Genomic DNA, 109,902 nt, shown 5'->3' with positions numbered 1-109,902 from the left:
GGTGGGTGCGTCGGGAGCCCATGGCACCGACGTAGCCGACCGGGAGGCGCAGGGCGCGTTCGAGCAGCGGGACGTCGAACTTGGCGTCGTGGGTGCCCGCTCGCCCTGCCCTTCCCGGTCGACAGGAACGCGGACGTCAAGGTGGTCGCCTGCTCCGGCCCGGACGCCGACGCCCGCGTCGTGGGCCGGGCGGACGACAGCAACGACGGTGAGACGGAGTGCCGCAAGTACCCCGATGCCGACAGCTACTTCACCTACAAGCGGGGCAGCGACAAGTACCTGCTCTGCCTGAAGTCCCTGAAGCCTCGGCCGCAGCTGACCTTCAACCCGTAGCGGGGTGCCCGGGCCGGCCGTTGGGCGGGCGGCGGTGGGCGAGGCCGTTCCTCAGCGGGCCAGGTCCAGCGCCCGGTTCAGGTTGTACTCGGCGATGCTCGCCATCGCCGCCCGGTGGGGGAAGTCGCCGTCCAGCAGCCGCAGCGGGCCCGCCGTCAGGGAGAGCCGCTGGGCCAACAGGTAGAGGGCCAGCCGGTGTTCGTCCAGGTCGGCGGGCTCCAACGGCCGGTAGTCGTCGTGCAGCCGGATGCGCAGGAAGACGTGCTCCCACTCGGCGTCGAAGTACATCGCGCCTTCGACGTCGATCACCACCGGCCGCCCGGCCGGGTCCACCAGCACGTGGTCGGGCCCCAACTCCCCGTGCACGAGGGCGTACTGGGTGCGCGGCCGGACCGCCTCGGCCAGCTCCGACAGCCGCTCTGCCAGACGGTCGCGGGCTTCCGCCACCCGGGGATCGCGCGCCGCCGCCTCGGCGAGGTCCCGCCGGGCCCGGTCCAGGACGACCTGCTCGCAGGAACTCCCATGCGAGCGGGCGCCCGCGTCGACCACCACGACCTTGCCGTAGCCGGGCGCGCGGTGCTCGCGCATCGCCGCCAGCGTCCCGCCGAGCCGCTCCAGCACCGGGGTCGCGGCCCGCCGGTCGCGGGCCAGCAGGGTCTCCAGGCTCTCGCCCCGGACGTCCTCGACGATCGCCAGCTCGGCCGGACCGCGGGCGCCGTCGCGGTCGACCAGCCGGACCGCCGGGACGCGGACGCCGAGCCCGTCCAGCCGTGCGTGCGCGGCCTCGAACACGTCGAGCCCGAGACCGGGGGAGAACGGGTCGGCGAGGTCGTCGTCGCCCTCGGCCACCGGCCAGAAGTTCTCGGTGGCGCACCAGCGGTAGGCGATCGCCGTCGCGGCGTCGTCCATCACCAGGCGGTACACGCCCTTCTTGCTGCCGCCCGCCAACCGCCGTACGGCCGCGAGCCGTCGCCCGCCGCCCAGGGCGGCCCGCGCCGCGGCCGCCAACTCCGCCTGCACCGCAGCTGTTTCGGCTGCCATCTTCGCGCCTCGCCTCCCCGTTGCCTGGCACCGCGACCCGGCACTGTGACTGGGGCACCCTATCCGGAACTCCGTCGTCCAGATCAGGTGTGGGAGTTGACGCTCAGGAAGTATGAGAGAACACTCTCATACCATGGAGAACGGGAATCGCCTGGGCGATATCGAGATCACCGACCCGAAGGCCATGCGAGCGCTGGCGCATCCGGTGCGCCTGGCGATCCTGGAACGGCTGACCCGGGACGGGCCGTCGACGGCGACGCAGCTGTCACCGGAGGTCGGGGCCACGCCGTCGGTGACCAGCTGGCACCTCCGGCACCTGGCGGGCTACGGGCTGGTCCGGGATGCCGAGACCGGGGCAGACCGTCAGGACCGCCGGGAGCGGCGGTGGGAGGCGGTGGCGCGGGGGTTCCGGTTCGGCGCACCGGAGGACGAGGCGGGGCGGGCGGCCGCTCGGGTGCTCTCCCGGGAACTGTTCGCGCGCGCCGCCGACCTTCCGCAACGGTGGGTGGCCGAGACCGAACCCGGGCTCGACCCGGAGTGGCGCGAGCCCGCCGGGCTGGCGAACACCCGCATCGTGGTGTCCCCCGAGGAACTCGCCGCCATCGAGGACGCGATCGAGGGTGTCCTGGCGCCGTATGTGACGCGCGACCCGGCGGAGCGGCCGGGCGGTAGCCGGGGCGTCCGGCTGCTGCGCTACGTCCTGCCCGAGGCCGGCACGGGCCGGGAAGCTGCGGACGGGGTGGGTGGTTCGGAATGAACTCCCCTCAGGACACGGCCACTTCGGCATCGCTGTGGCGGGACCGGCGCTTCGTCCGGTTCTGGGCCGGGCAGTCGGTGTCGCAGTTCGGCGACCGGATCTCCGAACTCGCGTTACCCCTGATCGCCGTGGCGGCGCTGAACGCCTCGGCCGGCCAGGTCGCCTGGCTGACCGCGCTCGCCTGGGCCCCGAACCTCCTCGCCGTCGTGCTGGGCGCCTGGGTCGACCAGCACGTCGGCAGGCGTCGGCTGATGATCATCTCCGACCTGGTCCGCGCGGGCGTGCTGCTCACGCTGCCCGCCGCCCACCTGTTCGGCAGCGTGACGTTCCTCCAGCTGTACGCGGTGGCGCTGCTGACCGGTGCCGCGGCGGTGCTGTTCAACACCGCGTACCCGCCCTTCTTCGCCCACCTGGTGCCGCGCTCGTCCTATGTCGACGCGAACAGCAAGCTCAGCGCCAGCCGGTCCGCCTCGTTCGTCGTCGGCCCCGCCGTGGGCGGTGCCCTCGTCCAACTCCTCACCGCGCCCGTCGCGGTGATCGCCGACGCGCTGTCCTTCCTGGCCTCGGCCTTGCTGCTGCGGCCGATCCGGGTCGAGGAACCGGCGGCCGGCACCGACGGACCGGCCGGACCGCCGCTGCTGGGGCGGGTCAGGGAAGGGCTGGCCTTCGTCGTCCGCCACCCGGTGCTGGCGGCCGGCCTCGGCTGTGCGACGACCCTCAACTTCTTCACCTTCGCGGCGGGCACCAACCTGATCGTGCTGTTCGCGGTCCGGGACCTCGGACTCTCGGCGGGGATCGTCGGGCTGGCGTTCGGCATCGGATCGACCGGAGCCCTGGTGGGGGCGGTCATCGCGCCGAAGGTCTCGCGTCGGATCGGGGTCGGGCGCAGCATCGCGGTGGGCGCCGTCCTGTTCCCGGCCCCCATCGCCCTCGTGGCCGCCGCGAGCGGCCCCGGCTGGGCAGGTGCGGCCGTCCTGGGAGCGGCCGAGTTCCTCTCCGGTGTCGGGGTGATGCTCTTCGACGTCAACCTCAACTCGTTGCAGGCCGCCGTCATACCGGACGGCATGCGCAGCCGGGTGGCCGGCACCTACGGCACGGTGAACTACGGGATGCGGCCGATCGGCGCCCTCGTCGGGGGCGGGCTCGCCACGGTCATCGGGCTCAGGGCCACGCTGATCACGGCCGCCGTCGGCGGGGCACTGTCGCTGCTGTGGCTGCTGCCCTCGCCGGTGCTGCGGATCCGGTCCCTGGCGTCGGCTCAGGCTCAGGCCCCGGCCGCTGCTCCGGCCCCGGCACCGGTCTCCGACCCGGCCCCGGTTCGGGCTGGGACTTCGGACGATCCGGCTCCGGCGGAGCTCCAAGTGCCGTGACCTCAAGCGTGGGTGAGGCTCGACGAGCGGGCGGGCCGACCGGGCTCGACGAGCGCGGCTGCTTCGTCGAGCAGGAGAGCGGCGACCGCCTGCGGGGCCTCGCGCATCACGTTGTGGCCGGTCGGCAGGTCGTGGACGGTCCATCCCGGGTCGGCGAGCAGCCGGGTGCGCTGGTCGGCGAACGGGGTGCGGTCCTCCCAGCCCGAGCAGTAGACGAACTCGCGGCGGGGGACGTCGGCGTGGGCGCCCGTCAGGCGGACCGCCTGTAGGAAGGCGGCGAGCGGATGGGGGCGGCGGCGCGGGTCGCCGTCCGGCCGCCACGGGGGTCGGACGGCGTAGCCGGTGGTCGCGGCGCCCGCGACGAACGACTGCCGGTAGCCCCCGTTCATGAGGGACCAGCAGGACTCGCCGTCGCGCGGCACGCAGGCGTCCAGGTACACCAAGCGGGAGACCCGGTCGCCGGCGCGGTCGGCGGCGGCGGTGATCACCATCCCGCCGTAGCTGTGGCCGACCAGTGTCACGTCGGTGAGGTCGGCGCGCTCGAACACGCGCAGCACGTCCTCGGCGTGGGTGTCGAGGTTGGTGGCGGCGACCGTGGCGGGGTCGTCGTGGGGGCCCAGGCCGGTCAGGGTCAGGGCGTGGACGGTGTGGCCGGCCCGCTCCAGCAGCGGAACCACCGCCTCGAACGCCCAGGAGCCGTGCCAACCGCCGGGTACCAGAACGAACGTCGCCATGGGATTCCCCTGTTCCTGCTCGGCGGTGGCACCGGGGGCCACCGCTCATGACGGAAAGTCTCCTCGGCGCGGGTCGTGGCGTGCTACCGATAGGATGCCAAGCGATGCCCGTATCCCGCCACGTCCGCCCCGACGCCGACGCCGGCGCCACGTCCCTGACCTGGCCCTCCGGCGGGCGTCATCGGTGGCCGTCGGGCGGCAGCAGCGGCGAGTCGGTGCACGAGCGGGGCCACCTGGTGTACGCGGCCAGCGGGGTGCTGGTGCTGCACACCGAGGGCGGGACCTCGGTCGTGCCGGCCAACCGGGTCGCCTGGACGCCGGCCGGGTTCACACACCGTCACCGCGCCCACGGGGAGACGGACATGCGGATCGTCTTCCTGCCGCCGTCCCTGGCCCGGTTGGTGCCGGGGCGTCCGGCGGTGTTCTGCGTCTCCGGCCTGGCGCGGGAGGTCCTGCTCGCCCTGACCGGCCCGCGCGGCGACGGCACCGGGGGTGGCGGTGGATCGTCACCTCCCGGATACGGCCGCGCCGCCCGTGGGCGGCTGCTGCGGGTGCTGGTCGAGGAGCTGCGGGAGGCCGACGAACAGCCGTTGCACCTGCCGCACCCGCGCGACGACCGGCTGCGGGCGGTCGAGCGGATCCTGACCCGGACACCCGCCGACACCAGCACGCTGGAAGGGCTCGGCCGGCAGGTCGGGGCCAGTGCCCGCACCCTGAGCCGGCTGTTTCGCGACGAACTCGGCATGACGTTCTACGAGTGGCGCACGCAGCTGCGGGTGCACCACGCGCTGGTGCTGCTGGCCGAGGGCCACGACACCACCCACACCGCCCACGCCTGCGGCTGGGCGAACCCCAGCGGCTTCATCGCTGCGTTCACCGACCTCGTCGGCACGACCCCGGGCCGCTACCGGGCCGGTGGGTGACGCGGCCCGGAGGGCGGGGGCGGGGGCGGGCCCGGGGTCGGGGTCAGCGCTGAGTGCGCCGCACCCAGTAGCGCCAGCCGGCCTCGATCTGACTGGGCGGCCAGACGGTCGCGTCCTTCTCCAGGCTCCCCTCGCGGTCGGTCCAGTGGCGTGGCCCGCCCGCCGCGCGGGCGGTCAGCTGGAGGCCGCAGGCCCGTTCCAGCAGGACGGCGTACATCACGGCGTGGGCGATGTCCCGGCCGACCGTCAGCAGGCCGTGCTGCGGCATCAGGCAGGCCCGGGCCGCGCCGAGGTCGGCGGCCAGGGCCCGGCCCAGCTCCCCGCTGCGGACCAGGCCGGCGGTCGCCTCGAAGCTCGGCAGGCCGTGCTCGGTGAAGACCACCGCGTCGTGGCTCAGCGGGCGCAGCGGCTCGCCGAGGGAGGAGAAGGCGTTCACGGTGCCCGAGTGGGTGTGCAGGGAGACGTGGACGTCCGGGCGGGCCCGCATCACCTCGGTGTGGATCGGGTACTCCAGGTGCACCCGTCCGCCGCCGTCGAGCTCCTCGCCGCCCGCGAGCCGTTCACCGTCCCAGGAGACCAGCAGGACGCGGCCGGGGCCGATCTCCTCCAGGCCCCAGCCCGAGGCCTTCATCCACACCCCGCGCCCTTCCGGATCGCGGACCGCCAGGTGCCCCCAGACCATGTCGCCGTGCCCGGCCTCGGCGAGCACCCGACTGCCCAGCGCGGCCAGGGCGGCCGCCTCCTCGCCGGTTCGAGGGTTGTCCATCGGCTGCTCCCTGGTCTCGCGGGTCTGTTGTGGTACGAACCTACGGGACGGCGGTAGTTGACGGACAGTCGGGGTGGGGGGTCAGCGGCAGGGCGGGTCCCACGGGGTGCTGGGGAAGTACTGGCGCCACTGCTCGCGGGTGATGGTGGCACCCACGGAGTCGCAGAGACGGCGGGTGAGGCGGTCGATGTCGGGGTCGAGGAGGACGACCTGGCTCGGTTGGTCACTCCCGCCGGCCTCGCTGACCAGCACGCTGTTCCCATCGGGGCTGAAGCCCGTGGCGTAGACGATGTCAGGGAGTGCCACCATGCCGAGCTCGACCGGCCGACGGGGGTCGGCCACCCGCCACAGGTGGGTCTGGCCGGCGTCGGGGTCGGATAGCCGCAAGGGCCTGACGTGGCTCAGGAGCATCCGGTTGTCGGGGCTGAACACGAGGCCGCCCTGCCGCTCGGCGGCGAGGGAGGCGACCTGAGCCGGGTGGTGGATGTCGGTGACGTCCCACAGGTCGATGGTCTTGTCGGTGGCCACCGCGAGGGTGCGCCGGTCGTGGCTGAGGGCGAAGGAGTTGACGACCCTCAGGGGGAGTTCGCCGTGGTCGGGGTGCCGGGGGTCGCCGAGGTCCCACAGCTGTATGGTCTTCGGGTTCGATTCCTTGAGCTTGGCCACGGCGACTGCGAGCAGACTCGACACGTCGTCCTCCGAAGCGATGCTGTCGCTGAGGTCGATCGGCGCAAGGGCGGCCGGATGCCGGGGGTCGCCGAGGTCCCACATGCTCATCCGGTGCGCCCCGACCCGGGCGAGGGAGACCAGCGTCCGGCCGGCGAGGTGCAGCCCGCCCGGCGGTTTCGGGGACTCGAAGGACGAGAGCTCCGTCGGGGCGTGCGCGTCGCCGACGTCCCAGATGTGGGTCCGGCCGTCCCGGCCGTTGGTGACGACCAGTCCGTCCCCGATGGCCACGTCGGTGGTGAACGTGGAGAACTCCCCGCCGTGCTCGACGTACTCCGCGAGCTCGTTGAGCGTGCCGCCCTGCCGGGGGTGGTCGGGATCGGCGACGTCCCACAGCTGTGGGAGGCCGACGTCGCTGTATGCGATCAGGGTGCGGGCGTCGACCGCGCGGACGATGCCGCCGTGGAGGACCGGGAACGTCCCGGCCGGGCGCGCGTCGTAGGGGCCGGTGGTCCGCCACAGCCGGTACTGCTGGATGTCCGGGTCGGTCCGGCGGGATGACGGGGAGAGGCCCCAGGCGAGGGTGCGGCTGTCCCTGGTGAACGCCCCGTCGGCGCCCGTGCCGGCCAGGAGGGTGGCCGGTGCCGGATGCCAGCTTCGGACCGGCGACTCCGCGCCCGCATCCAGCAGGGTCGACCCGCCGTCGGCGGCCACGACCGAGTAGACGGCCCCGGGGGTGGGGTAGCGAAGGGTGCGGACCGCGTTCGCCGGATCGCCGATGTCCACGGCCTCGACGTGGCTGCCCGGGCCGTCACTGTCGTCGGAGGCACCCAGGGCCAGGGTTCGGCCGTCCGGCGAGAAGCCGAGGGCTGCCACGATCTGGATCGAGTCGATCACCACCGGCTCCGGTCCGCTGTGGCCCGGCCCGGTGACCTGGACCGGTTTTGCCGGATCACCCGTGTCCCAGAGCCCTGCGCCCCGGCCGTTCGTGCCGATCGCCAGGAGGGGCCTGTTGGGGCTGAAGGCCACGGCGAGCGCGTGGGTGTCGGCGAGCGTGGCGGCGAGCCGGGGTGCGGCCGGGTTCGTGACGTTCCAGAGCTGGACGGACGTGGAGTCCTCGGACTCGGCGTGCGCGAGGGCGAGCAGGCGTCCGTCGGAGCTGAACGCGCCGGACTGGAGCGGGGCGATGGCGGAGGGAAGCGCACCGGCCCTCACCGGGTGACGCGGGTCGGTGAGGTCCCAGAGCACGGAGCCGGTCGTTCCGAAGGCGGCCAGCCGGTGCCCGTCCGGGCTGAGGGCCAGGGCGCCGGAGGTGTCGGGCAGGGTGGCGACGGCCTCCGGGCGGGCCGGGTCGGCCACATTCCACAGCCGCACCGAGGAGTCGGTGTCCTGGGTCGCGAGCAGTCGGCCGTCCCGGTCGAGCGCCAGAGTGGAACCGGCGCTCGCGGTGCTGGACACGAGTCGCTCCCGGAACGGGTCCGAGAGGTCCCAGAGCCGGACGGTGTGATCGGTGCTCGCGCCGGCCAGCAGGTGCCGTTCGGGGCGGTAGGCCAGCTGCCTGACCGTGCGGGTGCGCTCGTCGACCGGCGTGTAGTACGGCGTCAGCGCCGAGTCGAGCAGGCTGCTCCGGGCCTCCGGAGTGTCCGCGACCCGCCGTGCCGCCAGCGCGATCTGCAGCGCCAGGGTCGGATCGGTCGGCCGTACGCGCGCGACGGCCTGGGCAGCCACCTTGGACGCCAGGACGTCCCGCTGCTCGTCGGCGACCCGTTTCTGCCAGGCCGCCGCACCGACCCCGGCGACCGCCACCAGCAGCAGCACGGCCAGGGTCCCGGCCAGGGCCCGCAGCCGGGTGGTGCGCCGCCGTTCGGCGCGTCGCTCGGCGGCCTGGCGGGTCTGGCCGGCGGTGATGAAAGCGCGGGCCGTCGGGGTGGTGCCGTGCCGCTGCGCGGCCTCCTCGACCCACTGGGCGGCGGTGGCCAGCCGGGCACCCCGGTAGAGCGCCCCTTCGTCGCGGCCGTCGCGCTCCCAGGCCTCGGCCGCGTCGTGCAGTCGCTGGCGGACCAGCAGGCCGGCCCGGTCGTGCTCGATCCAGTCCCGCAGCTGCTGCCAGGCGCGCAGCACCGCCTCGTGGGCGAGTTCGGCGTGGCCGTCGCCGACGACGACCAGCCGGGCCCCGACGAGCGCGTCGAGCGCCGTCCGCGCGGCCGGGTCCGTGTCGAGGCCCAGCTCGTCGAGCGGGACCCGGCGGCGGGTGTCCTCGGCGCCGTCGAGCACGTGCACCATGCGCAGCAGCATCTGCCGGGCGGCCCGCTGTGCGTCGCCGTCCAGTCCGTCGTAGGTGGCCTGCGCGGTCTGGGCGACCGCACCCCAGATGCCGCCGGAGGCCTGGTAGCCCGCCATGGTGAGAAGCCGTCCCGCGCGCTTCTGCCAGGTGGCCAGCAGTGCGTACGACAGCAGGGGCAGCGCCGCCCCGGGCCCGTGCTGCCGGTCGCCGCCGGTGCGCAGGTCGCGCAGGAGGAGGTCGACCAGGCCGGGTTCCAGGGCCAGCCCGGCGAGCAGGGCGGGCTTCTCGACGGCGTCGCGCAGTTCCCCGGTCCGCATCGGGCCGACCAGCAGCTGGCCGTCCTGCAGCGCGTCCGCGAGCACCGGGTACGCGGCGCAGTGGCCGTAGAAGTCGGCGCGCAGCCCCAGCACCACCGCCGCGTGGGGGAAGGCGTCGGGCGCCGAGCCCCGGTCGCCGGCGGCGGCCAGCGCCGCGACGAAGACCTCCCGCTCCCGTTCGTCGGTGCAGGCGGTGAACAGCTCCTCGAACTGGTCGACGACCAGGACGGGGCGCGAACCGTCCGCGGGCAGCCGGGTGAGGATCGACTCCGGTGCCGCCATCAGCTCGGCCCGGATCGTCTCGGGATCGGTGCGGTTCAGCCCGGTCTGTCCGGGCAGCTCGGCCAGGGCGCGGGCGAGTCGGGCCACCGGTCGTTCCCCCGGGGTGATCACCACGCGCGGGCGGCGCCCGGCCCGGAGCGCCTCGGGGAGTCCGTGGTCGAGCGCGGGCAGCAGTCCGGCGCGCAGCAGCGAGGACTTGCCCGCGCCGGACGGGCCGACGACGACGAGCAGCCCGCCCTCGGCGAGCCGGGCGGCGACGCGGGCGACCAGCTTCGCGGTCAGCTCCTCGCGGCCGAAGAAGTACCGGGCGTCCTCCGCGGCGTACGCGGCCAGGCCCCGGTAGGGGCAGGGGCCGGGGTGCGGGCGGGGGTGGCCGCCGGGGCCGGGATCAGGAGGCCGGTAGGCCGGGTTGGGCGCCAGGACCAGCTCCCCGGCCCGCCCGTCGGACTGGCGGCGCGGCGCCGGGAAGCCCCGGTCCCGCAGGGTGCGCGACAGGGCCCGGTGGAGGTCGTCCAGGGTCAGCTGCGGCGGTTCCGTCGGGTCGCCCTCGCTCAGCAGGCGCAGCAGCTCGCCGCTGAACGCGGTGTACGGGGCGCCGATCGGTGCGAGGGCGAGTTCCTCGGGGGCGGCGGAGGCCAGGACGAACCCGCCGCCCGGGTAGGAGGCTTCGAAGGCACGGCTCGCACCGCCGAGGGGCGCCGCCCGGCCGGAGAAGCAGCAGTCCAGGACCACCACGACCGAGCGGGCCCGGGAGCCCGCCAGGGTCTCGCGCAGGGTGGTGTAGCGCAGGCCCTTGTAGGCGAGGCCGCGGGTGAGCTGGTCGGTGACGCGGGTCGCCAGGTAGAGCTCGTTGTCGTCGCCGACCAGGCCGTGGCCGACGTAGTACACCAGCAGCACGGAGTCCGCGGACTCGGCGGCGGCAGTGAGTTCCTCGCCGAGCACGACCGGGTTCTCCGGGTCGACCACGGTTCGCACGTGCTCCGGGGCGAGGCCGCAGCGGGCGACCAGCTCCTGGGCGAGGGCGCGCACGGTGGCGGCCGCGGCCGGGACGTCGGGCAGGACGGAGCCGGGGACGTGGGTGCCGGTCCCGATGATCAGCGCCCGGGCGCCGGGAAGGCCCAGCGGCAGCCCGGCGGCACCGATCGCCGGGTCACTCATCGGCGTCCGCAGGCAGGGCGGCCGGGCCGGTGGGCTCCGCGGGCAGGGCGGCCGGGCCGGTGGGCTCCGCGGGCAGGGCGGCCGGCCCGGGGCGGTTGGCGAGCGACTCGCCCACCTCGCGGACGAGGGCGGCGACACCGTCCGCGTTCAGGCCGTGCACGGCCGTCGCCCGCAGCTCGACCGAGCTGCCGTCCGCGCGGGTCACCTGGACCACCGTCTCGCCGGCCCGGCGCCGGATCCACGCGATCAGCGCGCTGGTCAGGCCGGACACGGCCCCGCCGGTGCCGACGGCGACGGTGAGGACGTCGGCGAGGGTGCCCAGCGAGCCGGGCTGTGGCGGGGCGGCCGCCAGCTCGACCCGGCCGCGCAGCTCGTCCTCCGCCCGCAGCCAGGCCAGCAGGGAGGCGGTGGCGCCGCGGTCGGCGTCGGTCACACGGATTCGGAGCGGTTCGTCCACGGTCCCCCCAGGAGCCAACGGTGCACGCTGTGCTGACCTAGCGTCACAACAATGGGCGGTCGCGGTCAAACCCGGTGGTCGGGGGCCCGCCGGGCTGTTCGTGAGCCCTCGTTGCACCGAACGGGTGAGTGGGGGTGGGGGTGGGAGTCCGGCGCGGTTCGGGGCGGTGGCGTGTCGGGTGGCGGATCCCGGGGAGGGACGGGAGGGTGACTGGCGGGGGACCTCACCAGGAAGAGGAAAGAGCGAGCATGCCCGAAGTCACCACCCCGTACGTGACCGGCACCCCGTGCTGGGTCGATCTGATGGCGAAGGACCAGCAGGCCGCGCTGGACTTCTACCGCGATCTGCTCGGCTGGCAGGGGCAGCCCGGCCCGGCCGAGTTCGGCGGCTACGCCGTCTGCGAGCTCAACGGCAAGGCCGCGGCCGGCATCGGCCCGGCGATGGCCCCCGAGGGCGCGCCGGAGCCGCCCACCGTGTGGACCAGCTACCTGGCCACCACGGACGCCCAGGCCACCCAGGACGCCATCGTCGGCGCGGGCGGCACCCTGCTGGTCCCGGTGATGGACGTCGGCCCGCTGGGCCGGATGCTGATCGCCGCCGACCCCCAGGGCGCGGTGTTCGGCGTCTGGCAGCCCGGCGAGTTCTCCGGTGCCCAGGTGGTCAACGAGCCCGGCGCGCTGACCTGGAACGAGCTGCACACCAGCGACGTCCCCGGTGCCACCGCCTTCTACGGCGAAGCCTTCGGCATCGAGATCGAGCCGATGGAGGGCAACGAGCAGTACTGGGAGCAGAAGGTCGGCGGCCGCTCCGTCGGCGGGGTCTCGCTGCTCGCCAACGACCCGCCCGGCACGCCCGCGCACTGGCTGACCTATTTCTCGGTCGACGACGTGGACTCCTGCGCCGACGTCGTGGTCAAGCGCGGCGGCACCGTCCTCGCTCCGCCCTTCGACATGATGGCCGGCCGGATGACGGTGGTCGCCGACCCGCAGGGCGCCCCGTTCGCGATGATCAAGGTCCGCCCGATGTAGTCACCCGGGCCGCGTTCCCCGAACGCCCGCCCGAACGCCCCGCCCGCCCGGACCCTTTCGGGCGGGCGGGGCGCGTCGCGGTTCGGGCGACACTGCCGGAGACACCACGACAGAACGGAGCGCCGTTGTGGCCGGACGCCACCGCCGCCCGCCGGAGCCGGAACTCCCGGCCGACGCCGACCACCGGCTCAGGGCCATCGCCGAACAGCGGCAGCTGGTCGAGGAGGGCGTCGTGCTGCTCCCCGGCTCGGACCGCCCGTACCTGTACCGCACGGTCTACCAGCCGGACGGGACGGTGCAGCGCTCGCTGCTCAGGATCGACCCGGGCCCGTCGGCCACCGGCTGAGTGCTCAGCCGCGTTTCCGGTCGTGCCGCGACCAGGCCCGGAGGGCGGCGGCCGGTGCGGCGGGAACTCGGCGTGCCCGCCCCGCTCAGGCGGCGGCCCCGAACCACCGGGTCAGCGCCTCGTCCAGCGTGCGCTGGTCCGTGCCGACCCAGGCCACGTACCCGTCGGGCCGCAGCAGCACGGCGGGGACGTCCAACTCCTCGACGGGCTCGGCGACATGGTCGACCCGTTCCGCCCAGCCGGCCGCCGAGAGGCCGCCACCGGTGGTGTCGAGCAGCAGCGCCCGGCCGCCGTGCATCCGCTCGTACAGGCGGCCCCGCTTCAACCGCACGTCCCGCAGGCGTCGGCCGAGCAACTCCGGGCCCTCGCCGAAGTCGTAGCGGACCCCGACCCCGAAGACCATCTCGGTCATGTAGCGGTTCACCTCCTCGAAGTCCATCAGCGTGGAGAGCAGGTCCCGCAGCGCCACCGCGCCGGGCTCCGAGCCCAGCAGCGTCGTCTGGGCGCGGGTGTTGGCCAGCACCCGGGCGCCGACCGGGTGGCGCTCGGCGTGGTAGCTGTCCAGCAGGTCGGCGGGGGCCCGGCCGTGCACGGCGGCCGCGAGCTTCCAGCCGAGGTTGTAGGCGTCCTGGATGCCGAGGTTGAGGCCCTGGCCGCCGGTGGGCGGGTGGATGTGCGCCGCGTCGCCGGCCAGGAAGGCCCGGCCGACCCGGTACCGCTCGGCCTGCCGGGTGGCGTCGCCGAAGCGGGAGAGCCAGCGGGGCGAGTGGGCGCCGAAGTCGGTTCCGGCGACGGTGCGCAGCTGCCGACGGAACTCCTCCAGGGTGGGGCCCCCGGTACGGTCCTCGGCGACGTCCGGGGCTGGCACGATCACCCGGTAGAGCCCCTCGCCCCGGGGGACGGCACCGAAGTGCAGTTCGGTCCGGCGGACCTCGGCGACGACGGCCTCGACCGTCGCCGGGTCCTCGGCGAGCGACAGCTCCGCGAGCAGGGTGTCGGCCCGGGACGGCTCACCGGGGAAGGCGACGCCGAGCAGGCGGCGCACCGTGCTGCGGCCGCCGTCGCAGCCGACCAGGTAGCGCGAGCGCAGCCGGGTGCCGTCCGCCAGCTCGACCGTCACCCCGTCCTGGTCCTGTTCGAGCCCGGCCACCTCCTGGCCGCGCCTGAGCTCGGCGCCCACTTCGCGGGCGTACTCGCCGAGCAGCCGCTCGGTGACCGGCTGTTCGATGGACAGGCCGTACTCGTGGGCGGTGTCCATGGTCTCCGGCCACGGCTTGTGGATGTGGCCGAAGAAGCCGCCGATCCGGAACTTCCGGCCCTCGGCGAGGAACCGGTCCAGCAGCCCGCGCTGGTCCATCATCTCCACGCTGCGCACGTGCAGGCCCTGGCCGCGGGACTCCTGGGTCGGCTCGGTCAGCCGCTCCAGGACGACCGCCCGCACGCCCTGCAGCCGCAGTTCGATCGCCAGCATGAGGCCGGTCGGCCCGCCGCCGACCACGATCACGTCGATCATCGGAACTTCCCCCAGTGAGTGTCGTACGAGGCCGGTGGATCGGGGCACCGGTGCACATTCGGTGTGAACCGCGCATAGCGCCCGGATCCGGCCTCGGTCGACGATTGTGCGCCCTGAGGGGGGCCTTGCCGCAAGGCCCCCCGGGCGCGGTACCTTGATAGTGGCGGGGAGGCTCTGACCTCCTCGCCTTTGCTGTCCGCACCTGCCGGCCGACCATGGCCGGCCGGACCACTGACCGTCCGGGGCGGCGCCGGGCGCTCGGGTCTCACATCCGGGACCGCAGCACGTCGACCTCGCAGCCCGGCGCGGACGGGTCGAAGCCGTGCTCGACCAGCCAGCGGACCGCCACCAGGCTCCGCAGCGACCACCATGCGCGGATCACGTCGCGGTCGACGTCCGCCCCGTAGCCGGTGAGGACGTCGTCGAGGTGCCGCTCGTGACCGAGGGTCAGGATGGCGAGGTCGAACAGGGCGTCGCCGGGGGCGCCTTCGGACCAGTCGATGATGCCGGTGACCTCGTCGCCGTCGATGAACACATGGTCGGGCTGGAGGTCGCCGTGGATGAACACCGGGGTCCACGGCCGCAGCGCGGCCTCCGCGATCCGGCGGTTGCGGGTGACCAGGTCGGCGGGCAGGACGCCGTTCGTCAGCAGCCACTCGCACTCGGCGTCGAGACGCTCCGCCAACTCGGCCGGGCCCCGGCCGGGCCAGGGTGGCAGCGGTGCGTCGTGCAGGGCCCGGATGGCGGCCCCCGCAGCGGCCCACGCCGCCGGAGAGGCGGTCGAGGGCTCGCCGAGACGGCCGAGCGCCGCCCCCGGGAGCGCGGCGAGCGCGAGTACGGGCGGCTTGTGCCAGCGGACCTCCGGGGTCGGGACCGGTGCCAGGGCCATCGCCTCGACCTCGACGTCCATCCGGGCCTGATCGCCGTCCACCTTCAGGAACACGTCACCGACGCGCAGGGTCGCACGTTCGGAGTGGGCGACGACGACCTGGACCTCATCCATGGGGAGGAGTATCCCGGGGCGGCCGGTCGGTGTCGCCGGAATTGTTGCGCGGGAGGGGGGCTCGGTCCACGCGCTGCGGGCGCCTGCTCGGCGGCAGGCGGGCCGTGACCACGGTGGGCGGTCACGGCCCGGGCGGTGCAGCTGGTGCGGGTCGTGCAGGTCACGCAGGCGGCATGGGCGGCATGGGTGGTGCAGGTGGTCAGGCGAAGGCGGTGCAGGTGTAGGCGCCGCCGTGGTTGGTGCAGGCGCGCATCATGACGTCGGCGTCGTCGTACTCGATCGTGTAGGTGTTGCCCTGTACGGTGCCGAGCGGGCCGTCCCAGGTGGAACCGCCGTCGTAGGAGCGGTCGACCCAGACGGAGTCGGAGCTGTACGCGCGGTTGAGGCGGCCCCACGCGCAGCGGGCGGACGGGCTGTAGCGCAGTTCGAGCAGGGCGCCGCGGGCGAAGGCGCTGCGCAGGGTGGTCGGGTCGCTGTGGCCGGACGGGTCGCGGCCGTCGCACCAGCCGAAGGAGGCCGGGGAGGACGTGCCGGTGGTGGCGGCGGAGGCGGCGCCGACCGGGCCCAGGGCACTGAGGGTGCCGGCCGCGAGGGTGGCGGCGAACGCGGCGAGGAGCTTCTTGCCGATCATGATTCCCCTTCATGACTCGACGTGCCGTCCCGGGTGGGCGCGGGTCCGCGCCCGTTCCCCCGGGACGGACACGAAGCTATGACCGTGCATCGTCAAACGTCAAGGAGCTTGCGCGGAACCGCTGTTGGGGGAATCCCCCGGCTGTGCGGTGCCGTGCCAGGGGCGGTCGCGCACGGCCGGTCGTGGGTGGCCGGTCACGGGTGGCCGTCGTTCGGAGGCGGAGGGTGGCGGCGGTCTCCTCGGGGGCCGCTGTTAGCCTGACTGGCATGATCATGAGGAATTCCGGGCGAGGGGTGGACGGCGGTTCGGCTTCCGGGGCGCAACGGGCTCTGATCACCGCCGGTTTCGTCAGCCGGGTGGGCAACGGGCTGTTCAACACCGCGGCCGTCCTGTACTTCACGCTCGTGGTGCACCTGCCCGCCGCCCAGGTCGGGGTGGGGCTGACGGTCGCCGGGCTCTGCGGGCTCGCGGCCGGGATACCCGCGGGCAATCTGGCCGACCGCCACGGGCCGCGCACGGTATGGCTGGTGGGGCTCGGGCTGCAGGCCGTCACCATGGCGTCCTTCGTGCTCATCGACGGCTGGCTCGCGTTCACGCTCGTCGCCACGGTGGACCGGCTGGCCGCCACGGCGAGCGGTGCCGCGGGCGGTGCGCTGATCGCGCGCGCGGGCGGTGACCGGCCGGCCGCGTTCCGGGCCAGGCTGCGCACCTTCGTCAACCTCGGTGTGGTCGCGGGCACCCTGGGGGCGGCCGTCGCCATCCAGGTCGACACCCGCGCCGCCTACACCGTGCTGATCCTCGCCAACGCCGCCAGCTTCGCCGGCGCCGGACTGATCGCCCTCCTGGGCGTCCCGGACTACCCGCCGCTGCCCCGGCCCGCGGAGCACCGCCGGTGGTCCGTCCTGGCGGACCGGCCGTACGCGTCCTTCGTCGCGCTCTACAGCGCCATGGGCCTGCAGTACCAGACCGTCTCCCTGCTGCTGCCGATCTGGCTCAGCGCCCACACCGACGCGCCGCGCTGGACCGTCGCGGCGGTCTACGCCGTCAACAGCGGCGTCTGCGCGCTGCTGCAGAGCAGGCTCGGCGCCACGGTGGAGACCCCGCGGCAGGGCGGGCGGGCCTTCCGGCTGGCCGGGCTGCTGTTCCTGGTGAGCTGCCCGCTGATGGCGCTGACGGCCGACGTCCCCGCGTGGGTCGCCCCGGTGCCGGCCGTCCTCGCGGTGTGCGTCCACAGCGTCGGAGAGGTGTGGGAGTCCTCGGGCGGCTACGCGCTGGGCTTCGGCCTCGCGCCCGACCACGCCCAGGGGCAGTACCAGGGCCTGTTCGGGATCGGCTTCGACGCGGGCCAGGCCCTCGCCCCGGTGGTCCTGACCGGGGCCGTCCTCGCGCTCGGACACGCGGGCTGGCTGCTGCTGGGCGTGTTCTTCGCCGCCCTGGGCGCGGCCGGACCGCCGGTGGCCGCCTGGGCCGAGCGCACCCGCCCCGGGGCGCCGGAGGCAGCTCGGCGGCAGGGCGGCCCCGAGCTGCTGGAGGAGCCCCTGGCGGGTGCGTGACCCCGGAGCAGGTCGAGCCGCTCTGAGTACGGGCGGCGTCAGTCCTTCCCGCCCGCCTTCAGCACCTGGGCGGCCGCGACGCCGGCGGCGCTGTTGCCGTGGCCGCCGCCCTCGACCTCGGCCGCGACGGCGAGGTCGTTGCGGTAGGCGATGAACCAGCTGTTGGTGGCCTGGCTCGAACCGGCCTCGACGGTACCGGTCTTGGCGCCGATCTGGCCGCCGAGCCCGGACATCGGGGTGCGGGCGGTGCCCTGGGTCGCCGTCCTGGCCATCATCGAGCGCAGCCCCTGGGCGACGTCGCCGGGCAGCTTCCCGGGGGCCGTCACGCGCTTGGCGTCCTCGCGCAGCACGGGCTGACGGAACGTGCCGCTCTGCACGGTGGCCGCGACCGAGGCCATCGCCAGCGAGTTCACCTGGATCTGGCCCTGGCCGATGTACTCGGCCGCCGCCTCGTCCTTGTTCCCCGGTGCCGGGATGGTGGCGTCGCGGCTCGGGATGCCGATCCGCCACTGCAGGCCCAGGCCGAACTGGTCACGGGCGACCGAGGTGAGGGTGTTCAGCTGGAGCTTCTCCAGGCCCTTGTCGATGAAGCCGGTGTTGCAGGAGTGGCTGAAGTCGTCGCTGAGGGTGTAGTCGAGGTGGTTGCCGGGCTCGTCGTTGTGCCAGCTCCTGGGGGAGTTGGTGGTCTCCTTGCAGGGCGCGGCGGTGTCCGGGGTGACGCCGGTCTCCAGCAGCGCGGCCGCGGTGATCACCTTCATGGTCGAGCCGGGCGGCTGCCCGCCGCCGACGGCGCGGTTGAAGCCGTCCTGCGGGGCGTAGGCCATCGCCAGGATGTTGCCGGTGCTCGGCTGGATCGCCACCAGGGAGGCGGGCTTGCCGCCGGCCGACTGCTGCTTCACCGCGTCCTCGGCGACCTGCTGGAGGTCGGCGTCCAGGGTGAGCTTCACCTGGGGCGCGGTCGGCGGGGTGAGGACGAACAGCTGCTCCGCCTCCTGCCCGCCGCCGGAGAGCACCACGGCCTGCCCGGTGACGACCTTCGCGCCGTCCGGCGGGGCGATCTGGGGCAGGACGGACCTCAGCGACGGGAACGCCTCCAGCGACCGACCCTTGCGGTCGGCCGGCTTCGACACCGGGTTGGGCAGCGCCTTCACGGCGATGGTCCGACCGCTGCCGAGCTTGGGGTGGACCACGGTCGGCGCCCAGCGCACCAGCACGCGCCCGTCGGAGGCCCGGACGACGCCCAGCGCGCTCTCGTACTCCCAGGCCTCGGTGGTGCCGTCGAACTCGGCCCGCACCCGGTAGCCGACGGCGGGCTCGGCGGGGCTGCCGGCGGGCGCGGGGCCCGTCCCGGTCAGGGTGAGCGAGCGGGCGGACACGCCGTCGTGGAAGGAGGTGAGCGCCATCCGGGCGGCCTCGGGGCGGTCGGTGAGTCCGGCCGCGACCGTGAGGTCGCCGCGGCCCCAGGCCGCCAGGAAGTCCCTGGCGACGGCGTCGGCCTGCTCGGGGCTCGGCGGCGTCTGCGGAGCCTTGGACGCCGTCGGATCGGAGCCGCCCCCGCCGGCGGAGGACCCGCCGGTCACGGCGGTCATCATGTTGTAGGCGCCGTAGCCGCCGACCACCAGCAGCGTGGTGAACACCCCGCCGACCGCCACCAGCCAGATCCGGCGCGAGCGTTGACGGCCGCGGTCCTCCTGGTGGCCGTCGGCGGAGACGTGGTCGTCGTAGCCGTGGTCCTCGTACGGTTCGTACTCTTCGTGGTCGTGGTGCATGGCTCTGTGTCCCCCCTGGGTACTTCCTCTGCTTGCGGGCCCGTCCCGGTGCCGGCCGGTCCGGTCGTGCGGTCGTGCGGCCGTCGGCCCGGTCGTTCGGGCGCGGACCAGCCTAAGCGTCGTCGATCGGACGTTCGACGGCGGGGTCTTTGCCAACGCTTGACCCGAGGATCGGGCGGGCCGCCGACCGGTCAGCGGCCGGTGGTGACGACCATGCGGAACCGGGCCCGCCCGCTGCTCATCTTCGCGACGGCGGCGGCGGTCTCCGCCAGCGGCAGCTCCTCGATCCAGGCCCGCACGCCGGTCCGCTCGGCGAAGCGCAGGGTGTGCTGGGTGTCGAGGGCGGAGCCGGAGGAGTGGGCGTAGACCCTGCGGTCCGCGGCGATCAGCTGCAGCGGGCTGACGGCGAGCGGGTCGGGGGACACCCCGACGATGACGAGTTCGCCGCGGCGGCCCAGGCCGTCGACGGTGGCGGACATGGCGCCGGAGTCGGTGACGGTGGCCAGCACGACCTTGACGCCGCCGAGTGCCTGCAGCGCCTCGGCGACGTTCCCGGCGGTGCTGTCGACGTAGTGGTCGGCGCCGAGCTCGTGCGCCAGCGGCCCCTTCTCCGCGCCGCGGGCGATCGCCACCGTGCGCAGACCCATGGCGCGGGCGAACTGGACGCCCAGGTGGCCGAGGCCGCCGAGGCCCAGGACCGCCACGGTGTCGCCCGGACGGGCGGCGGATCGGCGCAGGGCGTTGAAGACGGTCACCCCGGCGCAGGCCAGCGGTGCGGCCTCGGCGGCGGTCAGGCCGTCGGGCACGGCCGCGAGTGCGTCGGCGGGCACGATGACGGAATCGGCGTAGCCGCCCGGGTAGGCGGCGCCGGGGACCTTCAGGTGAGGGCAGAGGATGGCGTCGCCGTCCCGGCAGGCCTCGCAGCGCCCGCAGCTGCCGCCGAACCAGCCCACCGCGACCCGGTCACCGACCTGCCAGTCCTCGACGCCCTCGCCGAGGGCGTCGATCCGGCCCGCGATCTCGTGACCGGGGGTGACCGGGAAGGTGGTGCCGGGCAGCAGGCCGCCCGCGATCAGCAGGTCCGAGTGGCAGACGCCGCAGGCCTCGACGGTGATGCGGACGGCACCCGGGCCGGGCGTGCGGAGGGGGACCTCGACCAGTTCGGGCGTCCCGCCCGGGGCGGCGACGTGGACGGCGCGCACGACGCCGTCGCCGGAAGCGGAGGCGGAGGTGGAAGCGGGGGTGGTGGCAGCCATGGCGATCCTTCTCGCGGAGGTCGGCGCGGGACGGGCCCGCACACGCTGACCACACCAGCTTGCTGCCGTCTCCCGGGGTCGGCCATGCGTTGACGGCCACGGACCGCCGGCCCTGGGCTGACGGCCCCGGCGCGGCCGGGGAGCCGGGCGTCAGGCCGGGCCGTCGAGCAGCTCGCGGATCCGGTCGGCGACCAGGGCGGGCTGTTCGGCCTGGATGAAGTGGCCGGAGTCGACGGTCTCGTAGCGGCCGTCCGGCAGGGTGTCGGCCCAGCGGCGCTGGTGGGCCTGGAGTGCGGGGTGGCCGCGTTCGCCGCCCCGGCGCGGGCGGTCGGCGGACAGCAGTACGGTGCGGCAGGTCGGCGGAGCGGGCGGGTCGGCGCGGAACCCGGGGATCGCGCCGGCGACGGCGCGGAACTCGCGGCGGGTCTGGGCCAGGCCGGCCGGGACGAAGTCCTCGGCGAGCATGGCGGCGTAGGTGTCGGCGGGGAAGACCCGGCGGACGTTGCCGCTGGCCAGCCGGGCGAAGGCCCGGAACCGGGTGAGCGGCTGGGCGACGGCGAGGGTGCGGTCGACCCGGCGGGCGATCGCGTCGATGGCGTCGTAGGCGGGGGCCGTCTCGGGCGTGGGGTCGATCAGGAGCAGGCCGCGCAACCGGGGTGCGAGCCGCTCGGCGGCCCGCCGGGCGACCAGGCCGCCCATGCTGTGGGCGACCAGGACGAACCGGCCGGGCACGACGGCCTCGGCGAGGGCGACGAGGTCGTCGGCCAGCTGGTCGAGGCTGAGGGGCGCGGTACTACGGGGGCTGCGGCCGAAGCCGTCGCGGTCGTAGCCGATCAGCCGGGCGCGGTCCGGGAGCAGGGGCAGCACCGGATCCCAGGAGGTGCGGCCGAGGCCCTGGCCGGCCTCGAAGAGCACGTGGCCGGGGCCGGTGCCCGACTCCTCGACGTAGAGCTGGTGCCCGTTGACGGTCACCGGTCGGCCGGTCGCCTGACGCATCCGCTTCCCCCGCTTCTTTCCGCCCGGGGCGGAGCCACCGCCCCCGGGCTACTTTTTCATCTTTGATAATGGTAGCGACTGTGAAATCGTGGGGCAATGGACCACGACGTCGCCGACCTCCTCCTCCACCCGGTGCGCCTGCGGGTGGTGCACGCCCTCGCCGGGGGCCGGGTGCTCACCACCTCGCAGTTGTGCGCCCGGCTCTCGGGCGTGTCGAAGGTGACGGTCTACCGGCATGTCGCGCTGCTCGCCGAGGCCGGGTTCCTGGAGGTGGCGGAGGAGCACCGGGTGCGCGGCGCCGTCGAGCGGCACTACCGGCTGCGCGAGGACCGGCCGGTGGTCGACGCCGAGACGGCCGCCGCGATGTCGATCGAGGACCACCGGCGGGGCTTCGCCGCCGCGATGGCCGTCCTGATCGCCGAGTTCAACGCCTACCTGGACCGGCCGGACGCCGACCCGGTGGCGCAGGGGGTGGCCTACCGGCAGGGCACGCTCTGGCTCAGCCCGGAGGAACTCGCCGAACTGGGCGGTGAGTTGCTCACCGTACTGGCGCCCCGGCTGGCCAACGGCCCGGCAGTCGGGCGGGAGCCGTACCTGCTCAGCCCGATCCTCTTCCCGACCACGCCGCCGCCGGACGGGTCGGAAGGGCCGGACGGCCAGGAATAGCGGATAACGGTGCCGGCCCGTACGAGCACGCGCTCGTACGGGCCGGCGGAGGTCGGACCGGGCCGGTCTCAGGCCTTCTTCACCACGCTGGACTTGAGCTGCATCGCGCCGAAGCCCTCGATCCGGCAGTCGATGTCGTGGCCGTCCACGCCGTCGACCAGCCGGATGTTGCGGACCTTGGTGCCCGCCTTGATGCCCGAGGCGCTGCCCTTGACCTTGAGGGCCTTGACGACGGTGACGGTGTCGCCGTCGCTCAGCACGTTGCCGACCGAGTCGCGGATCACCCGCTCACCTGCGCCGGCCTCGGCCTCGGAGTCGGCGGGCGCCCACTCGTGGCCGCACTCCGGGCAGACCAGCAGGGCGTTCATCTCATAGGTGTACTCGCTGGAGCACGAGGGGCACGGGGGCAGGGTGTCGCTCATGGGTGCGGGCTGTCCTGTTCTGTCCGGTCGGCACGGGGTCGGCGGCACGCCAGCCTGTATGAACTTGAAGAATTTTTCAAATCGACATCCCGGCACCCCACGCCCTCCGGCCGCTCCCGCGCCCCCAACCGGCGCGCGCCCGCTCCGTCCGCGCCGTGGACGCGCAGGCTCCGGCCTGATATCCAAACCCTGGCAACCGGGCCGGGCGGGCGGCCCGGGCCGGACGGACCATCAGGAGAGCAGGGGCGATGCGCAGGATTCTGATCGTCGGCGCCGGACAGGCCGGCCTCCAACTGGCCCTCGGGTTGCAGTCCCACGGCTACGACGTCACGCTGCTGACCGACCGGGACGCCCAGGAGGTGCGGGACGGCCGGGTGCTGTCCAGCCAGTGCATGTTCGACTCCGCGCTGCGCACCGAGCGCGCGCTCGGCCTGGACCTGTGGGCCGAGCGGGCGCCCCGGATCGAGGGCATCGGCCTGTCGATCAGCGGCCCGGACGCGACCCGGGTGATCGACTGGACCGGACGGCTCGACGCCTACGCCCAGTCCGTCGACCAGCGGCTGAAGATGTCCACCTGGCTGGAGCTCTATGCGGCCCGGGGCGGCCGGGTCGAGGTGCGCCAGGTGAGCGCGGCCGACGTCGAACACCTCGCCGGCTCCTACGACCTGGTGCTGATCGCCTCCGGCAAGGGCAGGCTGGCCGCGCTGTTCGAGCGCGACGAGGAGCGCTCCCCGTACCAGCGGCCGCAGCGCGCGCTCGCCGTGAGCTACGTGTACGGGCTCGCGCCGCGCCCCGACCAGGAGTTCCCGGCGGTGCGCTGCAACCTGGTGCCCGGGATCGGCGAGTTCTTCAGCATGCCGGCCCTGACGGCCGCCGGGCCCTGCGACATCCTGCTCTGGGAGGCCCAGCCGGGCGGTCCGGCGGACGCCTTCGACGGGCTCCGCGACCCGGGCGAACACCTGCGGGTGATGCTGGAGTTGATGAAGGCCTTCACCCCTTGGGAGTACGAGCGGACCCGCTCCGGCGTCGAACTCACCGACGCCGGCGCCACTCTGGCCGGCCGCTTCGCCCCGGTGGTCCGCCGACCGGTCGGCGAACTGCCCGGCGGCGGCGCGGTGTTGGGGGTGGCCGACGTGGTGGTCACCAACGACCCGATCACCGGGCAGGGCGCCAACGCCGCCGCCAAGTGCGCCGCCGGCTACCTGGACGCGATCCTTGCGCACGGCGACAAGCCCTTCGACCGGGACTTCCAGCAGGCCGCCTTCGACCGCTTCTGGGCGGGCACCGCCCGGGCCGTCACCGACTGGTCGAACGCGATGCTCCGCCCGGCGCCCGCGCACGCCGTGGAGCTGTTCGGCGCGGCCGGCCGGTTCCAGGCGGTGGCGGACCGGTTCGCCAACTCCTTCGACGACCCGGCGGACGTCGAGCGGTGGCTGCTCGACCCGGAGAAGGCCGCCGCCTACCTGACGTCGCTGGCGCCCCGGGGCTGAGCACCCCGACGCTCAGCCCCGGGGCCCGGTGTCGAAGCCGTCACGACAGGGTCAAGCTCTCGCCAAGTGCCGTGCGGGAAAGCCCTGATGATGGTGGGTTCGTGTCGGCCCCGGTCCGCCGGGGGACAACGAGGCACAGAACGCGAACAACAGGAGACACGTGGTGGCGGTCGACGGCAGCAACATGGCGCACGCTGTGATCGAAACGGCGGTGAAGGAGCGCACGCGACTGCACACCGGCCGCAGCCGGACGACGGCCGTGGTGGTGCTGGTCCTGCTGGCCGGCCTCGGGCTCTTCCTGGCGCTGGTCGTCGGCAAGGCCGACCCGACCAGCGCCCCGGACTGCGACGGCAAGACGATGACCCGGAACAACGTGTGCCAGATCATCTCCAACCGCGGCGGCGGGGGCACGTTCGGCTACGACGAGATGATCGACCGCCGTGAGTCCGGCAAGGGCGTGTGGCAGGTGGTCGGCTTCGTCACCACCGGTCTGTCCGTGGTCCTGATCGGGGTCGCGATCACCAAGCTCAACCCCAACCGCCCCTGGGGCAAGCAGGTCGACGCCGCGTGCCCGCGCTGCCACCAGCTCACCCTGCGGGAGAAGTTGACGGTGCACACCATCTCGCGGGGGCGCACCAACTACCGCTACAGCGGCATCGTCACGCTCTGCACGCCGGTCTGCGGGTTCACCGCCGTCCGCCAGCGCTGACCGCAGGCCGTGCGGTCGGGGCCCGGGTGCTTCGGTGTCCGGGCCCTTCGCACGAGGCGTTCCGTACCTCGTCGGCCATGGCGTCGGCTCAGCGGGAGTGGGAGGCGAGGCTGAGCAGCAGGTGGGCGGACTCCGGGTGGTGGAAGTCGGAGTGCGCGCCGGAGGGGTGCAGCCGGCGGGCGGCGAGGCTGCCCCGGTAGCGGTGGCCGGCGTCGATGTTGACGATCGGGTGGTCGAGGTCGCTGTGCGGGTAGGGCGAGTCGGTCGGGCGCAGCCGGGTGGTGAACTGGGCGACCGGGGCGGCGCCGGTGCCGGAGTGGCCGATACCAGGGTGGCCCTCGGCGCGCAGGTGCCAGAAGCCGGTGGCGCGGTCCCAACGGGAGTGGGTCAGCACCAGTGGGCCGCGCAGCGGGGCGCCGGCCCGGCCGGGGCCGAGGAAGAGCCGTGGGAAGAGCCGGCTGAAGGCGTCCCGGGGCGCGGCCATCTGGAAGACCAGGGCGCTGTCCACGGTGAACGGGCGGCTCGGGTCGCCCGGCCGGGAGGACCAGCTGAGCACCGGGGGCCCGGCCGGGCGGTCGGCCGCGTACTGGACGGCCTCGCAGAGGAAACGGCCGCCGAAGGAGTGCCCGAGCAGGTGGAGGTACTGGCCGTGCCGGTTGGCCAGCACGCGCGGGGCGTCCGGGCGTCCCCGGCCGGTGTCGAGGTAGCCCAGCAGGTGGCCGAGGACGCGCCCGGCCTGGCCGCGGGCGCTCATCGCGTGCGCCCGATCGCGGATCCGCCGGTAGCCGGGCAGGGTCGGCAGGCTGGAGGAGGGCCAGCGCACCACCACGCACCAGGGGCGGAACCCGGTGGCGAGCCCCGGGTAGCCGGCCGGGGCGGCGCGGTGCAGGGCGGCCGCCCGCTCGACCAGGGCGGCGGCCGAGCGGTCGGCGGCGGCCGGGCTGGTCTGCCAGCCGTGCACGTAGACGTACAGGTCGGTGGCCCACTCGGGGATCCGCAGGTGGCGGGCCAGGTGGTCGGCGACCCGGGTCTCGGGGACGGGTGTCGTCGTCCCGGGGACGAGCAGTCGGCCGTGCTCGTCCAGGTCGACCGTCGCGGGCCGTGTGGCGGTCGGTCGTACAGCGGCCGGTCGTGCGGTGGCGGTCACGGGTGGAGCTCCAGGATGCTGTCGATGCCGCAGTGCAGGGAGTAGGCGAGCGCCAGCGGGTTGCGGTACTCGCGGGCGAACCACCGCACCAGCTGCTGGGTGATCTCGCCGGCCGTGAACTCGCCGGTCAGGTAGTGGTCGAGGAAGGCGAAGGCGTACTCGGCGGCGAACTCCTGCGGGATCTGGAGCTGCGGCCCGAGCACGCCGTCCGCGCCCAGGTCGACCAACGCCCTTCCCAGGTGGTCGAGTTCGGCGGCCGCGGACTGACCGGTGTGGCAGGCGTTCAGCAGTACGAACGGTCGGAAGACGGCGTCCGGCCGGTCGAGGTGGCGGCGGCGGTGGCGGCGCACCAGCTCGGCGTCGATGTGCCGGTCGTCGGAGAGTCGGACGGCGAGCTGCTCGTACGGGGAGTCGTTGGCGATGAACTGGCCGTGGCACCAGAAGTACATGACGTCCTCGTCCAGCACGGCCGCGGACAGCGCCTCCAGCAGCCGGTCCGACTCGGTGCGCACGGTCAGCTGGGAGCGGTCCTCCAGCAGCTTGCGGACCTCGGGCGCCCGGCCGATGGCGGTGAGCTGGTCGTCGGTGTTGAGGCTGGTGACGGGCTTGGTGCGGGGCGAGGAGGGCGGCTGGATCGGCGGGTAGGCGGCGCCGGTCTGCTCGACCTGGTGGCGGTGGCCGAGGAAGTCGGCCCACGGGTCCGGCTGGTGGCCCTCGACGGCGAGCATCGGCCACGGGAGGTGGAGGTCGGAGTCGAAGCTGATCCGCAGGGAGCCGTGCTCGGTGAGGGTGCGGTTCAGGTAGTCGCGGAAGAGGGCCAGGCTGCGGTCGGCCCCCTCGAACATCGTCTCCAGGAAGTACCGCCCCTCCTCGGCGAGTTCGGCGACCTTGCGCTCGGCGACCTCGGCGAGCGGGGTGAAGTCGACCGCGGTCGCGAAGGGGTACGGGTGGTACGGGTCGGGGTCGTAGCCGATCAGTCGGTCGCGCCAGACGGTGCGCAGCCGGGCGGCCTTGGCGAGGAGTTCGGGCGCGGAGACGGCGAGCCGGGCCCGGTGGCTGCGGTTCCCGGGGGTGCGCTCGCCCGGTCGGAAGGCGCTGACGTGGAGCTCGTCGCCGTGGCGGCGGAGCGAGACGATCAGATCCAACGGGGCCGGTCCCTTGAGCGGGGGGCCGTCGGCGGGGCCGAGCTGCCGGGGCAGCCGGGTGTAGTCCGCCGAGGGGTTCTGGCGGACGGCGACTTGGAGGTCCCGGGGCACGTCGATCTACTCCTGCTCCTGGTCTTCGGATTCCGTGGGGACGTCGGTGCGGACATCGCCGGGCACGTCCAGGACGGCGGAGAGGTCCTGGAGGACGGCGCCGTGACCCCGGTCGAAGACGGTGATCCGGACGGTGTGCGGGCCGGCCACGGCCGGGGTGAGCGCGAACCGGGCGGGCGCACCGGTGGGGACGTGGTCGGCGACGGGCGGGTCGAGCAGGGCCTCGGGGGACACGGCGGCGACCAGGCGCAGCTCGGGGAGGACGGCGGGCACGGAGCCGTCCACGGGTTCGAGGTGGAACTCCACGTGGGCGGTGACGCCCACGGCGGGGACCTCGACCAGGGTGAGGCGGGGCCGCCAGGCGGGCCGGGGTGCCGGCGGTTCGACGGCGCGGTGCACCGAGCCGCGGGTACGGCGGGGGAGCAGCCCCGGCTCACCCCGGCTGGTCCCGGCCTGGGCGGGTGCGCCGGGGTCGGGTGCCGGCCGGGCCTGGGCGAGTGCGCCGACGGGCGCCGGCTCCGCGCGGTCGAGCCGGGTCAGTGCGGTACGGGCCTCGGCCGCCAGCGGGTGCCCGGGGCCCATCAGGGCCTCCCGCCCGACGCGGACCGCCGCCAGCAGCACCCGGGCGGTGTCGTGGCGCCCGTCCGCGGCGAGGGCCCGGGCCAGTCCGACGGCGAGGCTGGGGGCGATGGGGACCGGCCCGGTGCGCAGGGCGCCGACGCTGACGGCGACGTCCTCGGCCTCCCGGTGCCCGGCCAGCAGTGCGGTGGTGGGCGAGGCGCTCCCGGCCGGGATCCGGTCGGCGATGATCCGCTCGTAGACCCGGACCGCCCCGTCGGCGTCCCCGGCGCGCAGCCGGGCGTGGGCCAGGCCCTGGCGGACCTCGAGGGTGAGCGGGCTGCGCACGCCCCGGGTCTGGGCGCAGGCCTCCGCGAGCTCCTCCAGCCGGACCACGGCCCGCAGCGGGCGGGGGCCGTCGGCCAGCAGCAGGGCCTCGGTCAACCGGGCGGTGACCGTCGCGTCGTCCGGGCCGCCGAGGGCGGCGGTGGCGGCGGCGACCAGGTGGCCGGCCAGTCGCAGGGCCGCCTCGGGCCGTCCGTCAAGGTGGTGGGCGAGGGCGAGGACGCAGCCGGCCTCGACCAGCCCGGGCAGACCGGGACCGGTGAGCCGGGCCCAGTCCTCCGCCAGCGGGGCGAGCTCGGCGACGGCGGCGTCGGCCTCGCCGGCCGCGACCAGGGCCTTGGCGAGGTCGCGCCGGAGTTCCCGGACGACGGAGTGCGCGGGCCCGTGCGCCGCGAGGGCGAGGGCCAGCGCGTCGCGGTAGGCGGCGGCCGACTCGGCGTGGCGGCCGGCCGTGGAGAGGTTCCGGGCGAGGCTGTCCCGCACGTCGAGGGTGTCCGGGTGGTCGGTGCCCAGGAGCCGGGCACGGTCGGCCAGGAGGTCCCGGTAGAGCGCGTCGGCGCGGTCGTGCTGCCAGCCGTGGCGCAGCGCGTGGGCCAGGTTGTCACGGACGGTCAGAGTGGCGGGGTGGTCGGGGCCGAGGAGGCGCTCGTGGTCGCTGACGAGCGCCTGGTAGCCGGCGGCCTCCTGGTGGTGGCGTCCGGCGAAGCGGTGACCGTGGGCGAGTTCGCCCCGCTCCTCGAGGGTGTCCGGATGGTCCGGGCCCTGGCTCCCGGTCCGGTCGGCGACCAGCTCGGTCAGGTGCGCGATGGCGCGGTCGACCTCGCCGGTCCGGCGGACCGCCTGGGCGAGCAGGGAGCGTACGGCGAAGGTCTCGGGATGCCCGGGCCCGGAGACGCGGGCGCGGTGGGTGAGCAACTCCTCCCAGGCGGCGACGGCCTGCCGGAGCTGTCCGGTGTGCTCCAGGCCGGAGGCGAGGACGCTCCGGGCGGTCAGCACGGCCGCGTGGTCGGCTCCCTGGAGCCGGATCCGGTCGTGCAGCAGGGCCTCGTTGAGCCGGATGCTGAGCAGGCGGTCGCCGGCGGTCCGGTGGACCCAGGCGAGGAGGAAGCGGGCGTCGAGCGTCTCCGGATGGTCCGGGCCGTCGACCCGCAGGCGGTCGGCGACCAAGCCCTCGCACAGCCGGCGGGCCCGGTCGAGGTCACCGTCCGTGCGGTACGAGGCCGCCTCCCACCAGCGGGCGTTGAGGGTGTCCGAGTGGTCGGCCCCGAGCACCCGGGCCCGGTCGGCGGCCAGGGCGCCGAACAGCGCGCCCGCCCTGCGCGACTCGCCGGCCTGGCTGTGGGCGAGGGCCTGCCACCAGCGGGTGTCGAGGGTGTCCTGGTGGTCCGGGCCCATGATCCGGGCGCGGTCGGCGACCAGGGCCGCGAACGACTCCGCGGCGCGGCGGTGGTCGCCGGCCTCCGCGTACGAGCGGGCCAGGTCCTTGCGGATCTCCAGGGTGTGCGGGTGCTCGGGCCCGTTGACCCGGGTGAGGTCGGCCATCAGGGCGGCGAACTCGGCGAGGGCGCGGGGGGGTTCGCCGGAGCCCAGCCAGGCCGAGGCGCGCTCGCGGCGGCAGCGGGTGGTGCCGGGGTGGTCCGGCCCGAGCGCCCGGATGTGGTCGGCGACGAGCTCCTCGAACAGGGCGGCCGCCCGCTGGTGGTCGCCGGCCTCGTGGCAGCCGACGGCGTGTCCGATGCGGATGTCGAGGGTGTCGGGGTGGTCGCCGCCGAGCACCCGGACGCAGTCGTCGACCAGCGTCGCGTACAGCGAAACCGCCCGCTGCGGTTCGCCGGCGCGTTGGAAGGCGGCGGCGTGGGCGTAACGGGCCAGCAGCGTCTCGGGGTGGTCGGCGCCCTGGACCCGGGTCCGGTCCGCGACCACGGAGGCGAACAGGTGGTCCGCCCGGCGGTGGGCGCCCGAGTTGACGTGCGCGGTCGCCAGCCAGTGGCGGGCGGTCAGGGTGTCGGGGTGGTCGGCACCCTGGACCCGGGTCCGGTCCTGCACCAGGGATTCGTGGAGTTCGACCGCGCGGCGGTGGTGACCGGTGTTCAGGCAGAGGGCGAAGCAGCTGAACCGGGCGTCGAGGGTGTCGGGGTGGTCCGGTCCGAGGATCCGGACGTGGTCGGCCACCAGGGCCTCGTACAGCGCCAGGGCGCGGCGGTGGTCGCCCAGGGCCTGGTGGCTGTGGCCCAGCCAGAAGCGGGTGTTGAGGACGTCCGGGTGGTCGGGGCCCTGGGTGCGGGTGCGGTCGGCGAGCAGCGCCTCGTACTGGGCCAGGGCCTCGCGGTGCCGGCCGAGGTTGCGGTGGGTGGTCGCCAGCCACCACCGGGTGTTGAGCACGGCTGGGTGGTCGGGGCCCTGGATGCGGGTGCGGTCGGCGAGCAGCGCCTCGAACAGGGGCAGGGCCTTGTGGTAGTCGCAGGTGTTGGAGTGGATCGACGCCTGCCACCAGCGGGTGGTGAGCACATCGGGGTGGTCCGGGCCCAGCACCCGCCGGCGGTCGGCGACCAGTCGGTCGCACAGCGCTGCCGCCTGGCGGTGCTGTCCGGCCTCGTCGTAGGAGCGGGCCAGCCGCAGCCGGGCGTCGAAGGTCTCGAAGTGTTCCGCGCCGTGCACCCGTTCGCGGTCGGCGACGAGCTGCCGCCGTACCGCGAGCGCCTCGTGCGGGCGGCCGGCGGCGTGCAGGGCCCGGGCGAGGCCGGAGCGCTCGTCCAGGGTCCCGGGGTGGTCGGGGCCCTGGAACCGGGCCCGGTCGGCCACCAGGCGCTCCAGCTCCTCCACTTCGAGGGCGGGCAGGCCGGCGATCCGCAGCGCGAAGCCGAGGAAGCTGCGCTCCTCCAGGGTGTCGGGGTGCCCCTCGCCCTGGATGCGGGTGCGGTCGCGGACCAGGGCGCGGTGCTGCTCGACCGCGAGGCCCGGCGTGCCCGCCTCCCGGTGGGCGCGGGCCAGTCCGCTGCGCGCGTTCAGGGTGTGCGGGTGGTCGGGGCCCAGTACCCGGGTGTAGTCGGGGACGACCTCCTCGAACTGGGCCACGGCGAGGGCGGGTCGGCCGGACTTGCGGTGGACGGAGGCCAGCCGCTTGCGGGCGTAGAGGGTCTGCGGGTGGTCGGGGCCCTGCACCCGGGTGCAGTCCGCGACGAGGGCCCGGTAGGCGGCCAGCGCCGCGAGGTGGTCGCCCGCGTCGGAGTGGGCGGTCGCGAGCCAGCGGCGGCCGCTCAGGGTGTCGGGGTGGTCGGCGCCGAGCAGCCGGGTGCGGTCGGCGACCACCTGCTCGTACCGGGCGATCGCCAATCCGTGCTGGCCTGCGGCGAGTTGGGCGAAGGCCAGGCCGCTGCGCCGGGTCACCGCGTCCGGGTGGTCCGGGCCGAGCACCCGCTCCGCGTCCGCCACCAGCCGCTCGTATTCGGCCACCGAGTCCCGGTGCTGTCCCGCCACCTGGAGGGCGTACGCCAGGCTCGCCCGGCTGTGCATGGTGTCGGCGTGGTCCGGCCCGAGCACCCGCGCCCGCTCGGCGACGACGGCGCGGTACTCCGCGACGGAGTGTTCGTGCCGGCCGGCCTTGCGGTAGGCCTGGGCGAGGGTGTGGCGGTCGGCGAGGGTGGCCGGGTGGTCGGCGCCCTGGACCCTGGTCCGCCGGGCGACGACGTCCTGGCACAGCTCGACGGCCCGGGCCGGGTCGCCGGTCTTGGCCTGGAGCCGCCCGAGCCGTCCGAGGGCGGTGAGCGTGTCCGGGTGGTCCTCGCCGAGCAGCCGCCGCTGCCCGTCCGCCATCGCCTCGACCAGTCGTACGGCGTACACCCGCTGGGCCCGGTCGGTGAGTTCGGCCGCCGCCAGCCCGTACAGCGCCACGGTGTCGGCCGTCGGCTCGTCGGACGGGCCGCTGTCGGCCAGCTCCCGGACGTGCGGCAGCAGGGCCCGGCGCAGTCCGGGACCGGCCGTGGGCCAGAGCCGGGCGGCGGCTGCCGCGAGGTGCCGCTCCGCCCGCTGCCGGAAGGTGCGGGCGCCGTCGGCCTTGCGCAGCACCGCCTGGAGCAGCCGGTGCACGGCGACGGTCTCGCCCAGGGTGATCAGATGGTAGTCGGCGAGCAGTCGCAGTGCCCGGTCGGTCTCGTCGGGCCGGCGCGAGCCGAACGGGGTGAGCACCTCGCGGGGCAGTGCCTCGGGGGCGTACCAGGCGAGGGTGCGCAGCAGCTCGACGGCGAACGGCGCGGTGTGCTGGACGGTGCGCAGCGTGGTCCGCCAGAGCCGGGCGACGGTGGACTCGGCGCCCGGCCCCACCGGGCCGGTGGCGCACAGCAGTTCGCGGTAGGCGGCGAAGGTGGTGCCGGTCTGCTGGACGTAGGCGCCGGCCTGGGCGAGGGCGATCGGCAGGTGGCCGAGTTCGTCGGCGAGCGCCTGGGCCTCGTCCTGCTCGGCGGCGTCCAGGGCGCCGCCCGGGTCCGCCGAGGCGCACAGCAGCCGGGCGGCCTCCGGGGCGTCGAGGACGTCGATGCGGACCGGGCGGATGCCGGGGTGCCAGCCGCCCGCGCGGCGGCTGGTGACCAACTGGTGGCCGCAGCCGAGGAGTCGGCCGACGTAGGGGGTGAGGTGGGCCGGGTCCTCGGCGTTGTCGTAGACGAGCAGCCAGCGGTCGTGGGCGCGCAGCCAGGCGAGGGCCCACTCGACCTGCTGGCCGGGCGGGGCGGTCAGGGCCCAGGCGGGGTGGAGGTGGACGGCGAGCCCGGCGAAGGCCTCGGCGAGCTGCCCCTCGGACTCGGCGGTGATCCACCAGATCAGCCGGTAGTCCCCGGCCCTGGCGTAGGCGTGGTGCAGGGCGAGGCTGGTCTTCCCGACGCCGCCGAGGCCGTGCAGGGTGGTGGCCTGGGTGACCAGCCCGCCGCCGTCCGCGTGCCCGAGCGCGTCGGCGACGGCGCGCAACTCGCCCTCCCGGCCGATGAGTCGGCCGGCGGCGCGAGGCGGGAGGTTGGGGGCCGGGGTGGTCGGCTCGACGGTCAGCGCGGCCCGGGCGGCCTCGGGCGGGAGGACTGCGGCGTGCGGGTCGCCGCCGGCGGCGGAGGGCGAGCCGGGGCGGCGGCGCTGCTCGTAGGGCTCCGGGTCGGGCATGCCGCGCTCGGGACGGACGTGTGCCGTCATGGACATCAACACCGCGTCGCCCCCGCCCCGCCCGCATGACCGGCCTGCTGTTCTGCCCGCCTACCGTAGTGCAGGTCAGACGCGCTGTCAGCGGAAAGCGGGCGGGCGGCGGTCAGTCGGCGAGCCCGAGCGGGTCCGGGGCGGCGGCGAGCAGCTCGGGGCCGTTGTTGCGGACGCTGTTGACGGTGGGTGGGACGGCGCGGACCCGCAGGGCGCCGTCGGCGGGACGGCGCAGCAGGTGGTGGAGCCCGGCCGGGTCGGTGTGGGCCGGGGAGAGCCAGTCGGGGAGGTCGTCGGGGGCGATGGTGAGCGGCATCCGGTCGTGCACGCGCCCGGCCGAGTCGGTGGCGTCGGTGGTGATGACGGTGGCGGTGGAGAGCCAGGCGAGCGGGTCGTCCTCGGGGCGGGTGGGGTCGCGCCAGAACTCGTACAGGCCGGCCATCAGCATGGTGGCGCCGGTGCTGAGGAAGTACGGCTGCTTGTACTTCTTGCGCTCGGCGGTGGCGGCGACCTCGCGCCACTCGTAGTAGCCGTCGGCGGGGATGACGCAGCGGCGGGCCTTGAAGGCCTTGCGGAAGGCGGGCTTGGAGTCGACGGTCTCCGAGCGGGCGTTGATCATCCGGGCCCCGCCGGACGGGTCCTTGGACCAGGACGGCACGAGGCCCCAGCGCAGCGGGCGGAACTGGCGCAGCAGTTCGCCGGTTTCGCGGTCCACGCGTTCCAGGACGGCCGGGACGGGGTCGGTGGGGGCGATGTTCCAGCTCGGCGCGAGGGTCTCGGCCGGGTCCCACCGGAGCTCTCCGAGCAGCGAGACGAGGTCCTGGGGCGTGGTGGTGGAGACGAAGCGGCCGCACATGCCTCCCAGCCTGCCACCCGGCACCGACAACCGTGGGGTTCCGGCGCGCTGCCAGGGCTTTCAGCGTGGCGGGCGGCCGTTGGGCGGGTGGCCCGGGGTGTGGCCGAAGACGCGGCGGAAGACGTCGATGAAGGCGCTGGCGGAGGACCAGCCGCACCGGTGGGCGACGGCGGTGACCGGCCGGCCCTCGGCGAGCAGCACCAGGGCGCGGTGCAGCCGCAGCTGGGTGCGCCACTGGGGGAAGGTCATGCCGAGCTCGGCGCGGAACAGCCGGGACAGCGTCCGGTCGCTGGCGCCGACGGCCCGGCCGAGTTCGGCGAGGGTGCGGCGGTCGGCGGGGTCGGCGTACAGCAGTGCGCACACGGCCCGGAGCAGCGGGGTGGCGGGGGTCGGCAGGTGCAGCGGCTGCTGGGGCGAGGCGCGCAGTTGGTCGAGCAGGACGGCGCGCAGCCGGGAGCGCTCGGGGCTGTCCTGCGCCGGGGCGCGGGTGTAGGCGACGATCAGTTCGCGCAGCAGCGGGCCGACGGCGAGGACGGTGGGCCGGTCCAGGCCGAGCGGGTTCTCGGTGGCGGGCAGGCCGATCAGGTGGAGCTCGAGTTCGCCGTGCGCCTGGTGGGCGTGCACGGTGCCGGCCGGGATCCAGAGCGCGCGCGTGCCGGGGGCGACCCAGGAGCCCGCGTCGGTGGTGATGGCGACCACGCCCCTGGCGGCGTAGGCGATCTGGTGGTCGTCGTGGCGGTGGGCGTCGATCCCGGTGCCGGGGGCGAGCAGCTGGGCCCGGGTGGGGGCGACGGGATCGTGGCGGATTTGCGGCATTGCCTGGCAGATTATCGGATGTCCGACAGGGGGTTGCGGGCTCCAGCATGTCCGGGTGAGCACTCAAACCACTCGAACGAAACGGGCAGCCGGACCGACGAGAGGGCTGTCGGCGCGGAGGTCGATCACCCTGCTGTCCCTCGGGCACTCCTGTGTGGACGTCTACCAGGGCGCGGTGGCGGCCCTGGTGCCCTTCCTGGTCGCCGAGCGGGGCTACGGCTACGCCGCCGTCTCGGGCGTGGTGCTGGCCGCCTCGCTGCTGTCCTCGGTGGCCCAGCCGCTGTTCGGGGCGGTCACCGACCGGTGGCCGCTGCCCTGGCTGCTGCCGGTCAGCACGCTGCTGGGCGGCGCGGGCATCGCGCTCTGCGGGCTGGGCGACTCGTACCGGCTGACGCTTGCCTGGGTGGCGCTGTCCGGCGTCGGCGTGGCGGCCTACCATCCGGAGTCGGCGCGGGTGGCGAGGGCCGTGGCCCTGGGGTCCGGGCACCGGGGGATGGCCTGGTTCTCCCTGGGCGGCAACCTGGGCTTCGCGGCGGCCCCGCTGCTGGTCGCCGCCGTGGTCGGGCTCGGCGGACTGCGGCTGACCCCGCTGCTCCTGCTGCCGGCCCTCGCCGGGGCGGCGCTGTGCCTGCCGGTGCTGCGCGAGTTGGCCCGGCAACGGGCCGCCGGGGCGGGCCCGGTCCGCCGGCCGGGCCGGGACGACCGCGCGGCCTTCGTCCGGCTGTCGCTGGCCGTGGTGTGCCGCTCGATCGTCTTCACCGGGCTGAGCACTTTCCTGTCGCTGTACGTCACCCAGCGGCTCGGTGGCGGCTCGGCGGCGGGCACGGCGGCGCTGGTGGTGCTGTACGCGGGCGGCGCGGTGGGCTCGGTGCTGGGCGGGGCGCTGGCGGAACGGTGGGGGCGGGTGGCGGTGGCGGGCTGGTCGTACCTGGTCGCGGCGGTGGCGGTGGCCGGGGTGCTGGTGGTGCCCGGGCCGGCGCTGTACGTCTGCGTGGCACTGACCTCGGCGGGCCTGTACGTGCCGTTCTCGCTCCAGGTCACGCTGGGGCAGGACTACCTGCCCTCGCGGATCGGCACGGCGAGCGGGATCACCCTCGGGCTGACCGTGAGCATCGGCGGCCTGGCAAGCCCGCTGATCGGCGGCCTCGCGGACGCGACCTCGCTGCGGACGGCGCTGGTGCCGCTGGTGGCGATGCCGCTGCTGAGCTGGGCGCTGTTCCGCACCCTGCCGGAGCCGGCGCAGCCGCCGGTGAAGCCGGGCGTCTGACGAAAGGGGACGGTCCCTGCCCCCCCGGGGGGTGGGCAGGGACCGTCCGGCCCGGGCGGCGGAGGCGGTCACGTCCGGGGGCTCGCGCTCGGCGCCGCTCAGGGTCGAAGCTCAGCGACCGAGCGCGGCGAGGGCGTCGTCGAGCGTCGGCGTGCCCGGGCGGGGCCGGTTGTACGGGAGCTTGCCCAGCGCCGTGCCCAGCGCGCAGCTGTTGGTGAGTGCGGAGGAGACCAGCCCGCCGCCGACCGCGGCGGACAGCCAGCGGGCGCCCGGCCGGGCCCGGTCGGCGAGCAGGCCGAGCAGGACGATCGAGCCGGCCACCAGCCGGACCTGGCGGTCCATCGCCCATGCCGGGCGGGCACCGGCCACCCGGTCGACGGGGTGGCCCGCGTCGGTCCAGGCGTTGGTGCCACCGGTCACGAGGAGCGTGGTGATTCCGGCCGCGGCGAGCCGCTCGCAGGCGGTCCTGGCGCGCTGCCCGGCGGCGCAGACGACGGCCAGCTCGCTGCGTCCGGCGGCGGCGCGCAGCACGTCCAGCGCGCCGTCGAGCTGGTCGAGCGGGATGTTCAGGGCGCCCGGGATGTGGCCGCCGGCGTACTCGCCGGGGGAGCGGACGTCGATGAGCATGAGTCGGCCGAGGCGCGGCCGCAGCTGGTCGACGGTGAGCGGGGTGGTCATGGGAAGCGGTTTCCTCTCGGGAGGGGTGAGGTGGGGCCGGCGCGTCCGGGGTCGGCGGCCGGGGCGGGGGTCGGCGCGTCGGGGTCGGCGGCCGGGGCGGGAGGGCCGGGTCAGGCCAGGGTGGTGACCAGCATCAGGACGGCGACGCCGAGCAGGGCGATCGCGAAGGCCCGCTGGAGGGCGCGTCCGCTGAGTTTGTCGGCGAGCCGTTTGCCGTCCCAGGCGCCGAGGATCGCGGCACCGGTGAAGGGCGCGGCGACGGCCCAGTCGATCGAGCCGGCGGCGCCGAGCCGGGGCAGCAGGGCGGCGAGCGAGTTGGCGGTGATGACCAGCAGGCTGGTGCCGACCGCCTCGGCCATGGTGAAGGCGAGCACCGAGACCAGGGCGGGGACGGCGAGGAAGCCGCCGCCGACGCCGAGCAGTCCGGTGACGGCGCCGAGTCCGGCGCCCGCCGCGGTCGAGCGGCCCGAGCCGGCGGCGGAACGTTCCTGCTTGTCGGGCTTGGAGGGCAGCAGCATCCGCCAGGCGGCCAGCGCCGCCAGCACCGCGAAGGCGCCGGTCAGCAGCGCGCCCGGCAGGTGGGCCGAGAGCGCCCCGGCCGCCGCCGCGGCGGGCAGCCCGGCGGCGGCGAACAGGGCGCCGGTGCGCCAACGCACCCGTCCGGCCCGGGCGTGGGCGAGCAGGCCGGTCAGCGAGGTCGCGGCGACGATCACCAGGCTCGCGGTGGTGGCCAGCACAGGGGTGAAGCCGAGCAGGTAGACCAGGGCGGGCACGGCGAGCATGCTGCCGCCGCCACCGAGGCCGCCGAGGGCCAGCCCGACCACCGCGCCGCCGGCCAGCGCCAGGAGCAGCGTGGTCATATCACGTGCCCCGTGCCGCCGTCGGGCGTGGTGACCGGCAGGCCGGCCCGGGCCCAGGCGCCCATGCCCCCGGTGACGTTCGACACCTCGACGCCGCGCGCGGCGAGCAACTCGGCGGCGCGCTGGGAGCGGTGGCCGGAGCGGCAGATCGCGAGCACCGTACGCCCGACGGCGGCGGGCGGCAGCCCGACCCCGGCGACCAGGCCGATCAGTGGCAGGTGCAGGGCGCCGGGGGCGTGACCGGCGGCGAACTCGGCGGCCTCGCGGACGTCGAGCAGCACGGCGGTGCCGGCGCGGAGCAACTCGTGGGCCCGGTCGGGGGTGAGCTGACCGGGGGTGCTCGGTCCGGGGGCGGCCGGTCCGTGGACTGTCGGCGGCTTGGGCATGGGCTTCTCCAGTGGTGCGGGCCGGGCCGCAGCGGTCCGGCGGGTCGGGGGTGCCGCAGGCGCACGGCGCCGCCGCCCGGTGCGGGCGGTGGCGGTGGTGCGCAAGGTGGTGCGGGTCTCTCAACGGCCCGGCCGGCCCCGGGCGCTGCCCGGTCCGGCGGCGGGTCGGTTCCCCCGTCGACGTCCACCATAGTACCCCGGGGGGTATTATCGAAGCTGTTCGGCGATACCCCCGCCCGTATCGGACCCTGGAGGCCGTATGCTGGAAAACATACCTAGGGGGGTATCAGCGAGACCGCGACCGCACAGCGGCGCCCGGCGCCGCCCAGGAGGGTTCCCCGTGTACTTCGCCCAGTACTACCTTGACTGCCTCTCCCAGGCGTCCTACCTGATCGCCGACGAGACCAGCGGCCAGGCAGTGATCGTCGACCCCCGTCGGGACGTCGACGAGTACCTCGCCGACGCCGCGGCCCGCGGCCTGACCGTCATCGGGGTCATCAACACCCACTTCCACGCCGACTTCCTGGCCGGCCACCTCGAACTGGCCGACCGCACCGGCGCCTGGATCGGCTACGGGCACCGGGCCGAGACCGAGTACCCGATCCGCAAGCTCGCCGACGGCGAGCGGATCGAACTCGGCGACGTCACCCTGCAGATCATGGAGACCCCCGGGCACACCCCCGAGTCGATCAGCGTGGTGGTCTACGAGCAGCCCGACGACGCCGTCCCGTACGGGGTCCTCACCGGCGACGCCCTGTTCATCGGCGACGTCGGCCGCCCCGACCTGCTCGCCTCGGCCGGCGTCACCGCCGCCGAACTCGGCGCCATGCTCTACGACAGCGTCCACCGCAAGCTGCTGGCCCTGCCCGACGAGACCCTGGTCTTCCCCGCCCACGGCGCGGGCTCCGCCTGCGGCAAGAACCTCTCCACCGAGAAGCGGTCCACCATCGGCACCCAGCGGCGGACCAACTACGCCTGCCGGCCCATGGACCAGGACACCTTCGTCCGCATCGTCACCGCCGGCCAGGCCGCCGCCCCCGCCTACTTCGGCCACGACGCCGCCCTCAACCGGCAGGACCACCCGCTGCTCGATCGCGCGAACGCCGCCCGTCCGCTGTGCCCCGAAGGCCTCCGGGAGGCCCGCGCCGCGGGCGCCGTCGTCCTCGACGCCCGCAGCCCCCAGGACTTCGGCGCGGGACACCTGCGCGGCGCCGTCAACGTCCCCCTCGACGGCCGCTTCGCCGAACAGGCCGGCACTGTCCTCACCCCGGACAGCATCCTCGCGATCATCGCCCCGCAGGACCGCGAGGACGAGGTCGTCACCCGCCTCGCCCGCATCGGCTTCGACCGGATCGCGGGCTACCTGCGCAACCCCGACAACGCCCTGCCCGCCCTCGCCGACGAGCTCGCCCCCGCCAGCCGGGTCACCGCCGACCAGCTCCGCACCGCACTGGCCGGGGACCAGCCCCCGGCCGTCCTGGACGTGCGCACCTGCGGCGAACGCGAAGCGGGCTCCATCGAGGGCTCCCTGCATATCGCCCTGGCCGAACTCCCCGCCCGCCTGGACGAGATCCCCGTCGACCGCCCGGTGGTCGTCCACTGCGCCGGCGGCCACCGCTCCTCCATCGCCGCCAGCCTGCTCCGCCACCACGGCCACCCCGATGTCTCCGACCTCCTCGGCGGCTACGCCGCCTGGCACACCCTCACCCACCCTGCCCGACCCTGATCCCGGCACCCTCCAGCCAGGTTTCGGGCCCTCCCGAAGACGACGCCCCGGCCTCGGAGGCACGTATCGATCGAGCGTCGTTCACCACGTCGGAGGGGGCTGGCAGGAGAGCTCCCCGGTCTGCTCTGGCAACCCCCGCTCGGAGTGGGACCCTGGCGGCTTCTTCGACGGCGAGCGCACCGGGCGCTGCCCGGTCGCCCGCCGGAGGCAGGGGCCTGATGAGCGGGCGACGGGCAGCTGCTGGGTATCAGCGGGCGAGGGCCTCCTCGTCCGCACCATTGGCCGATGGCCGCCCCCGGACCTCCCGCCCCCGGACCGCCGAGCCGGACCGCAGTCGCCGAACCGCTGCCCCGGACCGTCCGTCAGCGCGAGGCCTACCGGCCGCCCTCCCACAGGGCGCGCTCGACGGTCCGCAGGGCGGTGGCCGACTGCTCCCAGCCGTGCCACCAGAACAGCCCGCCGTCCCGGCTCGCCTCCGCGGCGAGCGCGGTCAGCTGAGCCCACGGGGCGGCCGGGATGCCGAACCGGGGCCGCTCGGCGAGCCGTTGGGCCGCCTCGGCGTCGACCGGGACCATGCCGACCAGCGGGAACGGTTCGCCGTCCGCCGTGCGGCCGGTGCCGTGGAGCATCGGGTGCAGGGTGATCGGGTCGAGCAGCAGGGTGAGGTCGGCGGTCGGTACGGCGTCCGGGCCGTCCTGCCAGCCGAGGCGTCGGCCGCTCGCCTCGGCCTTGGGCACCGGCTGTCCGTCGAGGGCGACACCCTCCGCCGACACCCGTAGTTCCGCGCCGCCGTCCGGGCGCGAGGGCAGTCGCAGCCGGTAGTCCCCGTACAGGCACGGCGGGACGTCCGGTACCGCCCGGGCGAAGGGGACGGTGACGCCGTCCACGTCGAAACCCGTCGGCCCGATCAGCACCGCCGCCGTGACGGGCTCGCCGTCGATACTGACCCGCAGGCGCGGGTCCGTGCCGGGGGCGCCGGGGGCCACGTCCACGCGGACGCCGCCCTCGCCGCCCTCGCCGGTTTCGGATCGGTACCCGCCGACCAGGTCGGCGAGCGGCGGTGTCTCCGGCAGCGGGTACTCCGTCAGGCACACGGCGCGCCCGGCGGCACCGAGAGCGCCGACGATACCGACCAGGCGTCGCCGCCCGTCGCGGCCGAACTCGGTGCGCAGTTCGCCGCCGCTGCCGTCCGGCTCGCGCCAGCGCAGTACGCCGCGCTCGTAGCGCGGGTCGGCGATCCGGCGGCCGTCGACGTGGACCCGGTGCCGGGGAGGGTCGCCCGCGCGGCCCAGGACGTAGACGGACAGGTCGCCGTCCGGCGTGCCGTACAGGCCCGTCCACGGGTAGAGCGCGCCGGCGAGGACGGAGTCCAGGTCCTGGCGGATCGACGGCCAGCCCGCGGAGCCGTCCCGCAGCAGCCTGCGCGCCGCGGACTTGCGGGTGAGCAGGGTGCGCAGCCGCCGGGCCGCCTCCGGTGCGGGCCGCTGTCGTACGCCCCGGGCGGCGGCCTGGAGGGCGAGGTCCTCGCGCCGGGCCAGCAGGGCGCGTTCGGCCGTGCCGAGCTCGGGCGGCGCCCAGTCGGCGACGGCGGCCTCGGGCTCCCGGACGTAGCGTTCGCGCAGGGCGCTGTCCTCGCCGAGGGCGAGGACGAAGCGGGCGCCGGGCGTGTCCTCCTGCCAGTGGTACGCGGCCGGGACGCGGAAGTCGGCGAAGCCGTCCAAGGCGGCGAGTTCCCGCGGGCCGTACTCGTCGATGGTCCGCAGCGGCCCGTCGGGCGGGCGGACGGTCTGACCGGGCTTGAGCAGCCCGAGGCGGCGAAGCACCTGCGGGTCGGCCGGGGCGGCTGCGGTGGGCGCCAGGTACCAGGTGGAGGCGCTGGTGACGGTGCGCTGCACGGCGGGGTCGCGCAGGGCGGCGACGGTGTGCTCGGCGGTGACGGGGTCGAGGCCGCGGTAGCGGGCGCCGACGTAGTTGACCACGGTGTGGTCCGGCCCGTAGACCTCCTCCAGCCGGTCCAGCAGGACGGGCAGGTGGCGGTTGGTGAACCCGGCGCGCTGGTAGTCGAGTTCGCCGACGATGCCGACCTGCCAGAGCACCAGGTGCAGGCCCGGGTCGATCCGCCGGTCGCGGATCAGCAGGTCGGAGGCCTCGAAGGTCTGCATGCCGGGGGTGCTCGGGTCGACCCCGAGGTCGGCGCAGAGCACGTCCAGGGCGCTGATACCGGGCCGCATCACGGCGCGGTGGCCCTCGCGGCGGGCGATCCGGACGGCGCGGTGGCTGGAGAGCACGAAGATGCCGGGGTGGCCGTAGAACACCGCCGCGACCCGCCGCCCCGCCCGGACGAAGTGCAGGACGGCCTCGGACATCTGGACGTACGTCAGGTACCGGTCCTTGGCGTCGTCGTAGAACACGCCGAGGTCGTAGGCGTCGGGACGCCAGGCGTTGATCCGGACCACCGTGGCCGGGTCCGCCACGCAGTGGAAGACGTGGTCGGCCTCGCGGAGCAGGCGTTCGTCGGCCCGGGTGAAGCCGGCCGCCTCGATGCCGGAGCCGAGGACGGTCAACTCGCCCCGCCGACCGGCCGGTTCACCCGTGGGCGGGCCGGCCGCGGCGATCGCCCGGGTCAACTCGGCCCATCGGGCCTCGTGTTCGCGCCGGGAGGGGAAGCGGTCGAAGGGGCGGGTGTAGCGGTGTGCGGAGGGGTGGTCGGAGTCCATGCGGCGGCGCGGGCCTCAGACCGCGTCCGTGGCGTCGACGGCGCTCGTGGCGTCGACCGCGTCCGTGGCGTCGACGGCGCTCGTGGCGTCGACCGCGTCCGTGGCGTCGACCGCCTCGACGACGTCCACGATCCCCTGGGTGACCTGCGGCGGCAGCGGGTCGACCAGGACCGGGGGGTCGAGCTGGACGTAGGTCTGGACGAGCTGCGACGAGGGCTCCGCCAGGACCGGGTCGTCGAGGTCGAAGCGAATCTGGATGACCTGCGGCGGCGTCGGCTCCATCTGGATGACCTGCGGCGTGGGCTCGAGCGGGATCGGCGCGTCGAACTCGAAGACGGCCTGGGTGCTCTGCGGCGGGACCATCAGCACCGGCGCCCCGGAGGCGAGGGTGCCCCACGTCGCGCGGTCCGGGTCGGCGTCGCCGGCCAGGGCGAGGTCGACGTCCACGTCGATGTCCACGACATCCAGGTCCACGACATCCAGGTCCACGACATTCAGGTCCACGACGTCGACGGACAGGCTGCTTGCGGTCAGGGTGATCACGGCGGTCACTCGTCCCCTCGGGGCCACGGTAGGAGGCGGGTTCATGCTACTGAACGGGCGTTCGACCGAACAGGGGCAGTCGAATGGTCAGGTCGGGTGGCGTCACGGTGTCGGCCGGCGGCTCGGTAGTGACCACCTGCCGGCGGAGGGGCATGGAGATCGCTGCCGGGTCCACCGTTTCCTTCTCGGGCACGACGTCGTCCAGGATTTCACCGTCCGTCGGGCCGGTCGGCCGACGGTGGTTCCGGGCGTCAGCCCTCGGGGAAGAGGTCGGCCCAGTCGGGTGGGCAGGGGCCGGTGCGGACGGTCGCGCGGGCGTCGACGAACTCGGCGAGGGCGGCGACGGTGTCGGCCAGCCCCGCGCGCAGGGCGTCGTCGGTCGGGGTGTCCGGTTCGACGAAGAGGCCTTCGAGGTGGAGGGTCCGGGAGCGCCGGTCAAGCCGGGGGGCGACCCGGCCGACCAGCCGGTCGCCGTGCAGGAGCGGCATCACGTAGTAGCCGTACCGGCGCTTGGCGCGCGGCACGTACATCTCGTTGCGGAACCCGAAGTCCCAGAGGCGTTCGGTGCGGGCCCGGTCGCAGATCAGGTTGTCGAAGGGGGACAGCAGGGTGGTGCGCGGCTCCCACTCGCCGGACTCCAGCCGTTCCAGGAGCGGCAGTCGGTCGGCGGTGAGGTACCAGCCCTCGCTGGACGGGGCGTCCTCCAGCTGGACCCGCAGGATGCGGCCCTCCGCGAGCAGGCGGGTCAGGGCGGAGTCCAGTCCGGGGTAGCGGTCCCGGGTGAAGTGCTGGCGGATGTCGGCGGGGCGGGCGATCCCCAGGGCGCGCAGGGCGTGTTCGGCGGCCAGCGGGACCACCTCGGCGTCGGGGAGCGGAGCCGAGGCGGCGTCACCGGGCAGGCAGCGCGGGGCCAGGTCCCACAGCCGGGCCCGGCCGCGGCGTCCGCTGACCATGATGCGGCCCTGGAGCCACAGGTGGTCCAGCATGCGTTCGACGTTGCGCCCGGCCGTCCAGCCGCTGGACTCCCACGGGGTCTCGGCGACGTCGTCGAAGCCGCCGGCGGGCAGCGGACCGGCCTCGGTCAGCCGCTGGACCACGTGCGTCTGCAGGGTGCCGTTGGCCTTGAGCCAAGTGGCCACCTTACGACCGTAGTTGGACGTCCCCGCCGGGTAGCGGCGCATGGTCGCCGCGTGCAGCGGATAGTCGTCCGTCAGCACGATGGAGGCGGCGTGGGCCCAGTACTCGAACAGCCACCGGGCCTCCCAGAGGAGGTGGTCCAGGTCCTCGCGGCGGTACTGGCCGAGCCGGCTCCACAGCACCAGCAGATGGCTCTGGGCGACCGCGCTGATCGGGTCGAGCTGGAGGCAGCGCAGTGCCCGCAGCACCTCCCGGATGCCGTCGACGGTCGGCGGGGCGGGCGGGCCGGCCAGGAACTGGGCGCTGATCGCCAGCCTCCGGGCGGTGGTGCTGCTGACGGACGGTGTCGTGGGCATCGGCTCCAGCCAGGTGTCTGCGGACGGGAACGGAGGGAAGGAACGGAGAGGAGGAACGGAGGGAAGGAACGGAGAGGAGGAACGGGGGGAAGGAACGGAGAGGAGGAACGGGGGGAAGGAGCGGGTCAGGGCACCCCGGCCAGGTCGACGCCGGTGCCGGCGGCCCACAGCCGGGCCACCGCGTCGAGGAAGACCACCGTGTCCGGGCGCCGCTCCAGTGGCCCCGGCAGCGTGGGCACGGCCACACTACCGTGCTCCGCCGGGCGGTCGGGGCTGCGCATCGCGAGGCGGATCAGCCCCTGGCCGGGCCCGAGTTCGACCAGGACCGGCGACTTGAGACGCCACAGTTCGGCGAGGTCGTCGGTGAACCTGACCGTGCCGCAGAGCTGATCGGCCCAGTAGTCGGGGCCGGTGGCCTCCTCGCCCATCCAGGTGCCGGAGCCGTTGGAGAGGACCGGCACGTGGGGCGGGCGGAGCCGGAACCCGGCCACCAGCTCCCGCAGCCGGGCGGTGACCGGGGCCATCAGCGGGGAGTGGAAGGCGTGCCGGGCGGCCATCGGCTGGCAGGCGATCCCGCGCCCGACGAGCCGCTCGGCCACCCGGTCCAGATCCGTCGAGTACCCCGACAGCACGGTGAGTTCGGGCCCGTTCAGGGCGGCCAGCGCGACCCGCCCGGTGACGAGGTGGGGGGTGACCGCCTCCGCACCGGCCATCACCGCCAGCATCCCCCCGCCGGCGGGCAGTTCGGACACCAGCCGGGCCCGGCGCGCCACCAGGGTCGCCGCCTGGTCCAGCGGCAGGATCCCGGCGAGGCAGGCCGCGACATACTCGCCCAGGCTGTAGCCGAGCAGGGCGGTGGGCCGCACGCCGAGGGACTGCAGAGTGGCGGCCATCGCGTACTGGACGGCGAACACCGCCGGCTGCGCCACCTCGGTGTCGTCGATGGCCGGCCCCGCGGCACCGTCGGCCGGCCCGGCGGGCACCCCCACCCGGCGGGCGCCGGCGGAGTCGGCCGCCGCCCGGGACAGGAAGGCGCCGAGGTCCCCGCCCAGCTCCCGGTCGAGCTCGCGCAGGCAGGTCCGCAGGTGCGCGGCGTAGACCGGCAGCCGGCGCTGCAGGCCGGCGGTCATGCCGAGGTAGTGGTCGCCGACGCCGGCCGCCAGGAACACCACGGGACGGTCCGGGTCCGCCCGCGCGGTGACGAGCTGCCGGGGGTCGCGTTCGCGCAGGTGGTGGGCGGCCCTGGCCGGGTCGGTGGTCACCAGGGCACGCCGGTGTTCCAGGGCCGGCCGCTGCCGCAGCCGCCGGGACAGCCCGCTCAGGCCGCTCAGGCCGTCCGGGCGGTCCGGGCGGTCCGGGCGGTCCGGACCGGTGCTGCGCCCGGCCGCCAGCGCGTCGAGTTGCTCGGCGAGCCGGTCGGTCTCCCGTTCGAGCTCCTCGGGCGTCGCCGCGGAGATCGTCAGCAGCCGCGGGCCGGTACCCCCTGCGGAGGTCACGACCCGACCGCCCGGCGGACCTGCTCGGGCCAGCCCGCCGGGTCGACACCGTGCCGGCAGAGGAAGGCGTACGCCAGGCGTTCGAGCCCGAATCCGGCGCAGGCGGTGTGCACCGGGCCGGCGCCGTCGCCCGCGCCGATGGCGAACGCCTTGCCGAAGAAGCGGTCGTGGAAGTTGAACGAGCAGACCGCCACGTCCCGTTCGCCCTCCAGCGGCAGGCGCAGCTCGTACTTCAGTTCCAGGAAACGCTGGTTCCACACCTGGTCGGCGGTGTCGGTGTTGATGAAGAACGGGTCGCTGGCGACCTCGCACCTTCCGCCCAGGCCGAGTTCCGCCATCAGCTCGAAGGTGAGCTCCATCAGCCGGGCACGCTGCGCCAGCACCGTCCGGCGCGGACCGAGGAAGACGATCTCGCGGATGGTGAAGTCCCACAGGCGTTCCAGCGACCGCTCGTAGCGGGACTCGAAGCGGAACGACTTGCCGCGCGAGGTCAGCACCGACGACCCGGCGGGCAGCGTCGAGTCGGCGAGCTGGGCGAAGGAGTGGTAGCACATCGTGGGCGGGAGGCAGTGGTCGACGGTGGCGGCGCCCGCGCGCAGGAGGTCCGTCAAATCGGTGCCGGCCGAGAGGCCGTGCAGGAAGTCCTGGTAGACGTCGACGTCGGAGTGCAGCCGGGACACGAACATCATCAGCTGGGGGAACGACGAGAAGTAGCCGCTGCGCCGCATCACGTCGGTGGCGATCAGGGTCGGGTAGCGGAACTCGGCGGCGTCGAACTCGGCCGCCACCAGGGCCCGGACGCGCTGGTCCAGGTGGTCGGTGAGGGAGAGCAGCGGCTCGCCGAAGGCGACCTGCCCGGCGCCCGCCGGGATCGCCGCACCCGTCGCGGTGAGCTCGTCGAAGACGTCGGACGGGGTGCCTTCGGTGTCCAGCCGCCAGACCACCTTCGGGGTGAAGGCCTCCTGCCGGGCCAGGTCGTTGGCCACCACCACGGCGAGCTTGCGGGCCAGTTCGGCCGGGTCGGTGCCGGCCGTGGCGGTCACCTCGATCCCGGTGATCCGGTCCTCGCCGACCAGCCGGAAGTCCAGGATGGACTCGGCGACGAAGAAGACGCGGCGGGCCAGCTCCGCCGCCTGGGAGCCGTCGAGGGGAGGCTCCACCGGCAGCAGGAAGGTGGTCACGGGCTGCCGCGGCGGCCCGGCGGGCCGGGCGTCGTCGAGGGCGGTCACGGCCGGCCTCCGTCCGTCGGGCCGGCCGTCGCGGCGACCGGCCGGGCGGGGCGACGGTGGGCGGGTACGGCACCGGACAGGCTGCCGGTCAGCCCCATGAGCTCGGCGAGGACACCGCGGTGGATGCCGTTGGCGCCGGCGTAGATCGGTCCGCCGAGGGCGTCGCGCAGTTCGCGTTCGAGCTGCCAGTCCGTCAGGTAGCCGCGGGCGCCGTGCACCTCCAGGGCGGCCATCGCCGTCCGGGCCAGGCCCTCGCTGGCGACGATCTTCGTGATGGTCGCCTCCAGCAGGGCCATCCGCCCGCGGCTCTTGAGCCAGCCCACCTTGTAGAGCATCAGCCGGGCCAGCTCCAGCCGGATCCGCATGTCCGCGATCTCGTGCGCGACGCCCTGGAAGGAGCCGATCTGCCGGCCGAACTGACGGCGGCTGGTGACGTGGTCCACGGAGGTCTCCAGCAGCCGCTGCATCGCGCCGACGTGCCCGGCGAACATGAAGGAGCGCTCCCATTCGATGCTGGAGAGGAAGATCCGGTAGCCGGAGCCCTCCGCGCCGAGCAGGTTGGCCGCCGGGACGGAGACGTCCTCGAAGGCGACGACGCCCATCGGCGTGCTGCGCAGGCCCAGCTTGCTGAGCTGCCGCACGGTCCGCACGCCCGGCAGGTCCGCGGGCACCAGGAAGGCGGACAGCCGGTCCTCGGGCGCGCCCTGGTCACCGGTCCGGGCGAACACCACGAACAGGTCCGCCACCGGTCCGTTGCTGATGAACCACTTCTCGCCGTCGAGGACGTACCGCTCGCCCTCGCGGCGCGCCGTGGTGGTCAGCGCCAGGACGTCCGAGCCGGCCTCGGGTTCGGACAGGGCCTGCGCGCCGATCAGGTTCCCGGAGCACATCGCCGGCAGGAAGCGTTCCTTCTGCTCCTCGCTGCCGTGCTCCAGCAGGTAGATCGCGCAGCCCCAGAGGTGGTTGTTGACGGCGAAGACCAGGCCGTTGTCCCGGCAGCCGTAGCCGAGCGCCTCCAGGGCGATCATCGTGCTGAGCGGGTCGAGCCCGCCGCCGCCGTACTCGGCGGGTACCGGCCAGCCGAGCACCCCGTGGCGTGCGCAGCGCTGCCAGTCCGCGCGCGGGAAGCGTTCCTCGCGGTCGTCGCCCGCGGTGTCGCGGCCCAGCCGGTCGCGGGCGAAGGCGGTGGTCGCCGCCTGGAGGGCGCGCTGGTCGTCGGTCAGTTCGAAGTCCACGCCGCGTCCCTGGTGTCGGTGGTCCGGGCCCGGACGAAGGCGGTGATGCCGTCCACGGTGCGCAGGTCGTCCAGCAGCAGTTCCTCGCGGCGGACGGTCAGCGCGAAGGTGCGCTCGATCCACATGACCAGCTGAACGGCGAACAGCGAGTTGACGAACCCGGCGTCGAAGAGGTCCTCGCCGTCCTCGACCGGGATCCCGTCGGTGTGCCGTAGGACGAACTGCCGGACGGTGTCCTTGGCGGTGTCGGTCATCTGTGCTCTCCTCACGCGGCGGTCGGGCGGGTGGCGGCGGTCGCCGCAGGGTCGGTCGCGGTGCGGTCGGTCGCGGTGCGGTCGGTGGCCGCGGGCTCGGCCCGCGGCCGGCCGGGCACCTCGTAGCTGTGGAAGCCCTGGCCGGTCTTGCGGCCGTGCAGGCCCGCGTCGACCATCCGCCGCAGCAGCGGGCAGGGGCGGTACTTGGGGTCGTTGAAGTTCTCGTAGAGCACGTCGAGAGAGAGCAGGACGGTGTCCAGCCCGATCAGGTCCGCGGTCGCCAGCGGGCCCATGGCGTGGCCGAAGCACTCCTTGAACAGGCGGTCGATCTCGGTCACCGAGGCGACGTTCTCGTGCAGCAGGAAGATCGCCTCGTTGAGGGTGAGCATGGCCACCCGGTTGGTGACGAAGCCGGGTGAGTCGGCGACCACGACGTGCTTGCGGCGCACGCCCCGAAGCAGGTCCCCGACGCGCTCCAGGGTGGCGTCAGTGGTGTGGTGGCCGCGGATCACCTCGACGGTCGGCTTGAGGTGGGCGGGGTTCATGAAGTGGGTGCCGATCACCTGGCCGGGCCGGCCGGTCACCGAGGCGATCCGGGTGATCGGGATCGCCGAGGTGTTGACCCCGATCAGGGCCTCCGGCCGGCAGACCCGGTCCAGCTCCCGGTAGAGCTCGCGCTTGGCGTCCCAGCGCTCGACGATGTTCTCGACCACGAAGTCCGCCTCGGACAGGTCCTTGGCCTCGGTGCTGAACGTGATGCGTTCCAGCACCGCCTCCGGGTCCGGCGGCACGTCGTGCGGGCGCACCAGCGGCGCCAGCCGGAGGTCGTCGGCGATGGCCGCGCGCGAGCGGTCGAGCGCGTGCCGGTCGATGTCCACCAGGACGACCCGGTGGCCGCCCTCGGCGAACAGTTGGGAGACACCGGTGCCCATCGTGCCGGCGCCGACCACTCCGATCCGATCCATCTGCGTGCTCCCTAGGACAGTGCGGGCAGGTCGAAGGTTTCGAGGAAGATGCCGTGTGTGACGACCACCATCAGCAGGTCGTCCTCGAAGAGGGTGTTCAGGCCGACCTCGCGGCCGGTGTAGCGGGCGCGCAGTTCCTGGACGGCCGAGGGATCGAAGTAGCCCTCGCGCCGGATCCGCGCGGGTGCCAGGTAGTCGTCGATCCAGGACCGGTCGATCCGGAGCAGATCGGCGCTGGGGTTGGCGTGGAAGGCGAACTTCTCCCGGTTGACGATCTCCCGGGGCACGTACCGCTCGGCGATCCGTTTGAGCGGGTACTTCTCCTCGAAGCCGTGCAGCACGAGGTCCGGGTGCAGGGCGCGGGCGCAGTCGATGACGCCGCGGTCCAGGAACGGGTAGCGCGCCTCCACCGAGTTCGCCATGGCGACCCGGTCGCCGTGGTCGCCCAGCAGGTGGTCGGCGAGCCGGAGCTTGAAGTCCAGGTAGGAGCGCTGGTGCAGGACGTGCCGCCCCTTGAGCTGTGCGAGGTCGACCAGTGGCTGGGCCAGGCAGTCGAAGTCGGGCAGCCGGGACCGGAGCTGCGGCGAGTACAACTCCGCCCGGGCTGAGGCGAGTTCGCCGAGTCGTTGGCCGTAGGCGAGCAGCGGGTTGCCCCACAGCCGCTGGTTCAGGCGCTGTTCGGCGGAGAGCGGCCGTCCGGTGGCCGTTCGGCGCCGGGAGCGGGCCGCCCGGGCGGCGGTCTGCTTGTCGAACTTGTACCCGACGTACCCGGCGAACAGCTCGTCCGCGCCCTCGCCGCTGAGCACCACCTTCGCGCCGCGGGCCCGTACGGCGGCGGAGAGCCGGACCGAGGCGACGTTGTAGCTCTCCTTGAGCGGGCACTCGCTGTGGCGGACCACCTCGCGCAGCTGGTCGAGCAGGTGTCCGGGGGTGACCGGCACCTCGTGGTGCTCGGAGTCGAGGCTCCGGGCGACCATCCGCTGGTACGGCTGCTCGGACATCCGGGCGTCGGGGAAGGTGACGGAGAAGGTGCGCAGCCGCTCGGCGGCGGACTTCGCGGCGATCCCCGCCACCAGTGAGGAGTCCAGACCGCCGCTGAGGTAGTAGGCGTGCGGGACGTCCGCCCGCATCCGCAGCTCCACCGACCGCTGGAGGGCCTGCTCCAGCCGGCCGAACCGTTCCTCGGGGTCGGCCGCGGCGGGCGGGGAGAGCTCGGCGGCCAGGGGGTAGTCGAGGTCCCAGTACCGGCGGACGTCGACCCGGCCGTCCTCGACGACCATCTGGTGGCCCGGGGGCAGGGTGGCGATCCCGGCGAACATGGTGCGCGGGCTGACCAGGCCGGGCAGCAGCATGATCTGGTCGAGACCGCCCGGGTCGACCTCCCGGCGGACCAGCGGGTGGGCCAGCAGGGCCTTGACCTCCGAGCCGAAGACCAGGGTGCCGCCGGTCACCGTGTAGTGCAGCGGGGTGATGCCGACGTGGTCGCGGGCCAGCACCAGGCGCCGCCGGGCCCGGTCGTAGAGCGCGAAGCTGAACTGGCCGTTGAGGTGGTGCACCAGCCCGGTGCCGTGCTCCTCGTACAGGTGGACCAGCACCTCCACGTCGCCGCCGGTCCGGAAGACGTGCCCGGCGGCCGTCAGCCGGGCACGCAGCTCGGCGTGGTTGAAGACCTCGCCGTTGCAGCAGACCGTGACGTTGCCGTCCGGGGTGGCGATCGGCTGGTCGCCGGTGGCCGGGTCGACGATGCTCAGCCGACGGGTCGCCAGGCCGACGTGGTCGGCCAGGAAGTAGCCGTCGGAGTCGGGACCGCGGTGGAACAGAGTGCCGGCCATCCGTTCCAGGACGGCCCGGTCGGCCGGGTGGCCGCCGTTCAGGTGTGCGTATCCGACGATGCCGCACATGTGTCACGCTCCACGGTTCGGGGGCCCGGGCGCGCCGGCGGGAACACCGGCGCGCCCCTGGCGGGACGGTGGACGGGTTCAGTCCTCCAGTTCCGCGAGGATGGCCGCGAGTTCGCTCCCGTCGACGCCGGACGCCTGCTCCTCCAGGACGAGCACCGCCAGCGTCGCCACGGTCGGTGCCTCGAACAGCCGGCGCAGCGGGAGCTGGACGCCGAACTCGCGCCGCAGCCGGGCCAGCACCTGGTTGGCCAGCAGGGAGTGGCCGCCCAGGTCGAAGAAGTCGTCGTTCACCCCGACCCGTTCCACCGGGAGGTACTGGGCCCAGATGTCGGTGAGCTGTTCCTCCAGCGGGGTGCGCGGGGCGACGTACTCGGTCTCCCAGTCGCCTTCGTCCTCCGCGAACTCGTCGTCCTCGTCGTCGAAGTCGAGGTCGAGGTCGAGTCCGGCGAGGGCGTCGGGTCCGTCCTGGACCGGGTGGTCCGGAGCGGCGGTGTCGGCGGGGTCGATCAGGAGGGCGCCGGCCAGCGCGGAGGACAGCGGGCGGTCCGGGTCGCCGACCGCCAGTTCCAGGACGGCGCGCAGGTGTTCGTGCAGTCGCCGGATGGTCCGCAGGTCGAAGACGTCGGAGTTGTACTCCGTCATCACGGTGATCCGGCTGTCCTCCTCGGCGGAGACCTCGCCCGGACGCTGCTCGGCGTGCGGGCGCACCACGATGTTGAGGTCGAACTTGGCGGTGCGGTTGTGCGCGTCCACGACCTCGAAGGTCAGGCCGGGCACCTCCAGGGCGGGCATCGGGGTGTCCAGGAAGCTGAACATCACCTGGCACAGTGGCATCCGGGAGAGGCTGCGCTCGGGCTTGAGGTGCTCGACCAGCTTCTCGAACGGCATGTCCTGGTGGGCGTACATCCGCAGGCTCCGCTCGCGCACCCGCTCCAGCAGCTCGGCGAAGGAGGGGTCGTCGGAGGTGTCGACCCGCAGCAGCAGGGTGTTGATCATCATGCCGAGGAGGTTCTCGGTCTCCGGCCGCTGCCGGTTGGCCATGCCGACCCCGACGAGGAGGTCGGGCTGGCCGCTGTAGTGGCTCATCAGGGCGGAGAACGCCGTGGACATCATCATGAACAGCGTCGCCCGCCGCTCCTGGCCCACCCGGCGCAGGGCGAGCGCGAGTTCGCCGTCGATGACCAGGTTCTCCAGTCGTCCGGAGAAGGTGAGGGCGGCGTCGTGCGGCCGGTCGGTGGGCAGTTCGAGGACCTGGGGCGCGCCGGCGAGCTCCGCCGTCCAGAAGTCCAGCAGCCGGCCCAGCTCCGCGCCGCTCACCACCTCGCGCTGCCAGGCCGCGAAGTCGGCGAACTGCACCGGCAGTTCCGGCAGCCGGGCGGCGCGGCCGGTGGTGCGGCCCTCGTACAGCTCCAGGAAGTCGCGCAGGAAGACGCCCTGGGCCCAGCCGTCGTGGATGAGGTGGTGCTCGATGACGACGAGGACGTGGTCGGCGGGGCCGAGCCTGACCAGGGTGACCCGGATGGTCGGGCCGTTCTCGATGTCGAAGGGCTCCCGTCCGGCAGCCAGGATCAGCTCCCGGACCCGCTCCTCCTGTTCGGCCTCGGGGACGCCTTCGAGGTCCACGCCGGCGAGCGGGATGCCGCGCGGCTCGTGCACCACCTGCATCGGGGTGCCGTCGATGTCGGGGTAGGCCGTGTGCAGGATCTCGTGCCGCTGCTCCAGGTCGGCCAGCACCTGTTCGACCACGTCCCGGTCGAACACCCCGCGGATGCGCAGCGCCCGGGGCACGTTGTAGACGGTGGACTCCGGTGCCAGCCGTTGCAGCAGCCAGATCCGCTCCTGGACGAAGGACAGCGGCAGCGGACGGTCGCGCGGCACCCGGGGGATCGGCAGCTGCGCGGGCCGTCGGGTGTCGACCGGACCGGTCGGGATCCGCGCCGCGAGTTCCGCCACGGTCGGGTGCTCGAAGATGGCCCGCAGCGGGAGGTCCGCGCCGAAGTGGTCCCGGACCCGGGCGATCACCTTGGTGGCCAGCAGCGAGTGGCCGCCGTGGGTGAAGAAGTCGTCGTGGACGCCGATCCCGGGGAGTCCGAGGACCTCGGCGACGATGCCGGCCAGGGCCTGCTCGGTGGCCGTGCGCGGTGCGGTTCCCTCGCTGGAGTGGGTCTGCGGCGGGGGCAGCTGGCCCCGGTCGATCTTCCCGCTCGTGGACCGCGGGAACGACGGGAGCACCGTGACCGCGGCCGGCACCAGGTAGCCGGGGAGCCGCTCGCGCAGCGCCGAGTGCAGCCGATCGGGGTCGGGGGCGGCCCCGGTGACACCGGCCACGTAGGCGATCAGCCGGTTGCCGTCGGGGTGGGGCAGTACCAGGCTCTCGGCCACGGCGGGGTCCGCGGCGAGCAGCAGGGCCTCGATCTCGGCGGGCTCCACGCGGTAGCCGTTGAGCTTGAGCTGCCGGTCGGCCCGGCCGACGAAGGTCAGGGTGCCGTCCGGCGCCCAGGACGCGAGGTCCCCCGTGCGGTACATCCGTCCGTCCCGGCCGTCCTCGGCGAAGGGGTCGGGCCGGAAGCGCTCGTCGGTGAGCGCGGGGTGGCCGAGGTAGCCGCGGGCGACGCCCGGGCCCGCGATGTACAGCTCGCCGACGGCGCCGGTGGGCACCGGCCGTCCGGCCGGGTCGAGCACGTAGGCGCGGACGTTGGCCACCGGGCGGCCGATCGGGACCTCGCCGTCGCCGGCCGGCCGGGTGAGGTCCTGGACGGTCGCCACGATGGTGGTCTCGGTCGGGCCGTAGCTGTTGACCGTACGGACGCCGGCGGGCACGTGCCGCAGCCAGGCGGCGACCCGCTCGGGGCGGGCCCGCTCGCCGCCGATGATCACCAGCCGCAGGTCCTCGCCGGGGGCGGTGGCACCGCCCGCGACGCCGTCGGCGAGCTCGTGCCAGTAGGCGGTGGGCAGGTCCAGCACGCTCACCCGCCAGTGGTCGCACTGGCGCAGGAAGGCGTCCGGCGAGCTGAGCATCCAGTCGTTGCGCAGCACCAGGGTGGCCCCGGCCGCCAGGGTCGGGAAGATCTCCTCGGCGCTGGTGTCGAAGGCCAGCGAGGCGAACTGCAGGACCCGGTCGCCGGATCGCAGGCCGAAGTGCTCGACGGCGAAGCGGGTGTAGTTGGTGAGGCCGCGGTGTTCGATCTGGACGGCCTTCGGGGTTCCGGTGGAGCCGGAGGTGTGGATCAGGTAGGCGAGGTCGCCCGGTCCGGCGGCGGGGTGGGAGCGGGCGTCGGCGTCGGTGCCGTCGGCCGCGTCGACCGGCGTCCGCTCGCCGTCGACCAGCACGGCGTCCACGCCCTGGGGCAGGCGGGGCGCCAGCCGGTGCTGGCTGAGGACGACTCGCACGCCCGCCCCGGTGAGGACCTCGGCGACCCGGTCGCGGGGGTTGGCGGAGTCGAGCGGCACGTAGGCGGCACCGGTCTTGAGGACGCCGAGGACGGCCGCGATCTGCGCGGCGGAGCGGTCGAGGAAGACCCCGACCGGGCTCCGGCCGTCGACGCCGCGTTCGCGCAGCTGCCGGGCGATCAGGTCGGCCCGGGCGTTCAGCTGCCCGTAACTGACCTCGCCCTCGTCGCCCAGCACCGCGAGCGCGTCCGGCCGTCGCTCGGCCTGCCGCTCGAACAGCTGGACCACGTTGGTGGTCAGGTCGTAGTCGCGGCGGGTGCCGTGGTCGGCGAGCAGCGCGCGCTCGCCCTGCTCGTCCAGCAGCCGCAGCTCCGTGACCGGCAGGGCGGTGTCCGCCGCGATCTGGGTCAGCAGCCGCTCCAGCTGCTCCAGCAGGGCGGCGGCGGTGGCGGCCCCCAGGAGCTCGGTCCGGTGGCGCAGCTGGGCCAGCAGTTCGTCGCCGGCCTCGATCAGGGTCAGTTCCAGGTCGACCGGGGTCCGGGTGTGCTCCAGCGGCACGGCCTCCGCGGTGAGCGGCCCGAAGGCGCGCCGGATCCCGGAGTGGCCGCCCATCAGGACGGCGAGTTCGCCGCGGCCGCGCAGCGGGGGCCGGTTGAAGACGAACATGGCCCGGAACGGGTCGCGCTGCTGCCGGTCCTCCGCCAGCAGGTGCAGCGGGTGGTCCTGGTGCTCCAGGGCGTTGAGGACCCGGGTGCGGGTGGCGGCGACGAACTCCCGTACGGAGATGTCCGGTGCGAGGCGGCTGCGGATCACCACGGGGTTGGTGCAGTAGCCGACCACGTGCTCGAAGTCCTGGTGACCGCGGCCCGCGGTCGGCATGCCGACGAGCAGGTCGTCCTGCCCGGTGTACCGGTGCAGCAGGGCCTGGTAGGCGGAGAGCAGCAGCATCGAGACCGTCACGCCCTCGGCCCCCGCCCTGGCGTGCAGCCGGGCCGTCAGTTCCGGTGCCAGCCGGGCGCGGGCCGTGCCCGACCCGGGCGGTGCGGTGTCGGCGGGCCGGTGGTGGCGGGGCAGCCGCAGCTGGGGGGAGGCGTCGGCGAGCTCCTCGGCCCAGTAGCGGCGCGAGCGTTCGCCGGCGGCGCCCTCGACGGTGCGGTGCTGGCGGGCGACGAAGTCCCGGTAGGAGGCGGGCAGCGGTTCGAGGGCCGCGGTCGGGCCGCCGGTGTGCTCGGTGTAGAGCGCCTCCAGATCGGCGACGAGCTTGGACATCGACCAGAAGTCGGTGGTGATGTGGTGGGTCGCCAGCAGCAGCACGGTCTCCTGCGGGGCGCGCCGGAAGAGGTCGATGCGCAGCAGCGGACCGTGGGCGAGGTCGAACGGCTCGTCGGCGGCGCGGTCCAGGAGTGCGGCGAGGTCGTGCTCGGAGCGGCCGGCGGCGTCGTGGACGCGCAACTCGGCGCGGCCGGCCGCCGCGGTGCGCTGGACCGGCTGCCCGTCGGGGGCGGGGAAGGTGGTCCGCAGCGCGTCGTGCCGGGCCACCAGGGCGGCCAGGGCACGGCGGAAGGCGTCGGGGTCGAACGGGCCGTGCAGGCGCAGGGCCGCCGTGATGTGGTGGGCGGTGCTGTCGGGCTCCAGCTGCTGGAGGAACCACAGGGCGCGCTGCCCGTAGGAGAGCGGTCCGTCGACGGGTTCGGCGTCGGCGTCGCCGGCGAGCAGGGACCCGAGCAGGGCGGCGAGTTCGGTCAGGCTGCCCGCGTCGGCGAGCTGCGGCACGGTGACCGGCACGCCGAGCTCCCGCCCGATCGCCTGCTGGATGTCGACCACGGCCAGCGAGTCGACGCCCAGGCTCAGCAGCGGGGCGGAGGTGTCGACGGCGATGGGCGCGAGCCCGCAGGCGGCGGCGACCTCCTGCTGGAGGAAGTCCTCCAGGGCGCGCCGGCGTACCTCCGGTGCGGCGGTGCGCAGCGCGTCGGGGTCGACCCGGCAGCCCTCCGCCGGGCCGGGCGCGTCGAGGTCGCTGCGGCCCACCTCCGGCAGCGTGCCGGCGGCGAACTGGGCGGCGCACGCGCTGCGCTGGATCTTGCCGCTGGAGGTCTTGGGCAGCGCGCCCGGCGGCACCAGCACCACGGTGTGCACGGTGACCCGGTGGTCCCGGGCGACCGCGGTGCGGACGGCGGCGCCGATCCGCGCGGCGTCGGCCGCCCCCGGGTCGCGGACCTCGTGGGCGAGCACCAGCCGGGGGTCCGCCCCGTCGGGGTGCGGGACGGTGAAGGCCGCCCCGCACCCCGGGCGCAGCTGTGGGCAGCCGCCCTCCGCAGTGAGTTCGAGGTCGTGCGGGTAGTGGTTCTGCCCCCGGACGATGATGACGTCCTTGATCCGCCCGGTGACGAACAACTCCCCTTCGTGCAGGAAGCCGAGGTCGCCGGTGCGCAGGTAGTCGGCGTCCTCGCCGGGCAGGCGGTGGCCGAACACCTCGCTGCTGCGCCCCGGGTCGCCCCAGTAGCCGCCGGCCAGGCTCGGTCCGCTGAGCCAGAGCTCGCCGACACCGCCGGGGCCGACCGGGCGGGCGGTGTCCGGATCCACCACGACGACCCGGTGGTCCGGGGCGATCCGGCCGCAGGACACCAGCTCCACCTGGTCGCCACTCGGTTCGCCGGTCGGTCCGGCGCCCGGGTCGCCGCTCGCCGAGCCGCTCGGACGGGCGAGGGCGGTGCCCGCGCGCAGCGCCGTACGGTCGAAGACCCGGCGGGCCGTATCGGACCAGGGGACACCGCCGGTGACCATGAGGGTCGCCTCGGCCAGCCCGTAGCAGGGGTGGAAGGCCTCCGGCCGGAAGCCCGCGACCGCGAAGGCGTCGGCGAATCGGCGCAGGGTGTCCGCCCGGATGGGCTCGGCGCCGTTGAAGGCGACCCGCCACCGGCTCAGGTCGAGCGCGGCGCGCTGCTCGGGCGTGGTCTTGCGCACGCACAGCTCGTAGGCGAAGTTGGGCCCGCCGCTGACGGTGCCACCGGTGCGCGACATCGCCTCCAGCCAGGTCAACGGGTGTTTGAGGAAGGCGACCGGGGACATCAGGGTGACCGGGAAGCCGGTGTACAGCGGCTGCAGGATGCCCCCGATGAGCCCCATGTCGTGGTACGGCGGGAGCCAGATGACGCCGCGGCTGTCGGCGTCCACGCCGAAGTCGTGCCGGATCACGGCCGAGTTCCGCAGCAGGTTCCCGTGGGTGAGTACCACTCCGCGCGGGTCGGCGGTGGAGCCTGAGGTGTACTGCAGCATGGCGGTGGTGTCCGCCGTGACGTCCGGGTCGCGCCAGGCTTCGGCCCCTTCGGGTGCCAGCGCGTCGGTGGCGACGACCGTCAGTCCGGCCGACTGCGGCACCGTGGACAGCAGGGCCGGCACGGCCTCGGCGAGGGCGGCGATGGTGAGCACGGCGACCGGCCGGGCGTCCTCCAGCACGGCGAGCAGCCGCGGCAGGCTGCGCTCCAGCCGGGTCGGGTCCGGCGGGTAGGCGGGGACGGCGACAGTACCGGCGTACAGGCAGCCGAAGTAGGCGGCGAGGTAGTCCAGGCCGGGCGGGTACAGCAGGATCACCCGCTGCCCCTCGGCGTCCAGTTGCTGCAGCGCGTGCCCGATCGTCCGCGCCGCCCGGTCGAGTGCGGCGTGGTCGAGGCTCTGCTGCTCGACCCCGTCGTCCGCAAGGAAGGTGTAGGCCACCTGGTCGGGATGTTCCCGGGCGCGGCCGCGGAGCACCGAGACGAGGGACGGGTGATCGGCGTCTGGTGCCGGAAGGCGGACGGGTTTCACTGACAGTTCCTCCCTGCCGAGGGGGCCGGTGGCGCAGCGATGAACCGAGATGCCCTGGCGGACCGTTACGACTGATGTCGCCCGGTTCGCCGGGAGCGGTGCTCGGTGGGTGTCGGGAATTGCCGGCGGATGTCCGGCAGGGCGCGAGGACGGAGGGGGGGACAATGGCCGGAACATCGCCGACGAAGGTTATCCACCGTCATATCCGAGGAAGGGCCCGGTTGCTCCTCGACCGTTCCGAGGGGGCCCGCCGGTGTCATTGAAGCAGAGGTGCCGCCGAGGCGGAAGGTACTCGACCTCTTGCATGCCCTCGAACAACGTGGTTAGCCTGGCGACTCAATCACCCCTCTGAGTTCCGGGGACGAATCTGTCTTCAGGGGGGGGTGCATTTCCGCGTGTGTTGCCAACAATCCTGTTGTTCGACAGGGGGGAGTGGACATGCAAGTGGACGAAGCACTGCTCGAAGAATGGATGCGCCGCTACTACTTCGCGACCGAGTTCGACCTCGGCAGCAGCGGCGTCCATCCCTACACCTTCGCCGAGGTTCGGGCGCTGACCGGCCTGACCCACGACGAGATGGACAACGTCGGCTTCGAGGACAGCTGGACCTTCGGCGGCCCCGACGTGCGCCGCGCCGTGGCGGACCGGTTCGCCGGCGGGGCGGTCGACCGGGTGATGGTCACCCACGGCTCCAGCGAGGCGATCTTCCTGTCGATGTGCGCGCTGCTGCGCGCCGGCGACGAGGTGGTCGTGCTCGATCCCGCCTACCAGCAGCTGCACGGCGTCGCGACGGCCCTCGGCTGCACCCTGCGGCGGTGGCACCTGCGGTTCGACCGGGGCTTCCGGCCCGACCTGGACGAGCTGCGCGAACTGGTCACCCGGCGCACCCGGATGATCGTGGTCAACTTCCCGTGCAATCCGACCGGTTCCACCCTGGCCCCGCAGGAGCAGCGGGAACTGGTCGCCATCGCGGCCCGCTCCGGCTGCTACCTGGTCTGGGACGGAGCCTTCACCGAACTCACCTACGACCAGGACCCGTTGCCCGATCCGGGCGGCTGGTACGACCGGACCGTCAGCTTCGGGACGCTGTCCAAGGCCTACGGCCTGCCCGGACTGCGGGTCGGCTGGTGCCTGGCCGCACCGGAGGTCCTCGACCGCTGCGCCCGGGTGCGGGACTACGTCTCCCTGCACCTGTCACCGATGGTCGAGCTGGTCGCCGAACGGGTCGTCCGGCACGGCGACGCCCTGGTCGGGCGGCGGCGCGACCTCGCCACGGCGAACCGCGCGGTGCTGGCCGGCTGGATCGCCGAGCGCCCCCGGCAGGTCGCCTGGGTGCCGCCCGCCGGCGGTGTCAGCTCCTTCGTGCACCTGCCCGAGGTGGCGGACGTCGAGGACTTCTGCCGGTGGCTGGCCCACGAGCACCGCATCCTGCTGGTCCCCGGCACCTGTTTCGGCCACCAGGGCCACGCCCGGCTGGGGTTCGGCGCCCCCGCCGAGGAGCTGCGCCGGGGCCTGGACCTGCTCGGCCGGGCCCTGGACGAGTACCGCCCCGGGGCCGGGAAGCGTGCCGCCGCCCTGAGTGCCGGCTGATCCCGCCGCCGCCACACCACGCCCCACCCCCACGCCTTGCCCCGTCTCCATGCCCTGTCCCACCTCCGCGCTTGCCCGGACACGCCAAAGGGGGCTGCCGTCATGAACGCTGCCGGCGACCTGGACTGCATCCTGATCGGCCCGCACGAACTCGACTTCGACGACTACGAGGCAAGCCTGCGCGCGATGGGCGAGGAATCGATCGCCTACCGCGTCCTGAAGGCCAACTCCACCGTCCTCGACGGGCGGCGGATGACCTACTACGACATGCTCAACCGAATGCTCCCGGACAGCCGGGGAGAACCCGGCGACCTGCACGTGTGCAAGCTGCCGAGCCTGGCGATCGGCCACCTCAAGACCGCCCTGACCAGGGCCGGACTGGTGACCGAGGAGGTCAACTTCTTCACGTGGGAGCGCGACCGGCTCGTCGAGCTGCTCGCCTGCCGCCCCCGGGCCGTGGCGATCACCAGCACCTTCTACGTCGACAACACCGCGCTGACCGAGATCGTCGACTTCGTCCGCCGGCACGACCCCGACATCCCGGTGATCATCGGCGGACCGCACATCCTCAACATCCACAACGGCTACGACCCGGAGGCCCAGGACTTCGTCTACCGCGAGATCGGCGCCGACATCTACGTCTGCGACTCCCAGGGCGAGTCCACCCTCGCCCAGGCGCTGCGCGCCCTGCGCACCGGCCGGGCCGGCCTCGCCCTGGTGCCGAACCTGGCCTACACCACGAACGGGCACGACTTCACCCGCACCGGCCGGGTGGTCGAGGACAACCCCATCGAGGACAGTGTCGTCGACTGGTCACTGTTCGACCCGGGTTTCTATGCCCCCACCGTCCAGCTGCGCACCGCGCGCAGTTGCGCCTATGCCTGCGCCTTCTGCCAGTATCCCCAGCTGGGGGGGCCGTTGAGCCTCAATTCACTGGAGCACGTGGAAGCGCAGTTGCGGCACTTCGCCGAAGTCGGCGTGAAGAACGTGGTGTTCATCGACGACACCTTCAACGTGCCGTTCCCGCGGTTCAAGAAACTGCTCCGCATGATGATCAAGAACGGCTTCGACTTCAACTGGTTCTCGTTCTTCCGGTGTGCGAACTCCGACGCGGAAGCCTTCGACCTGATGGCCGAGAGCGGCTGCAAGGGCGTCTTCCTGGGGCTGGAGTCCGGCGACGACCGGATCCTCAAGAACATGAACAAATCGGCGAGTTCGGAGAAGTACCGACGCGGAATCGGTGCGCTCACCGAACGCGGGATCCTCACCTTCGCCTCCCTGATCGTCGGCTTCCCGGGCGAGACCGCGGACTCGGTCGCCCGCACCATGGACTTCATCGCGGACACCGCCCCGACCTTCTACCGGGCCGAGATGTACTACCACTACCCGGCCGTGCCCATCGCCCAGCAGGCCGACAAGTACGGCCTCCGGGGCACCGGCTACCACTGGCGGCACGACACCATGGACGCCGAGCAGGCCTGCGCCGCGGTCGAGCACATGTACCGCACCATCGACAGCTCCCTGATCATGCCCGGGTACATGTTCGACTTCTGGTCGATCCCCTACCTGATGGGCCAGGGCATGGAGGTCGAGCACCTCACCGCCTTCGTCCGCCGGGCCGGCGAGGGCCTGGTGAGGGCGCTGTGAGCGACCTCCAGGCGCGGATCGCCGCCCTCCCCGCCGACAAGCGCGCCAGGCTGGAGGAACAGCTCAAGCTGCGCGGCGCACCCGGCCGCGCACCGGACCGGATCGCCCGCCGGGCGGACCCGGCCGAGCCCGTCCCGCTCTCCTGGACCCAGCAACGGGCCTGGATCCTCAGCCAGTTGCGCAGCCCGTACAACCCGCCCTGCGTGATCGAGGTGGACGGCGCGCTCGACCTCGCGGCCCTGCGGGAGACCTTCACCGAACTGCTGGCCCGGCACGAGGCGCTGCGCACCGTGATCGAGGCCCACGAGGGCACCGCGCGTCAGCGCGTCCTGCCGCCGACGCCGGTGCCGACGCCGGTGCGTGACCTCGGCGGCCTCCCACCGGAAGAGCAGGAGCGGATCGTCGCCGAGCTGGCCCGCGAGGAGAGCCGGCGCGGCTTCGACCTCGGGCGCGACCAGATGCTTCGGGTCGCCCTGGTGCGCCTCGGTGAGCAGCGGCACCTGCTGCTGCTCACCATCCACCACATCGCGATGGACGCCTGGGCGATCGGCGTGCTGGTCCGCGAGGTCGGCGTGCTGTACGCGGCGCGCAGCGCCGGAAAGCCCTCACCGCTTCCCGAACTAGCCGTCCAGTACGCGGACTTCGCCCTCTGGCAGCGCGAGCACCTCCAGGGCGAGCGGCTCGCGGAGCACCTCGACCACTGGCGCGGGCACCTCGGCGATCCACCGCCCCCGCTCGTCCTGCCGACCGACTACACCCCGCCCGACGGTCCGGGGGCGGACGGCGCGACCCACGAGATCGCGCTCCCCGAGGAGCTCACCGCACGGATCAAGGCGCTCGCCGACCGGGAGGGCGCGACCGTCTTCATGACCATGCTCGCCGCCTTCGCGGCGCTGCTGCACCGCTGGACCGGGCAGCAGGAGCTGGTCCTCGGCTCGACCATCGCGAACCGGACCCCGCCCGAGACCGAGGCGCTGATCGCCTGCTTCGTGAACACCGTCGCGCTGCGCGCGGACGTCTCCGGGGACCTGCCGTTCGACCGGCTGCTGGCGCGGGTGAAGGAGGCCGTCCTCGGCGGCTTCGAGCACCAGGAGCTGCCGTTCGAGAAGCTGGTCCAGGAACTCGCGGGCGAACGGGACCCGGAGCAGCTGCCGATCGTCCGGGCCGTGCTCAACTACGACAACACCACCCGACGCCCGCTGGAGCACGCCGGACTGCGCCTCGCCGTCCGTCCGGTGCCCCAGGACGTCGTGCACTTCGACCTGGTGGTGACCATCACCCCCGCCGACGGCGGGCTGCTCGCCACCTGGGAGTACAACACCGACCTGTTCGCCGGACCGACCATCGCTCGGCTGGCCGCCGGCTGGCGCAGCGTGCTGGAGCAGGTCACCCGGCGGCCGCAGGCCGCGGTCGACGACCTGCGGATCCTCACCGAGCAGGACCGCGACCGGCTGGAGGCCTGGAACGACACCGCCGCGCCGGTGCCCGACACCACCGTCCACCGGCTGTTCGAGGAACGCGCGGCGGCCACCCCGGACGCCGAGGCCGTGGTGCTCGGCGCCGACGCGCTGAGCTACGCCGAGCTGAACGCCCGCGCCGACCGGCTGGCGGCGGAGCTGCGTGCCCTCGGCGTCCGCCCGGGCGTCCTGGTCGGCATCCTGGTGGACCGCTCCTTCGCGCTGCCGGAGGCCGTCCTCGCGGTGCTCAAGGCGGGCGGGGCGTACGTCCCGCTCGACCCGGACTACCCGGCGGACCGGGTGGCGTTCATGCTCCAGGACGCCGCGGTGGGCGTCCTGGTGACGACCTCGGCCCTGCGGGAGCGGCTCGCCGAGCGGATCCTGCCCGCCCTGGCGGCGGGCGAGCACGGAGCCCCGCGGTTGCTCGTCCTGGACGCCGAGCGGCCCCGGCCCGCCGACCCGGCGGGCCCCGGGCCGGAGGCCGGCCCGGAGGACCTCGCGTACGTCATCTACACCTCCGGCTCCACCGGCCGCCCCAAGGGCGCGCTCACCGAGCACCGGGCCCTGGTCAACTACGCGCTGGGGGCGGTCGAGGCCTTCGGGCTGACCGCCGCCGACCGGGTCCTCCAGTTCGCCTCACCGGGGTTCGACGTGCTGGTCGAGGAGCTGTTCCCGACCTGGCTGGCCGGGGCGACGCTGGTGATGGTGCCCGAACGCGTCCTCGGCGGCGGGGAACTGGTCCGGCTGATCGAGACCCAACGGCTCACCGCCTTCGAACTGCCCACCTCGCTCTGGCACGAGTGGGTGCACACCCTGGCCGAGGAACGGACCGTCCTGCCGCCGTGCCTGCGGCTGGTGATCGTCGGCGGCGAACGGATCCTGCCCGACCGGCTGCGGGCCTGGCGGCGCACCGGCGTCGAGCTGGTGCACGTGTTCGGGCTGACCGAGACCACCGTCACCACGACCACCTACCGGGTGCCGCCGCTGGGAACCGGCCCCGACGACGGCCCGGACGAGCGGCTGGCGCAGAACCTGCCGATCGGCCGCCCGTGGCCCAATATGACGGTCCACGTGCTGGATGGGCAGCGGCGCCCGGTCCCGCCCGGAGTGCCCGGCGAGCTGTACATCGGCGGGGCGAGCGTGGCCCGCGGCTACCTCAACCGCCCGGAGCTGACCGAACAGCGTTTCCTGCCCGACCCGTTCGGCCCCGCCACCGGCCGCCTCTACCGCACGGGGGACCTGGTGCGCCGGCTGGACTCCGGCGACCTGCAGTTCCTCGGCCGCCTGGACACCCAGGTCAAGGTCCGCGGCCACCGGATCGAGCCCGCCGAGATCGAGGCCGCGCTGGCCCGCCACCCGGACGTGCGGGACGTTGCGGTGGCGGCCCGTGAGGACACCCCTGGGGACCGCCGCCTGGTCGCCTACCTGGTGCCGGCGGCCGGCCGCGAGCCCGGCACCGGGGAGCTGCGCCGCTTCCTGGAGGACGCGCTGCCCGCCCCGCTCGTCCCGTCCTCCTTCGTCCTGCTCGACGCCCTGCCGACCACCGCGCACGGCAAGCTGGACCGCGCGGCCCTGCCCGCCCCCGACGGGGCCAGGCCGCAGCTGGCCGAGGAGTTCACCGCCCCCGCCGACGGCATCGAGCAGACCCTCGCCCGGATCTGGGCCGAGGTGATCGGCGTCGACCGGGTCGGCGTGCACGACAACTTCTTCGAGATCGGCGGCGACTCCATCCTCAGCATCCAGATCGCCGCCCGGGCTCAGGCCGCCGGGCTGCGGATCGGCGCGATGGACGTCTTCCGGCACCCGACGATCCACCAGCTGGCCCCGACCGTGGGCACCGGCGACCCGGACACCGGCGACCGGGCCCCGGTCAGCGGGCCGACCCCGCTGCTGCCGCTCCAGCACTGGTTCTTCGACCGGCGGCTGCCCGCCCCGCAGCACTGGAACATGGCCGAGCTGCTCGAGGTGCGCCGCCCGTACGGCGAGGACCTGCTGCGGCAGGCCCTCGACCGGCTGCTGGAGCACCACGACGGGCTGCGCCAGCGCTTCGCCACCGACGGCGGGCCGCGGGGCCCGGTGCGCTCGTGGATCGCCGAACCGGGCCAGGGCGTACCGCTGGAGGTGCACGACCTCTCCTCGCTGTCGGCCGAGCGCCGCCTGGAGGAGCTGGCGGCGCTGGCCGGCGCCGTCCAGAGCGGCCTCGACCTCGCCGAAGGCCCGCTGGTGCGCGCCGCGCTGTTCCGGCTCGGTGCCGCGGAGCCGCCGCGCCTGCTGGTGGCCGCCCACCACCTGGTGGTCGACGCGGTGTCCTGGCGGGTCCTGCTGGAGGACTTCGCGACGATCTGCGAGGCGCTGCGCACCGGCGCACCGGTCCGGCTCCCGCCGAAGACCACCTCCGTGCCCGACTGGGCGCGCCGACTGGAGGAGTACGCCGGCTCCGCCGCCCTGACCGGCCAGACCGGGCACTGGCGGCAGCTCCTGGACACGGCCCCCGACGCCCTGCCGGTCGACTTCGCGCAGACCCGGACCGAGGACACCGTCGCCCTGGCGGCCACCCACGCCACCGAACTGGATGCCGAGTGGACCGAGGCGCTGCTGCGCGAGGCCCCCGCGGCCTACCGCACCCGGATCGACGAGCTCCTGCTGACGGCGCTCGCCCGGGCCCTGACCCGGTGGACCGGCGCCTCCGCTCACCTGGTGGAGCTGGAGGGCCACGGGCGTCAGTCCACGCTGTCCGGCGTCGACCTCGCCCGCACCGTCGGCTGGTTCACCGTGACGCATCCCGTCGCGCTGGAGGTCCGTGCCGGGGACGGACCGGAGGAGCTGATCAAGCGGGTCAAGGAGCGGCTGCGGTCCGTCCCCGACGGGGGCCTGGGCTACACCGCCCTGCGGCAGCGCGGCGCGCTGGCCGGCCGACCCGCCGCGCAGGTCGCGTTCAGCTACTTCGGACAGTTCGACCAACTCGTCCAGCCCGACGCTTCCCTTGTCCCGGCGGCCGAGGGCACCGGCGCCGCGGCGGACCCGCGCGGCCGCCGGCCGCACCCGCTGGAGGTCGCCGCGCAGATCCGCGACGGCCGGCTCCAGGTCTCCTGGACGTACGGGCAGCGGGTGCACCGCGCCGCCACGATCGAGCGGCTCGCCCGGGACTACCTGGACGAACTCACGGCCCTGATCGAGCACTGCCGCACCGCCCAGGGCGGGTTCACCCCCTCCGACTTCCCGCAGTCCCGGCTGAGCCAGTCCGCCCTGGACGCCTTCATGAGCCGGCTCACCAGCCGTCCCGAGGAGGACCGGTGAACACCAACGAGGCCATCGAGGACATCTACGAACTCTCGCCGCTCCAGCAGGGCCTGCTGTTCCACAGTCTGGCCGGCACCGACCCCGAGATGTACCTGGCACAGCGCAGCTACCGGCTGCACGGCGAGCTGGAGCCGCAGCGGCTCGCCGAGGCCTGGCGGGACGTCATCGCCCGGCACCCCGCCCTGCGCTCCTCGTTCCACTGGGACGAGCTGGAGAAGCCGTTGCAGGTGGTGCACCGCACGGCCGGCACCGACCTGGAGGTGCTGGACTGGCGCGGGCTGCCGCCCGGTGAACAGCGCGAACGGCTCGACCGGTGCCTGCGGGACGACCGGGCCGCGGGCTTCGACCTGACCGCCGCGCCGCTGATGCGGCTGACCCTGGTGCGGCTCGCCGACGAGGAGTTCCAGTTCGTCTGGACCCACCACATGATCCTGCTCGACGGCTGGTCGGTGCCGCTGGTGCTGCGGGAGATCTTCGTCCGCTACGCCGAACTGGAGCGGCGCGGCGCGCGCACCGCGCTGCCCCCGGTACCCGCCTACGCGCAGTACATCGACTGGCTCCAGCGCCGGCCCGAGGCCGACGCCGAGCGGTTCTGGCGCGACACGATGTCCGGGGCGCCGACGTCGGCCGTGCCGGAGCGCACCGCGCCGGGCACGCCGGTGCGGGTCGAGGTGGAGCGGCTGCGGTTGTCGCCGGAGCTGACCGGCGCGCTCCAGCAGCTCGCCGCCCGGCAGCGGGTCACCCTGAACAGCGTCGTCCAGGCCGCCTGGGCGCTGCTGCTCGCCCGGCACGCGGGCGCCGCGGAGGCGGTCTTCGGGATGACCACCTCCGGCCGCCCGGCCGCACTGCCCGGGGTCGAGTCGATGGTGGGGCTGTTCATCAACACCGTCCCGCTCCGGATCCCGGTCCCGGACGGCCCGGAGCCGGTCGGTGCCTGGCTGCGGGAGGTGCAGGAGCGCCAGGCCGCCGTGCGCGAGTACGAGTTCAGCTCGCTGGCCCAGATCCGGCGGTGGAGCGGGGCCCCGGGCGGGCGGCCGCTGTACGACAGCATCGTGGTGTTCGAGAGCTACCCGGTGCCGGCCGACGTCCGGCTCGGGGTGAGCACCCTGCGGATCTCCACCGACAGCTCGGTGGAGAAGACCAGCGAGCCGCTCACCGTGCTGGCCTCCCTCGAACCGGAGCTGACCCTGCGGCTGCAGTACCACCCGGAGCTCCACGAACCCGCGATGATCGTCCAGATGGCAGCCCAACTAGGCACTGTGCTTGAGCAGTTGACGCTGCACGAGGACGGCTCGACCGCCGACCTCCGGCTGATCACCGAGGCGGAGTACCGCCGGCAGCAGACCGGGTGGAACGACACCGCGCGCAGCTACCCCGGCGCGGACACCCTGCACGGGCTGGTCGAGGAACAGGCCCGGCGGACCCCCGGGGCCGTCGCCGTGCGCTCCGCCGAGGAGCGGCTGCACTACGCCGAACTCGACGCCTGCGCCGAGGAGCGGGCCCGGGTGCTGCGCGCGGCCGGCGCGGGCCCGGGCACGCTGGTCGCGGTGTGCGGCGAGCGCTCGTCCGCGCTGGTGGTCAGCCTGCTCGCCGTCCTCAAGTCGGGTGCGGCCTACCTCCCGCTGGACCCGCAGGCGCCGCCGGAGCGGCTGCGCCGGATCCTCGCGGACGCCCGGCCCGCTCTGGCGATCAGCGACCGGCAGCTCGACGCCGGCTGCCCCGCCCTCCCGATGACCGGCGACTGGCCCGCCCCCGCCCCCGAAGGGGCAGCGGCCTCCGACCGGCCCACCGGGGCGGACCCCGCGTACGTGATCTACACCTCCGGCTCCACCGGTGCCCCGAAGGGCGTGCCGATCCCGCACCGCGCCATCCGCAACCGGCTGCTCTGGATGCAGGACACCTTCCCGCTGGGCCCGCAGGACCGGGTGCTGCAGAAGACCCCGTACGACTTCGACGTGTCGGTGTGGGAGTTCTTCTGGCCGCTGCTCACCGGCGCCCAACTGGTGCTCGCCCGCCCGGGCGGCCACCGCGACCCCGGGTACCTGGTGCGCGCCGTCGCGCAGGAGGGCGTGACCGTCGCCCACTTCGTCCCGTCCATGCTCCGGCACTTCCTCGCCGAACCGGGCGCCGGCGAACTGCCCGGCCTGCGGCAGGTGTTCTGCAGCGGCGAGGCACTGTCGCCGCAGCTGCGCGAGCGCTTCCTGGACCTGCTGCCCAAGACCGCCCTGCACAACCTGTACGGGCCGACCGAAGCGGCCGTCGACGTCACCTGGTGGGACTGCGGCACGCCCGGCCCGGGCGGCTCCGTCCCGATCGGGCGCCCGGTCGCCAACACCCGGATCCACCTGCTGGACGGGCACGGCCGGCCGGTGCCGGTCGGTGTGCCGGGCGAACTGTGCATCGCGGGGGTGCAGCTGACCCCGGGGTACCTGAACCGCCCCGAGCTCACCGCCGACCGCTTCCGCACCGTCACCGGCCTCGGCACCGACCACGGCGCCGGCAGCCCGCCGGAGCGGCTGTACCGCAGCGGCGACCTGGCCCGGAGGCTGCCCGACGGCACCCTGCAGTACCTGGGGCGGCTCGACCACCAGGTCAAGGTCCGAGGGGTGCGGATCGAACCCGGCGAGGTGGAGCACGCCCTCACCCGGCACCCCGGGGTCACCGCGGCCGCCGTGATCGCGCGCACCGACCCCGGCACCCACGGCGACGGCGAGGGCGAGGCGCGACTGGTCGGGTACGCCGTGCCGGGCGAGCCCCGCCCGACCCCCGCCGAGCTGCGCGACCACCTCGCCCGGCTGCTGCCCGCCGCCCTCGTCCCGTCCGCGATCGTGCTGCTCGACGCGCTGCCGGTGACCGCCAACGGCAAGCTCGACCGGGCTGCCCTGCCCGCGCCCGAGCGGACCGTCCCGACACGCCGGCCCCCGGCGGAACCGGTGGAGACGACCGAGCTCCAGCAGCGCATCGGCGAGGTCCTGGCCCGCGTCCTGGACCTGCCCGGCGTCCACCCCGACGACGACTTCTTCGACCTGGGCGGCGACTCCTTCCACGCGATCCGCGCGGTGCGCGAACTCCCCGGCGCCAGCGTGGAGCTGCTGTTCCGGCACCCCACCGCGCGCACGCTCGCCGCCGCCCTGGAACACGACGGGCAGGCGTCGGCCCGCCGCGACCGGCTGCTGCGGCTCACCCCGCGCCGCGAACACCCACGGCGGACCCTCATCGGCGTCCCGTACGGCGGCGGCAACGCCGTCGCCTTCCACCCGCTGGCCCGGCAACTGCCGGACACCACCGATGTCCGGGCGGTGCGACTGCCCGGGCACGACCTCGGCGCCCCCGAACCGCTCCAGTCGCTGGAGTCCATCGCCGAAGAGGCCGCCGACGAGATCCTGCGAACCGTCAGCGGGCCGCTGGCGCTGTACGGGCACTGCATCGGCGTCGCGCTCACCGTCGAGCTGGCCGCCCGGCTGGAGCAGGCCGGACGCCCGGTCGACCGGGTGTTCCTGGGCGGATCGTTCCCCTTCCCGTCCCGGCAGCTGCTCGGCATCGACCTGGTGCGCCTGGTGCCGTTCCGGCGCCGGGAGAGCGACGAACAGGTGATGCGCTACCTGCAGTCGCTCGGCGGGTTCGAGGAGCTCATCGACGGCGAGGAACTCGCCCACGTGATGACCGCCTTCCGGCACGACGGGCGCACCGCGCGCGGCTGGTTCACCCGGCGCCAGGCCGAACCCGACACGGCCCGGCTGCGCGCCCCGATCACCTTCGTGGCCGGCCGGTCCGACCCCGAGACCCGCAATCACCGGCGCCGCCACCGGGAATGGGAGCGGTTCAGCCCCTCGGTGGAGCTGGCCGTCGTGCCCGGCGGCCACTACTTCGTCAAACACCAGGCCGCGGAGCTCGCCCGGGTCATCGAGGACCGCTGGTGACCCCCGGCCTGCACCCGACGCAGCCACGCGACACACAGAGAGGCACACGGACGGCCATGCACACCATGACCCTGTCGGCCGGCGACATCGCGGCGATCACCCCGCTCATCGACCGGGTGCTGACCGACTACGACTCCATCGAGGACCCCGGGCTCGCCCGGATCGCACCCCTCATCGCCCATGAACTGCCGTGCTCCGTCCGGACGTTCCTGGCCGAGTTCCGGCTGGACGAGCCCTCCGGAGCCTGCGTCCTCTCCGGCTTCCCGGTCGACGACGAACGGATCGGCGACACCCCCGCGCACTGGCGCCGCTCGGCGAACGCACGGCTGTCGCCCACGCTGCGCCAGGAGGTGTTCTTCCTCCTGTGCGCCAGCCTGCTCGGCGACCTGTTCGCCTGGTCGACCCAGCAGGACGGCCTGCTGATGCACGACGTCATGCCGATCAGGGGCCACGAACAGGAGCAGCTCGGCTCCGGCAGCGAACAGGTGCTCTGGTGGCACACCGAGGACGCCTTCCACCCCTTCAAGGGCGACTACGTCGCGCTGATGTGCCTGCGCAACCCCGACGCCGTGGCCACCACCCTCGCCGACGCCGCCCGGATCCGCTGGGCCGACCTCGACCTCGACACCCTGTTCGCCCCGAACTACACGATCCGGCCGGACGAGTCGCACCTGCCCAAGAACCGGGGCGACGAGCAGGACGAGGACCCGGCGCGCGCGGCCCTGGTCGACGCCGGCTACCGGCGCATCACCGCCCTCAACGAGAACCCGCCGCCGGTGCCGCTGCTGACCGGCGACCGCAACGCGCCGTACATGTGCCTCGACCCGTACTTCATGGCCGTGGACGACCTCGAACCGGCCGCCCGGAAGGCCTTCGAATCCGTGGTCGAGGCGATCGACGCCGCCGTGCAGGACGTCGTGCTGCGCCCCGGCGACTGCATCTTCATCGACAACCTGCGGGCCGTGCACGGCCGCAACCCCTTCCACGCGCGCTTCGACGGCAAGGACCGCTGGCTCAAGCGGCTCAACATCTCGCGCGACCTGCGGCGTTCCCGCGAAGCCCGGCTCTCCAGCTCGCACCGGGTGATCTTCTGAGATGACGACGTTCCTGCGACTGTGGGCCGGCCAGTCGGTCTCGCTGGTCGGTTCCGCGCTCACCAGCTTCGCGCTGGGCGTGTGGGTGTACCAGCAGACCGGCTCGGTCACCGGACTGGGCCTGGTCTACCTGCTGGTCTTCCTGCCCGCCATCGTGGTCTCACCGTTCACCGGGGCCCTGGCCGACCGGCTCGACCGCCGGGTGCCGCTGATCGCCGCCGCCGTCGGCGGGATCCTCCTCACCCTGGCCCTGGCCGCGCTCGCGGCCACCGACCAGCTCCGCCCGTGGCACGTGTACGTCACCACCGCGGTCAGCTCGGTCCTGGGCGCACTGCAGCTGCCCGCCTTCGGCGCCACCGTCGGCCTGCTCGTCCCACAGCGGCACCTGGGCCGCGCCAACGGACTGGTGATGCTCGCCCAGTCCGTCGCCCAGATCATCGGCCCGCTGGCCGGCGGGCTGCTGATCGGCGCACTCGGACTGCGGACGCTGATCCTCGCGGACTGCGCGAGCTTCGTGGTCGCACTGGCCTCCGTGCTCTCCGTCCGCATCCCCCGACCGCCGCAGCGCCCGGCCGCTGACCAGGACGAGGAGGAGCCGGCCAGCCTGCTGTCCGCGGGCGCGCAGAGCCGGCGCTGGATCGCCGCCCGGCCCGGCCTGGTCGCGCTGCTGGCCTTCTACGCCGTGCTGAACTTCGCCGTCGGCTTCGTCGACGTCCTGATCACCCCCCTGGTGCTCGGCTTCGCCGGTACCGACGGGCTGGGCACGGTACTCGCGGTCGGTGGGACCGGCATGGTGGTGGGCAGCGTGCTGATGAGCCTGTGGGGCGGGCCGCGCCACCGCGTGCACGGCGTGCTGGGGTTCTCCGCTCTGCTCGGTGCGGCGCTGACCGTCGGTGCGCTGCGGGCCTCGGTGGTGTGGGTCGCCGCCGCGGCGTTCGGCTTCCTGTTCTGCTCGGCTCTGATCAACGCCGGCAACCGCAGCCTCTGGCAGGCCAAGGTCGACCCGGAGCTCCAGGGGCGGGTGATCGCCCTGGAGAACATGGTCGCGACCATCCCGCTGCCGCTCGCCTACCTGCTGGCCGGGCCGGTCACCGACCACGTCATGGCCCCGCTGGTGTCCGGCGGGGGCGGGGTGGCCCGACTGGCGGCCGCGCTGGTCGGCGACCGGCCCAGTGCGCCGATGGCCGCGCTGCTGCTGCTCTGCGGGCTGGTCGTGGTCGCCGCCTCGGGCGCCGGCTACCTGCACCCGCGGCTGCGCCGCGTCGACACCGAACTGCCCGACGCCCTGCCGGCGCCCGCCGACCCGGCCCCGCCGCACCCGCGGGCCGGGCAGGCGTCCGGGCGGGCCTGAACACCGGGATCCGCACCACGGGCCCCGAACGACGAACGAACGGACGTGCCGCGATGACCGACCAGAGCGCACCGAGCGACCGGAGCGCGCCGACCGACCGTCACCTGGTACCGCTGGACGGCACCGCCTGGGCCCTCTGGCAGGACGTCGCCCTGCGCAGCACCGGCTTCCCCGCCGACGAGCTGGACCGGCTCTGCGACCGCGAGCTCGCCTCGGCCGCCGACCGCGTGGGCGAGACGCCCGAGGGCGACGGTCACTACCGGCAGGTGTACCTGGAGGCCACCGAGCGGCTGGGCGCGGCGATCCGGCACACCGCCGCCCAGCCCGCCTTCCGCGAGGCCGTCACCTGGCAGAACCCGAGCCTCGTCCCGGTCTGCCTGGACAAGGCGGCGCGGGGCGAACCGCGCAACTTCCGCGGCCGCAGCCACGAACTGACCATCGCCCGCTACCTCCAGCGCTACACCCAGAAGAACGAGACGGTCGGCTTCTTCGGCCCGGTCGGCTGGGCGCGACTGGACCGGACCGTCCCCGGGCTCACCGTCGCCCCCGGACCGCGGCTGCTGCGCCGGCGCACCACGTACTTCGAGGTCTGGGCCGTCGACGCGCTGGCCACGGCCCTCGGCGCCCGCGACGACGTCCAGCCCTGGCTGCGGCCGAGGCTCGGCCCCTCCTGCGGGCTCGCGGGCCGGGTGCTGCGGCTGCCGCTGCGTAAGCCGATCCGGCTGCCCGTGCCGGAGGCCCGGCTGCTGCGGCTGTGCGACGGTGTCCGGACCCTGCGGGAGGTGCTCGCGCTGGCAGGCCGCCCCGAGATCCTGGGCGACGAGGCCACCGCCCACGCGGCGCTGCTGCGGCTGCGGCAGCTGGGAGCGGTGGAGCTGAACCTGCTCGGCCCGGTGCACGCGTGGCCCGAACGGCTGCTGCGGGAGCGGCTGGAGGCGATCGGCGACCCGGTGACCCGCGCCTCGGCCCTGGCGCCGCTGGACGAGCTGATCGCGGGAAGGGATGCCGTCGACGGGGCGGCCGGGGACCCGGAGAAGCTGATGGCGGCGACCGACGCGCTGCGGGAGGCGTTCGTCCGGCACACCGGCGTCGCCGCCGAACGCCGGCCCGGCCAGACCTACGCCGGACGCACTCTGGTCTACCAGGACGCCGTGCGCGACGTGCGGGTCCGGCTCGGCAGGCAGGTGCTGGAGGCGGCCGCCGCCCCCCTGGGACTGGTGCTCGACAGCGCGCGCTGGCTGACCGCCCGGGTGGCCGACCGCTACCACGAGCTGTTCCGGGGGCTGTTCACCGCCGCCCGGGCCCGCGCCGGGACGGCGGACGAGGGCGGCGCGGTGCCGTTGCCCCGGCTGCTGGCGGAGGCCACCCCCGAGCTGCTGACCGCCACCCCCCGCGAGTTGCCGCCGCTGGTCGCCGGGGTCGTCGCCGACTTCCAGCAGCGCTGGCGGGACCTGCTGCGGGTGCCGGACGGCGTCCGGCACCACCGGGTGGCGGTCGAAGCGGTCGCCCGGGAGGCCGCCGCCCTCTTCCCGCCCGACACGGCCCGCTGGGCCAACGCCGTCCAGCACTCACCGGACCTGATGATCGCCGCCGCGGACGCCGGGGCGGTCGACCGCGGTGACTTCCTGCTCGTCCTCGGGGAGCTCCACCTCGCGGTCAACACCCTGGAGAGCCGGATGTTCGTCGAGCAGCACGACGAGCCCGAACGGCTGCTGGCCGCGGCCGCGGCGGACGCCCGGGGCCGGCGCGTCTACGCCGTGCCGCGGCGCGGCTCCGCCTTCGTCACCTCCCGGCTGTCACCCCCGTCGGCCCTGCTGTCGCCGGAGTTCACCTACTGGTGCGCCGGAGAGGCCGCGGTCGACCCGCCGGTCGCCCCGCTGGCCGGTGCCGATCTGGACGTGCTCCTCGACGGTGCGCGCCTGGTGGTGCGGGTGCGCGGTCAGGAACGCGGCTTCGACCTGCTGGAGGTGATCGGCGAGCTGCTGACGGCGAGCGTCGCCAACGCCTTCCGCCCGCTGCGCACCGCACCGCACCGCCCCCGCATCACCCTGGACCGGCTGGTCCTGTGCCGAGAGTCCTGGACGGTGGACCCGGCGGAGGCCGAGTGGGCGTCCCGCAAGGACGAGGGCGAGCGCTTCGCCGCCGCCCGGGCCTGGGCCGCCCGGTACGGCGTCCCCGAGCGCGTCTTCGTCAAGCTTCCGGTCGAACTCAAGCCCGTGCTGGTCGACTTCGGCTCGCTGCCGCTGGTGAACCTGCTCGCCAAGGGCATCCGTCGCACCGTCGAGGAAGCTCCCGGCGCCACCGTCACGCTCACCGAGGCCATGCCCGACAACGGCGGGTGCTGGCTGCCCGACGCCCGGGGCCGGCGCTACACCAGCGAACTGCGCATGGTCGCCGTCGACCGGCAGCCCGCCGCCACCCCCGACCGGAGCGCCGGATGAAGCCCGTAGGCAAGGCCCTCAACGTCCTCTCCGCAGCCGTCGCCGCCGCGCTGCTGCTGTCGTTCCTGGCCCTCGGCGCCGGGCCGCTGCCCGCCCTCGGCACCGCCCTGGACCCGGGCGCGGGGGTCTGGAACGCCGCCGCCGACGCCCGGCCCGTGCGCACCGAGGCCCTGCACCTGCCCGGGCTGCACGGCCCGGTGACGGTATCCTTCGACGCCGCCGGGGTGCCCGCCGTCCACGCAGGCTCCGACGAGGACGGGTTCACCGCCCAGGGGTACCTGCACGCGAAGTTCCGGGTCACCCAGCTGGACCTGGAACGCCGGATGGCCCAGGGGCGGCTCGCCGAACTGACCGGCCCGGCAGCGGTGGAGAGCGACACCTTCCAGCTGCAGAGCGGCCTGCTGCGCACGGCCCGGGCCGAGTGGGCCACCACCTCGCCCGACAGCCCCGCCGGACGCGCGCTGACCGCCTACAGCCGGGGCGTCAACGCCCAACTGGAGGAGCGCCGCCGGAACGGCGACTGGCCCGCCGTGTTCGCCCTGGCCGGAGTCCACCCCGCCGACTGGACACCGGTGGACAGCCTCTCCGTGCAGGCCCTGCTGACCCAGAACATGAGCTACGGCACCAGCCCGCTGGCGTACGCGCTGCTGCGCGACTCGCTCGGCGAACGGCGGACGATGGACTGGTTCCCGGTGCTGCCGGGCAACGACCAACGACCGTACGACACCGGCCCGTACCGCTCGCTCGGTCTGGACCCGCTGCCCGCGGCGGGCAACGCCAACGCGGCGGTCCCCGCCGATGCCTCGCCCCCCGCCGACGCGAGCTCCCCGGCCGTCCCGCCGTCGGCCGCCACCTCGGCGGCCTCCGCTCCGACGGCCGCCGCCGCGTCGGTCACCGCGGCGGCGGACATCCTCGGGCGGTTCCAGCGCCTGCCCGCCACCGGCATCGACGTGTACTCCCACAGCAACGCCTGGGCCGCCAACGGCCCCGCGGTGGCGGGCGCCAGATCGATCCTGGCCGGTGACCCGCACCTGCAACTGACCCTGCCGTCCTTCTGGTACCAGATGGCGCTGTCCTCGCCCGGGACCACCGTGACCGGCGCGAGCCTGGTCGCCCTGCCCGGCATCCTGATCGGCCGCAACGCCCACCTCTCCTGGACGATGACGGACGTGCAGAACCAGTCGACGCTGTTCTACGTCGAACGGACCGACCCGCAGCGCCCCGGCGAGTACTACTGGCAGGGGGCGTGGCGCCGGATGGAACAGGTGCACTACACCATCCCGGTCCGCGGCGGCAGTCCGGTGCCGCTCACTGTCGACCTGACGGTCCACGGGCCGGTGATGAACCAGGCCGGGCAGACCACCTCGGTGTCCTGGATGGGCAACTACCCCTCCGCCTCGCTCGCGGCGGTCCTCGCCATCAACAAGGCGGCGGGCCAGGACGGCTTCCGCTCGGCCCTGGCCGGCTGGCGGGCACCCACGCTCAACTTCACCTACGCCGACGACCAGGGCAACATCGGGGTCCAGGCCGCCGGGTACTTTCCGCAGGTCAAGGCCGGGCAGCCGTGGTTCCCGCTGCCCGGCACGGGGGAGTACGACATCGCCGGCACCATCCCGGTGGCCGCGCTGCCCCAGGTGCACAACCCCGCCGGGCACGTGGTGGCCACGGCGAACCAGCGCCCCGTCACCGGTGACTACCCGTACTACGTCGGCACCACGATGGCCGCCTACGACGCCGGATACCGCGCCCAGCGGATCTACCAGGTGCTGGAGGGGCGCAGCGCGCCGCTGACCGCCGACGACTTCGCCGCGCTGCAGGGCGACGTCACCGACCCGCTCGCCGCCCGATCGGTGCCCGCCCTGCGCACCGCCCTGCAGGGTGTCGCGCTCGACCGGGTGCAGCAGAAGGCGCTGGACCAACTGACCGGCTGGGACCACCGGATGACCACCTCCGCGGCCGGCGCCACCATCTGGTGGACTTTCTGGAGCGACTACCTGTCGGTGGTCTTCCAGCCCTGGTGGGACGCGGCCAAGGTGCCGGTCGACAAGGACAGTCCGAAGCTGGACATCACCCCGACGCGGGCGAGCCTGGACCAGGACCTCCAGGCCTGGACCCTGCACGATCCCGGCAACCCGGCCTTCACCCCGCCCGGCGGACCGCCGGGCGACGCCCCCACCGCCATGCGCACCGCCTTCACCCGGGCGGTCACCGAACTGACCGCGAAACTCGGCGACGACCCCGCCACGTGGGGGTGGGGGCGCGTACACACCCGGGAGATCCCCTCGATGCTCGACGTCTCCGCCCTGGGGGAGGGACCGACCCCGGCCGACGGGGACCGGTTCACCGTGAACGCCGCCGAGGGCGGCCTGAACTCCTCGTTCGGGCCCAGCTGGCGGATGGTCGTCGCCTGGACCGGGGACGGACAGGCGGACGCCCGCGCGATCTACCCCGGCGGGCAGAGCGAGAACCCGGAGTCACCCTGGTACCGCACGTTCGGCGCGGACTGGTGGAACGGGCGGCTGCGCCCCCTGCGGACGGCCGAGGACGGCGCCCCGTCCGTCGCGGTGTGGACCCTGGAGGAGGAACGGTGAGGGACGTGCGCCGAGCCGATCGGACGGACCCGACGGACCCGACGGACCCGACGGACCCGACGGACCCGACGGACCCGACGGTCAGTGCTGCGCGACCGGCCGCGGAGCCCGGGCGGGACCGTCCCGGTGGGCGGTGGCGCCGGTACGCGGCGCTCACCGTCGGCGGCTTCGCGCCGGTGGCCCTCGCGACCGAGGCCCAGTGGTGGTTCGCACCGTTCGTCGTCGGCCTCGGGCTGGGGCTGGTCACCGCCTGGCGGGGGAGCCCGGTGCGGACCCGGTTGCGGACCGCGCTGCTGATCACCCTCCTCGCCACCACGGCGGGCTGGGCCCTGCCGCTGCTCCTGCGGGCGGCGGCGGGCGAGCCGGTGGTCGGCACCGCGCGCACCACGGCGGCGCTGGCCGGACTGCCGGCGCTGGGCTGGCTGCTGATCGCCGTGACGCTGCTGCTCGCTGCGCTGCAGGGTCTGACGGGCCTGTGGCTGGGGCGGGCCGCCGCCGGGTTGCGCCGGGTCTGGTAGAACGGGTCGGTGACTCAAACACCCTCCTTCGAAGACCTGTTGGCCCTGATCGAGGAGCGCTCGGCAGCGCTGGGCGAGGCGGTCGCCGGAACGCCGGATCCCGACGTCCCAGTGCCCGGCTGCCCGGACTGGTCACTGCGGCAGCTGGTCGAACACCTCACCGAGGTCCAGCACTTCTGGTCCGTCGCGGTGACCGCCGGATCGGGCGCGGAGCCGCCCGCGGACTCCGCGCCGCCGGCGCGGCTGACCGAGGCCACCGGCGCCCTGGTCGCCGCCCTGCGCAAGTCCGGCCCGGATACCGGGTGCTGGGCCTGGTGGGAGCCCAGCGCGGCGCCCCGGACGGCGGCCGCGGTGGCCCGCCACCAGGTCCACGAGGCCGCCGTGCACGCCTTCGACGCCCAGCTGGCGGTCGGCGGTCCGCAGCCGGTCCCCGCCGCGGTGGCCATTGACGGCATCGCCGAGTTCATCGCGGTGACCCACGGGTCCAGCGGCGCCTGGCCGCACCCCGCCGCCCGGGTCGGGCTGCACGCCGCCGAGGGGCCGTCCTGGGTGCTGGAACTCGGCCACAGGGGCGCCCGCCCGGTCGACAACGGGGCGACCACCGACGCCGCCCTGCATGCTCCGGCGAGCGACCTGCTACTCGCCCTGTACGCCCGCCTCCCGGGGGAGAGCCTGCGGGTGGAGGGCGACCGGGCGCTGCTGCGCCGCTTCCTCGACTGGCCCTCCCTGGACTGAACCAGGGGACCGGGAGCTCACCGCCCGATTGTGAGGCCGCAAAGAGCGCTCCACAGCGAAAGGGCCTCGGGCAGGTACCGGTTCCGAGACGCGAATTCGCCTGAACGGGCTCGGCCGAACAGGGGCGGAAGAGCCGCCCGTCAGGCGACCGGCCCAGCACCGCGCGCGCTCCGCGAACCGGCCTGGTGAGCTGTGCCCGGAGCCTGCCACCCGCCCGGCCTCCCCGCCGCCCGAAGGAGACCCCCGTGCCGGACCCGACGACCTCGTACGCCGACCTGCGCGCGCTGGTGATCAACTGCACCCTCAAGCGCTCCCCGGAACGCAGCCACACCCAGGGCCTGATCGACGTCAGCACCGGCATCCTGGAACGCCAGGGCGTCACCGTCGATGTCCTGCGGGCGGTGGACCTCGACATCGCGACGGGCGTCTGGCCGGACATGACCGAGCACGGCTGGGAGACCGACGAGTGGCCGGTGATCTACTCCCAGGTGATGGCCGCCGACATCCTCACCCTGGCCGGGCCGATCTGGCTCGGCGACAACTCCTCCGTGATGAAGAAGGTCATCGAGCGCCTCTACGCCTGCTCCTCGATCCTCAACTCCGAAGGCCAGTACGCCTACTACGGCCGGGTCGGCGGCTGCCTGATCACCGGCAACGAGGACGGCGCCAAGCACTGCGCGATGAACGTGCTCTACAGCCTCCAGCACCTCGGCTACACCATCCCGCCGCAGGCGGACGCCGGCTGGGTCGGCGAGGCCGGCCCCGGGCCGTCCTACCTGGACCCGGGCTCCGGCGGCCCGCAGAACGACTTCACCAACCGCAACACCACCTTCATGACCTGGAACCAGCTCCACCTGGCCCGGATGCTCAAGGACGCCGGCGGCATCCCGGCGCACGGCAACCAGCGCTCGGAGTGGGACGCCGGCTGCCGCTTCGACTTCGAGAACCCCGAGCACCGCTGACCTGCCCGGACGGAGCGCAAACCGCTCGTACGCGGCCATGGCAGGAGATGCGACAGCCGATTCTGTCCCCGCATCCGGATGTTCATGGCGGCGAGTCGCGATTCGCGTGGGCGTGGGTGTGGGCGACCGATTGAACCGGTCGCAGAGGCTGAGTTTGGTCAGGACCCTGGAGACGTGGGGCTTGCGGATCCGGGTGTCGGGATAGCCCAGTTCGGCGAGGAGCATGGCGGAGAGGCTGCCCGCGCTGGTCGCGAGCCTGACCCTGCTGGGCTCCATCGCGCTGCCCACCTCCGCCGCCTCCGCGTACGACCTGCGGCTGCGCTCCTGGGGACTGAACACCAGCGGGCAGCTGGGCGACGGTACCAAGACCCAGCGGCTCACCCCGACCTCCGTCGTGGGTTTGTCGGGCGCCGAGCTCAACTCCGTCGCCGCCGGCGGTACGGGCGGTTCGGCCGGCTCCGGCTTCGGGCTCACCCTGCTCGCCAACGGCACCGTCGAGTCCTGGGGCCTGAACGACAAGGGCCAGCTCGGCAACGGCACCACCACCGACAGCAGCACCCCGGTGACCACGCTCACCGCCCTGACCGGCGTCGACAAGATCGCCGCCCCGGTCGGCGGGGACTTCAGCCTGGTGCCGTCGGTGCTGAAGCGAGGCGTGGCGTACACGCTTGCCTGCCGGTCGCTCAGGTGGGACGGCCGGCGCTGCAGGATGTCCTCCGAGACCTCCGCACCGTCGCGCTGCGCCTGGAAGAACCGCACGTTCTGCTCGACCAGGGGGGCCATCAGCTCGCGGGCCGGGGCCACCCTGAAGCGGGGCGAGGTGCCGCTCACGGTGCCGGTGAGGGCCAGGTGGTAGGTGCCGGGTGCGGTGAGCGCGGACAGGTCCATCGTGTGCACCGAGGCGAAACGCTCGTTCCAACTCCCGGTGCGGGGACCGACGTGCCCGGTCAGAACGGTGTGGTCCTGATCGTCGAGCACCGCGAAATCCGCGTGCGTCAACCGGTCGTCGGGACCCATTGCCGTGGCGGCTTTGCTCTCACCAGCGCCGTAGCCGCCCTGGTTGACGCGAACCACCACCTCCCCGGTCCCGTGCCCGTCCGTGTGAGCGGTCGGATCGCAGCCGAGGACGGTGGACACGGCGAGAGCGGCGGCGGCCGGAAGAACCACCGCACGAAGACGACGAATGAGCACGCACCCACTGTGACAGCCGCTGCACGAAGGGACGCTGAACGCCGCCCCGGTTTCAGCCCGGACATTCCGGCGGCCAGGCGAAAGCCGCGGGATTCCCTGTCAGCAGGACGGTGTAGAAGAAGGTCGCCATGAAGGTGCCGAGGGTGACCTGGGTGCCGAGGTCACGGATGAAGGTCCGCAGCATGCGCGGCCCGAACTGGCTGGAGGCGAGGGTCAGTGCCACGATCGTGATCGAGAAGACCAGGCCGACCACGGTGATGATGGCGGCCGCCATGGTGGTGAGGATCTGCCAGGCCACGTCCGCGGTGCCGCTGAGCACCCAGTCGGCGAGTGACAGCCGGCCGTCGTAGGCGGCGCGGTCGACGACGACGGTGACGGCGAACAGCAGCGTGCCGGCCAGGGTGACGGCGGTGGGCACCAGCCACAGGTTGGTCCGCAGCCGCTCCCGGTGCCAGGGGGAGCCGAACAGCGCGGGCCGCTGGCGGGTCGGGGTGAACAGCGCACGCAAGGGCGTGAACAGGGCGGGGCGCATGAGGGACTCCTTGTGCGGACGGGGAAACGCCTGCGCGCCGGACCGGGGAACGGTCCGGTACGCAGGCGTTCGCTCGCGGGTTACATGAGGCCTTCCACCAGCGGGCCGAGGGCCATCGCGGGAAGGAAGTTGAGCAGGGCGAGGACCAGGGCGGCACCCGTGGCGAGGGTGACGAAGTTGACCCCGGTCGGGCGCAGCGTGCCGACCGTGACGACGCCGGGCCGCTGCTGCCCGAGCCGTCCGGCTACGCCCCGGTGCTGCCGATGATGCCGGGCATGCCAGATTCGCCGCACTCACGACTACCTGCGCAACGGCGTCACCACTCTGTTCGCCGCCTTCGACGTGGCCAGCGGCGAGGTCATCGGCTCCCTCCACCGTCGGCACCGCGCGGCCGAGTTCAAGAAGTTCCCTGGAGAAGGACATTCGAGCCTGGATCAAGACCTGGAACGAGGACCCCCGCCCGTTCACCTGGACCAAGACCGCCGATGAGATCCTCGAACGACTCGTCTCATATCTTGAACGAATTCCCGGCGTAGGACACTAGGACGCGCTCGCGGCAGCCTTGGCGAGCTGGCCCACGGTGGCGCCTTCTTCAATCATCGTGTCCAGCACATCGACACCGAACTTCATCTCGATCGCGGTGCTGAGTTCCTCGCCCAACAAGTAGTCGAAGCCGAGATGAGCGAGCCTGGCATCGGGAGAAACCGTGTCTGCCGGGAGACCCATGTTGGTCTCGATCCAGGTAGTGATCATCGTGAGTGCTTCGTCGTAAACTCCCATGGGGCACACCGTATCTGCCGAGAGAGCCGGCCCCAGCGGCCCTCTCGAAAATTTACCCAACAGTCTCTGGGGGGGCTGAAGGTCCGATACGGCCCCCGTCGTTCCGCGGAACGCCTCGCCCGACCCGCTTACGAACAGCTCGGAGCGACGTCGCAATCAGTACCAGCGGTAGCCTTCGGCTCCCTCATCCACATAGATCACGAAACCTCACTGGAGTACTGGTACTCCAGTGAGAGTCCCTGTCGCTGCGGGCACCGGCCGCGACCCTCACGTCTCAGGGCCATTGGGTCAGTGCCGCAACCGTCGGGCGCCTGCTGTACGGCTTGGGCCACAGCCTGCAGGGCACCGTCAAGTCCACCGAGGGCGCCGGACATCCCGGTAGCGACGCCCGGTTCACCCACCTCAACGCCACGGCCACGGCCTTCCTCGACGACCGGCAGCCGGTGATCAGCGTCGACACTTAGGCCAAGGAATGGCTCGGCAGCCGCGACCGGCCCGGCCGCACCTTGGGACCGGGCAAGAATCCGATCAAGGTCGACTGCCACAGCTTCACCACCAGCGGCTAGCCCGTCGCCATCCTGTACGGAATCCACGGCATCGCCACCAACACCGGCTGGGTCAACGTCGGGACCGGCCACGACACCGCCGAGTTCGCGGTCGAGTCGATACGCCGCTGGTGGCAGCGGCGCGGACGGGTACATCACCCGAACGCCACCCGGCTGCTGATCACCGCCGACGCCGGCGGTTCCAACGATCCCCGCCGATGGACCTGGAAGAAGCACCTGGCCGCCTTCGCCCTGGAGAGCGGCCTGGAAATCACGGTCTGCCACTTCCCGCCGGGCACCCAATGCCGTTGTTGACCTGGTGAAGCACGTGTCGTGACCGGCCGTCCGTCAGGTCGTCGGGCAGCTCATGTCGCTACCTGCTGCGCCACCGCTCCGGTCGTTGCGGCGGCGGCCGGTTGACCGCCGTCGACCACGCTGCCAACGGAGGCCGTGCGGGCGGGCCCCGCGGCTCGGCGCGTGTCCTGGGCCGCTGGCCGCCCGCGTCGGTGTCTGCGAACCGGGTGAATACGCCCCGGGCCGCGCAAGGTCCGGAGCCGCGGCGTCGATGGTTGAAGAGCAGGCCCGGACCGCCGATGGTTCGGCCGACGACACGGAGGCGGTTTCTGATGGCTCGGTTGCTTCATGCTCGTCCTGCGGCGACTGGCGCGTACCGGCGCACGGCGCTGGCAGCTGCCCTACTCGGGTGCGCGGTTCTGGTGGCTGCCGGCTGCTCCTCCTCCTCGTCCGGGTCTACGGCGACGACGAGTCCACGACAGCCGGAGGTGAGCTCCTTCTCGGGGCAGCTTCCCTCGGCGCTCGCCTCGGCGAAGGCGTCGGTGCTGGAGTCCGTGTCGGCCGCTGCGGCCTCGGCCTCGGCGGCGGCGTCCTCGTTCGAGGCCTCCGTCTCGGCGCAGATCGCCGCCGGGCGCGCCGAGGCCAAGGCCGTACTGGAGAAGACCCAGGGGGCGGGGAACGCGACGTCGGACGTCACGATCACGGGGCTGCCGAAGGCGCAGGCGGCGGGCTTCAACGCGGCACTGGTGACGGTGGTCAACAGCACCCGTGCCACGGCCTCGTACGCGATCAGGGTGGACTTCTCAGACGAGAGCGGGAAGGTCGTCGACACGACCTTCCTGAACGTCAAGGACCTCGCGGCCGGTGCGACGGCCACACCCACGGCTTTCAGCCCGCTCGACCGCGACCAGGCCCTCCTCTCGCGCGTCGTCCAGGCCCAGCGGTACTGAGCCGGTCGCCCACGGGCAGGGGGCCGGTGAGTGCGACCGCCCGGTCCGTTGCTCCACTGCGCCGTCGCGGCGGGACGTGGACGGACGCGCAGGTACAGGCCGCGCCGGCCGGAGCCGGCGCGGCCGTCGGTTCTACCCGTTCGTCGTGCGCCTCAGTCCCGGTGGTCCCATGCGCGGGTCTCCGTTGCCGAGCTCGTCCACGAGGTGCCGGCCGTCAAGCGGACACCGCTGCCCGCACCGCCTGCGCCCGCGCAGAAGCCTGGCCTGTTCAAGCGCGCCCTCGGACGTCGCTGAACCGGCCGGGCTTGTGGCGACGGGGTTTACGAGCGGGCGAGATCCGCGTCCCGGGCGTCGGGCTCGACGGAGCCCCTGGAGCAGCTCGGCTACTGACTTCGGCGCTTCAAGGTGATGGCGGTGGGAGGTCGAGGGAGAGCCCGGTTCCGGTGAGGAAGCCGTCGAGGATGTCGGGGCGGTACTGCAGTTGCTTGAGACATTTGCGGACGAGGGCCTCGAGTCGGTCAAGGGCAACGCCGGCGAGGTTCGCCAGGCTGCGTTTGGCGTGGGCCCACAGGTACTCGACCGCGTTCAGCTCGGGTGCGTAGGTGCCCGACGACAAGGGCCGCCTGGCATGGGTGAGCGCGGTCCGGCCAGGACGCACCTCGGAGATCACCGCCTGCCGCCAGGACAAACTGACCGCCCATCTGCGCGCGGCCGGCCTCGTCGCGATCGCTGACCTGGGCTTCGTCGGCCTCGACGACAGTGACCCGGACGCCGACCCGGCGGTGATCACCGGCTACAAGGCCGCCCGCAACCGGCCCTTGGCCCGAGGGCCGAAGCTGTCCAACAAGGCGTTGGCCCGCGGTCCGGGCGCCGGTCGAGCACGGCTTCGCGCGGCTGAAGAACTGGCGCGTGTTCGGCACGGTCCGCACCGACCCGAGGTGGGCGACCGCGCTGGTGCGGGCCCTGCTGGTCCTGACAAACCGGGAAGCCGCCCGCTGACCGACGATCTACACCCAAGTCACCCGCCCACAACCAGCGTGAGCACCCCGACTCCGACGCACACCAGCGTCGTGACCTGCTACTTCACGATGCACACGGCTCATTGGACCCACAGTCGAGAGACTCGGGCTGTGGACATGGGGATCTCTGGTTTCGAGCCGTCCTTCCTGGTCGGATTCGAGGCGATTCGGCAGGCGCACGGCTCACGGCTGGCGATGCTCGCGGGCAGGCGCTTGACGGCCTTCGCCGTGGTGCGTTTCGCCGAGGACGGGGACTGGTTCGCCGACTGCCCTGTGGTGCTGGACTTCGACGGCATCCAGGTGGAGGTCTGCCACTGGAAGCTCGACGAGCTCTCGATCGGCTGGGACACGAACGACACCGTGGCGGACATCGTCGGCTGAGAGTGGTCCGAGCTCACGCCCGAGTGGTCTCAGCGCGATGAGCGCTTCGAACCCTTCGTCGGCCAAGAACTCCGCGGGGTCGCGCTCCTTGAGTGACGGCCGACGGCGCTGATCGTCCCCCACTATGTGCTCAGGGCTGGGACAGATCTGCTCACCCCAGTTCCCCGCCTGTAGCACGCTGAGGCATCACCGAGGTGTCCCTCGATGTCGGAGGTGGGGCGGTCTCACGGTCTGTTGAATACCGGCGCTGAGTATTGGAGTGGTGCTCCGTGACCGCTATCGCTTGACGCGCTCGCGTACGGCGAGGACGACGAGAGCAAGCAGGACGGGTTCGGTGATCCGCGAGGCCAGCTCGATCGCGGTGCCGGCAGGAGTGAGATTCTGTCCGGAGGTGCGGAAGACAACGGAATTCACGGCGACTTGGGCGGCTCTACCGGCGCGCTGAAGGGTCCAACGGCCGCCAGTGATGGACAGGTCTGGCTGGTTCGCCTGGAGGGCGATTGTGCTACCCGCCAGGGTGCCCGTCGCGTTGGGCAGGGGAGCGTGGGTGGGCAGGCCCCCTGCCATGAGGCCCAACACGGTGAGGCCCATGGCGAGGCTGAGCCAGAGCACGGCGCGCAGCGCGCGCAGGCCGTAGCCGGACAGGAGCCAGTACGCCCCTAGGAGGGCGCGTTCTGCGAACGCGGTCCCGGTTCGATCGTGGCGGCGCATTTCCATCTCGCCGTAATAGAAGTCCGCCGCGCCGGGTACGTTCTTGCTGTCCTCGTACGCCTTGCGCAGTTCCCGGTACGTGGCGGCCAGACTCTCAGGTCCAGGGTCGCGAACCCGGCTGGGCCGCGGCGGGCGGGAGGCCCAGCCTCGTGGCGGGTCCGAGTTTCGGGCTCCGGCATGATCGGCACGCCAGTAGTGTTCCTCGGCCAGAGTGCGTCGACGACTCCACCAGTAGAGCCACGGCTTGCACCAGTGCCAGCGCCAGTGGACGCCGGTGGGGGTGGGAGCAAAGCTGCAGCGACCTTCCAGACGGAGTTGGTCCATGTGAAAGGCGCCGGAGAAGAGACAGGCCGTCAGGTCGACATCAGTCAAGACCAAGTGAGCGGCGTCCAACCCCCGCACGGACACCACTCGCACACTGGGGTCCAAGGGGATCAGCATGATCTCGTCCATCGGTGTGCCGGACGCCGTGTCGAACGGGGCGGTCTGAACAGGTTTGACGGCCACGGGGGAGGACAGCACCGCATCGGTCAAGTCCACGGTCGCGTATCGCAGCCGTAGAATTGCCGTCGACTTCCACTGTGTTCGCTCGCAGCACAGCTCCCGCGCCGCCGCCTCCACCGTTACCGGCGTCTCGAAGACCGCGCGGGACAGATCGACCTGCTCTCTGCAGACCAGCGGTCCCAACGACGGCAGCGACGTGAATCTCGCCTCGCTGAACCGGACGTTGCGGGGAAACGGTGCCTCGGCAAAGAAGAGCCCGCCATCGAACGTCGCCCGCTCGAAGACCGCGTCCTCAGTGAATGTCGCCCGGTCGAATACGGCGTTGCCAGTGAATCTCCCCTCCCCGAACCCAGCCGACGCGCTGAACTTCGCCCGCTCGAACACGGCATTGCCGCTGAACGTGGCCCTGTCGAACCCGGCCGGGCCGTTGAACGTCGCCCGGTCGAACCAGGCTGCGCTGGCGAATTCCGCCTCCGAGAACCAGGCGTAGCTGGTGAACGTCGCCGCGGCGAACCGAGCTTCGTCGGTGAACGCCGCACCTTCGAAGAGGGTATTGCCGGTGAATTCGGCAAACTCGAACAACGCCTCTCCGGTGAACCTCGTCCCTTTGAACGTGGCCAAGGCGCTGAACGTCGCCTCTTCGAAGGAGGCGACGCCGTCAAACGTCACCCGCCCGAAGACGGCGTCGTCCTTGAACGTCGCCCAACGGAAGTCGGCCTTGCCGAACGTTGTCCCCGTGAAGTCGGCTACGTCGTTGAAGGCCACCCCCTTGAAGACAGCGTCGCCGGTGAACGTCGCCCCCATGAACCGGACTTTACCGAGGATGGATCGCCCCGCGTGGTCACTCAGGGATCGCAGGAGGGCCCCCAGGAGTGAGTTGGTGAATGGAGTGCCGCGATGGTCAATGTCGTCACCGGGTGTGAGTCCGGCGAAGTAGGCGGCCCGCTCGTCGTCGGCCAGGTGGGCCAGGCAGGAGGCGTGGCCGGGGACATGTACGCCGCGGCAGCCGATCGGGTCGGTCGCCTCCTGTGCACCACGCCCGCAGTAGTCCCAGTCGGGCGGTTCCGGCATCAGTGCGCGGGAAGCGGTCACGGACGGTGTCTTTGGGGTCACGCGATCCATCGTGGGCCAACAAGTGCGGCCTCAGCGGTGTCCGGGCGGTCATGCTGGACTGGTTCACCCGCCCGGCGGACCGTCGAGTTGGGGAATTGAGAGCAGGCTTGGATCTTTTCAACCGTCCTCATCGGGACTGGCAGGTTCGCCGTCCCCCGCGACTCTGGCTGCAGTTCAGCTCCCATCGCTCAGACGGGCGCCTTCTGCAGGCGCCAGATCCTCGAGTACCAGGCGAACCCGCTGGCAACTGGCAGTTGCTGCCTCCAGGGCCAGCGGGTTCGTTGACTCACCCCTCCGGGATTCAGCGAACTGGTCGGATTTAAGGCCGAGTCGTCTCTTAGACACCATGGGCAGCGTTCCACGTCGCCGGCGGAGGCAGGGGACGTAGATCTTGTAGCCGTGGGTGATGGCGCGGGTCTCGGTGATGTGGTGCGAGCTGCTGTCGAGGACTGCCGGCCGACGGCGGCGCGTGTTCTTCGGCGGCCGGTGCGTCAGGTGACGTGGAGTGTGAGTGCCGCGGTGTGGACCCGGCCGGCGGTCTGGAACTGGAGGTAGGCCCGCCAGTTGCCGGGTTCGCCGAGCAGGGCGTAGAAGGTGAGCGGCAGCCCGCCGTGGTCCGGGTTTGCGGGGGTGGTGGGGTGGAGGTGGGCCAGCGCCTGGTCGCCTTCGTGGACGATGCTGAGATGGGCATAGCTGCCCAGGTACGGCTGGAGGTCGGTGACCGGCCGGCCGTCCTTGCTGATGGTGACGGTGAGCGGGGCGGGCGTTCCCGCGGTCAGCGGGCCCTGGACGGCGAGGGTGTAGCCGTCGGCGGTGGTGCTGTCGGTCGCGGCCGGCAGTGGCACGATGCCGGCCTGGCCCGGCACGGTGACGGTGCGGCTTAGGGCGAACTCATTGCCTTTGCGGGGGCCGGTGTTCGGGGTGAAGGAGGCGTACAGGCGCCAGGTGCCCGGTTCGAGGGCGGCGAGGCCGGCAGTCCAGGTGCCGTCGGGGGTCATGGTGGGGTGGACGTGCTGGTAGCCGGTGAGGTCCGAGCGGATCGCGTAGAAGTGCAGTTGCCTGGTCTGGACTTCGGCGAAGTCGGTGACCGGGTGTCCGTCCGGGCCGGTGATGGTGAACGGGTAGGTCACCGCTTCTCCGGCGGGGAGGCTGGTGGCCGGGGAGTCGAGGCGGTAGCCGTCGCGTTCGGTGGCGAGCCCTTCTCCGGCGGTCGCCATCCCGGCCATCCCAGGCATCCCGGCCATCCCGGGCATGGCGGGCATGGCGGGTATGGCGGACACATCCGACGGTGCCGCAGGCATCGCCGTCGTGCCGTGGTCCATGCCGGCCATGGCGGAGCGTTCCGAGTGCGTCGACGGCCCGCGGGCGGCCAAGGCGAACAGGGCGATCGAGCAAGCGGCCAGGGCGACGGAACCGATGTAGAGGGTGCGGTGTCCCGGCCAGCGGCTGGTCTGTGACGGGTTCCCCCGCCCCGTGGACGCTGACTTCTCGTGCTCGGTGCTGACGTTCATCCCGGCCGGCTCTCCTCTCGTGCGGCCGGTCGGCCGCGTCATTCAGGAGATCCCGACGACCGGTTCCGATAACGGAAAGGTGCGGGCGCGCGGATGTTTCGTCGCACGGGGCAGAGGGCGAGGACGGTGCCCCGCGCGGTGGGGGACAGGTCCTCCGTGGAGTGGGCCCTGACCCGAGCCTGCCCGACCAGCCGTGTGCCGCAGCCGCCTCCGACCGGACCAGGTCACCACGCCCGGCTCAGGACACTAGGGGTTCTTTCAGGGTGACCGGTTGTTCGATCCAGACATGAATGGGAGTAGGAGTTCGGCTCGGCTGCGTCCGGGCGCCGCCGGGCGGTTCGAACGGGCCGTCGCGCCCTTGGAGCATTGGTACGCGGGGTTCCCGAGGGCGCTGTCCCCGGTGCTCGGCTTGGTCGTCGAGGGCGTCGGCGAGACCACGGAAGAGGAGCTGCGTCGGGCAGTCGCAGCAGCCTCCGAGGTCTGCCCGGGCGCGCGGCTGACCCGCCGCGGCATGCGCTGGGTGGACGGCCGCCAGGCCCCGCCCGTCCGCCTCGTGGCGGGCCGGGCGCCTGACGGCCACACCCCCGACCGGGACGGTATCGGCCGAACGGCCGAGCTGCAGCGGCCGCTTCCGGCCCGCGGCGCGTACTGCGAGGCCGTCCTCGTCGACGGCCCGTGCCCGGCCGTCGTCTTCCGCGCCTCGCACGCCGTGATGGACGCGCGCGGGCTGCGCCGCTGGGCCGCCGACGTGTTCCGGGCGCTGCGCGGCGAGGAGCCGCTCGGCGCCATGTCCACGATCGCCGTCACGGAGCTCGACGAACCACTGCTGCGCCAAGGCGGCGCCGTGGACGGGGAGTTCGCGCTGCGCCCGGTGCTGGAGGTGCCGCGCGGCGCGGGCCCGCACGGGCAGCGCTGGTGGCGCCGGACGGTCGACGGCACCTTCCCGGCCGTCGCGGCCCGGTTGGCCACCGAGCTGGCCCGGCGTTCCGGCGAGCCGGTGGCGACCGTCGGGATTCCCGTCGACCTGCGGCAGTTCCACCCCGGCGTGGACTCGACGGGCAACCTGGCGCTGACCGTCAGTCTCGACATCCCCGCCGGGCAGGAGTGGGAGGAGACCCAGCGGCAGCTGCTGGGCGTGCTGGCGGAGCGCCGGGGTGTGGTCCGCACCCCGGGTCCCGAGATCCTGCGGGCGCCGCTCGGGCTGCTACGGATGATCGTGCGCAGGCTCGACCACGGGACACGTCGCACAGGCCGGTTCGCCTCGGTCGCGTCGGTGACCAGCCTGGGCCGGATCGACCCCGGGGAGTTCGCCACTGCCGGCCACCGGGCGACGGCACTGTACCTGCTGTGCCCGCGCGAGCCGGCGAGCCCGCCCGGCCTGAGCGTGGTGGAGTACGACGGGCGCACCGAGCTGACGCTCGCCTGGTGGGCCGACGGCGCGTGTGCGGCCCGGGCCGAGGAACTGCTCGACGGACTCTGCGAGGCGCTCTCGCCGCCCGAGGCCCGTGCGTACGCCACGTTGCGGCGGCCGGCGCCGCCGGACAGACCCGGGGACACCCGGACGGTGGTGGAGCGCTTCCGCGCCCAGGTGGCCGCCCGGCCCGCCGCAGTGGCGATCAGCGGGCCGGACGGCGACGTGAGCTACGCCGAACTCGACCGCAGGGCACGGATGATCGCCGCCGGGCTCCGTGAGCGCGGCGTCGGCCGTGACACCGTCGTCGGCCTGCTCGCCGACCGCTCGGCCGCCGCCGTGGCCGGCGCGTGGGGCGTCCTGATGGCCGGCGCGGCCTACCTGCCGATGGACCCGAAGCACCCGGACGCCCGCGTCCGCGAGCTGCTCGCCGACGCCGTGGCACCGCTCTGCCTCACCCACCGGCCCTACCTGCAAAGGGACTTCCTGCCCCCGGGCTGTGCGCGGCTGCTGCTGGAGGAGCTGCTGGACGGCCCCGCCGAGGACCTCCCGGCGGGCGGGCCGGAGCCGGCCGACCTCGCGTACGTCGTCTACACCTCCGGCTCGACCGGCAAGCCCAAGGGCGTGGAGATCGAGCACGGCGCCCTCGCCGCCTACGCGTCCTGGGCGATCCGTGAGCACGGCATCGACCACGGCACCCGGATCCCGCTGCTGTGCTCGCTCTCCTTCGACGTCGCGGAGATATCGCTCATCCTGCCCTTCCTGGTCGGCGGCACCCTGCTCATGATGGGCGAGGAGCTCACCCACGTGTCGCTGCGCGAGGTGCTGGCCGCCGGCGCCACGGTGCTCGCGCTCACCCCGACCCACCTCGACCTGATCACCCGGCTCGACCTCGGCCCGGGGCAGGTTCGCACCCTGCTTGTGATCGGGGAGCAGTTCACCCGCGCGCTCGCGCTGCGCGCCCTGGAGCGCTTCGGCCCGAACTGCCGGATCGTCAACCTGTACGGGCCCGCTGAGGCCACCGTCGGCGTCAGCCAGCACGTCTTCGACGAGGCGCACGATGACGGCGCGAGCGTCCCGGTCGGGCTCCCGGGCGACGGCGTCGCGATGTACCTGCTGGACGCCGAGCGGCGCTTCGCCGCCCCGGGCGCGACCGGCGAGCTGTACCTCGGCGGGCGCCAGCTGGCCCGCGGCTACCGCGGCCGCCCGGACCTCACCCAGGAGCGCTTCGTCCGGCTCGCCGACGGTACCCGGGTCTACCGCACCGGCGACCTCGCCCGCCGACTGCCCTCCGGGGAAGTGGAGTTGCTCGGCCGGATCGACGACCAGGTCAAAGTGAACGGGCACCGGGTCGAGCCCGCTGAGATCGCCCGGACCCTGGAGGAGCACCCGGACGTGGCGGCAGCCGTGGTCGTGCCCCGGCAGCGGCCCGGCCGCGACGGCAAGGTGCTGTGCGGCTACGTGCTGCCCCGCCCCGACGCCCGCCCGCCGGGCGCCGCCGAGCTGGAGCGGCACCTGCTCGCGCGCGTGCCCGCCTACCTGGTGCCCGCCGTGCTCACGCTCGTCGACCGGATCCCCCGCACCGTGAACGGCAAGGTCGACGTGGGCGCGCTGCCCGATTCGTTCGGCGGGCCGGGGGCGAGCGCCCTGCCGGAGGCCGTCGCGCTCGGCCCGGTGGAGCGGGAGGTCGCGCGGATCTGGGCCCGGGTACTCGGCGTGGCGGCCGGGGAACTGGGCCCGGACAGCGACTTCCACGACCTCGGCGGCGACTCCCCAGCCATGATCACCATGCTGGCCGACGTGGCTCGCGAGGTGACCGGCCTGGACGGCGAGGCGCGCCTGGCGGCCCGGCTGCGGGAGGTCGTCGCCTGCCCGACCCTGGCCCGGGTCGCGGAGCTCGCCGAAGCAGCCCGGCGGGAGCAGACCGGGCCGGAGGTCTCGCAGACTCCGTAGCGGTGCCGTGCCTCTGGTTCGCCGGCTGTGCCGAGAACGGCCCGCGAGCAGTGGCGCAGGAGGAACGGATGTCCAAGCGTGTACCGATAACCGGGGTGAGCGGCCGGGGCGGGTCGTAGTGGCCGGACATCTCATCTCCCTGGGGCACGAGGTCTGGGGCCTCACCAGGGGACGGGCGAATCCGCGCAAGGACCGGGTGAGCAGGCTGATCCCGGAAGCTCAGCACGGGGTCAGGCTGCCCACGGCCTATCGGAGATTCCTGACCTAAGTGGGCCGCGACGGCGCCGGCCCGCACTACGGGCGGCGTCCGATCGCATTCAGCCCGTCGACGTCCCAGTCCTTCAGCGGCGGCGCCGATCAGTCGGCCCTCGCTCCGGTCTCGGCGTCGACGAGCCGGAGCATGCTGTGCCAACCGTCCCTGCTGCCGCCGCGGCCGCGCAGCAGGACGCCGTCGCCGGGCCGGGCCGGCCGCTGGTGGGTATCGCCCGGGCCGCGCCACAGCACGCGGCCGGCGCGCGGGGCGAGGAGTTCGGCCCCCATCGCGGCTCGCGTACGCGTGGTGCGCTCCGGCCACCAGGTCCAGGCTGCGTCGGCGGCGCAGCAGGCGGTGCGGTAGGTCGGGGCAGCGGCGCAGCGATCCCGGCTCGTGCGGCGGCGCCGTCAGCAGGCTGCCCGTCGCGCGCCCGCACGTAGAGCCAGCCGTCGGCGGCGACGGGTTTGGGGTCGCCGAAGGCGAGCCGGCGCTGAAACAGGCGCAGGCTCCGCGCGAGCCCCTCGGGCTCGAAGGGGCGCAGTACACGCAGCGGCCGACGCTCCAGCTCAGGGTGGACGCAGAGCGTGCGCGCGCCCTCCCACAGGCTCGCGTAGTAGTAGTGGTTCGTGCTCGCCCGGGGTGCGCGAACAGAGCCGAGCGGCTCGCCGGTGCGCGGGTCCAACCGGCCCAGCGTGTTCTCCGACCTGGACCAGAGGAAGAGCGCGCACTCGTCCTCGATGCCGCGGTCGCGGGCAGGACGCAGCAGGTCGCCGTCGAGCCACGGCGCCTTGTCGGTGCGGCGGGCGGGCCAGCACCGCTCGCCGGTACGTGGCTGAGTCCCCGCGCTCGGCCACGGCAGCCACGGCCGTCTTGACACCACACTGACGCTCCGTTCCTTGCGAGCGACCGATGGTCTGTTCTATAAGTAATAGAGCAGATAAACCCCAGGGAGTCACGCGTGATCCTGAGCATCGACCTGAGCAGCGCCGTCCCGATCTACCAGCAGATCCGGGACCAGGTCGTGGCGGCCATCGCGGTGGGCGAGTTGGTGGAGGGAAGCGCCCTGCCGTCGACCCGACAGCTCGCCGGCGACCTCGGCATCAACTTCCACACCGTCAACAAGGCCTACGACCTGCTGCGCCAGGAGGGACTGCTGCGGCTGAACCGTAAGAGCGGCGCCGTGGTGCAGCGGGACGCTCACTCCGGACCGCCGCCTCCCGGCTTCGCCGACGAGTGGTCGGTCCGGCTGCGGACGCTGCTCGCCGAGGCGGCGGCGCAAGGGGTGGACGCGGAGGCCGTGCTGACGATGTGCGGACGGGTCGTCGGTTCCTTCGGGGCCCGCCTCGGCGGGCGGGGCGGCGAACCGCGCGATGGAGAGCTCGGCGTGGAACACAGAGGCCTAGGAGAGCCGGCATGATGTCCGGAACAGCTGTCGTTCAGGTGGTCATACCCTTCGTCATACTGCTGATGGCGTGGCTGATGCCCGCCCTCACCGGGCCGACCCTGCCCTTCGGGGTGCGGACCCCGCCGGCACACGCCAACGCCCCCGTGATCGCCGAACAGCGGCGCGCGTACCGCTGGTGGGTGGGGGGCGTCGGCGGCGCGGCGCTCGCGGCCGAGCTCGTATGCTGCCTCGTCTTCCCGAGCACACCGCTGTTCGCAGGAGCGTCGACGGCAATCGCGGTGGTGTCCACAACCGGGTACCTTCGCGCCCGTCGCGCGATCCTGACGGTCAAGCTCGGCGAGGACTGGTACGGCGGCCTGCGCCAGGTGGTCGCCGTGGACACCACGCTGCGGACCGAGCCGGTGCGCTATCCCTGGCGGTGGGCCGCGCCCGCGCTGCTCGTCCCCGTGTTCTCCGCAGTGCTCGCCGCGGTGGAGTACCCGTCGATGCCGGCCCGGCTGCCGATGCACTACGCCACCCACGGGCAGGCCGACCGGCTGGCGGACAAGTCGATCGGCACCGCCTTCGCACCGGTCTTCATCCAACTCGCGCTCACCGGGCTGCTCCTGCTGGTGACCCGGCTGGCACTCCGCTCCCGGGCCGCACTCGACCCCGCGCGGCCGGCGACCAGCGCTGCGCGGCACCGGCGATTCGTCGTCCGAACCGCGGGCTCGGTCATGCTGCTGGGGGCCTGCGTCAACCTGGGCATGCTGGCCGCTGCCTGGCAGACCTGGCACGGCAACCTTTCCTTCTCCCCTCTCCCCGTGCTGGCGCCGATCACGGCAGGCCTGCTCGTCGTCGTCGCGATCGCGCTGCGCACCGGGCAGGGCGGGAGCCGCCTGGCGACGAGTGAACCGGACGACGCGGCGGGCGGGCCGGCGGACCCGCGGGTGGTGGCCCCGGACGACGACCGCCACTGGCGCGCCGGCGGGCTGTTCTACCTCAACCGGCAGGACCCATCCCTACTCGTCGCCAAGCGGTTCGGCATCGGCTGGACCCTCAACTTCGGCAATCCCCGGTGCCTGCTGCTACTCGTGGGGCTGGCCGTCTTCATCACGGTCCTGAACCTGATCGGCCACTGAGCTCCCGGAGCTCGAAGCCACACCCCAACTCACAGGAGAAACACATGCGTTGGAGTACCTTAGCGATCGCTGCCACACTGGCCGCGGTCACCGTGACGGGACTGGGCACGCCCGCCGCCAACGCGGCCGCACCGGCCGCACTCGTCCCCACCGCAGACCGCACGGTTCAGTTCACAGTGGACGGCACCACCGCCTACGGCACCCTGCACGTCCCCGCCCACCGGGCCGGCCACCACCTCGCCGCCGCCCTACTGCTGCCCGGCAGCGGCCCGACGGACCGCAACGGCGACGAGCCGCCCCAGCTCACGCCCGGGACCCTGGCACTGATAGCCGACACCCTCGGCGCCGACGGCGTGATGACGCTGCGCTTCGACAAGTACTTCACCGGCAGCACCGGAGCCGGCGCCTACCAGGGCGACCCCGGCCGGCTGGACCTGGCCGCCTTCACCCGCCAGGCCGCGGCCGCCTACACCACCCTGCACAACCAACCGGAGGCCGACCCACACGCCCTGCTGGTCGTCGGCCACAGCGAAGGCGGACTGCAGGCGCTGCTCCTCGCCCGCACGGTACGGCCCGCGCCGGCCGGCCTCGCACTGCTGGCCCCGCAGGACGAGCGCCTGCTGGATCTCCTGGCCGCCCAGTTTGACACCCAGCTCGACCAGGCCGTGACGGCCGGGCAGTTGACCGAGCCGGTGGCCCAGGCGAACAAGTCGGCCATGGCCGCCGCCATCGCCGACTTCCGGGCCGGGCGCCCCACTGACACGAGCGCCCTGCTGCCGCCGCTCGCCTCGCTGCTGAACGCCCTGTTCGGCCCGAACAACGCCCGCTTCGTCCGCAGCGACGACGACGTCCACCCGCCGGACGCCGCCCGGGCGATCCGGCCCGGCACCCGCGTCACCGTCACCTGCGGCACCGCGGACACCAACGTGCCCTGCGCGACCACGACGCCGCTGCTCGCCGCACTCGCCCGCGCGCACACCACCGGCCCGGGACTGCGCACCCTGGCCGGCCTGGACCACTTCCTGCACCCGGCCGGCACGCCGGTGAACGACCGGACGCTCGCCCCGGCCGCCGCGACGGCGCTGCACGAGTTCGCGTGCCCCTGGAAGTCGGCCGAATAGCCGGCCCGCTCTCCGGCCGGTGCACGACAGGCCCCGCTGGGCGGCCCCGAGGGCTCCCGACCGGGAACTGCGAACCGAGGCGGCGCCGGAGGCCGCCGAGCGCCAGGCCCCAGCGAGCCAATGAACAAGGCGGTTGGAGCGACCGTCAATGTCATGGAGATCGCTAATTCATCGTTAGGGTACTCCGCCGGCACGTTCTGTCGGTCTCGGGGTGCGGCATCGTCGCAGGACGACGTCTCGCAGACGCGCCGTCTGCGACCGCGTCCGACCGACCATCTCACGGGGGAACGTTCATGACACAGTTGCTCATCGAAGAGAACTTCCAGCACCTCGACGGCCAGGACGTGGAGGTGCTGATCGAGGCCCTTGCCGAGCTCGGCCTCAGCGCGGAGCCCACCCAGCCCCGCACGGGGGCCCGAAGGGGTGACTGGGCGCTCGTCCTGCACTGGCTCGGAGAGGACACGGGGCAGATCACCGAGGATGCCGTGGCGGCGGCGCTCGTCACGGCCGTGACGGAGGTGCTGGGCCAGGTGCACCCGGCCGGGCCCGGCGGGACCAGCGTGCGGGGCCGCACGCTGCCGGTCCGAATCGACATTCGCGGGCGCTCCGGGGAGCTGATCAAGTCCGTCGCGGTGCCGGGCGCAGAGGTGAAGCCGGCGGCTGCGTCGTGGTGGCGCGGGCGGCACCTGGCGGCCGCCGACGGCGCGCCGCGCCTGGGCCCGTCGAGTCTCGCGGGTGAGATGTAGCAGCGCGGGCGAGCCGGGTGACGATGATGAATGCCACGCGAGACCATCGACAGGCCCCGGCTCCGCACCGCACCGGCAGCCTCCTTCCTGGCAGGTTCCGTCGGCCGGACCGGCCTTCGGAGCGGCACCCGTCAAAGCCCTGCGTCCGGGCGATGCGGAATTGATGATTCCCTTACTCGCCCAACTGGTGTGGCCGGTGGGACCATTGGGGCGCGCGCCGGCCAGTGTCCGGCGTGACATCAACTGGGGGTTGAATTGAACAGTGTTGTGAGACGCGCGTCCCTTGGCGGAGTCGCACTGATCGCGGCCACCGGCCTGCTGATGACGATCTCGCCCGCGGCCTCGGCCGCCCCGGTGGGCTCGCACCAGGTGCAGACCGGCTCGAAGGCGCCGCAGGGACCGGCGACGGGCAGCCGCCTGCCCAGCGGCGAGGTCGCTCCGCAGTCCAGCCCGCTGCACGTGCTCAACGGGTACGTCACCTTCTCCAATTCCGGGTATTCGATCGACGCTCCGGCATCGGTGCTGAAGCAGGTGCCCGCGACGCAGCTCGCGCAGCTGCGGTCGTATGTGGCGGACGTGAACGCCAACATCAGGAGCGGGAAGCTCGCGATGTCGCCGGAAGGCGTGGCGGTCCCCACCAACGTCCTCACTGACGAGATCGGGCAGTCGACCGGCCAGACCGGCCACCCCAGCCCGAACGCGACCTGGCGCGGCCGACACGGCTACATCAAGACGCACTGGTACGGCGTCGAGGTCGGCCTGGACTCCTGGCTCACCAACAAGGTCGAGGGCGGCTTCTGGACCGGTGCCGGCATCTCCGGGCTGGTGGCCGCGCTGGGCGGCGGCCCGTACGCCGCTGCCGTCGCCGCCGCGCTCGGCGTCATCGCCGGCGGGATCCAGGTCTGCCAGCACCAGAACGGCTGGACGTACATCTACTGGGTCGGCGGCATCGGGGCGGGCGGCTTCGTCTGCAACCCCTTCGGGTGATCCGGTCCCCGTCGGACTCGGTGGATCTCGGCGGACGGATCGGCGAAAGGCGGACGCGATGAGACAGGTGACGGCCGCGGTCGTGGTAGGCCTCCTGGCCCTTGCGGCCCTGACCGCCCTGATCGCGGAGTGGGACTCCTCCCGGAATGACGCAAACCTCCTCGGAGGGGCGGCGTTCACGGCCTCACTCGTGTTCTTCGCGCTCGGCCGGACGAAGACGAAGCGGAAGAAGACCCGCTGAACGACGGGGCGTTGACGGAGCTGGTGGCGCCCGGCCCGACAGGCCGGGCGCCATCGCGTCGTGTACGGGATCGTGGCCGAGGGGTCGGCTCCCGGGCTACGCCGTCCACCGGGGTGGACGACGGAGCCCGGGGCCGAGGTGCGTCCGAACCGTGTGGAAGACGCGCCTACACCTCGATGTGCGAGCCCATGATGACCGTGCGCTCGCGGGGAAGGCCGAAGTACTCGGCGGCGTCGGCGGCGATGTACGAGGTGGCGATGAACAGCCGCTTGCGCCAGGGGGCCATGGTCGGGGCCTTCCCGCGCCGCAGCTCGATCTTGGACAGGAAGTAGGACGCCTGACCGAGTTGCAACGGCCCCTCGGTCCGGGTGGGTTCGAGCATCGAGAGCACGCCCGGCACGTCCGGTGTCTCCATGTAGCCGAACCGGGCGGTGACGTGGATGATCCGGTCCTCGGCGTAGCCGAGGTCGTCGACGACGAGCCGCCGGTCGTCGGGGAGGCGCGGCAGCGGCTCGGTCTCGATGGACAGGATCACGACGTGGTCGTGCCGGACGTGGTTGTGCTCGACGTTGGCCCGCATGGCCAGTGGCGCCGTCTGCTTGCCCCGGTTGAGGAAGACGGCGGTGCCGGGGACCCGCAGCGCCGGCACCGCCCCGCTGTGCAGGCGGTCGACGAACTCGCGCAAGGGGCCCTCATGGCGCGCCCGCTCCGCCGTGACGACCTCGCGTCCGCGCTGCCAGGTCGTCATGACGGCGAACACGGTGATGCCGATCAGCAGCGGCAGCCACGCGCCGTGGACGAGCTTGGTCACGTTGGCCGCCACGAACAGCAGGTCCACGGTGAGCAGCACCGTCGCGCCGGTGACGAGCAGCCAGACCGGGGTGGCCCACTTCTCCCGGGCGACGTAGAAGAACAGCAGGGTGGAGATGGTGATGGTTCCGGTGACCGCCATGCCGAACGCGAAGGCCAGGGCGGTGGAGCTGCGGAAGGCGAAGACCAGGGTGAGCACCGAGACCATCAGCAGCCAGTTGATCCAGGGGACGTAGATCTGACCCACGGTGGACTCTGAGGTGTGTGCGATGCGCAGCCTCGGCAGGTAGCCGAGCTGGGCGGCCTGGGAGGTGACCGAGTAGGCGCCGGTGATCACCGCCTGGGAGGCGATCACGGTCGCGGCCGTGGCCAGTACGACCATCGGCAGCCGTCCCCAGTGGGGAACGAGCAGGAAGAACGGGCTGCTCACGTCGGCCGGACCGGCGAGGATCAGCGCGCCCTGACCGAGGTAGCTCAGGATGCAGGCGGGGAAGACGAGGACCAGCCAGGCCCGGGTGATCGACCGGCGGCCGAAATGTCCCATGTCGGCGTAGAGCGCCTCGGCGCCGGTGACCGCGAGCACGACGGCGGCCAGCGCGAAGAAGGCGGTGCCGAAGTGGCCGAACAGGAAGCCCAAGGCGTAACCCGGTGACAGCGCCCTGAGGATCTGCGGGTGGTCGGCGATCTCGCTCACTCCGCAGGCCCCGATGGCCACGAACCAGGCGATCATCACAGGTCCGAACAGCCGGCCCACCGCCGCGGACCCCCTGCGCTGCACCAGGAACAGCAGCACGATGATCACCGCGGTGAGTGGGACGACGGCGCTTTCCAGCGACGGCTCGACGACCTTGAGCCCTTCGATCGCCGAGAGCACCGAGATCGCCGGGGTGATCATGCTGTCGCCGAAGAACAGCGACGCGCCGAAGATGCCGAGTGCGGCCAGTGCGGCGGTGGTCCGCCGGCCGCGCGGTGAGCCGGACCGCCGCAGGAGCGTGATCAGCGCCATGATGCCGCCCTCGCCGTCGTTGTCGGCGCGCATCGCCAGGAACACGTAGGTGACCAGGACGATGATCACCACCGACCAGAACACCAGCGACACCACCCCGTACACGTTCTCCGCGGTGACCGGGACGGGGTGGGGGTCGCTCGGATCGAAGACGGTCTGGAGGGTGTAGATCGGGCTGGTCCCGATGTCGCCGAAGACCACCCCGAGCGCGGCGATCACCACCGCCGGACGCACGGAGTCGTGCACGCCGTGATGAGGAGCGTCCGGCCGCCGCGCCGGGGAGCCGCTGTCGGCCATGGTGGACCTCCTCCGTGCGGGGCTGCTGGGTCGCAGACCAGGGGCATCCTGGCGGACGATACCGATCCCGCCGTGTGATCGTAGGGAGGCGTGCGCCGCCGCTCCCCGAACGGCCGGTTGTTTGACATCCTCCCCGCCCTAATGGACGGGGATTCCTCCCGCGCCTGCGGCACGGATACCCGTGAGTGGCAGGTTGCCGAGGTGGGTTCCCCGTTCAACGGGCCGTGCCTGGCGTGGGATTGCCACGCCGGGTCTGACCGGCTCTCCGGGGGCGTTTAGCCTGTCCGCCTGCCCGGCGGCCAGGATGTTTCGAGCGGCATTGAGGTCACGGTCATGGAGCACACCACACGCCCCGCAAGCCCACGCGCGGACGGCGAGGGGCTTGGGGCCATCGCGGTGCCCGCACTGCGAGCAGAGCTGCGAGGACGGGAACGCGCGGTGCACGATGCCGATGGTGCGCCCGTACCGCGCGGCCTTCTCCTCCAGGAGACGCCGGAAGGTGGACCATCCGGCGTCGTGGACGGACTTGGCCGGCCAGCCACGGCCGAGGCCGCGCACGTTCAGATCCTCCAGGTACACCGCTTGGTTCTCACGGATGATCCTGGTGGTCTGCTTATGCAGCCAGTCCATGCGGGTGTCGGCCACCTTGGCGTGCGCTTTGGCGACCTTGCGCCGGGCCTTGGCCCGGTTCTTCGACCCCTTCGCCTTGCGGGACAGCGCCCGCTGCGCGGCCTTGAGTTTCTTCTCCGCCGCGCGCAGGAAACGCGGGTTGTCGATCACCCTGCCGTCGGAGAGGACGGCGTAGGTGGTCAGTCCGAGGTCGATACCGACCTCGGTGTCCAGCTCGGGAAGGTGCTCCGGCTCGACTTCCACAACGAAACTCGCGTAGTACCGGCCCGACGGATCGAGCATGATCGTCACCGAGGACGGCTCGGCGGGCAGCACACGCGACCACTTCACCCGCACATCGCCGATCTTCGCCAGATACAGCTTCCCGTTGCCCCGGATACGGAACCCGTTGCGGGTGAACCGAAGGCTCTGCCGGCTGTCCCGCTTCGACTTGAAACGGGGAAGCCCGACCGGACGCCCGGCGCGCCTGCCGGACACCGAGTCGAAGAAGTTGCGGTACGCGGTGTCCAGGTCCCGCAGGGACTGGATCAGCGGGTCCACACCGACCGAGGCGAGCCACACCCGCTCGGCGGTGCGCTTCGCCGCTGTGATCACCAGCTTCTGCAAGTCGGTGCCCTTGGGGTACGGAAGGCCGTCCTTACGGGCCTGCTTCCGAGCCGCCAGAGCATCGTTGTACACCACCCGCGCACACCCGAACGTGCGCGCCAGCGCGGAGCGCTGACCAGCCGTCGGACAGATGCGATAGGAGTACCGAAGATGCACGAGATCAACCTACCGAAAGCCACTGACAACGGCCCCTGTCCAAACTCCGAAGCTCGCTCCGCCGCTTCGCGGCTCCGAGCCAAGAACCCATTCCTCCCCGGCCTGAAGGCCGGGGCATCCTGGGAGATCAATTGGTGAACGCGCCACGCGGGCCGGGCGGGTGGCCGCTGACGGCATCATGACGCCCGGCCGCGGGTTCCTGACGGGCCTCTGACGTGCGGGGTTCCCGGTGACGACCGGCCCGCTCACCGGGTGAGGGCGGGGCCGGCCCAGTACACCACCTCGCGCCGGAGGGCCCGGAAGCCGGCGGCCGCGGCGAGGGCCCGGCTCGCGTGGTTGCCGTCCGGCGCCGACCATGTCGGGACGAGGCCGGCATGTTCCCGTTGTGGAGGATAGGAGGAGGCCGGGGTTGGTCGTTGACGGAAGCCCGGCGGCGCGGCGGCCGACCCTGACGGTTCCCCGTCACTGGGACGCGGGTTGAGCGGTACCCGGTCGTGGAGGGCCACCGGTTGAGCCCCGACAGCACCGGCCGGCCCGAGGGCGGGCCTCTTGCGTCCGGTGTCCGATCGCGTACAGTCGGTAGCGGTGTGCCGGGAAGTCTGGTCGGCGTGAAGGTCGCGCACGCCTCCGTGCGGTCGGGGGGCGCTGTCGACGTGGTCCCGATCACTGGAGCGCGCCATGGACGTCGTCGTTCCGCTCGTGTTCTTCCTTGCCCTGGTCTCCCTGGTGCTCACAGCGCCGCGCCTCGACGCGCTCCGCGGGCGACGACGGGCGGGGGCGCTGGCCGATGACCTGTTGAAGCGTCACAGTTTGGTGCCCACACCGGATTTCACCGTCTCCCGACTCCCGGTGGCCGGTCCGCCCTTCCACTACGGAGCCGCGCAGCGGCTCGCCGATCAGGTGGGCGGCGTGGTCGACGGCCTGCCGCTCACCGTGGCGGGGTACAGCTGCCGGTACAACGGGGCGACCCATGTCTACGGGATCGCGGTGGTGTCGCTGCCGTTCCCGGTCGACGGGATCGAGGTGCGGCACGAGCGCGTCTTCCACTCCGTCCTCGTCGTCGAGCCGGTGCCCGAGGGCCGGATCAGCAGTGGGGAGACGGAGTTCGACCACCGGTACCGGAGCTACGCAGCCGATCCGGACCAGGCCCGGCGGGTGCTCTCGGCCCAGGGCGTGCGCGAACTGTCGGCCGCGCCGGAGCCGTTCAGCTGGCGCGTGGACGGGGCGGACCTGCTGCTCTGGCGCTCCGGCGGGTGGGACTCGGCGGACTCGCTGCTCGGGTGCGTACGGGCGGTGACCGCCGTGCTCCGGCCCGACGACGGGTGACGGGCCCGGAGCGCCCGTCCGGCCCGCCCGCCGGCCGAGCGGGCGGGAAGTCTCGCAAATTCCTTAGCCGCGTCAGTGGTTCGCTGGCTGTGCCGAGAGCGGTCCGCGAGCAGTGGCTGAAGGGGAACGGATGTCCAAGCGTGCACTGATCACCGGGGTGACCGGCCAGGACGGGTCTTACCTGGCCGAGCACCTGATCTCCCTGGGGTACCAGGTCTGGGGCCTGACCAGGGGGCAGGCCAACCCGCGGAAGGACCGGGTCAGCCGGCTGATCCCGGAGCTGCGCTTCGTCGACGGTGACCTGATGGACCAGAGCAGTCTGGTGTCGGCCGTCGACACGATCCAGCCCGACGAGGTGTACAACCTCGGGGCGATCTCCTTCGTGCCGATGTCCTGGCGGCAGCCGGAACTCGTCACCGAGGTCAACGGCACCGGCGTGCTGCGGGTGCTGGAGGCGATCCGGATGGTCAGCGGCATCAACAAGCCGGCCGGTGCCGCCGACGGCCCCGGCCGGATCCGGTTCTACCAGGCCTCCAGCTCCGAGATGTTCGGCATGGTGGCGGAGACCCCGCAGAACGAGCGGACCACCTTCCACCCGCGCAGCCCGTACGGCGTGGTGAAGACCTACGGTCACTACATCACCCGCAACTACCGCGAGTCCTACGGGATGTACGGTGTCTCGGGGATCCTGTTCAACCACGAGTCGCCGCGCCGCGGGGCCGAGTTCGTGACCCGGAAGATCTCCCTGGCGGTCGCGCAGATCAAGCTCGGCCTGCAGGACCGGCTGCTGCTCGGCAATCTCGACGCCGTCCGCGACTGGGGCTTCGCCGGGGACTACGTCCGGGCGATGCACCTGATGCTCCAGCAGGACGAGCCGGGCGACTACGTCATCGGCACCGGACGGATGCACTCGGTGCGGGACGCGGCCCGGATCGCCTTCGAGTGCGTCGGGCTCGACTGGGAGCACTATGTCGAGGTCGATCCAGGGCTCGTGCGGCCCGCCGAGGTGGAGACGCTCTGCGCCGACGCCGGCAACGCGCGGGAGAAGCTGGGCTGGAACCCGGAGGTCGACTTTCCCGAGCTCATGCGGATGATGGTCGAGTCCGACCTGGAACAGGCGCGTGTGGCCCGCGACTACGACGCGGTGCTGGCCGGCGCCCGCTGGTGACACCCGCCGGGAACGGCGAAGGGCGGTGGGGACTTCGCGTCCCCACCGCCCTACCGTTGTTCGGCGGCCCGCCCGCTCGGCGGCCGGGAGAGCTCCAGGATCGCCAGCGCGATCCCCGCGCCCTGGTCGCCGAGCCGGGCGGCGTACCGGCGCAGCATCGCGTTCTCCTGTGCGAGGCTGGTGGTCGGCAATCCGGCGGCGCGGCGGCTGAGTTGGTGGCCGCGGGCCAGTCGGATGCGGTGGACCAGCTGGGCGATCAGCTGCTCGTCGAGCTCGCTGAGCTCGGCCGCGGCCGGGTCCGCGGTGCCCTCGGCGGAGGGCAGCGGCACTCTCGGTGCGTCGCCGTGCGGGAGGGGTTCGGGCATGGCGGTGATCCTCGTCGATGTCGGAGCGCTCGGCCCGGTCGGGCCGCACCCATGGCTCGCGCAACTGACGATCCAGCCGAACGGCCCGGCAATTCCCTAGAGTCCGGGAGCCGTTCGGACATGATCGACAGACCCTAGGGAAATTCGGCGCGGGCCCGATCGAGACTGGGCGCTGGAGTGCGGGAATGCGAGCGCCGCGCGTGCCGGGCACGCGGGCCGTCCTCAAGCGGATCCCTGCCGTTCGCCGGTCTTCCAGATGGGTTGCGTCGATGATGGACAAGGAACAGAAGCTCCGGGACTACCTCAAGCGGGCCAGCGCGGACCTCCAGCGCTCCCGGCAGCGGGTGGACGAGCTGGAGGCGGCCGCCCGGGAGCCGATCGCCATCGTGGGGATGAGCTGCCGATTCCCCGGCGGGGTCGCCTCTCCCGAGGACCTTTGGGCGATGCTCGTCGCCGGCGAGGACGGCATCACCGGCCTGCCCGCCGACCGTGGTTGGGAGCTCGACCCGGCGGACGGGCCGGTGGACGTCCGGGGCGGGTTCCTCCAGGGCGCCGCGGACTTCGACCCGGGCTTCTTCGGCATCTCCCCGCGCGAGGCGCTGTCCATGGACCCGCAGCAGCGCGTCCTGCTGGAGGCGTCCTGGGAGGCCATCGAGCGGGCGGGCATCGACCCGAGCAGCGTCCGCGGCACCCGCACCGGCGTCTTCGTCGGCGCGATGCCGCAGGACTACCGCACCGGGCCGGACGACGACGTCCAGGGCTTCGTGCTGACGGGCAACGCGACCAGCGTGATCTCCGGCCGCCTCTCCTACGTCCTCGGCGCCGTCGGCCCGGCGGTCACCGTCGACACCGCGTGCTCGTCGTCGCTCGTCGCGCTCCACCTGGCCGCGCAGTCGCTGCGCGCGGGCGAGTGCGCGATGGCGCTCGCCGCGGGCGTCACCGTCATGTCGACCCCCACCACCTTCGTCGAGTTCGCCCGCCAGGGCGGCCTGGCCTCGGACGGCCGCTGCCGCTCCTTCGCCGACGCCGCGGACGGCACCGGATGGGCCGAGGGCGTCGGCGTGCTCGTCCTGGAGCGGCTGTCGGCGGCCCGGCGCAACGGGCACCGGGTGCTGGCCGTCGTGCGCGGCACCGCCGTCAACCAGGACGGCGCCTCCAACGGGCTCACCGCGCCCAACGGGCCCTCCCAGCAGCGCGTCATCGAGCAGGCGCTGCTCAACGCGCGGCTCTCCGCCGACCAGGTGGACGCGGTCGAGGCACACGGCACCGGTACCGTCCTCGGCGACCCGGTCGAGGCCCAGGCGCTGCTCGCCACCTACGGGCGCGCGCGGGACCCGCAGCGCCCGCTGCTGCTCGGCTCGGTGAAGTCGAACCTGAGCCACACCCAGGCTGCCGCCGGCATGGCCGGGGTGATCAAGGCGGTGCTGGCGCTGCGGCACGAACTGCTGCCGCGCACCCTGCACGTGGACGAGCCGTCGACCCACGTCGACTGGGGGTCCGGCGCGGTCCGGCTGCTGACCGAGGCGACGCCGTGGCCGCAGGGCGCCGAGCCGCGCCGGGCGGGCGTCTCGTCCTTCGGCCTCAGCGGCACCAACGCGCACGCCATCATCGAGGAGGCCCCGGCGGTGGAGCAGGCGCCAGGGTCCGGGGCCGCCGAGGCCGGGACGCTGCCCTGGCCGGTATCCGGCCGCACCCCCGAGGCGCTGCGCGCCCAGGCCCGGCGGCTGGCCGCGTTCCTGGCGACGGACGCCGAAGGCTCCGACGCCGACCTCGCACACGCGCTCGCCACCACCCGCGCCGCCCTGGAGCACCGCGCCGTCGTCACCGCGGCCGGCCGCGCCGAGGCCGCCGCGGCGCTCACCGCGCTCGCGGACGGCGAGGGCGACGGCCGGGCCGTCCTGGGCACCACCCAGGGCCGCGGCAAGCTCGCCTTCCTGTTCGCCGGCCAGGGCTCGCAGCGCCTCGGCATGGGCCGCGAACTGGCCGCCCGCTTCCCGGTGTTCGCCGCCGCGCTGGACGAGGTGCTCGCCCGGCTCGACGTCCAGCTCGACGGCCGGCTCGACGGCCGGCCGGGCGCGTCGTTGCGCGAGGTGATCTGGGGTGCCGACGAGGACGCCCTGAACCGCACCGGCCACGCCCAGCCCGCGCTGTTCGCCGTCGAGGTCGCGCTGTACCGGCTGCTGGAGTCCTGGGGCGTGCGCCCGGACTTCCTGGCCGGCCACTCGGTCGGCGAGGTCGCCGCCGCACACGTCGCCGGGGTGTTCTCGCTGGCCGACGCCTGCGCCCTGGTCGCCGCCCGGGCCCGCCTGATGCAGGCCCTGCCGACCGGCGGCGCCATGGTCGCGGTGCAGGCGAGCGAGGACGAGGTCCTCCCGCTGCTCGGCGAGGGCGTGTCGCTCGCCGCCGTCAACGGGCCGCAGGCCGTGGTCGTCGCGGGCGAGACCGCGGCGGCCGAGGCCGTCGGTGCGCACTTCGCCGAACTGGGTCGCAAGGTGCGGCGGTTGCGAGTCTCGCACGCCTTCCACTCGCCGCTCATGGACCCGATGCTCGACGAGTTCCGCGCCGTCGTCGCCGGGCTGGACCCGCAGGCGCCCGCGATCCCGGTCGTCTCGACGCTCACCGGCACGCTCGCCACCGTCGAGCAGCTCACCTCCGCCGACTACTGGGCCGGCCAGGCCCGCCAGGCCGTCCGCTTCGCCGCCGCCGCCGGCTGGCTCGGCGGCCATGGCGCCACCCTGTTCCTCGAACTCGGTCCCGACGGCGCCCTCGCCGCGCTCGCCCGGAGCGCCCTCGACGAGCCGGCCGGCGAAGGGTGCAGCGCCCTCGCCTCGCTGCGCCCCGGCCGCGAGGAGACCGAGGCGCTCACCGAGGCCCTCGCCGGACTGCACGTGCGGGGCGTCCCGGTGCGCTGGGACGCCTACTTCGAGGGCACCGGCGCCCGCCGCGCCGACCTGCCCACCTACGCCTTCCAGCACAAGCGCTACTGGCCGAAGAGCGCGCTCTCGCGCACCGGCGACGTCCGCGCCGCCGGGCTCGGCTCGGCCAACCACCCGCTGCTCGCCGCCGCCGTCTCGCTCGCCGACTCCGACGGCCTGCTGCTGACCGGCCGGCTCTCGCTGCGCACCCACCCGTGGCTGGCCGACCACGTCGTCGACGGCACCGTCCTGCTGCCCGGCACGGCCTTCCTGGAGCTTGCCGTGCGCGCGGGTGACGAGGTCGGCTGCGAGCGCGTCGAGGAGCTGACGCTCACCGCGCCGCTGCCGCTGCCCGAGCAGGGCGGCGTGCAGGTGCAGGTGTGGGCCGGGCGGGCCGACGCGAACGGGCGGCGCACCGTCGGTGTCTACGCCCGTCCCGAGGGCGACGAGGACACCCCGTGGACGCAGCACGCCGACGGCATCCTCGCGTCGGGCGAATCGGTCGGCGAACCCCGGTCCGTCGGCGGGGAGTTCACGCAGTGGCCGCCGGCCGGTGCCGGGGCGCTCGACCTGGACGGCCTGGACGAGCGCCTCGCCGGTGCGGGCTTCCGCTACGGCCCGGCGTTCCGCGGGCTGCGCGCGGCCTGGCGGCGCGGCGAGGAGGTGTTCGCCGAGGTCGCGCTGGACGAGGGCGCGAGCGGCGAGGCGGGCGCGTTCGGCATCCACCCGGCGCTGCTGGACGCGGCGCTGCACGCGACGGCGTTCCTCGGGCTCGGCGGGGTGCCGTTCTCCTGGCAGGACGTCAGCCTGCACGCCGCGGGCGCGTCGGTGGTGCGGGTGCGGTTGTCCGCGACCGGGGACGACTCGGTCGCCGTCGAGGTCGCCGACGCGGCGGGCGGCCCGGTCCTCTCGGTCGGCTCGCTGCTGCTGCGGGCGCTCCCGGGGCCGGCCGGTGCGGGCGCCGGGCCGGTCCGGGACGCGATGTTCGAGTTGCGCTGGTCCCGGCCGCGCGGCGGCGCGCAGGTGCCCGCCTCGGTGGCCGTCCCGGATGCGGACCCGCTCGGCCTCGGCGTGCTGCCGACGGCGGGCGAGGCTCCGGCCGAGGCGGTGCTCGTGCCGCTCGCGGGCGACCCGGCCGACCCGGTCGGCTCGGCCCACGCGCTGACGGCCCTGGCGCTGGCCCGGCTCCAGCAGTGGCTTGCCGCGGACGCGTTCGGCCGACTGGTCTTCGTGACCCGGGGCGCGGTCGCCACCACCGCGGACGAGGAGGTCACCGACCCGGCCGCGGCCGCCGTGTGGGGCCTGGTGCGCTCCGCGCAGGCCGAGCACCCGGGCCGCTTCGGCCTGGTCGACCTGGACCCGGCCGGCGGACCGCTGCCCGAGCGCGCCCTCGGCGGCGACGAGCCGCAGCTGGCCGTGCGCGGCGGCGCCGTGCTCGCGGCCCGGCTGGCCCGCGCGGGCGCGGTGGCCGCGACCGGCGCCGCGTGGAACCCGGACGGGACAGTCCTGATCACCGGCGGCACCGGCGGCCTCGGCGCCGTCCTCGCCCGGCACCTGGTGGCCGAGCACGGCGTCCGCCGCCTCGTGCTCGCGAGCCGCCGCGGCGCCCCGCCCGATGTCGCCGCCGTCCTCGCCGCGCACCTCACCGCGGGAGGCGCCGAGGTAGCCGACGAGGCGTGCG

The 109,902-nt window shown here is 73.7% G+C and carries 75 protein-coding genes and 4 pseudogenes; 38 read left to right on the top strand and 41 right to left on the bottom strand.

The window, feature by feature from the left end; translation table 11 throughout:
• Positions 1-105 precede the first annotated feature (105 nt).
• On the top strand, positions 106-333 hold the full coding sequence (locus ABTY61_RS29365) for an LppU/SCO3897 family protein (protein ID WP_502895452.1): 228 nt from the start codon (positions 106-108) through the stop codon (positions 331-333).
• Positions 334-384: 51 nt separating this feature from the next.
• On the opposite strand, the gene ABTY61_RS29360 is transcribed toward ABTY61_RS29365, so the two are convergent.
• Positions 385-1,374, bottom strand: a complete 990-nt coding sequence (locus tag ABTY61_RS29360; protein WP_350508123.1) for a phosphotransferase family protein — start codon at positions 1,372-1,374, stop codon at positions 385-387.
• 133 nt (positions 1,375-1,507) lie between these two features.
• Here ABTY61_RS29360 and ABTY61_RS29355 point away from each other — a divergent pair, with 133 nt between their 5' ends.
• Together ABTY61_RS29355 and ABTY61_RS29350 are read left to right on the top strand one after the other, a co-directional pair.
• Positions 1,508-2,131, top strand: coding sequence for an ArsR/SmtB family transcription factor (locus tag ABTY61_RS29355; RefSeq protein WP_350508122.1), 624 nt, complete (start codon positions 1,508-1,510; stop codon positions 2,129-2,131).
• A complete protein-coding gene (locus ABTY61_RS29350) occupies positions 2,128-3,501 on the top strand; it encodes an MFS transporter (protein WP_350508121.1) in 1,374 nt (457 codons plus the stop codon). The genes ABTY61_RS29355 and ABTY61_RS29350 overlap by 4 nt, the downstream gene beginning before the upstream one ends.
• Positions 3,502-3,503: 2 nt before the next feature.
• On the opposite strand, the gene ABTY61_RS29345 is transcribed toward ABTY61_RS29350, so the two are convergent.
• Positions 3,504-4,235 carry an alpha/beta fold hydrolase gene (locus ABTY61_RS29345; RefSeq protein WP_350508120.1) on the bottom strand — a complete coding sequence of 244 codons (732 nt, stop codon included), beginning with the start codon at positions 4,233-4,235 and terminating at the stop codon, positions 3,504-3,506.
• A gap of 104 nt (positions 4,236-4,339) precedes the next feature.
• On the opposite strand from ABTY61_RS29345, the gene ABTY61_RS29340 reads away from it, so the two are divergent.
• Positions 4,340-5,158: an AraC family transcriptional regulator gene (locus tag ABTY61_RS29340; protein WP_350508119.1), complete on the top strand. Its 819-nt coding sequence runs from the start codon at positions 4,340-4,342 to the stop codon at positions 5,156-5,158.
• 43 nt (positions 5,159-5,201) lie between these two features.
• Here ABTY61_RS29340 and ABTY61_RS29335 read toward each other — a convergent pair whose 3' ends face one another.
• From ABTY61_RS29335 to ABTY61_RS29325, 3 genes are all read right to left on the bottom strand, one after another.
• Positions 5,202-5,924, bottom strand: a complete 723-nt coding sequence (locus ABTY61_RS29335; protein WP_350508118.1) for a class II aldolase/adducin family protein — start codon at positions 5,922-5,924, stop codon at positions 5,202-5,204.
• A gap of 81 nt (positions 5,925-6,005) precedes the next feature.
• Positions 6,006-10,631 (bottom strand): caspase, EACC1-associated type, encoded by a 4,626-nt coding sequence (locus ABTY61_RS29330; protein ID WP_350508117.1) that lies wholly within the window; start codon positions 10,629-10,631, stop codon positions 6,006-6,008.
• A complete protein-coding gene (locus tag ABTY61_RS29325; protein ID WP_350508116.1) occupies positions 10,624-11,064 on the bottom strand; it encodes an effector-associated constant component EACC1 in 441 nt (146 codons plus the stop codon). The genes ABTY61_RS29330 and ABTY61_RS29325 overlap by 8 nt, the downstream gene beginning before the upstream one ends.
• A 272-nt stretch (positions 11,065-11,336) precedes the next feature.
• On the opposite strand from ABTY61_RS29325, the gene ABTY61_RS29320 reads away from it, so the two are divergent.
• Together ABTY61_RS29320 and ABTY61_RS29315 are read left to right on the top strand one after the other, a co-directional pair.
• Positions 11,337-12,116, top strand: a complete 780-nt coding sequence (locus ABTY61_RS29320; RefSeq protein ID WP_350508115.1) for a VOC family protein — start codon at positions 11,337-11,339, stop codon at positions 12,114-12,116.
• A 127-nt stretch (positions 12,117-12,243) separates the two neighbouring features.
• Positions 12,244-12,462: a hypothetical protein gene (locus ABTY61_RS29315; RefSeq protein ID WP_350508114.1), complete on the top strand. Its 219-nt coding sequence runs from the start codon at positions 12,244-12,246 to the stop codon at positions 12,460-12,462.
• A gap of 85 nt (positions 12,463-12,547) precedes the next feature.
• Here the strand turns inward: ABTY61_RS29315 and rox are convergent, their stop codons facing one another.
• The 3 genes from rox to ABTY61_RS29300 form a co-directional block, all read right to left on the bottom strand.
• The gene (gene rox, locus ABTY61_RS29310) at positions 12,548-13,975 is read right to left on the bottom strand and encodes a rifampin monooxygenase (protein ID WP_350508113.1); all 1,428 of its coding nucleotides are present in this window, start codon (positions 13,973-13,975) and stop codon (positions 12,548-12,550) included.
• A 265-nt stretch (positions 13,976-14,240) separates the two neighbouring features.
• Complete coding sequence (locus tag ABTY61_RS29305; protein ID WP_350508112.1) at positions 14,241-14,978, bottom strand: phosphotransferase; 738 nt, start codon at positions 14,976-14,978, stop codon at positions 14,241-14,243.
• 199 nt (positions 14,979-15,177) lie between these two features.
• Positions 15,178-15,609, bottom strand: a complete 432-nt coding sequence (locus ABTY61_RS29300) for a DUF2690 domain-containing protein (RefSeq protein ID WP_350508111.1) — start codon at positions 15,607-15,609, stop codon at positions 15,178-15,180.
• A 266-nt stretch (positions 15,610-15,875) separates the two neighbouring features.
• On the opposite strand from ABTY61_RS29300, the gene ABTY61_RS29295 reads away from it, so the two are divergent.
• Positions 15,876-17,162, top strand: coding sequence for an MFS transporter (locus ABTY61_RS29295; protein ID WP_350508110.1), 1,287 nt, complete (start codon positions 15,876-15,878; stop codon positions 17,160-17,162).
• 38 nt (positions 17,163-17,200) lie between these two features.
• On the opposite strand, the gene ABTY61_RS29290 is transcribed toward ABTY61_RS29295, so the two are convergent.
• The 3 genes from ABTY61_RS29290 to ABTY61_RS29280 all read right to left on the bottom strand — a co-directional run bounded on the left by ABTY61_RS29290 (position 17,201) and on the right by ABTY61_RS29280 (position 21,183).
• The gene (locus ABTY61_RS29290) at positions 17,201-18,931 is read right to left on the bottom strand and encodes a penicillin-binding transpeptidase domain-containing protein (RefSeq protein WP_350508109.1); all 1,731 of its coding nucleotides are present in this window, start codon (positions 18,929-18,931) and stop codon (positions 17,201-17,203) included.
• 191 nt (positions 18,932-19,122) lie between these two features.
• Positions 19,123-20,187, bottom strand: a complete 1,065-nt coding sequence (locus ABTY61_RS29285) for an alcohol dehydrogenase catalytic domain-containing protein (protein WP_350508108.1) — start codon at positions 20,185-20,187, stop codon at positions 19,123-19,125.
• Between the two features lie 150 nt (positions 20,188-20,337).
• A complete protein-coding gene (locus tag ABTY61_RS29280; RefSeq protein WP_350508107.1) occupies positions 20,338-21,183 on the bottom strand; it encodes an alpha/beta fold hydrolase in 846 nt (281 codons plus the stop codon).
• Between the two features lie 96 nt (positions 21,184-21,279).
• Between ABTY61_RS29280 and ABTY61_RS29275 the strand changes: the two genes are divergently transcribed.
• Positions 21,280-21,849, top strand: a complete 570-nt coding sequence (locus ABTY61_RS29275; protein WP_350508106.1) for a helix-turn-helix domain-containing protein — start codon at positions 21,280-21,282, stop codon at positions 21,847-21,849.
• Positions 21,850-21,917: 68 nt separating this feature from the next.
• On the opposite strand, the gene ABTY61_RS29270 is transcribed toward ABTY61_RS29275, so the two are convergent.
• Positions 21,918-22,271 (bottom strand): zinc ribbon domain-containing protein YjdM, encoded by a 354-nt coding sequence (locus ABTY61_RS29270; protein ID WP_350508105.1) that lies wholly within the window; start codon positions 22,269-22,271, stop codon positions 21,918-21,920.
• A gap of 248 nt (positions 22,272-22,519) precedes the next feature.
• Between ABTY61_RS29270 and ABTY61_RS29265 the strand changes: the two genes are divergently transcribed.
• Together ABTY61_RS29265 and ABTY61_RS29260 are read left to right on the top strand one after the other, a co-directional pair.
• Positions 22,520-23,761: a styrene monooxygenase/indole monooxygenase family protein gene (locus tag ABTY61_RS29265; protein WP_350508104.1), complete on the top strand. Its 1,242-nt coding sequence runs from the start codon at positions 22,520-22,522 to the stop codon at positions 23,759-23,761.
• A gap of 163 nt (positions 23,762-23,924) precedes the next feature.
• A complete protein-coding gene (locus tag ABTY61_RS29260) occupies positions 23,925-24,470 on the top strand; it encodes a hypothetical protein (RefSeq protein WP_350508103.1) in 546 nt (181 codons plus the stop codon).
• Between the two features lie 88 nt (positions 24,471-24,558).
• Here the strand turns inward: ABTY61_RS29260 and ABTY61_RS29255 are convergent, their stop codons facing one another.
• The 5 genes from ABTY61_RS29255 to ABTY61_RS29235 form a co-directional block, all read right to left on the bottom strand.
• Entirely contained in the window at positions 24,559-25,617 is a 1,059-nt protein-coding gene (locus ABTY61_RS29255) for a hypothetical protein (protein ID WP_350508102.1), read from the bottom strand.
• On the bottom strand, positions 25,614-26,873 hold the full coding sequence (locus tag ABTY61_RS29250; protein WP_350508101.1) for a CHAT domain-containing protein: 1,260 nt from the start codon (positions 26,871-26,873) through the stop codon (positions 25,614-25,616). Before ABTY61_RS29250 ends, ABTY61_RS29255 begins: the two co-directional genes overlap by 4 nt.
• A 6-nt stretch (positions 26,874-26,879) precedes the next feature.
• Positions 26,880-32,951, bottom strand: a complete 6,072-nt coding sequence (gene fxsT, locus ABTY61_RS29245) for an FxSxx-COOH system tetratricopeptide repeat protein (protein WP_350508100.1) — start codon at positions 32,949-32,951, stop codon at positions 26,880-26,882.
• 112 nt (positions 32,952-33,063) lie between these two features.
• Positions 33,064-33,807: an SOS response-associated peptidase gene (locus tag ABTY61_RS29240; RefSeq protein WP_350508099.1), complete on the bottom strand. Its 744-nt coding sequence runs from the start codon at positions 33,805-33,807 to the stop codon at positions 33,064-33,066.
• Positions 33,808-33,867: 60 nt separating this feature from the next.
• Positions 33,868-34,623, bottom strand: a complete 756-nt coding sequence (locus tag ABTY61_RS29235) for an AraC family transcriptional regulator (RefSeq protein ID WP_350508098.1) — start codon at positions 34,621-34,623, stop codon at positions 33,868-33,870.
• A 106-nt stretch (positions 34,624-34,729) separates the two neighbouring features.
• On the opposite strand from ABTY61_RS29235, the gene ABTY61_RS29230 reads away from it, so the two are divergent.
• Positions 34,730-35,890: an MFS transporter gene (locus ABTY61_RS29230; RefSeq protein WP_350508126.1), complete on the top strand. Its 1,161-nt coding sequence runs from the start codon at positions 34,730-34,732 to the stop codon at positions 35,888-35,890.
• A gap of 111 nt (positions 35,891-36,001) precedes the next feature.
• Here ABTY61_RS29230 and ABTY61_RS29225 read toward each other — a convergent pair whose 3' ends face one another.
• The 3 genes from ABTY61_RS29225 to ABTY61_RS29215 form a co-directional block, all read right to left on the bottom strand.
• Positions 36,002-36,568, bottom strand: coding sequence for a rhodanese-like domain-containing protein (locus tag ABTY61_RS29225; protein WP_350508097.1), 567 nt, complete (start codon positions 36,566-36,568; stop codon positions 36,002-36,004).
• Between the two features lie 110 nt (positions 36,569-36,678).
• Entirely contained in the window at positions 36,679-37,428 is a 750-nt protein-coding gene (locus ABTY61_RS29220; protein WP_350508096.1) for a sulfite exporter TauE/SafE family protein, read from the bottom strand.
• Positions 37,425-37,814: a rhodanese-like domain-containing protein gene (locus ABTY61_RS29215; RefSeq protein ID WP_350508095.1), complete on the bottom strand. Its 390-nt coding sequence runs from the start codon at positions 37,812-37,814 to the stop codon at positions 37,425-37,427. Before ABTY61_RS29215 ends, ABTY61_RS29220 begins: the two co-directional genes overlap by 4 nt.
• A 340-nt stretch (positions 37,815-38,154) precedes the next feature.
• Here ABTY61_RS29215 and ABTY61_RS29210 point away from each other — a divergent pair, with 340 nt between their 5' ends.
• On the top strand, positions 38,155-39,540 hold the full coding sequence (locus ABTY61_RS29210) for an MBL fold metallo-hydrolase (protein WP_350508094.1): 1,386 nt from the start codon (positions 38,155-38,157) through the stop codon (positions 39,538-39,540).
• Positions 39,541-39,914: 374 nt separating this feature from the next.
• Here ABTY61_RS29210 and ABTY61_RS29205 read toward each other — a convergent pair whose 3' ends face one another.
• From ABTY61_RS29205 to ABTY61_RS29160, 10 genes are all read right to left on the bottom strand, one after another.
• A complete protein-coding gene (locus ABTY61_RS29205) occupies positions 39,915-42,257 on the bottom strand; it encodes an SAM-dependent methyltransferase (protein ID WP_350508093.1) in 2,343 nt (780 codons plus the stop codon).
• A 15-nt stretch (positions 42,258-42,272) separates the two neighbouring features.
• On the bottom strand, positions 42,273-42,809 hold the full coding sequence (locus ABTY61_RS29200; protein WP_350508092.1) for a hypothetical protein: 537 nt from the start codon (positions 42,807-42,809) through the stop codon (positions 42,273-42,275).
• A gap of 242 nt (positions 42,810-43,051) precedes the next feature.
• Positions 43,052-44,293, bottom strand: a complete 1,242-nt coding sequence (locus ABTY61_RS29195; protein WP_350508091.1) for a winged helix-turn-helix domain-containing protein — start codon at positions 44,291-44,293, stop codon at positions 43,052-43,054.
• A 125-nt stretch (positions 44,294-44,418) separates the two neighbouring features.
• A complete protein-coding gene (locus tag ABTY61_RS29190; protein WP_350508090.1) occupies positions 44,419-45,789 on the bottom strand; it encodes an acyltransferase domain-containing protein in 1,371 nt (456 codons plus the stop codon).
• On the bottom strand, positions 45,786-47,018 hold the full coding sequence (locus tag ABTY61_RS29185) for a class-II aminoacyl-tRNA synthetase family protein (protein ID WP_350508089.1): 1,233 nt from the start codon (positions 47,016-47,018) through the stop codon (positions 45,786-45,788). Before ABTY61_RS29185 ends, ABTY61_RS29190 begins: the two co-directional genes overlap by 4 nt.
• Positions 47,015-48,253, bottom strand: a complete 1,239-nt coding sequence (locus ABTY61_RS29180) for an acyl-CoA dehydrogenase family protein (RefSeq protein ID WP_350508088.1) — start codon at positions 48,251-48,253, stop codon at positions 47,015-47,017. The genes ABTY61_RS29185 and ABTY61_RS29180 overlap by 4 nt, the downstream gene beginning before the upstream one ends.
• Positions 48,238-48,507, bottom strand: a complete 270-nt coding sequence (locus tag ABTY61_RS29175; RefSeq protein ID WP_350508087.1) for a phosphopantetheine-binding protein — start codon at positions 48,505-48,507, stop codon at positions 48,238-48,240. The genes ABTY61_RS29180 and ABTY61_RS29175 overlap by 16 nt, the downstream gene beginning before the upstream one ends.
• A gap of 11 nt (positions 48,508-48,518) precedes the next feature.
• Positions 48,519-49,472: a 3-hydroxyacyl-CoA dehydrogenase family protein gene (locus tag ABTY61_RS29170; protein WP_350508086.1), complete on the bottom strand. Its 954-nt coding sequence runs from the start codon at positions 49,470-49,472 to the stop codon at positions 48,519-48,521.
• 11 nt (positions 49,473-49,483) lie between these two features.
• On the bottom strand, positions 49,484-51,373 hold the full coding sequence (gene asnB / locus ABTY61_RS29165; protein WP_350508085.1) for an asparagine synthase (glutamine-hydrolyzing): 1,890 nt from the start codon (positions 51,371-51,373) through the stop codon (positions 49,484-49,486).
• 78 nt (positions 51,374-51,451) lie between these two features.
• Positions 51,452-58,744, bottom strand: coding sequence for a non-ribosomal peptide synthetase (locus ABTY61_RS29160; protein ID WP_350508084.1), 7,293 nt, complete (start codon positions 58,742-58,744; stop codon positions 51,452-51,454).
• 261 nt (positions 58,745-59,005) lie between these two features.
• Between ABTY61_RS29160 and vioD the strand changes: the two genes are divergently transcribed.
• From vioD to ABTY61_RS29100, 12 genes are all read left to right on the top strand, one after another.
• Positions 59,006-60,157 (top strand): capreomycidine synthase, encoded by a 1,152-nt coding sequence (gene vioD / locus ABTY61_RS29155; RefSeq protein ID WP_350508083.1) that lies wholly within the window; start codon positions 59,006-59,008, stop codon positions 60,155-60,157.
• Positions 60,158-60,259: 102 nt separating this feature from the next.
• Positions 60,260-61,804: a radical SAM protein gene (locus tag ABTY61_RS29150; protein ID WP_350508082.1), complete on the top strand. Its 1,545-nt coding sequence runs from the start codon at positions 60,260-60,262 to the stop codon at positions 61,802-61,804.
• The gene (locus ABTY61_RS29145) at positions 61,801-66,558 is read left to right on the top strand and encodes a non-ribosomal peptide synthetase (protein WP_350508081.1); all 4,758 of its coding nucleotides are present in this window, start codon (positions 61,801-61,803) and stop codon (positions 66,556-66,558) included. The genes ABTY61_RS29150 and ABTY61_RS29145 overlap by 4 nt, the downstream gene beginning before the upstream one ends.
• Entirely contained in the window at positions 66,555-70,481 is a 3,927-nt protein-coding gene (locus ABTY61_RS29140; protein ID WP_350508080.1) for a non-ribosomal peptide synthetase, read from the top strand. The genes ABTY61_RS29145 and ABTY61_RS29140 overlap by 4 nt, the downstream gene beginning before the upstream one ends.
• Positions 70,482-70,537: 56 nt before the next feature.
• Positions 70,538-71,575, top strand: coding sequence for a guanitoxin biosynthesis L-enduracididine beta-hydroxylase GntD (gene gntD, locus ABTY61_RS29135; protein WP_350508079.1), 1,038 nt, complete (start codon positions 70,538-70,540; stop codon positions 71,573-71,575).
• Position 71,576: 1 nt separating this feature from the next.
• The gene (locus tag ABTY61_RS29130) at positions 71,577-72,926 is read left to right on the top strand and encodes an MFS transporter (RefSeq protein ID WP_350508078.1); all 1,350 of its coding nucleotides are present in this window, start codon (positions 71,577-71,579) and stop codon (positions 72,924-72,926) included.
• Between the two features lie 53 nt (positions 72,927-72,979).
• Positions 72,980-75,367, top strand: a complete 2,388-nt coding sequence (locus ABTY61_RS29125; RefSeq protein WP_350508077.1) for a lantibiotic dehydratase — start codon at positions 72,980-72,982, stop codon at positions 75,365-75,367.
• A complete protein-coding gene (locus tag ABTY61_RS29120; protein WP_350508076.1) occupies positions 75,364-77,958 on the top strand; it encodes a penicillin acylase family protein in 2,595 nt (864 codons plus the stop codon). Before ABTY61_RS29125 ends, ABTY61_RS29120 begins: the two co-directional genes overlap by 4 nt.
• 5 nt (positions 77,959-77,963) lie before the next feature.
• Complete coding sequence (locus tag ABTY61_RS29115) at positions 77,964-78,476, top strand: hypothetical protein (RefSeq protein ID WP_350508075.1); 513 nt, start codon at positions 77,964-77,966, stop codon at positions 78,474-78,476.
• 9 nt (positions 78,477-78,485) lie between these two features.
• Entirely contained in the window at positions 78,486-79,211 is a 726-nt protein-coding gene (locus ABTY61_RS29110) for a maleylpyruvate isomerase family mycothiol-dependent enzyme (RefSeq protein ID WP_350508074.1), read from the top strand.
• A 245-nt stretch (positions 79,212-79,456) separates the two neighbouring features.
• On the top strand, positions 79,457-80,173 hold the full coding sequence (locus ABTY61_RS29105) for a flavodoxin family protein (protein WP_350508073.1): 717 nt from the start codon (positions 79,457-79,459) through the stop codon (positions 80,171-80,173).
• 223 nt (positions 80,174-80,396) lie between these two features.
• Positions 80,397-81,029, top strand: coding sequence for an RCC1 domain-containing protein (locus ABTY61_RS29100; RefSeq protein ID WP_350508072.1), 633 nt, complete (start codon positions 80,397-80,399; stop codon positions 81,027-81,029).
• Positions 81,030-81,064: 35 nt separating this feature from the next.
• On the opposite strand, the pseudogene ABTY61_RS29095 reads toward ABTY61_RS29100, so the two are convergent.
• The 3 genes and pseudogenes from ABTY61_RS29095 to ABTY61_RS29085 all read right to left on the bottom strand — a co-directional run.
• Positions 81,065-81,190 (bottom strand): annotated as a pseudogene (locus tag ABTY61_RS29095) (hypothetical protein); the annotation flags it as partial.
• A 226-nt stretch (positions 81,191-81,416) separates the two neighbouring features.
• Positions 81,417-81,896, bottom strand: a complete 480-nt coding sequence (locus ABTY61_RS29090) for a DUF2254 family protein (RefSeq protein WP_350508071.1) — start codon at positions 81,894-81,896, stop codon at positions 81,417-81,419.
• Positions 81,897-81,976: 80 nt separating this feature from the next.
• Positions 81,977-82,180: a potassium-transporting ATPase subunit KdpA gene (locus ABTY61_RS29085; protein ID WP_350508125.1), complete on the bottom strand. Its 204-nt coding sequence runs from the start codon at positions 82,178-82,180 to the stop codon at positions 81,977-81,979.
• Between ABTY61_RS29085 and ABTY61_RS29080 the strand changes: the two are divergent.
• Positions 82,148-82,340: pseudogene (locus tag ABTY61_RS29080) on the top strand (IS630 family transposase); the annotation flags it as partial. The gene ABTY61_RS29085 and the pseudogene ABTY61_RS29080 sit on opposite strands and share 33 nt — an antisense overlap.
• 96 nt (positions 82,341-82,436) lie before the next feature.
• Here ABTY61_RS29080 and ABTY61_RS29075 read toward each other — a convergent pair.
• Positions 82,437-82,676 (bottom strand): acyl carrier protein, encoded by a 240-nt coding sequence (locus tag ABTY61_RS29075; RefSeq protein WP_350508070.1) that lies wholly within the window; start codon positions 82,674-82,676, stop codon positions 82,437-82,439.
• Between the two features lie 236 nt (positions 82,677-82,912).
• On the opposite strand from ABTY61_RS29075, the pseudogene ABTY61_RS29070 reads away from it, so the two are divergent.
• Positions 82,913-83,521, top strand: a pseudogene (locus tag ABTY61_RS29070) (ISAzo13 family transposase); the annotation flags it as partial.
• 482 nt (positions 83,522-84,003) lie between these two features.
• Entirely contained in the window at positions 84,004-84,465 is a 462-nt protein-coding gene (locus tag ABTY61_RS29065) for a hypothetical protein (protein WP_350508069.1), read from the top strand.
• A gap of 400 nt (positions 84,466-84,865) precedes the next feature.
• Here ABTY61_RS29065 and ABTY61_RS29060 read toward each other — a convergent pair.
• Positions 84,866-85,066: pseudogene (locus tag ABTY61_RS29060) on the bottom strand (IS630 family transposase); the annotation flags it as partial.
• 1 nt (position 85,067) lies between these two features.
• Between ABTY61_RS29060 and ABTY61_RS29055 the strand changes: the two are divergent.
• Positions 85,068-85,865: a hypothetical protein gene (locus ABTY61_RS29055; RefSeq protein WP_350508067.1), complete on the top strand. Its 798-nt coding sequence runs from the start codon at positions 85,068-85,070 to the stop codon at positions 85,863-85,865.
• A gap of 276 nt (positions 85,866-86,141) precedes the next feature.
• Here the strand turns inward: ABTY61_RS29055 and ABTY61_RS29050 are convergent, their stop codons facing one another.
• Positions 86,142-88,172 carry a pentapeptide repeat-containing protein gene (locus tag ABTY61_RS29050; RefSeq protein WP_350508066.1) on the bottom strand — a complete coding sequence of 677 codons (2,031 nt, stop codon included), beginning with the start codon at positions 88,170-88,172 and terminating at the stop codon, positions 86,142-86,144.
• A 512-nt stretch (positions 88,173-88,684) separates the two neighbouring features.
• Positions 88,685-89,704 carry a DUF8832 domain-containing protein gene (locus ABTY61_RS29045; protein ID WP_350508065.1) on the bottom strand — a complete coding sequence of 340 codons (1,020 nt, stop codon included), beginning with the start codon at positions 89,702-89,704 and terminating at the stop codon, positions 88,685-88,687.
• Positions 89,705-90,062: 358 nt separating this feature from the next.
• Between ABTY61_RS29045 and ABTY61_RS29040 the strand changes: the two genes are divergently transcribed.
• Positions 90,063-93,068, top strand: a complete 3,006-nt coding sequence (locus ABTY61_RS29040) for an amino acid adenylation domain-containing protein (protein ID WP_350508064.1) — start codon at positions 90,063-90,065, stop codon at positions 93,066-93,068.
• A 357-nt stretch (positions 93,069-93,425) separates the two neighbouring features.
• Here the strand turns inward: ABTY61_RS29040 and ABTY61_RS29035 are convergent, their stop codons facing one another.
• Positions 93,426-93,608 carry a hypothetical protein gene (locus ABTY61_RS29035; RefSeq protein ID WP_350508063.1) on the bottom strand — a complete coding sequence of 61 codons (183 nt, stop codon included), beginning with the start codon at positions 93,606-93,608 and terminating at the stop codon, positions 93,426-93,428.
• 671 nt (positions 93,609-94,279) lie between these two features.
• Here ABTY61_RS29035 and ABTY61_RS29030 point away from each other — a divergent pair.
• The 6 genes from ABTY61_RS29030 (at position 94,280) to ABTY61_RS29005 (ending at position 98,942) form a co-directional block, all read left to right on the top strand.
• Positions 94,280-94,738 (top strand): GntR family transcriptional regulator, encoded by a 459-nt coding sequence (locus tag ABTY61_RS29030; protein WP_350508062.1) that lies wholly within the window; start codon positions 94,280-94,282, stop codon positions 94,736-94,738.
• Positions 94,735-95,847: a DUF1648 domain-containing protein gene (locus tag ABTY61_RS29025; RefSeq protein WP_350508061.1), complete on the top strand. Its 1,113-nt coding sequence runs from the start codon at positions 94,735-94,737 to the stop codon at positions 95,845-95,847. Before ABTY61_RS29030 ends, ABTY61_RS29025 begins: the two co-directional genes overlap by 4 nt.
• A 44-nt stretch (positions 95,848-95,891) precedes the next feature.
• Complete coding sequence (locus ABTY61_RS29020) at positions 95,892-96,968, top strand: alpha/beta hydrolase family protein (RefSeq protein WP_350508060.1); 1,077 nt, start codon at positions 95,892-95,894, stop codon at positions 96,966-96,968.
• A gap of 293 nt (positions 96,969-97,261) precedes the next feature.
• Positions 97,262-97,714 carry a hypothetical protein gene (locus ABTY61_RS29015; protein WP_350508059.1) on the top strand — a complete coding sequence of 151 codons (453 nt, stop codon included), beginning with the start codon at positions 97,262-97,264 and terminating at the stop codon, positions 97,712-97,714.
• Between the two features lie 321 nt (positions 97,715-98,035).
• Positions 98,036-98,701: a hypothetical protein gene (locus ABTY61_RS29010; RefSeq protein WP_350508058.1), complete on the top strand. Its 666-nt coding sequence runs from the start codon at positions 98,036-98,038 to the stop codon at positions 98,699-98,701.
• 58 nt (positions 98,702-98,759) lie between these two features.
• Positions 98,760-98,942, top strand: coding sequence for a hypothetical protein (locus ABTY61_RS29005; protein WP_350508057.1), 183 nt, complete (start codon positions 98,760-98,762; stop codon positions 98,940-98,942).
• Between the two features lie 166 nt (positions 98,943-99,108).
• On the opposite strand, the gene ABTY61_RS29000 is transcribed toward ABTY61_RS29005, so the two are convergent.
• Positions 99,109-101,055: a potassium transporter Kup gene (locus ABTY61_RS29000; protein WP_350508056.1), complete on the bottom strand. Its 1,947-nt coding sequence runs from the start codon at positions 101,053-101,055 to the stop codon at positions 99,109-99,111.
• Between the two features lie 138 nt (positions 101,056-101,193).
• Positions 101,194-102,447 carry an RNA-guided endonuclease InsQ/TnpB family protein gene (locus ABTY61_RS28995; RefSeq protein ID WP_350508055.1) on the bottom strand — a complete coding sequence of 418 codons (1,254 nt, stop codon included), beginning with the start codon at positions 102,445-102,447 and terminating at the stop codon, positions 101,194-101,196.
• 678 nt (positions 102,448-103,125) lie between these two features.
• On the opposite strand from ABTY61_RS28995, the gene ABTY61_RS28990 reads away from it, so the two are divergent.
• Together ABTY61_RS28990 and ABTY61_RS28985 are read left to right on the top strand one after the other, a co-directional pair.
• Positions 103,126-103,773, top strand: coding sequence for a hypothetical protein (locus ABTY61_RS28990; RefSeq protein ID WP_350508054.1), 648 nt, complete (start codon positions 103,126-103,128; stop codon positions 103,771-103,773).
• A 130-nt stretch (positions 103,774-103,903) separates the two neighbouring features.
• Complete coding sequence (locus ABTY61_RS28985) at positions 103,904-104,941, top strand: GDP-mannose 4,6-dehydratase (RefSeq protein WP_350508053.1); 1,038 nt, start codon at positions 103,904-103,906, stop codon at positions 104,939-104,941.
• Between the two features lie 50 nt (positions 104,942-104,991).
• Here the strand turns inward: ABTY61_RS28985 and ABTY61_RS28980 are convergent, their stop codons facing one another.
• Positions 104,992-105,306 carry a chorismate mutase family protein gene (locus ABTY61_RS28980; RefSeq protein ID WP_350508052.1) on the bottom strand — a complete coding sequence of 105 codons (315 nt, stop codon included), beginning with the start codon at positions 105,304-105,306 and terminating at the stop codon, positions 104,992-104,994.
• 272 nt (positions 105,307-105,578) lie between these two features.
• Here ABTY61_RS28980 and ABTY61_RS28975 point away from each other — a divergent pair.
• On the top strand, positions 105,579-109,902 hold a 4,324-nt coding region (locus ABTY61_RS28975), incomplete at its 3' end, for a type I polyketide synthase (protein ID WP_350508051.1).

The organism is Kitasatospora sp. NPDC096128, from assembly GCF_040303105.1.
Classification (GTDB): Bacteria; Actinomycetota; Actinomycetes; order Streptomycetales; family Streptomycetaceae; genus Kitasatospora.
This window is presented reverse-complemented; position numbering and strand designations above follow the sequence as displayed.

Excerpts from the sequence above, each read along its gene's own strand:
- ABTY61_RS29270 (WP_350508105.1), bottom strand. The coding sequence starts at position 22,271 with ATGAGCGACACCCTGCCCCCGTGCCCCTCGTGCTCCAGCGAGTACACC.
- ABTY61_RS29330 (WP_350508117.1), bottom strand. The coding sequence starts at position 10,631 with ATGAGTGACCCGGCGATCGGTGCCGCCGGGCTGCCGCTGGGCCTTCCC.
- ABTY61_RS29000 (WP_350508056.1), bottom strand. The coding sequence starts at position 101,055 with ATGGCCGACAGCGGCTCCCCGGCGCGGCGGCCGGACGCTCCTCATCAC.
- ABTY61_RS29130 (WP_350508078.1), top strand. The coding sequence starts at position 71,577 with ATGACGACGTTCCTGCGACTGTGGGCCGGCCAGTCGGTCTCGCTGGTC.
- ABTY61_RS29355 (WP_350508122.1), top strand. The coding sequence starts at position 1,508 with ATGGAGAACGGGAATCGCCTGGGCGATATCGAGATCACCGACCCGAAG.
- ABTY61_RS29225 (WP_350508097.1), bottom strand. The coding sequence starts at position 36,568 with ATGACCACCCCGCTCACCGTCGACCAGCTGCGGCCGCGCCTCGGCCGA.
- ABTY61_RS29345 (WP_350508120.1), bottom strand. The coding sequence starts at position 4,235 with ATGGCGACGTTCGTTCTGGTACCCGGCGGTTGGCACGGCTCCTGGGCG.
- gntD (WP_350508079.1), top strand. The coding sequence starts at position 70,538 with ATGCACACCATGACCCTGTCGGCCGGCGACATCGCGGCGATCACCCCG.
- ABTY61_RS29235 (WP_350508098.1), bottom strand. The coding sequence starts at position 34,623 with ATGCCGCAAATCCGCCACGATCCCGTCGCCCCCACCCGGGCCCAGCTG.
- ABTY61_RS29280 (WP_350508107.1), bottom strand. The coding sequence starts at position 21,183 with ATGCGTCAGGCGACCGGCCGACCGGTGACCGTCAACGGGCACCAGCTC.
- ABTY61_RS29100 (WP_350508072.1), top strand. The coding sequence starts at position 80,397 with ATGGCGGAGAGGCTGCCCGCGCTGGTCGCGAGCCTGACCCTGCTGGGC.
- ABTY61_RS29045 (WP_350508065.1), bottom strand. The coding sequence starts at position 89,704 with ATGAACGTCAGCACCGAGCACGAGAAGTCAGCGTCCACGGGGCGGGGG.
- ABTY61_RS29195 (WP_350508091.1), bottom strand. The coding sequence starts at position 44,293 with ATGCCCACGACACCGTCCGTCAGCAGCACCACCGCCCGGAGGCTGGCG.
- ABTY61_RS29340 (WP_350508119.1), top strand. The coding sequence starts at position 4,340 with ATGCCCGTATCCCGCCACGTCCGCCCCGACGCCGACGCCGGCGCCACG.
- ABTY61_RS29020 (WP_350508060.1), top strand. The coding sequence starts at position 95,892 with ATGCGTTGGAGTACCTTAGCGATCGCTGCCACACTGGCCGCGGTCACC.
- ABTY61_RS28985 (WP_350508053.1), top strand. The coding sequence starts at position 103,904 with ATGTCCAAGCGTGCACTGATCACCGGGGTGACCGGCCAGGACGGGTCT.
- ABTY61_RS29240 (WP_350508099.1), bottom strand. The coding sequence starts at position 33,807 with ATGTGCGGCCGCTTCGTCTCCACCACCACGCCCCAGGACCTCGTCTCG.
- rox (WP_350508113.1), bottom strand. The coding sequence starts at position 13,975 with ATGATCGACGTGATCGTGGTCGGCGGCGGGCCGACCGGCCTCATGCTG.
- ABTY61_RS29350 (WP_350508121.1), top strand. The coding sequence starts at position 2,128 with ATGAACTCCCCTCAGGACACGGCCACTTCGGCATCGCTGTGGCGGGAC.
- ABTY61_RS29275 (WP_350508106.1), top strand. The coding sequence starts at position 21,280 with ATGGACCACGACGTCGCCGACCTCCTCCTCCACCCGGTGCGCCTGCGG.
- ABTY61_RS29305 (WP_350508112.1), bottom strand. The coding sequence starts at position 14,978 with ATGGATGAGGTCCAGGTCGTCGTCGCCCACTCCGAACGTGCGACCCTG.
- ABTY61_RS29075 (WP_350508070.1), bottom strand. The coding sequence starts at position 82,676 with ATGGGAGTTTACGACGAAGCACTCACGATGATCACTACCTGGATCGAG.
- asnB (WP_350508085.1), bottom strand. The coding sequence starts at position 51,373 with ATGTGCGGCATCGTCGGATACGCACACCTGAACGGCGGCCACCCGGCC.
- ABTY61_RS29035 (WP_350508063.1), bottom strand. The coding sequence starts at position 93,608 with ATGGGGGCCGAACTCCTCGCCCCGCGCGCCGGCCGCGTGCTGTGGCGC.
- ABTY61_RS29120 (WP_350508076.1), top strand. The coding sequence starts at position 75,364 with ATGAAGCCCGTAGGCAAGGCCCTCAACGTCCTCTCCGCAGCCGTCGCC.
- ABTY61_RS29090 (WP_350508071.1), bottom strand. The coding sequence starts at position 81,896 with ATGCGCCCCGCCCTGTTCACGCCCTTGCGTGCGCTGTTCACCCCGACC.
- ABTY61_RS29150 (WP_350508082.1), top strand. The coding sequence starts at position 60,260 with ATGAACGCTGCCGGCGACCTGGACTGCATCCTGATCGGCCCGCACGAA.
- ABTY61_RS29205 (WP_350508093.1), bottom strand. The coding sequence starts at position 42,257 with ATGGACTCCGACCACCCCTCCGCACACCGCTACACCCGCCCCTTCGAC.
- ABTY61_RS29335 (WP_350508118.1), bottom strand. The coding sequence starts at position 5,924 with ATGGACAACCCTCGAACCGGCGAGGAGGCGGCCGCCCTGGCCGCGCTG.
- ABTY61_RS29285 (WP_350508108.1), bottom strand. The coding sequence starts at position 20,187 with ATGGCTGCCACCACCCCCGCTTCCACCTCCGCCTCCGCTTCCGGCGAC.
- vioD (WP_350508083.1), top strand. The coding sequence starts at position 59,006 with ATGCAAGTGGACGAAGCACTGCTCGAAGAATGGATGCGCCGCTACTAC.
- ABTY61_RS29290 (WP_350508109.1), bottom strand. The coding sequence starts at position 18,931 with ATGCACCACGACCACGAAGAGTACGAACCGTACGAGGACCACGGCTAC.
- ABTY61_RS29295 (WP_350508110.1), top strand. The coding sequence starts at position 15,876 with ATGATCATGAGGAATTCCGGGCGAGGGGTGGACGGCGGTTCGGCTTCC.
- ABTY61_RS29160 (WP_350508084.1), bottom strand. The coding sequence starts at position 58,744 with ATGTTCCGGCCATTGTCCCCCCCTCCGTCCTCGCGCCCTGCCGGACAT.
- ABTY61_RS29005 (WP_350508057.1), top strand. The coding sequence starts at position 98,760 with ATGAGACAGGTGACGGCCGCGGTCGTGGTAGGCCTCCTGGCCCTTGCG.
- ABTY61_RS29360 (WP_350508123.1), bottom strand. The coding sequence starts at position 1,374 with ATGGCAGCCGAAACAGCTGCGGTGCAGGCGGAGTTGGCGGCCGCGGCG.
- ABTY61_RS29015 (WP_350508059.1), top strand. The coding sequence starts at position 97,262 with ATGACACAGTTGCTCATCGAAGAGAACTTCCAGCACCTCGACGGCCAG.
- ABTY61_RS29215 (WP_350508095.1), bottom strand. The coding sequence starts at position 37,814 with ATGCCCAAGCCGCCGACAGTCCACGGACCGGCCGCCCCCGGACCGAGC.
- ABTY61_RS29125 (WP_350508077.1), top strand. The coding sequence starts at position 72,980 with ATGACCGACCAGAGCGCACCGAGCGACCGGAGCGCGCCGACCGACCGT.
- ABTY61_RS29320 (WP_350508115.1), top strand. The coding sequence starts at position 11,337 with ATGCCCGAAGTCACCACCCCGTACGTGACCGGCACCCCGTGCTGGGTC.
- ABTY61_RS29010 (WP_350508058.1), top strand. The coding sequence starts at position 98,036 with ATGACGATCTCGCCCGCGGCCTCGGCCGCCCCGGTGGGCTCGCACCAG.
- ABTY61_RS29300 (WP_350508111.1), bottom strand. The coding sequence starts at position 15,609 with ATGATCGGCAAGAAGCTCCTCGCCGCGTTCGCCGCCACCCTCGCGGCC.
- ABTY61_RS28980 (WP_350508052.1), bottom strand. The coding sequence starts at position 105,306 with ATGCCCGAACCCCTCCCGCACGGCGACGCACCGAGAGTGCCGCTGCCC.
- ABTY61_RS29175 (WP_350508087.1), bottom strand. The coding sequence starts at position 48,507 with ATGACCGACACCGCCAAGGACACCGTCCGGCAGTTCGTCCTACGGCAC.
- ABTY61_RS29265 (WP_350508104.1), top strand. The coding sequence starts at position 22,520 with ATGCGCAGGATTCTGATCGTCGGCGCCGGACAGGCCGGCCTCCAACTG.
- ABTY61_RS28990 (WP_350508054.1), top strand. The coding sequence starts at position 103,126 with ATGGACGTCGTCGTTCCGCTCGTGTTCTTCCTTGCCCTGGTCTCCCTG.
- ABTY61_RS29025 (WP_350508061.1), top strand. The coding sequence starts at position 94,735 with ATGATGTCCGGAACAGCTGTCGTTCAGGTGGTCATACCCTTCGTCATA.
- ABTY61_RS29220 (WP_350508096.1), bottom strand. The coding sequence starts at position 37,428 with ATGACCACGCTGCTCCTGGCGCTGGCCGGCGGCGCGGTGGTCGGGCTG.
- fxsT (WP_350508100.1), bottom strand. The coding sequence starts at position 32,951 with ATGACGGCACACGTCCGTCCCGAGCGCGGCATGCCCGACCCGGAGCCC.
- ABTY61_RS29170 (WP_350508086.1), bottom strand. The coding sequence starts at position 49,472 with ATGGATCGGATCGGAGTGGTCGGCGCCGGCACGATGGGCACCGGTGTC.